The organism is Methylobacterium sp. J-068 (assembly GCF_022829445.1).
Taxonomy (GTDB): Bacteria; Pseudomonadota; Alphaproteobacteria; order Rhizobiales; family Beijerinckiaceae; genus Methylobacterium.
The window spans coordinates 111,868-223,974 of sequence record NZ_JAKSXY010000059.1 but is presented as its reverse complement, the minus strand read 5'-3'; the positions used below and the strand labels follow the sequence as shown (position 1 = coordinate 223,974).

Here is a 112,107-nt window from a genome sequence, read left to right as displayed (position 1 = left end):
GCCGCCGAACGGATCGGTTTCGGCCGGCGCTTCCTCGCCGGCCTGCTCCACGGCCAGGGCCTCGAACGGAAGCCAGCCGCTGAAGGGTTCCAGCGCCTCCGCCCCCGCCGGCCGGTACCAGCGCCAGACCTGACGCGCCGCGCTCGGAGCGTACCAGCGACCGGGCCGGCCTTCCGCCAGGATCGGGCCGAGGGTGAGGTGGTTGAGCCAGACCCGGTCGGCGACCGAAGGGGCCGTGTGCATCGGGCTCCAGGGAAGCGGTGGCATCGGGCACTCCTGCGGGACGATGAGGGATCGTGTCGGTCCTGGAAACGGCGCGGGGGCCTGGACGTGGCGTCCGGCCCCCGCGCTTCGCGATGACGATCGTGGTTCGAGCCGTCAGGCCACCACGACGCGGGGCGCGGGCTTGGCGTCGTCGGAGACCGCGAGCGCCTGGGCCACCACCCGCTTGCGCCAGGGCTTCAGCACCGCGATGGCGAGGAGCGAGGCCAGGACGTTGGCGCCGGCCGCCACCAGGAACACGCCGTCCCAGCTGTTGGTCGCCTGCTGGAGGTAGTTCGCCACCGGCACGAGGAGGGCCGCCGTACCCTTGGCCGTGTAGAGCAGGCCGGCGTTGGTGGCGGCGAACTTGGTGCCGAAGGTGTCCGTGCAGGTCGAGGGGAAGAGGGAGTAGATCTCGCCCCAGGCGAAGAACACGAAGCCCGAGAGCAGCACGAACCACAGCGGGTCATGGCCCCAGAGGTAGAGCATGTAGATGCCGAAGCCTTCCATGGCGAAGGCGATGAACATCGTGTTCTCGCGGCCGATCTTGTCCGAGACCCAGCCGAAGAAGGGGCGGGTCAGGCCGTTGAGCACCCGGTCGATGGTGGCCGCGAAGGTGATCGCCACCATGGTGATGCCCATGATCGTCACCGGCACCTTGTCGACGCCGATGTCGGAGGCGATGGGCTTGAGGTTGGCGGTGATCATCAGGCCGCCGGCGCCCACGATGACGAACATGAAGTACATCAGCCAGAAGATCGGCTGGCGGGCCACTTCACCGGGGGTGTAGTTGCGCCGGGTCTGGATGATGTTGGCGTTGGCGACGACCTCCGGAACCTGGCCCTTCTTCGGCGAGGTGAAGAAGAAGGCGAGCGCGCAGACGACGAGGCCCTGGCCGATGCCGAAGTTGAAGAACGCGGCCTGGAAGCCGTGGTCGGCGATCATCCACTGGATGGGGGCGACGGTCAGCGCCGAGCCGGCGCCGAAGCCGGCGGCGATGATGCCGGCGGCGAGACCTCGCTTGTCCGGGAACCACTTCAGGGCCGAGCCCACGCAGGTGCCGTAGACCGCGCCCGCGCCGATGCCGGCGACGACCTGGCCGAGATAGAACATGTTCAGCGAGGTGGCGTAGGAATTGATCACCCAGCCGATGCCGCAGAGGAGGCCGCCGAACAGCACCACGACGCGCGGGCCGTACTTGTCCACGAACCAGCCCTCGACCGGAACCAGCCAGGTCTCGAAGAGCACGAACAGGGTGAAGGCCCACTGGATCGCGGCGCGATCGAAGCCGAACTTCTTCTGGATGTCGGGGACGAAGAACGTCCAGCCGTATTGCAGGTTGGCGATCATCACCATGCAGATGACGCCGATGACGAGCTGTCCCCATCGATAGCCGTCGGATACGCGCTCGGTCGTGGTTTCCGTCCTGGACATGCTTTCCTCCGATAGTTCCGTTGGAACGAAGGACGCGTGCGGTTCTTCGACCGTCATTCGCGTCAAGGCCGCTGGCGCCGAGCTTGATGCCGGCTTGGTATGTGGAATACCAGCCTCCCTCGCGACGTCGCGGTCGTCAAGAGTTTCATCCCGAAAATTTGATCCCGCAATGCAACAGAAGGGGCCGCGAACCCGCTTTTTCTTGCTGCGTGAAGCTTCCCTGAAGCGTCGGGAAGTAGATCGCGGCTCGGTTTCAGGGGCTGTTTCGCGTCGTGAATCGAGCCGGTCGATGGGTTCGAAGCCCGCCGACCGGATCGATTCCGGTCCCGTCGGCAACGCCGCGCCGCATGCGAGGCCCAGGGGTGGAATGAAAGATCGTGCAAGGTCTTGCGCCCATCGCCCGGGTTCTCGGTGCGGCGCCTCGCGCCCGGGTCCATCACCGGCGATCGGAGCGCTTCAGGTCGGCGCGCAATCGCAAGGACCCGTTTATGCTGCGTCGCAGCGTAAAATTTCCGCTCGAAAGTGGAAAAATCTGTCACCGGACCGCACGGCGGATGAGGAACGTCCCGGGGGACCGCACGACAGAACGAGGTTTCTGTCTCACGTTCGATGCAGGATAGTTCCCCTCGTCCGTTGACAGCTGAAATTCTGTATACCAGCGTGGAGGCAACAAGAATTCGTTGCGTTCGGAGGAGCCGCGCCGTGACGGCAAGCCAGCAGACCGGCAGCAGGACCGACGGCGTGCGCTATCTCCGCATGAACCGCTCGGTGCGGGATGCCGTGCGCGTCCTGTCCGATCCGGAGGTGGATGCCGTGATCGTCGTCGACGGTGACCGCGAGGATTGCGACGGCGCCTTCATCGGCATCCTGACCGAGCGCGAGATCTTCCGCGCGATGGCCGAACAGGGCCTCGATGTTCTCGACCGTCTCGTCTGGATGCTGACGACGAACGACTTCGTCTCTGTCGACGTCCGGACCACGCCGGCCGACCGGCTGCAAGCCTTCTGCGCCCACAAGACCAACCACATCGCGATCATGGACGGGCTGTGCCTGCACTCGGTTCAGAGCATCTGGGATTGTGTCGCCGAGGATCCGGGCCGGACGGGGGCGCCTGAGGACTGGAGATCCCGTGGTCTGCGAGCGTGACGCATGGATCGCGAACTGACGGCCGCTGAAGGGCACGCTCGAAAGATCATGCGCTGCAATAACGTTATTGTGCCACGCAATACTTTTGGCGATGGCACGATCTTGACCCTGTAGACGTTTGAATACAGGTTTTGACGCTTGCCCGTCGGCGCCGCGTGGCCTTCGGGTTGTGAGAGAAGGAAACGGCACTATGCGTTATCTGGCGATCCTCGACTGCCCCGTGATCTTCAGCGGCGAGAACAGCTACGGGATGACCAGCATCGACATGTGCCCCTCCACCGGGATCACCGGCGGCCTCATCAGCCGACACGTCAAGGTGGTCGACGGCCGGCTGATCGCGGTCTGCATCTGGACCAGCGAGTTCTGCTGCCGGGTGTTCTACGATACCGCCTGGTATCAGAAGGCCGGCGAACTCTGGGGCGACCAGTACCAGCTCCGCCTAGAGGTCATCGACGAGACCCAGGCCGCCTGAGCGCCCGATCCGCATCGGAGACCGGTAAGGCCGACCGGTTCGGGCTCATGTTCTAAACGGATGGAGCGGTGAGCGATGGACGCCCGCGCGCTTCCTGCACGGCCCTGTCGGGATTCCGCCTATGGGCCCTGGAATCCCGGCCTCGAATCGAGCCTGCCGCGCGCCATCCTGCCCCTGGCGACGGTGTTCCGGCCCGAGCATGTCGAGACCTCCCTCGGCCAAGCCTTCGAGATGGGCGACGTCAGCGGCCTGTCACCGACGCAGCTCGTCCGCTTCCGGGCCGGGCGTCTCGTCGTCCACGAGGTGCTGATCCGCGTGATGGCGGATTTCTCGGTTCCGGTCGGGCAGACCTACGGCGATCTCGGGGTGAATTTCCGGGCGATCGTCGCGGCGATCCTGCGCGGCGGGATCGCCGCGCATGCCGCGTCGCTCGATGCGCACCTCGCGGCCATTCGCGCGCGGTCCGATGCCTTGCTCGCGGTCGAGATCGCCGCGATGCTGGGCGAGCCGCAATCCTCCGTGGGGACCGCGCCGTCGCGTCCCCGGGGCTGGGCCAGCCTGTTTCGGCGGCGGCGGCCCGATTCGCCACGGCGCCTTCCCGCCGATCCCGAGACCCGCGCCGAGCGGCACCTCGCGGATTGGCAGCAGCGGGCCACGGCATCCGGCGACCCCCTCGACCTCGCGGCCTGCGCGGCGCTGCGAAGCGTGGTCGCGAGCCTGATCGGGCGACGCGGATTCCTCATCCGTGACAAGGACCTGCTGACCGTACTCGCGGGCACCCTGGTCTCGAACGGCTACGGCAGTCAGGCGCTCGGCGAGATGATCGAGCCCTGGGTGCAGGAGGTGGTCGACCGCGAGGGCTTCGTTCGGCTCAACCCGCAGGCTTCCCCCGTCATCATGAACGTGAAGGGCTCGTCGGCCTCGGGCAAGAGCACGATCCGGCCCTATCAACGGGCGCTGACGCAGGCTCTGGGACTCGACTGGTCGGATTTCGCGCTGATCACGCCGGATGTCTGGCGCAAGTTCCTGCTGGATTACGACAGCCTCGGGGAGGCTCGTCGCTATGCCGGGCCGCTGACGGGGCACGAGGTCGAGATCGTCGATCGCAAGCTCGATGGATACATGGCGCGCAAGGCCGATGCCTGCCGCATCTCGCACCTGCTCATCGACCGCTTCCGCTTCGACAGCTTCACGGTCAATCCCGGCACCGAGATGGGCGGCCAGCTCCTCACCCGCTTCGGACACCAGGTCTATATGCAATTCATGATCACGCCGCCGGATGCCACCGTGGAGCGGGCCTGGAAACGCGGCGAGCAGTTCGGCCGCTACAAGGCCGTGGAGGACCTCCTCGCCCACAATGTCGAGGCCTATACGGGCATGCCGCGCCTGTTTTTCACCTGGGTGCTGCGTCCGGACAAGGAGGTCTACTTCGAGTTCCTGGACAACAGCGTGCCGGAGGGCGAGCGGCCACGCACGATCGCCTACGGCGCGAACGGCGTCATGAACATCCTTGATGTCGGGTTCCTGTTCGACATCGACCGCTACCGGGCCATCAACATCCAGGCGCAATGCCCGGACGACGTCTATCTCGGCGTGCCGGCGCGGGATGCCCCCGGCGACATGCGCTTCCTGCGCGACTGCGTTCGGCGAATGACCACGATCCGATTCGCCGACCACGCCACCGGACGCGTCCTCGCCCGGCTGGACCAGGGTCGCCTGACCAGCCTCGCCCTTGAGGGGATCGATGGCGGCGTGATCGGCGGCGTCCTCACGGCCCTGGGACTGCGACCGACGGCGCCGGTCGCCGATGCCGGCGAGGTGTTGCGACGGCGGGACGCCCGCACGCTCGGCGCCTGGGGGCAGGCGGTATCATCGTGACAACGGGCGGCTTTCACGACCCGGCGCGCGACCAGTCATGCTCCCAAGGCAAAGCTGGTGTATGGGATGTGGTATACCTCCTTGCGACGCAGCATGTCACAACGGCGGTGCAATATGCATCGAGGGGGTTCACCGTGCTCGCATCCATCGTCGTCACGACCGTCAGCCTGATCGCGCTTCAGGTCGTTCTCGTCATGAAGGTCGCCGATTGGATGTCGCAGGATTCCGGCACGGCCGAGGGCCGCAACGACGTCGTGGTCGGCAGCGTCAACGGGCGTTTCGCCGGCATCGCCTGAGCCGCCGACGAATCGGTGAAGGGAAGGCTCCTGAAAAAAGACGCGCGATATCGAGGGGATCGATACCGCGCGAGTCAGGAGAGGAGTTCGGAACGAGGCCGAGGGTCTATTCCGCCGCGATCCTCGCGACAGAGCCGATCGCGCCGGATTCGGCGATTCCGAGACAATCGGCGTCCGAGTAACCGAGCACCGTGCGCAGGATCTCGTCGGTGTGCTCGCCGAGAAGGGGCGAGCGCGTGATCTCGGTCTCGCTCGCCGAGAGCCGGATGGGATTGCCCACGGTGAGATACTTGCCCCGCGTCGGATGATCGACCTCGACGACGGTGCCCGACTTTCGCAGGGACTCGTCCTCGGCGATCTCCTTCATCGACAGGATGGGGCCGCAGGGCACGTGGAGAGCGTTGAGGATCTCCATCGCCTCGAACTTGGTCTTCGACATCGTCCAGGATTCGATGCGGGTGAAGATCTCGTTGAGATGGGGCAGGCGGGCCTTCGGCGTGGCGTAGTCCGGATGCGTCGCCCAGGCGGGCTCACCGATGACGTCGCAGATCTGCGGCCACACCGCCCCTTGCGTGATGAAATAGATGTAGGCGTTGGGGTCCGTCTCCCAGCCCTTGCACTTCAGGATGCGGCCGGGCTGACCGCCGCCGGAATCGTTGCCGGCGCGCGGCACCGAATCCCCGAAGGAGATCCCTTCGCCGAACTGGCTGTATTCCGGCAGGGGGCCGCGCTCGAGGCGCTGCTGATCGCGGAGCTTCACCCGACAGAGGTTGAGCACGCCGTCCTGCATGGCGCAGTCGACCCGCTGGCCGAGGCCGCTCTGGGTCCGGTGGTAGAGGGCCGTGACGATCCCGAGCGCGAGGTGGAGCCCCGTGCCGGAATCGCCGATCTGCGCGCCGGTCACCATCGGGATGTCGGTGCGGAAACCGGTGGTCGAGGCGGCGCCCCCGACGCATTGGGCGACGTTCTCGTAGACCTTGCAGTTCTCGTAGGCGCCCGGGCCGAACCCCTTCACCGAGGCCAGGATCATGCGCGGGTTGGCCGCGTGGATCGCCTCCCAGGTCAGACCCATCCGGGCCAGCGCGCCGGGGGCGAAATTCTCCACGAGAACATCGCATTCCCCGATCAAGCGCCAGAGCACCTCGATGCCCTTCGGGTTCTTGGTGTCGAGGGTGATGGAGCGCTTGTTGTGGTTCAGCATCGTGAAATAGAGGCTGTCCACGTCGGGAATGTCTTGCAATTGCTGGCGGGTGGCATCCCCCACGCCGGGCCGCTCGACCTTGATCACGTCGGCTCCGAACCAGGCCAGCAACTGCGTGCAGGTCGGCCCGGACTGGACATGGGTGAAGTCGAGGATCTTGACGCCTTCCAGGGCTTTCATGGGTCCCACCCGATTCCGGGGCCAAAGGGGACGCCTCGCCCGAGTCCGGGCGAGGCGTGCTCCCTCCCCCTTGTGGGGAGGGGTCGGGGGTGTGGGTGGTTCCGCCCAGCGGTCGCACCCGGAAGGGCCGCCCGACCCGCCCCGCCTCAAACTCCTCCCCACGACGGGGAGGAGGGCCGGCGCGTCGCGGGTCGGTGAGCGGAGTCGGGGGCGGAGAGCCGCGTCCGGGTCAGGCCGGCTTCTTGCGCACCGTGCTGGTCGGGTTGAGGCTGCCGATATTGCCGCTCTCGGTGCCGGCGGCCGGGTCGATCACCGCGTTGATGAGCGTCGGCTTGCCCGAATCCATCGCCGCGTTGACGGCCTGGGAGAGTTCGTCCGGCGTCGTCACGTTGACGCCGACGCCGCCGAAGGCCTCCATCATCTTGTCGTAGCGCGAGTCCTTCACGAAGACCGTGGTGCCGGGATCGCGACCGGTCGGGTCGGTGTCGGTGCCGCGATAGATGCCGTTGTTGTTGAAGACGACGATGCAGACCGGCAGGTCGTAGCGGCAGATCGTCTCCACCTCCATGCCGGAGAAGCCGAAGGCGCTGTCGCCCTCGACCGCCAGCACCGGCTTGCCGGTCTCGATGGCGGCCGCGACGGCGAAGCCCATGCCGATGCCCATCACGCCCCAGGTGCCCACGTCGAGGCGCTTGCGCGGCTGGTACATGTCGATGATGCCGCGCGCCAGGTCGAGGGTGTTGGCGCCCTCGTTGACCAGGATCGCGTCGGGCCGCTCCTTGATGATGGTGCGCAGCGCCCCGAGAGCGCCGTGGAAGTCCATCGGAGCCGAGTTCTTCTTCAGCTTCGAGGCCATCTTGGAGAGGTTCTCCTCCTTCTTGGACTGGATCGCATCGGTCCAGGCAGCGGGGGGCGCCTGCCAGTTCTGGCCCATGCCGTCGAGGAGGGCGGACACGCAGGAGCCGATGTCGCCGACCACGGGGGCCACGATCTCGACGTTGGAATCCATCTCCTTGGGCTCGATGTCGATCTGGATGAACTTCTTCGAGCCGGGCGCGCCCCAGGTCTTGCCCTTGCCGTGCGAGAGCAGCCAGTTCAGGCGCGCGCCGACCAGCAGGACGACGTCGGCCTCCTTAAGTACCAGGGAGCGCGCCGCGCCGGCGGACTGGGCGTGGGTGTCGGGCAGGAGGCCCTTGGCCATGCTCATGGGCACGTAGGGAATGCCGCTGCGCTCGACGAGATTGCGGATCTCCTCGTCGGCCTGGGCGTAGGCGGCACCCTTGCCGAGCACGATCAGGGGGCGCTTGGCACCCTTCAGCACGTCGAGGGCGCGTGCGATGGCGCTGGGCGCGGGAAGCTGCGCGGGCGCGGCATCGATCACCTTGACCAGGGACTTCTCGCCGGCCTCGGCGTCCATCACCTGGGAGAACAGCTTGGCGGGCAGGTCGAGATAGACGCCGCCCGGACGACCCGACACGGCGGCCCGGATGGCGCGCGCGACGGCGATGCCGATATCGGCGGCGTGCAGCACGCGGAAGGCGGCCTTGCAGAGGGGCTTGGCGATGGCGAGCTGGTCCATCTCCTCGTAGTCGCCCTGCTGCAGGTCGACGATCTCGCGCTCGGAGGAGCCCGAGATCAGGATCATCGGGAAGCAGTTGGTGGTGGCGTTGGCGAGCGCCGTCAGGCCGTTGAGGAAGCCGGGCGCCGAGACCGTGAGGCAGATGCCGGGCTTCTTCGTCAGGAAGCCCGCGATGGCGGCGGCGTTGCCGGCATGCTGCTCGTGACGGAAGGAGATGACGCGCATGCCGGCGGCCTGCGCGAGGCGGCCGAGATCGGTGATCGGGATGCCGGGCACGCCGTAGATGTTGGTGATGCCGTTGAGCTTCAGGGCGTCGATGACGAGATGGAAGCCATCGGTCTGTTCGCGCTCATGGGTCGATTCGGCGTGCGCGCCGGAATTCGCCCCGGCGACGGCGTGCGACTGCTCGGAGACAGCGGTTCTATCCATGATGATTTCCTCCGGTTGAGGCGCTTGTTATTGATTTGTGCGCCGTTCTTGAAGCGTATCGTCTGCGTTGGAATGTCGTGGCGAGACAAAAGTCTTGCTGTCACGATGAAGTATTCGTCTTGGATGCGACTGCGCGATCCGTTCATCCGCAATCGGAAGGCCGCTCTCGACGGGTGGCCGCACGCCGAAACCTTGGCGGCGTGCCGCGCAGATCGAGGTCGGACGCCTCTGGGATTGAGTTCGGAGTCTCGCTGCCGGTCCTGACTCTTCGATTGCCAGTTCAAGAATGGTGGCATACCAAATACCAAGTGTCAAACCGGATCGCGATCCGACCTGGAGCGAGGCTGGACGTGGCCTCGCGCGCGCAACGGTGCGGAGGCCGATCACGCATTCGCGTGTTCAAACAGCCATGTCTCCGTTGCAGGGGGCCTATTCAAATCTTGTCCCGGATCAAAGGCGTCGGTTTCCTTGTGTTCCGTGATCGGGTTCGGCATCCTCCGACCCAAATGTGCGCGGCGTCAGCGTTCTTGTGATTGTTTCGGGTGTAACGATGGTTGAGTCGACGACCTTTCAGATCAAGCCGCTCGCCGCGACGTCGAGTCTGCGTGCCCTGGCTTACGATGCGCTGAAAGAAGCCATCACGAACATGAACATCTACAGCCAGCGCGAAGAGGTGAGACTCGACGAGCGCAAGCTCTCGCAGGATCTCGGTGTCAGCCGCACGCCGGTGCGCGAAGCCTTGACGGTGCTGGAGCAGGAGGGCTTCGTTCGCTTCGAGGCGCGGCGTGGCGTCTTCGTGATCAAGAAGTCCAAGAAGGAGATCGTCGCCATGATCCAGGCCTGGTCGGCGCTGGAGAGCATGGCGGCGCGTCTCGCCTGCGAATACGCGACCGACGACCAGCTTCGCTGCCTGCGGGAGCACTTTCCGGAATTCTACGAGGGCCGCCCGTCCGATCACATGGACGAGTACTCGGATGCCAACATCCGCTTCCACCAGAAGATCATCTCGCTGGGCGGCTGCGACGTGATCAAGGACATCACCAGCAACCTGCTGATGCATGTCCGCGGCATCCGCAACACCGCCCTACGGCAGGGCGACCGCGCCGCGAACTCGATCAAGGAGCATGTCGAGATCATTCAGGCGCTCGAGGCGCGGGATTCAGAGCGGGCCGAGCGCCTGGTCCGCGATCACGGGCTCGGTCTTGCGCGTCACGTCGAGAAATACGGCGACTATCTCGACTGATCGTGTCTCCGCTCGATCGAAGCGGAGACAGGATCGCTCAGCCCGCGCGGCGCTTGAGCGAGGCCCAAATCCGCCATCCCGCAGGGATCGACCGGATTTGGGATGACGGCGCCGATTCGGCCCGTCAGTAGCTCGGGACCAACCGTTCCTCGGGGAGCGGCGCATCCATGTGGAAGCGCAGGCCCGCCGCCGCGTAGTCGATCGTGACGGTGGCGTTGCATTGCTGCGCCAGCACCCGCTGCAGCAGCGTCGAGCCGAAGCCCTTGCGTTGCGGCGGTTTGACGGACGGGCCTCCCGATTCCGTCCAATCCAGCGTGAGACGTCGGCCGGCCTCTCCCGCCGTCACGCTCCAGGCCACGGTGATGCGCCCCTCCGGCAGGGAGAGGGCCCCGTGCTTGGCGGCATTCGTGGTCAATTCGTGGAAGGCCATCCCGGTGGGCACCGCGAGGTCGGCGGCGAGTTCGATCGGCGGTCCGTCGAGGCGAATGCGCTGGGTCTCCGCGTCGTTGTACGGGCTGAGTTCGTTCTCGAGCAGTTCGTGCAAGGGGGCCGTCTGCCAGTAATCCTCGGTGAGCAGGGTGTGGGTCTTGCCCAGGGAGACGATGCGGTTCGAGAAGGACTGATAGAACGTCTCGACGTCCTTGGTGGAGCGCGCCGTCGCGCCGAGCAGCCCCTGCACCGTCGCGAGCGTGTTCTTCACGCGGTGATGGAGTTCGCGGATCAACAGCGCCTGACGCTCGTGCGTCTTCTGCCGCTCGTCCAGATGGGCCGCGACCTCCCACTGCCGGCGCCGGGCGCGCAGGGCCGAGCGCACCGCGTTGGCGAGCACGGCCGGGTGGAACGGCCGCTCCAGCAAGGTCACGTTTCCGAGCAGCCCGGTCAGGCGCTCGTCCGGTGAGGCGCCGCGATGGTTGAGCAGGATGAAGGGGAAGTCCGACCAGGGCGGCTGACGCTCGGACCATTCGGCGATCGCCCGGCGATCGGAGCGCAGCAGGGCCTCCTCGGTGATCACCGCGCAGGCCGCGGCGTCGAGATCCGCCACGAGGTCCGCCAAGCTTTCCTTGATCCGCGAGGCGATGCCGACCTCCGCCAGGATCGCGGCGGCGATCCCGGCATCCCGGCCGCCGGGCGCGAGGATCAGCGCGATGGGGTCAGGCTGCGCCATGAGGTCCGGCTACGCCATGAGGTCCGGCGGTCGTGTCCGTGATCGGCGTGGCGGGAGACGGCCGGTCGCTGAGGAGAGCCTCGCGATCGCCGTCGTAGGTGGGCACGCCGGTGAGGACGCCGCGGAAATCCTCGAGCACGCGCCCCACCCGCAGGCCCTGTGCGTCGATCCGGAACTCGCGGATGCTGTCCTCGTGCGCGCCCGTGCGCTTCTTGAGCACCGAGAGGGCGCGCCGCACCCGGCCGCCAGCCTCGAAGAAGCGCAGCATCACCACCGTATCGCTGACGTAGGTCAGGTCGACGGGGGCTTCCATGCGCCCGACCATGCCGTGCTGGGCGAGCACCAGGATCGTCGTCACGCCCTGCTGGTTCAGGTAGGTCGTCATCTCGTGCATCTGGAGCACGAGATGCGGTTGATCGCTCATCGCGCTCATGTAGCCGGTGAGGCTGTCGATCACGACGACGCGTGCCCCGTCCGTCTCCACCGCGTCGCGGATGCGCCCGGCGAAGTCGCCCGCCGAGACGTCGGCCGGGTCCATCTGCTCGATCCGCAGCAGGCCCGATTCGAGGTGGCGGCGGATGTCGAGGCCGACTCCGGCGGCGCGGCGCATCAGGATGCCGAGGGTCTCGTCGAAGCTGATGACGAGGCCGTGCTCGCCCCGATCGAGGGCGGCCATGAGGTAGCCGAGCGCCAGGGTGGACTTGCCCACGCCCGAGGGCCCGATGATGAGGCTCGTGGTGCCTCGATCGAGGCCGCCACCCAGGACCGCGTCGAGTTCCGGCACGCCGCAGGCGATCGTGCCGGGCTCGAAGGTGGTGTGGTGGTCCGCCGCCACGAGGCGCGGGAAGACGCGCACGCCGCCGCGCCTGAGCACGAAATCGTGGTAGCCGCTCTCGTAGGGCGTGCCGCGCATCTTGATGACGTGGAGGCGCCGCCGTCCGGCGCCGTAGGCCGGAATCACCTGCTCCAGCCGCAGCACCGCGTGGCTGATCGAGTGCAGGTTCAGGTCGTCATCCTCGGCGCTGAGGTCGTCGAGCATCAGCACGGTGGCGTTGTTCAGGAGGAAATAACTCTTGAGCGCCAGCACCTGACGGCGGTAGCGCAGCGAGCCCTGGGACAGCAGCCGGATCTCCGACAGGCTGTCGAACACCACCCGCACCGGATTCACGCGCTCGATCTCGGCGAGTGCCATCCGCACGGTCTCGCCGAGTTCGAGGTCGGACGCGTGGATGAGGCTCTGCTGCTGCTCGGAATCGAGGCTGAGTTCGGGCGGCACCAGCTCGTAGATCTCGAGGCCTTCCAGCGACCAGCCATGGCGCTCGGCCACCGAGAGGAGTTCGCGCCGGCTCTCGGACAAGGTGATGTAGAGCCCGCGCTCGCCGCGATTCAGGCCCTCGAGCAGGAATTGCAGGCCGAGCGTGGTCTTGCCGCTGCCCGGACGCCCCTCGATGAGATGGGCGCGCTGCGCCGCGTAACCCCCGTGGAGAATCTCATCAAGCCCGGCCACTCCGGTCGGGATTGGCGCGGCATCGCCTGCGACGGGACTCTGCATGAAGGGTTCCGGGTCCTGAACAACGATGTCGACCATAAGCGCGCCACCCCCAGGCGTCCTCGATATTTATGCCACAGGCGGCAGGGGATGAGCCCCCGAGACCGTCTCCGCTCGATCGAATCGGAGCCGGTTTCGCTCAGCCCGCGCGGCGCCTGAGCGAAGCCCGAATCCGCCATCCCGAGGGGATCGACCGGATCTGGTCCGAGGCGTCGGTCTGGCTCGGCCGGCCCGCGCGCCGACGCGCCCCAGGCATGCCTCCATCCGAAGCCGCGAGCCGGGGCGCGGGTTCCCAAATCGCCGCTTGCGCGCGGCCTGCCCTTTGCAGATCGCCGGGGGCACCGTATCAGGGCCGGGCCTCGCCGCGCGGCCTGCATGTCCAGCCCGTTGAGCCCCTGTCCCGTCGAAGTGCCGGAGTGCGGATTACCGATGCGCGAACCGAACGCGGTCGATTTCTGGCGAGGGCTCGCCCTCGTCACGATCTTCGTGAACCACATTCCCGGCAACACGTTCGAGCGTTACACCTACTCCCAGTACGGCATCTCGGATGCCGCCGAACTGTTCGTGTTCCTGGCCGGCTGGTCGATCGGCATCGCCACGCGCAATCGCGACGGCACCCCCGAGCCACGGCTGAAGACGGTGCTGCGACTCCTGTCCCGCACCATTGAGGTCTATCGCGCCCAGATCACCACGATGGCGCTGGCGCTAGCCATGATCGCCGGCACCGCATTGCTGCTCGACAACCCCCTGCTGCTCGAATGGCACAATGCCGGCGGGTTCTTCGCCGATCCGATCCAGACCATGGTCGGGTTCGTGCTGCTCACGCACCAGCTCGGCTTCTTCAACATCCTTCCGCTCTACGTGGTGCTCCTCGGCATCGCGCCGGTCTTCGTGCTGATCGGGCGCCGGAGCCGGCTTGCCGCCCTGGCCCTCTCCTTCGGGCTCTATGCCGCGAGCCTGGTCTTCGAGTGGAACCTGCCCTCCTGGCCGGGGGAGGGCGACTGGTTCTTCGATCCCCTGTGCTGGCAGCTTCTCCTGGTCCTCGGTTTCACCGCGCAGGACTGGAGCCGCACCTCGCCCTGGCTGAAGCGCTGGGCGCACCGCCTCGTGCCCGTCGGCGTGCTGATCGTGCTCACCGGCATCGTCCTGTCGGTGCTCGAATTGCGGCCCGATCCCCTGCTCGTGCCGGATCCGCGCCTCGTCTTCACCTTCGACAAGACCTACCTGTCGCCGGCCCGCCTGATCCACTTCCTCGGCGTGCTCCTCGCCTTTCAGACGCTCTATGCCGTCCTCGCGCCGCGCCTCGGATGGGTGACGACCTTCCTCGCCAGTCTCGGGCGAAACTCCCTGGCGGTCTTCTCCATCGGCTCGCTGCTCAGCCTCGCCGCGCAACTTGTCAGGTTCTGGACGGGTGGCGGTGTCGTCGTCGATGTTTTCGTCGTAGGGTTCGGCCTATTCGCACTGGGTTTCACCGCATGGTTCGTCGAATGGCGCTCCCGCAAGCCGCGTCTGTCCTCGCCCTGAGCCTGACGCTCGCCTGCCTCGGGGGCGGGAGGGTGGCGCTCGGACAGGAACCCTCGGCGCATCAGCAGCCGTCGGTTTCCGGGGAAGGAGAGACGAAGCCGGCCCCGGCCCCGGCTGCGCCGACGGTCGTCTCGCCGCCGAGCGTCTCCCCTCTCGCCGCCGATGCGGAGGCCGTCGACGTCACCCTGTCGCCGGAGTGCCGCGTTCCGGGCTCGAAGCTCTACACCCTGGCCCGTCTCGTGGCGGTGAAGGCCGCCCTCAAGGAGAAGCGCCCGGTCCGGGTCCTCGCCATCGGTTCCTCGACGATGGGGCTCGGGGCTTCCGCCACCTATCCGGTGAAACTGGAAACGGCCCTCGAACGGTCGCTGCCCGATGTCGACGTGGTCGTCGAGAGCCGTGGCTTGCAGGGCGAGATCGCGTCCGGTGCCGGCGAGCGCCTGCGCGGCATGGTGGCCGAGTTGGAACCCGACCTGGTGATCTGGCAGGTCGGCTCGCACGATGCCCTGGCGCGCGTCGACCTCGAGGCGTTCGGGAGCGCCCTCGATGAAACCGTGCAGTGGATCAAGGGGCACGAGATCGACGTGGTGCTGGTCAGCCCGGTCTACACGGCGAGCTTGGCGAAGGACACATATTACACCAACCTCGTGCGCAAGGTGCAGGACGTGGCGTTGCGGGAGGGGGTGCCCCTGGTGCAGCGCTACGAGGCGATGCGCTACCTCGCCCATCGCAACGACAAGGGCGAGGGACACCTGCTCGGCACGCAGTTTCGCCTGAACGATCTTGGCCTGCGCTGCATGGCCGAGCACGTCACCCGCGCCATCACCCTCTCGCTGCTCCAGCCGGACCCGGCCGCCACGGGCAGCGCCGGGCGTCCCGCCCTGACCCTCGCCCCCCCGAAGGACGCGGCCAGCGTCAAGGGACCGCCGGCGCCGACGGGCCCCTAACGGCGAAGCCTTAACCTCATCGCTTAACCGGCCGGCAACACGGGGCTTGCTAGGCTGGAGGCGCGAGTGGGGGCATTGCGTTGAGCATCGCGACGGACAGGATCGGGACATCCGGCCTCCGGGGGGGTGTCGCCCGCTTGGCGCGCCTGCGCACTGGAGCGGCGGGTGCGGCCATCGACGTCTTCGCCATCCGCATCGCGGCCGCCGGTTTCGCCTATGGGGCGCAGGTCCTGATGGCCCGCCTGATGGGGGGCACGGAGTACGGCATCTACGCCGCGATCTGGGTCTGGATCGCAATCCTCGGACATTCCGCGACCCTGGGCCTCTCGCAAGGGGCCTGCCGGTTCCTGCCCGCCGATCAGGCGCGCGGCGATGACGCCGCCATGCGGGCTTATCTCCTCGGCGGCCTGAGCGTGACCCTGGCCTGTGCGACCGCCGTCGCGCTCGGCGGTCTGGGCCTGGTCTGGGTGGAGGGCTCCCTGCTGGCCGGCCTCTACGCCGCCCCGCTCCTCGTCGCGGCGCTCGTCCTGCCGCTCTTCGCCCTGCAGGATTACTGCGAGGGGATCGCCCGCAGCCAGAACTGGCCGGTCCTCGCCATCGCACCGCCCTACCTGCTGCGCCAGGGCCTGATCATGGCGGCCATGCTGATCGCCATCGGTCTGGGCGCACCGGCGGAGGCGCGCATCGCCGTCCTGTGCACGTTGGTCGCCACCGGCCTGGCCGTGGCGGTCCAGGCGGGACTCCTGGTGATGCGCCTGCGGGCGAGCATTGCCGCCGGCCCGCGCCACTATGCGTGGCGGCGCTGGTTTCGGGCCTGCCTGCCGATCGCCGCGAGTGATCTGGCGAGTGCCGGCTTCAATTTCGTGGACGTGGTGGTGCTGAGCCTGCTCGCCTCGCCCGCGACGGTCGGGCTCTACTTCGCCGCGACCCGCATCCAGCAATTCGTGGTCTTCGTCCATTTCGCCGCCACGGCCGCCACGGCCCAGCGCTTCACCGCCGCCCACGCGGCCGGCGACCGGCGCGGGCTCGCAACGCTGGTTCGGATGCAGGCGCGCCTGACGTTGGCGGCCACGATCCTCATCGGTGCGGCGGTGCTCGCGGCCGCGCCGCTCCTGCTGAGGCTGTTCGGCCCGGAGTTTCACGACAGCCTGCCGATCCTCGCGGTCCTGGTGGCGGGCAGCATCGTCGCGAGTGCCTTCGGACCGGGTGAGGACCTTCTCAACATGCTGGGCGGTGAGCGGCTCGCCGCCTTCATCACCGTGGGCATGCTCGTGTTGGCGGCCGGCCTGTGCTTCGCGCTGATCCCGATCCTCGGAGTTCTGGGCGCCGCGCTCGCGATGGCGCTCGCCACCGTGGCCCGGGCCATCGCCATGGCGCTGGCGGCCAAGTCCGTCCACGGGCTGACGACGCCCGTCCAGCTGTCCGATTTCGGCCGGAGCACCCGATGATCGCCGCCCGGAGCGCCAGGGCCACGTCCAGCCCCGGATACGCGATCACGACGCTCTCTGCCCTGGGCGCGGAGGCGCGGGCCTGGGACGCCCTCTCCGCGCGAGCAGGCGACGCGCATCCTTTCTACGGCCGCCACGTGATGCAGGCGCATGCGGAGAGCGGTCTCGCCAGCCCCGATCTTTCGATCCTCGTCGTTCGTGGTCCGGGGCGGATCGAGGCCTTGCTGCCGTTCCGGATCTCCTACGACATCTGCGGCCTCGGCCGGCCGGTCGCACTCCCCTTCGTGTCCCCCTTCATCACCGCGACGGCGCCCCTCGTGGCCGCCGGTCCGGAGCGACCCGCCATCCTCGCCACCCTCGTCGAGGGCCTGCGCGAGGCTTCGGGCGGACGACCCTGGCGCTGGCCGCTGCTCGCGTCGGACGCGCTGGGCCGGGACCTCATGGCCGCTATGGCCGCGGCCGGATGGGCTCAGGGCGAGGTGGCGCGCTTCGCGCGGCCCGTCCTCGACAGGCGCGTCGATCACGAGGCCTTTCTCGAAGGACATCCGCATCGCGCCCGCCTCAAGGACCTGCGTCGCCGCCGGCGGCGCCTCGCGGAGGGCGGCACCGTGACCCATGCGGTGGCCACCGGTGGGCCGGCGCTCGCGGAGGCGCGCGAAGCCTTCCTCGCGCTCGAAGCGGCGGGCTGGAAGGGCGAGGCCGGCAGTGCCATGGCGTGCCGGCCCGCCCACGCGACCTTCGCGCGCGCGCTCTTCGCGGAAACGGCGGGGCCGGTCCGGGTCCGCGCGGATACGTTGCGCCTGGATGGGCGGGTGCTCGCGGTCAGCCTGGCGCTGCTCTCGGGCGGCACCGCCTACCTGCTGAAGACGGCCTACGACGAGGCGGCGCGCGCGCAGGCGCCGGGCCTGATCCTGGAGGCCGAGATCGTGCGGGCCCTGCACGACGACGCCTTCGCGGAGCGCCTCGATTCCGCGACGACGGGCGACTGCGTCCTGGAGAGCCTCTACCGGGAGCGCGAAACCGTCGTCGAGGTCGTGGCCGTCCCGGGCGGGGGGCGCCACGTCGTCAGCCTGGACCAGCGCCTGCGCCTCGCGCGGCTGGAGGGCGAGGCGCGGGGCGAGGTCAAGCGCCTGCTGAGGCGCCGCTGAAGCGCGTCTCGGGCCAAGGCGCTTCTCGGGAAGGCGTGTCTCGTGCGGCGCGTCTCGTGCGGCGCGTCTCGGGCAAAGCCGCTGACGCATCGTCCCGTCCGTGCTACTGCCCGGTCTCGGCACGCCAGACAGGACCTCAGCCCCCATGCGCCGTCCGCTCTACGCCCTCACCGGAGCCTTGATCCTCGCCATGACCGCATCCGCATCCGCCGAGACCATCACCACGCCCTCCGGCCTCCAGTACCGCGACGAGGTCGTGGGCACCGGTCCCGAGCCGAAGGCCGGTCAGAAGGTCAGCGTGCATTACACCGGATGGCTCGACGACGGCGGGAAGCCGGGCAAGAAGTTCGACTCGTCGCGCGATCGCGGCACGCCCTTCACCTTCACCCTCGGCGCCGGCCAGGTCATCGCCGGCTGGGACACGGGCGTCGCCACCATGAAGGTCGGCGGCAAGCGCACGCTGATCATTCCGCCCGATCAGGGATACGGACCGCGCGGTGCCGGCGGCGTGATCCCGCCGAACGCCACCCTGATCTTCGACGTGGAACTGCTGGGCGCCCGTTGAGCGTCGCGCCGTGAACGATCCGGCCGGCGCTCAGGATGTCCGGCCGGACGACAGGAGCCCGTCTCCGGCGGTTCGCGCCCCTGCCGGACCCAATCCGGTCGATCCCTTCGGGATGGCGGATCTGGGCTTGCCTCAGGCGCCGCGCGAGACCGGCTCCGATTCGATCGAGCGGAGACGGGATCAGTCTTGAGCCGACGCCGGTGGGCGCGCCCGGTACCGAAGGCCGACCTCGCCGGGGGACGGGACGGTGAAGCAGATGCCGGCCGCTTCCAGGGCGGAGCGGATCGCGGCCCTGGTTCGTGGCCGCAGGACGTTTCCACTGCTCTCCTCGAACCGCTTGACGCTCGAATCCGAGACCTTGGCCGCCGCGGCGAGTTCCGGGATTGACCAGTTGAGCATCGCGCGTGCGGCGCGCACGAGAGGGCCGGTCAGGTTCTCCAGGCGGGCACAGGATGGCTGCGTGATCGTGTGGGCGGAACTCGTCATGTCGAGGATCAGGCCGATCCACTCGCGGACGGTCTGATCGGCATTGAGCAACGGTACGGCGCGGCTGTTCACCCAGCGATATTGCCCGTCCTTGCAGCGCAGCCGGTAGTTGGCCGCGTAGGGTTCCCGTCTTTCGAGGGCGGTGGCCCAGGCTTGTTTCGCGCGCGCTCGATCCTCCTCATGAATGGCGAGGGCCCAGCCGCCTCGGCGCCACTCCGCTTCGGATTGTCCCGTCAACTCACACCAGCTCGGGCACGGCCAGTAGACCCCGTCGACATTCATGATCCAGACGACGGCGGCGATCGCCTGCACCAGACCCTGATAGCGCGTCTGGCTGCGATCGACCGACTGCGCAGCTTCCCGTCGGCTCGTGATGTCGATGACGATTCCATCCAGCCGCATCGGCTGGCCGTCGGGGCCGAGCACGACATCCGCCTTGATCTCGATCCAGCGGACGGTCCGATCCGGCCGAACGATGCGCAATTCACGATGCGCGCATAGGCCGGACATCAAGGCGGCCCAGATTTCCTCTCGAATTCTCCAATCCGCCGGATGGATGAGGTCGATCAGGGCATCGGTGTTGTTGCTCGGATGGGGCAATCCGGCGATGCGCAGGAGGCCGTCCGACATGATTGTCGTGGAATCATGCAGGTTGACGCACCAGACTCCGATCTGAGCCTGATCCTCGATCAGTCGCAGCATGTGGGTCGCCGAGGCGGCGAACGGCAATTGTAAAATATTGTCCAATAACGAAGTCTCTGAGACGACTGGGTTTGCGGATAAACGCTCTTGCGCGTGCTAGGCAGGATTCAGGAACGGATACGATCCGAGATCTCGACCTAGCTCTCGGCAAGTGTGGTAAGTGAGTTCATATAGCAGAGCAAGGTTTAAAATAAAATTCATCCTGTATGTCAAATTTATTTCTGGGCAGTATAAATCGAATTGAAGCAAACTTTTCCCTTGTATTGAATTCTATATACAAAACGGCATGGGAGATTTTCCATTGTTTTTCGTCCGATGCTGGCATGGGCGGCGAATATTCGATTCTCGAATTATGGTCCTCGAATGGCGCAATTGTTCAGATAAAAAGGACGGCCTGACGTGCCAAATTCAATTTCGCAAGTATTAAAATATAATCTGTAAAAATATTGGCACGAGAATATAAATTGATCCGATCAAATTTTATATCGACGTTGCTGTGAATGTATATATCGATAGAATGCGACAATCTCGTAAATTTCAGGGTCGTTCGTCGGCTTCTATGACCAATTATAACATGCGATAAGGATTTATAAAAGGCACGAAAATTTGAATTTTCAATCTCTGATTGAATTCGTTTTCTGTTCGTTGGTATCGATTCTCAATTCTGCCTTCAACGTAAGCGTTTAAACTCTCAGATTTCCCTGTTGATCATGAAATCGTCGCTGTCAGGCAGTTGTTCGCAAGGTTTGGTGGCGTGCCGCCTCACGGCAACGCAGGCGTCACGGCATTCCCCGGCACCTGCGGTTCATTACCGAGATGCGAGGAGCGATGCCGGCACGTGGCATGGCTCCGCCGTTTGACGCGCGGCGCGGGCGACGTTCGCGGGCTGTCTCGCGATGGATGCGGTGACCGACGCTCCGAAAAGCCTGACACACACGCCCGGTCGTAGCATCCCGCACCCGAATTTCCGCGCGACCGATGGAAACCTTGGAAGGCCGGTGCTCAAGTGCGGCCGAGTTCGGTGGAACGGCGGCCGAGTCGGCTGTCCGTCGCACGGGCAACGGGAGCGGGCTCGTACGCTCGAGATGGTCCGGCGTGCCGGTTCCGGTCGGAGAGGATCGGTCGCGTCGAGGCTGATCGCACAAGGACAGCATCGCATGGCTCTTGAACGAAACGCCGCCCTCTCCACTCCCGAAGCTCGGGGCGCGCGCAGCGACCTCCTGAGCGCCGCCGCCGAACGGGTCGAGGCGGGAGGCGGGCCCGGTGGCTTCGTCACCGACCTATTCGGGCGCGTTCCCCCCGAGGATCTCGCGCCCTACACCGCACCGGCGCTCGCCGAACTCGCCTTGGCCGCGCGCGCGCATCTGGCCGAGCCCCGGGACGTCGGGGCCGCGTCCAGCCTGTCCGTGAGCGACCGCGTCGTCGAGCGCGAAGGCCGCGCCCGTGACCTGACCATCATCGACGTGGTCAACGACAACCGGCCCTTCCTGCTCGATTCCGCCCTGGCCGAGTTGACCGAGCAGGGTCTCACGCCGCACCTCGTCGCCCACCCGATCCTCGGCGTCGAGCGCGACGCCGCGGGCGCGTTGATCCGCGTCGTCGGCGAGACGACGGCCGAAACCAACGCGGTCTTCGCCCGCGAGAGCTTCATTCACATCCACCTCGACCGTCTCGATGCGGGCGCGGCACGCCTGCGCCTCGTCGAGGGATTGAACCGGGTCTTCCAGGACGTGGCGTTGGCCACCGACGATCAGGCCGCGATGATGGCCCGCCTCGCGGGCATCGCGGAGAGCTACGCGAGTGCGCCGCCGCCGCTCCCGCCCAGAGAGGTCGCGGAGGCGCGTGCCTTCCTGAGCTGGCTCCGCGATGGACATTTCACCGTGCTCGGCCTGCGCGAGCACGGCCTAACCGGTGCCGAGCACGCGCTGGTCGAAGGGTCGGGCCTGGGCTTGCTGCGGGATGCCACGGTGGCGGTGCTGCGGCGTGGCGGCGCCCTCGTCGACATGACGCCCGAGATCCGGGCTTTCCTGGACGGGCCGCAGGCGCTCATCGTCACCAAGGCCAGCGTGAAGTCGCGGGTGCATCGCTCGGGCTACCTCGACTACATCGCCTGCAAGCTGTTCTCCGCCGAGGGCGCGCTCACCGGTGAGATCGTCATCGTCGGCCTGTTCACGGCCAGTGCCTACACCCTGCCGACGAAGGAGATCCCCTACCTCCGCGAGAAGGTCGCGCAGGTGGCGGCCCGTGCGGGCCTCGACCCGACGAGCCATGCGGGACGCGGTCTCCTCGACGTTCTCGAGACCTATCCGCGCGACGACCTGTTCCAGATCGACATCGACCGGCTCTACCGCTTCAGCCTCGCCATCGCGCATCTCGCCGACCGCCCGCGCCTGCGCGTGCTCTCGCGCCCCGACCGCTTCGGCCGCTTCGTCTCGCTCCTCGTCTACGTGCCGAAGGAGCGCTACGATTCGAGCGTCCGGGCGCGGATCGGCGCCTATCTCGCCGCCGAATATGGCGGCCGGGTCTCGGCCGCCTACCCGTACTTCCCCGAGGGGCCGCTCGCCCGGACGCACTTCATCATCGGCCTGCCGGAGGCCGGCGCGCCGGAGCGCGATCCGGCCGCCCTCGAGGCGGGCATCGCCGCCCTGGTGCGGACCTGGGGCGACGAACTGCGCGTGGCCCTTGCCGAGACGATGGACGGCGCCCAGGCCCGAGCCCTGGCGGGGCGCTACGGGGAGGCCTTCTCGGCCGCCTATCGCGAGAGCTTCACGCCGCGCGTCGCGATCGCCGACATCGCCACCCTGGAGCGTTTGAACCCGGACCGTCCGCGCGCCGCCGATATCGGCCGGCGCGTCACCGACCCGGATTCGCAGATCCGCCTCAAGGTGTTTTCGCGCGGCGCTTCGCTCTCCCTGTCCGAGCGGGTGCCGGTGCTGGAGAATCTCGGCTTCCGGGTCATCAACGAGCGGACCTACCGGGTCATGCCGGCCGGCTCCGAGGAAGCCGCGCGGGTCTGGCTGCACGACATGCTGCTGGAGCGGGCCACGGGGGCGGCCATCGACCTCGCCCGCCTGGAACTCCCCCTGGAGGACGCGCTCCTCGCGCTCGGCAGGGGCCAGGCGGAATCGGACGGCTACAACCGCCTCGTGCTGGAAGCCGAACTGCCCTGGCGCGACGTGGCCCTGCTGCGCGCCTTCGGCCGCTACCTGCGCCAATTGCGCATCCGCTACGGCCAGGACTACCTCGCCGCCACGCTGGCGGCCCATGCGGGCATCGCCCGGTCGCTCGTCGCCCTGTTCCAGGCCCGCTTCGATCCCGCGCTCGACGGCGACCGCGCCGCGCGTCAGGCCGAGATCCGCGCCGAGATCGAGACCGCGCTCGCTTCCGTCACCAGCCTCGACGAGGACCGGATCCTGCGCCGCTTCGTCAATCTGATCGAGGCGGCCGTGCGCACCAACTTCTTCCAGCGGGCCGAGGGCGGAGGCGCGCGCGAGACCATCGCCTTCAAGTTCGCCTGCGCCCGGGTCAGCGGCATGCCGCTGCCGCGCCCGTTCTTCGAGATCTTCGTCTATTCCCCCCGGGTCGAGGGCGTGCACCTGCGCTTCGGCTACGTGGCGCGCGGCGGCCTGCGCTGGTCCGACCGGCCGGAGGACTTCCGCACCGAGATCCTCGGCCTCGTGAAGGCCCAGCAGGTCAAGAACGCCGTCATCGTGCCGGTGGGCGCCAAGGGCGGCTTCTTCCCCAAGCGCCTGCCGCCGGCCTCGGATCGGCAGGCCTGGATGGAGGAGGGCACCGAGAGCTATCGGATCTTCATCCGCACCCTGCTCGAACTCACCGACAACATCGTGGACGACACGCTCCGGCCGCCGGCCGACACGGTGCGGCACGACCCCGACGACGCCTACCTCGTGGTCGCGGCCGACAAGGGCACCGCCACCTTCTCGGACATCGCCAACGCGCTCTCGGCCGAGCGCGGCCATTGGCTCGGGGACGCCTTCGCCTCGGGTGGCAGCCAGGGCTACGACCACAAGGGCATGGGCATCACCGCGCGCGGCGCCTGGGAGGCGGTCAAGCGCCACTTCCTGGAGATGGACATCGACACGCAGAGCGATCCGATCACGGTGGCGGGCGTCGGCGACATGTCCGGCGACGTCTTCGGCAACGGCATGCTGCTCTCGCGCTCCTTACGCCTCGTGGCCGCCTTCGACCATCGCGACATCTTCCTGGACCCGAACCCGGACGCGGCCGCGAGCTTCGCCGAGCGCCGGCGCCTGTTCGACCTCGGCCGCTCCTCCTGGCGCGACTACGATGCGTCCCTGATCTCGACCGGGGGCGGCGTGTTCGCCCGCGGCCTCAAGACCATCCCGCTCTCGGCCGAAATCCGGGCCGTGCTCGGCGTCGATCTGGCCGAGGCGACGCCGACCGAGGTGATGCAGGCGATCCTCGGGGCGCCGGTGGACCTGCTCTGGTTCGGCGGCATCGGCACCTATATCCGCGCGACCACGGAATCCGACGAGGAGGCCGGTGACCGGGCCAACGACGCGGTGCGCATCACCGGCGCGATGCTGCGCGCCCGGGTCATCGGCGAGGGCGCCAATCTGGGGGCCACCCAGCGCGGGCGCATCGAGGCGGCGCGCGCCGGAATTCGCCTCAACAGCGACGCCATCGACAACTCGGCCGGCGTGAACACCTCGGACGTGGAGGTGAACATCAAGATCGCCCTCATGGGGCCCGAGCGCGACGGCCGCCTCGACGCGCCCGCCCGCAACACGCTCCTCGTGGCGATGACCGACGAGGTCGCCGCCCTGGTCCTGCGCAACAACCAGCTCCAGACCCTCGCCCTGTCCCTGGCCCGGCATCGCGGCCTCACCGAGACGGGCTTTGCCATGCGGACCATGCAGGCGCTGGAAGCCGAGGGCCGCCTCGACCGGGTGGTCGAGCTCCTTCCGGACGACGCGGCCATCACGGAGCGGATGCGCAAGGGCGAGGGGCTGACGCGGCCGGAATACGCGGTGATCCTGGCCTACGCCAAGCTCTCGCTCTACGACGCGCTCCTGGCGAGCACGGCCCCGAACGACCCGTATTTCGACCGCGAACTGCAGCGCTACTTCCCGGAGGCCCTGCGGCAGCAATTCCCGGACGCGGTGAAGGGGCACCGCCTGCGGCGCGAGATCATCAGCACCGCGCTCTCGAACATCATCGTCAATCGCGGCGGCCCCTCCCTCGTCACGCGCCTCATCGACGAGACCGGCGCGGATGCCGCCACGATCGCCAAGGCCTATGCGGCCACCCGCGACGCCTACGGGCTGATGGAACTGAACCAGGCCATCGACGGCCTGGCGGGGGCCATCGGCGGTCAGGCGCAGATCGCCCTCTATGCCGAGGTGCAGGATCTGCTCGTCGGCCGCATCGTCTGGTTCATCCGCAATCTCGACCTGACGGGAAGCGTCGCGCCCATCGTCGCCCGCTACCGCGAGGGCATCGCGGCGCTCCAGGCGGTTCTGCCGGAGGTGATGGGCGAGGCGGTGAGCTGCCAGCAGGCCGCCCGCGAGGCCGAACTCGTCGGCCTCGGCATGGCCGCCGCGCAGGCCGGCCGCCTCGCCGCGCTCAACGCCCTGACCTCGGCCCCCGACATCGTCCGGGTCGCCGAGACGGGGGGCGGTGCGATCCCCGACATCGCCGCGACGCACTTCGCCCTCGACCGCGCGTTCCATCTCTCCGATCTCGCGGCCGCCGCCCGGGAGGTCGCCACCGGCGACACCTTCGACCGGATCGCCCTGGAGCGCGCGGTGTCCAACATCGCCACCGCGCACCGGCAGCTGACCGCGGAGATCGTCGGCACGGTCGGCGCCGGCGCCGAAGCGGTGGCGGCCTGGAGCCGCAGCCGGGGCTCCGCCCTCGACCACACCCGCGCGACCCTGGAGGCCGTCACCGCCTCGGGGCTCACGGTCTCCAAGGCGACGGTGGCGGCGAGCCTGCTGGCCGATCTGGCGCGGCCCCGGGGCTGAGGCCCCGCGCTCAACGGGCGAGGACGCGGGCCGCGTCCTTGGTGGTTTCGACCGCGCGCGACACGCTGCCGATGGAGTGCGAGATCGCCTGGATGTTGTGCGAGATCGCCGCCACCGCGCTCGCCGCGTGCTGCATGTTGCCCGACATGTCCTGGGTGACGACGCTCTGCTCCTCCACGGCCGCGGCCGTGCTGGTCACGTAATCCCGCATCTGCTCGACCGAGCCCTGGATGGTGTGGAGCGCGTCCCCGACCCGCATCGAGACCGCCTGGACGTTGTCGATCTCGCTCGCGATCTGTTCGGTGGCGCGCGCGGCCTGGTTGGCGAGGTTCTTCACCTCCTGCGCCACCACCGCGAAGCCCCGACCCGCCTCGCCGGCCCGCGCCGATTCGATCGTCGCATTGAGCGCCAGCAGGTTGATCTGGCCCGCGATGCTCTGGATCAGGCCGACGATCCCGCTCATGGCGGTCGCCGCCTGGGTCAGCTTCTCCGTCAGTTCGGCGGCCGATGTGACCTGCCCCTGGGCGGCGTCGGTCGCCGCCCGCGAATGCGCCATGCTCTGCGAGATCTCCGCGACGGAGGCCGCCAGTTCCTCGGAGGCGGCCGCCATGGTCTGCACGTTGTCCGCCGTGCTGCCCGCCGCCTCGCTGGCCGCCCGCGTCTGCGTGTTGGAGAGCAGGACGGCCCCGTCGATCTCGCCGAAGTTCTGCGCGATGAGCTGCCGCAATTCGTTCAGGAGCGTCACCTGCGCGGTGATGTCGGTGGCGAACTTGACGACCTTGTACGGGCGTCCGTTGGCATCCAGGATGGGATTGTAGGAGGCCTCGATCCAGATGTTCCGGCCGCCCTTGGCGATGCGCTTGTACTGGGCCGCCTGATACTCGCCCCGGCGCAGACGGGACCAGAAGGCCGCATAGTCCGCGCCGTCGCGCTCATCCGGGTCGACGAACATGCGGTGGTGCTGGCCGACGATCTCGGACAGCGAATAGCCGATCGCCTTCAGGAAGTTCGGGTTGGCGTCGAGCACGACGCCCTCCAGGCTGAAGGAGATCACGGCCTGCGCCTTGTGGAGCGCCGCGATCTGGCCCTGGTCGTCCGCGTTCGCCATCTTCTGCCGCGTGATGTCGGTGGCGAACTTGACGATCTTGTAGGGCTTGCCGGACCGGTCGAGGACTGGATTGTACGAGGCCTCGATCCAGATCTCGCGACCGCCCTTGGCCAGTCGCATGAACTGGGCGGCCTGATGCTCGCCGTGACGCAGCCTCTCCCAGAACGCGGTGTATTCCGAACTGGCCCGATAGGCGGCTTCGACGAAGAGGCCATGATGCCGTCCGCGGATCTCGGCCAGCGGATAGCCGATGACGCCGAGGAAGTTCTCGTTGGCGGTGATCACCGTTCCATCGAGATTGAACTCGATGATGCCCTGGGACTTGTCCAGCGCGGCCAGCTTGGCCCTGGTTTCCGTACCCGCCTTCGTCAGTGCGCCGAACATCAACCACCCCTGGCCGGAGCCCCGGAGGGCTCATGTTGCGAACCTGCGAACCCCTGGTCCCGGAGGCCGTCCGGTTCGCTTGCGGAGGATCGGGCCACACGTGTTAATTTTTCGAAAATTTCATGTTGTTTGAGGCGAACTTTTCAACTCAGCGTAGGGTAATCGAGGTCATCGCTGGAGACCGATCCGAGGGACCGAGATGACGTCCCGAACCTCGGTGTTCGGACGAACGTTCCGGCTCGTATCCGCTGCGGCAGGGTGTGCCTGTCATTGAGCGGGTCGTGCCTTTCATTTGGTATGATCAGGTGTTCGGTCCGAATTTACGTCGGACATGTTTCGCGTGACGCAGTCCAAGATTCGCCGTGACTGGTGCGGGGTTCGGCGGCCCCCCGCCGCCGCGCCGTCGCGCGGGCCGACCTCGCTTGAGGCATGTTCATCGAGGTCCGGTGTGAGATCGTCGGAGATCAGGGGAGGCGCCCGGTCGATCGCTTGCCCGTTGCGTCGTCCCGGAGCGGCGGGGCGGGTTCGGAACACGGGTGGGCGCGTCGATCCGGCGGCCCCGGTCGATCCGTCCGCGCCTCGGCATCCGCGTGACGATGGTGCGGCGCATGTTTCGCGAGGCGTGTTGGAACTCGCGGGCGGTTGGTGTATGAGCCTGCCCCAAGTGCAGTTTCTGCGCCGATTCGAGGCCGTCTGACGGACGTCCCGCCCGGGTGAGATCCCGGGTCCGGGACGTTTTGCAGTTCGCATCGCGGGGCTCCGTGGGGGTCTCAGGGTCGGCGCCACCCAACAAACACCGTTTCAGAGGATTGAAACCGTTGCAGGTACTCGTTCGCGACAACAACGTCGACCAAGCCCTCCGCGTGCTGAAGAAGAAGATGCAGCGCGAAGGCATCTTCCGCGAGATGAAGCAGCGCAAGGCTTACGAGAAGCCCTCCGTCCGCAAGGCGCGTGAGAAGGCCGAGGCCGTGCGCCGCGCGCGCAAGCAGGCCCGCAAGACCGCGATCCGCGAGGGCCTGATCGCCGCTCCGAAGCCGAAGCCCCGTTTCGGCGCCGGCGCCCCGCGTCGTCCGGGCGGTTCGCCCTTCGCGCCGACGGCTCCCTCCGTGCCGCCCGCCGCCAGCGCCTGAAGCGTCCGCTTCGGGGACGCCGTCGGCGTCCTCGGCCGCTGACCACGATTCGCGAAAACAGCCCGGTCGGCATCCGACCGGGCTGTTTCGTCATGTCCGGGCGGCTGCGCCCGGACCGGAGGGATCATGTCGTTTCGGTCGATCCCTTCGGGACGATCAGACGCGACGGTCTCCTTCTCCCGGAAGGAGAGGGGACCCGCGCGAGTCACCACATCACCGACCTGATCGGCCGGCGACCCGTATCAGGCGGCGCGTGCGGCCACCGTCGCGTGCTCCGCCTGGACCAGCACATCGAGGGCCCGCCACGGCTTCTGCATGTAGACGGCCTCGGCCGGGAGACCGCCGACGCCGCGGGCGTCTCCGCCGGAGGTGAGGACCACCCGCACGTCCGGCCAGCGCCGCCCGACGGCGGTGGCGAGCGCGATGCCGTCCATCCCTGCGCCGAGGCGCACATCGGCGAAGAGCAGCGCCACGTTCTCACCCGAGCGCTCCAGAACCGAGATGGCGGCTTCCGCGCTGTCGCAGGCGATCACGTCCAGGTCGGTCTCCTCGAGGACGGCTGTGGCCAGGTTGCGAACCTCGGCATCGTCCTCGACCACGAGGGCGATCGGACAATCGGCGTGTGAGCGATCCATGAAGTCTCCTTTGCGAGCGCGGTTCGTGTGCGGGTCCCGTGCGGGCCCCATCGGTTTGCGAGTGCGGGTCCCGTGCGGGACCCGTGGGTTTGCGTGTGCGAAACCCGAGGCAGGGCGGCTTTCCGCCGTCGATGCTGATTCTCTGGACGTGATGCTGCGCCGCCACGGTGCGGCCGGCAAGAGTCCGAATCGTTGATCCGGCTATGCGGTTCCCGCATCCTCGGGGCCGCGCCGCGCCCCATTCCCGCCGGGGTCGCATGCTCAATGCGCGTTCGGGCATCACGAACCCGGTCGGCGGGCTCCGCGTCGCGGTGCGTCTCTTGCATCGCGCGGCGTGAATCCCGTCCTCGGCGAGGTTCGGCCGGGGCGTCGCGTTAACGATCCGTTCACCGCGATGACCCGAACTTAACCCTCGACGACGTCGAGGACAGCCTATGAGGCGGCCGTCGCGCTTCAGCGGTGAACGCGGATCGAGGCTTCGTTGGGACCAGGGGGTGTTTGCCAGTCATGTGCCGCTTTCTCGCGTATTCCGGTGAGCCGGTCTTCCTGACCGACCTCGTCTGCGCACCGACGCACTCGCTGGTGCATCAGTCGCTCCACGCGGCCGAGGCGAAGACGGAGACCAACGGCGACGGTTTCGGCATCGGCTGGTATGGCGAGCGGGTCGATCCGGGCCTGTACCGCGACGTCTGCCCCGCCTGGTCGGACGAGAATCTCGTCAATCTCTGCCAGCAGGTCCGGGCGCGGATGTTCTTCGCCCACGTGCGGGCCTCCACCGGCACCGCCACCACGCGCGCGAACTGCCACCCCTTCGCCCATGGCCGGCACCTGTTCATGCACAACGGCCAGATCGGCGGCTATCACCGCATCAAGCGCCGGATCGAGGCGCTGATCCCCGATGCGCTCTACGACGACCGGCGCGGCAGCACGGATTCCGAGGCGATCTTCCTCCTGGCCCTGGCCAACGGCCTCGCGGAGGACCCGATCGGCGCCATGACCCGGACCCTGGCCACGGTGCGGGAACTGATGCGCAACGCCGATGCGGTCGAACCCCTGCGCTTCACCGCCGTGGTCACCGATGGCGAGACCCTGACGGCCTTCCGCTGGGCCTGCGACGGCTCGCCGCCGAGCCTCTATTACCGTCAGACCGAGACCGGCGTCGTCGTGGTCTCCGAGCCGATCGACGGCTGCCGCGACGGCTGGAAGGTGGTGCCCAAGGGCGGCACGCTCCAGGCCCGGCGCGGCGGCGACGTGGTCGTCACCGGACCGGACGCGGTCGTCGAGCGAATCGCCGCCTGAGAGGGTTGCGGCACGCGTTCGAAGGGTGGACAACCCGGCTCCACTGCCATGCGGGAGCCGCCGATGACGTATCCGAACGTGACGCTGCACATCGCCGGGGTCTGGACCGATGGGTCCGCCTCCGAGACCCTGCCGGTGCTCAACCCCGCCACCGGGGAGACCCTCGGCACCCTGGCCGTCGCGACGCGCGACGATCTCGACCGGGCGCTCGCCGCCGCCGCGCGCGGCTTTACCGCCTGGCGCGGGGTCTCGGCCTTCGAGCGCTCGAAGGTGCTGCGCCGCGCGGCCGACCTCCTGCGGTCCCGTGTCGAGGACATCGCCCGCATCATGACCCTGGAGCAGGGCAAGCCCCTCGCCGAGGCGCGCGTCGAGATCCTGGCCGGAGCCGACGTCACCGACTGGTTCGCGGAGGAGGGCCGGCGCGCGTACGGGCGGATCGTTCCGGCGCGTGCCGACGGCGTGGTCCAGATGGTCCTGCGCGAGCCCGTCGGGCCCGTCGCCGCCTTCACGCCCTGGAATTTTCCCATCAATCAGGCCGTGCGCAAGGTCGCCGCCGCCCTCTGCGCCGGCTGCTCGGTGATCCTGAAGGGCCCCGAGGACACGCCCGCGAGCTGCGCCGCGATGATCCGGGCCTTCCTCGATGCCGGCGTGCCGGGGGACGTGCTCTCCCTGGTGTTCGGCGACCCGGCGAGCATCTCGGGCTACCTCATCCCGCATCCGGTCATCGCCAAGATGTCGTTCACGGGCTCGACCCCGGTGGGCAAGGAACTCGCGGCCCTGGCTGGGCGCCACATGAAGCGGGCGACGATGGAACTCGGCGGCCACGCCCCCGCGATCGTGTTCGAGGACGCGGATGTCGACGCGGCCGTGGCCGTGCTCGGCGCCAACAAGTTCCGCAATGCCGGGCAGGTCTGCGTCGCGCCGACCCGGATGCTCGTGCACGAGGCCGTCTACGACCGGTTCCGCGATGGCTTCGTGTCGTTCGCGGAAGGGCTGACGGTCGGGGACGGACTCGATCCCGCCACCCGGATGGGACCTCTGATCCATGCCCGCCGGCTGGAGGCGATGGAGACCCTGTGCGCCGACGCGGTGGCGCGGGGCGCGGACCTGCGCACCGGCGGCAAGCGCATCGGCAATCGCGGCAACTTCTTCGAGCCGACCGTCCTCTGCGACGTGCCCCAGAGCGCCCGGATCATGAACGAGGAGCCCTTCGGCCCGGTGGCGCTGATCCAGCGCTTCTCGGACGACGAGGCGGCCTATGCGGAGGCGAACCGGCTGCCCTACGGCCTCGCGGCCTACGCCTATACGCGCTCGGCCACGCGCGCCGCCCGGGTCGCCGCGCGGGTGGAGAGCGGCATGGTCGGCATCAACCATCACGGCCTCGCCTTCCCCGAGACGCCCTTCGGCGGCGTCAAGGAATCCGGTTACGGCAGCGAGGGCGGCTCGGAGGCGATCGAGGCGTATCTCACGACGAAGTTCGTCAGTCAGGCGAGCGCCGGGCCGTAGCGGCCGTCAGTAATGCGGTGGCGGAGGCTCCGGCGCGCCCGTGCCCGGGCGGTTGGCGGCCTCCTCCACCTCCTCGACGAGCTTGGCCACCGTTCGCGACAGGGCGTCGATCTGGCGCCACTGCGCCGTGATCGTGGCGTTGAGGTCGTCGATGGTGACGTCCTGCTCGGTCAGCCGCATCTCCAGGGCGTCGATGCGGGCGGCGAGGTCGTTCGGGTCTGTCATCGCCAAGTCTGTCATCGCAAGGTCTCCGGAGCGTGGTCCGGACGCTCCACGAGGGCGGGTCCGAGGGCGATGCGGCCGTCGAAGACGAAGCAGTCGCCGCGCCAGCGGTTCTCGGCATCCGGCACGGTCTCGAGGTAGCGCAGGATGCCGCCCGCGAGGTGGCGCACGTCGGAAAACCCCTTCGCGCGCATGTAGGCGCCCGCCTTCTCGCAGCGGATGCCGCCGGTGCAGAACATCGCGACCTTCGGGTGCGCGGCCGGATCCAGCGCATCGACGTAGTCGCGAAAGGCGCTGAACCGGGTGATGCCCGGATCGACGGCGCCCGGGAAGCTGCCGAGCGCCACCTCGAAGGCGTTGCGCGTGTCGATGAGGAGGAGGCCGGGCGTGTCGAGGAGGGCGTTCCAGTCCTCCGGCGCGACGGGCGAGCCGGCGCCGGAGGCCGCGTCGGTGGCTCCGTCGTCGAAGGTGACGATCTCGCGCTTCACCCGGATCTTGAGCTGCCGGAACGGCGGCGTCTCGGCCCGCGACAGCTTGCAGTCGATGTCCCGCAGGCGGTCGCCGAAGAGCGTCCCGGTGCGCAGGTCCGCCAGGAGGGCCTCGATCGCGTCGGGCGTGCCCGCCACCGTGCCGTTGATGCCCTCGCGGGCCAGCAGCAGCGTGCCGGTGATGCCGAGCCCTTCGCACAGGGCCCGCAAACCCGATTGCAGCGCCTCGGCGTCCGGCAGGGCGACGAACTTGTACAGGGCGGCGACGGTCAGCGGCATCGGGCAAATTGATCGGGGGGCGGGGGTGCTCAAGGTGTCGCCGCATCCACCTTGCGCAGCACGAAGGTGGTGCCGACTTCCGGGTCGCGGCGCCAGCGGCCATCCCCCGTGGGAACCAGGGTGACCACGTGCCCGCGCCGGGCGGTCAGCGTCATCCGTCCCTTGTCGAAGCGCCATGAGACGGGATCGAAGACCGACAGCCCGCTGTCCCGGCAATTGTCCAGGATGCGCACCGGCGCCGGAGGGGCGGTGTCCGTCAGCTCGATGCGGCAGACGTCCTGCTCGCGGTAGCGGTCGAGGGCGTAGATCCCGGGAGCCGGCGCGTCACGGGCCGGGCCGGGCTCCGTCCGGCCGGTGCCGATCCGCGCGTCCGGAGCGGCGCTGCCCGCGCCGGGACTCGTCGGGACCGCGTCGGTCGGCGGCATCATCGCGACGATCTGGAGCGGCACGAGGCTGAAGGTCTCCCCGGTGGCGCCCGGTGCCAGGAGGCTGCGGGCATCGGCCCGCCGCGTGAATTGCAGCACCGGCCGGACGTCCTTGTCGACGAGCCGGATGTTCCCGTCCGAGAACAGCCAGCCCGCCACGCCGTTGAGGATCGGGAGCGCCCGGCGGCATCCGGCGGGAAAGGACAGGCGCCGGCCCGAAGGCCCGCTCTCGCCCGACAGGGTCATGACGCAGCGGCGGGTGCTGCCATCCCGCGACAGGTCCCAGGTGCCGGGCACGCCGGCAATGTCGCGTGGCAGGCTCTCGATGAATGGCGCCTTGGCCGCGTCCGGCGCGGTGTCCGGGCCGGGATTCTGGCCGGGCTCCTGGCCGAGGGCGGACATCTGGAGCGCCAGGACGGCGCCGCCGGTCAGCAGCCCGAGACGGAGCCGCGTCATGCCCCTGCGGTCCACGGCGTCTCGGGCACCGGGGTGAGGGGGCCACGGCCGTCGAAGAACGCGACGAGGTTGTCGACCACGAGCTGACCCATCGCCGCGCGGGTCTGAACGGAGGCGGAGCCCACGTGGGGCAGCAGCACGACGTGGTCCATCGCGATCAATTCGGGCGGCACGTGCGGCTCGCGCGCGAACACGTCGAGCCCGGCGCCCAGGATGGCGCCGGATCGCAGCGCCTGGATCAGGGCGGCCTCGTCGATGACGCTGCCGCGCGCCACGTTGACCACGATGCCCTCGGGGCCGAGGGCCTCCAGGACCGCCGCATCCACGAGGCCGGTCGTCTCGGGGCCGCCCGGCGCCACCACGAGGAGCACGTCGGCGGCCTCGGCCAGCCCGAGCAGGGTCGGATGATAGGCGTAGGGCACGTCGGTCTGCGGCCGGCGCCCGTGATAGGCGATGGCGACACCGAACCCTTCGAGCCGGCGCGCGATGGCGCGCCCGATCCGGCCGAGGCCGAGGATGCCGACGGTCCGGCCCCGCAGGGTCGGGGTCAGCGGATACGTCTGGCGCGGCCAGTGGCCGCCGCGCAGGTAGCGATCGGCCTGCGGGATCTGCCGCACCGTCGCCAGGAGCAGGCCCAGGGCGAGGTCGGCCACCTCGTCCGTGAGGACGTCCGGCGTATGCGTCACGATGATGCCGCGCTCGGCGGCGGCCGCCGTGTCGATGGTGTCGTAGCCGACGCCGAGGCTCGCGATGACGGCGAGGTTCGGCAGGCGCTGGATCAGCGTCCGGTCGACGGGAGCCTGGGCGCCCGTCGCCAGGCCCCGGATGCGGGGCCCGACCTCGCGGAAGAACGCCTCGGCATCCGGCGCCGTGTCGAGGCGGTGGAGGGTGAAGCGCCGCTCGACCCCCGAAATCACGTCGGGATGCATCGCCTTGAGCATCAGGATGTCGACGGGCTGCATGGGGTCGAGGTCTCGCGAACGGAGCGGAAGCATCGGCACGACGGGGCGCGGACCGACCTCGGCAGCTTTAATCCGCGCACCCGACCCGGTCCAGAGAGGCGTGGCCAGAGAACCTTGGCCAGAAAACCTTGGCCAGAGAGGCGCGGGATAGGAGGGCCGCGCGCATGCGACGGGTTCCGGGCTGCCATCCGCCGCGCGCGACCGCGGCCCCACTTTCGCGAAGCGCCCTGGAACACTACTAAAGGGGGACCCGAACCCGTTTCCCGACTCCCGAAGCCAGAACAGCCACGCCATGACCGCGCCGCGCACCCTCTACGACAAGATCTGGGACGACCACGTCGTCGATGTCGAGCCGGACGGCTCCACCCTGCTCTACATCGACCGTCACCTCGTCCACGAGGTCACCAGCCCCCAGGCCTTCGAGGGCCTGCGCGTGGCCGGACGCCGGGTGCGCCACCCCGAGAAGACCCTCGCGGTGGTCGATCACAACGTCCAGACCTCGGATCGCCGCTTCGGCATCGAGGACCCCGAGAGCCGCATCCAGCTGGAGGCGCTCGCCGAGAACGTGCGCGACTTCGGGATCGAGTTCTACGACGCGCTGGATCGCCGCCAGGGCATCGTCCACGTGATCGGGCCGGAGCAGGGCTTCACCCTGCCGGGCCAGACCATCGTCTGCGGCGACAGCCACACCTCGACCCACGGCGCCTTCGGGGCGCTCGCCCACGGCATCGGCACCTCGGAGGTGGAGCACGTGCTCGCCACCCAGACGCTGCTGCAGAAGAAGGCGAAGAACATGCGCGTCAGCGTCGACGGCACCCTGCCGGCCGGCGTGACCGCCAAGGACATCATCCTGGCGATCATCGGCGAGATCGGCACCGCCGGCGGGACCGGCTACGTCATCGAATATGCCGGCTCGGCGATCCGCGCCCTCTCGATGGAGGGCCGCATGACGATCTGCAACATGTCGATCGAGGGCGGCGCCCGCGCCGGCCTGGTGGCGCCGGACGCCACCACCTACGCCTATGTCGAGGGCCGGCCGAAGGCGCCGGCCGGCGAGGCCTTCGCCCGCGCCAGGGCCTATTGGGAGAGCCTCGTCACCGACGAAGGGGCTTACTTCGATCGCGAGGTGCGCCTCGATGCGGCCAACCTGCCCCCGATCGTCAGCTGGGGCACCAGCCCCGAGGACGTCGTCTCGATCCTGGGGACCGTGCCGGATCCGTCCCGCATCCTCGACGAGAACAAGCGCCAGTCGAAGGAGAAGGCCCTCGACTACATGGGCCTGACCCCCGGCACGAAGATCACCGACATCACCCTCGACCGCGTCTTCATCGGCTCCTGCACCAACGGCCGCATCGAGGATCTGCGCGCCGTGGCCAAGATGGTGGAGGGCCGCAAGGTCCACGCGAACGTCTCCGCCATGGTGGTGCCGGGCTCCGGCCTCGTGAAGAGCCAGGCCGAGGCCGAGGGCATCGACCGGATCCTCAAGGCGGCCGGGTTCGACTGGCGCGAGCCGGGCTGCTCCATGTGCCTCGGCATGAACGCCGACCGCCTGAGCCCGAACGAGCGCTGCGCGTCGACCTCGAACCGCAACTTCGAGGGCCGTCAGGGCCATCGCGGCCGCACCCACCTCGTCTCGCCCGCCATGGCGGCGGCGGCGGCCGTGGCCGGCCGCTTCGTCGACATCCGCGAGTGGCGCAGCGAGGCCTGATCACAGAATCGCCGGGGCCGACCGAAAAATCCCGCACAATCCGGATTGACGGCCGACCCCACCCCGCCTAAACGAAACCCGCGTCGGCGCCGCGAAGCGGCCCCGGCGAGCCCAGGTGGCGGAATTGGTAGACGCGCTGGTTTCAGGTACCAGTCTTGCAAGAGGTGAAGGTTCGAGTCCTTTCCTGGGCACCAATGTTCTGAGAAGCGTCTACGCCTCAGAAACTTAAGCCGGATTAGGTGGTTGAGACAGGCAGACCGTGCCACAACGGTGTGCCACATGCTCATCAGGATCCCTCGTCCGATGAAGCGGTCAGACTCCTCTCTCCCGCAACTTAAGCAACGCATTCCCGCTGACGTTCAGCCCCTCGCGGTAGGCCGTACCCTTCCGGTGCCGCTCGACCCCGAGACCACGCACATCACCATCACCCCCCGTATGGCGATGCTGCGCTTCTCCCTGAAGACGCGCGATCCGAGTGAGGCGAAGGTTCGCCACGGAGTGGCCGCCGCCACCGTCGAGCGCTTCTACGCGACGGCTCCGTAACTCCCGCCCCGCCACAAGCAGGCCACGGCCCTCGCCGGAGACCTCTATCGGGCCTGGGCGGACGGCGACGGGGATCGCACCATCGCCGTCACCCATTGAGCTGGGCTTCGGCCGGTTCGTTGCACGGGCCAAGAGCGGTCACCTGTTCCTGAGGCCTGCGCTTGATGGTGACGTGCTAGGCCCGCTCCAGGGCTTGAAGAACCGGCTGGCGGAGTTCGCGCGGGAGGTGGTGCCTGACCCGAGGGTGGCTCCGAACCACGCTTGGCGCCACCGCTTCAAGACGGAGGGGATTGAGGCCGGCATGGGCGACCGGGTGCTTCATGCGATCCAAGGGCACGCCGCGCGAACAGCCGATGATGTCTACGGCGAGGTGACTGTGAAGGCGATGGCGGAGGCTGTGGATAAATTGCCGCGGATAAACATCGAAGTCTTTGGATCGGAAAAAGGCGTTGCGCAGAGGTAAATTACCACCTCTTTTCCTGAGGGCACGGCAGCCGTGGCCATTCGCCCAGACGGAGATATTGAGTGAAGCGCTTCGATCTCGTGCAGTACTTCGAACTCGCAGAAAGCCTATCTCGGGCGTCTGCGGTTTACAGCGCATCCACCGCAAAAGGATATGATCTGTTCTTCTCAGCATCAGATCTGCCGGAGAAGCTAAATCGTATGATCGCTGAAGACAATGGCTTACAAGCATCGAAGCACATTGCCTCAGAGCTGTCCGCGGCTGTCCGGGCTTTCATCAATACTCACTTGATGACAGACGTAAAATTCGATCCAACCAATTTAGATAGCGAATTCCCGAGCTGGAAATATATCAATGTGAGCAACTCGATTACGGCGCTAAGGACGGTGTATCTCGCCGAGTGTCGAGACATTGAGGTCTACTCGGTCGGACAAATTTCGATCTATAAACTTTCTCACTTGGTATCCTCTGCGTCCACTAGGATTGCTTCAGAGCTTCGGAAAGACGTGCCTCAAGAAGCATTAGATGAGTTCGATGAGGCAGGGCGATGCCTTGCATTCCAGCTCCCAACAGCCTGCGGCTTCCATGCGCTCCGCGGCCTTGAACTTATGATGGGAGCCTACTTGCGGAAGTTTGAGCCCGATGCCTCCCCGAAATCGTGGTTTGACTATATCAAAGCTTTTCAGAAGCTATCTGAGGGGACAAAAGGTGGCTTAAAGCCCTCGCCAAAAGTCGCTGCTATGCTCGATAGAATGCGTGTCTTGGATCGTAACCCTTTGATGCATCCTCAGGATAGGTTGGATACATCAGCGGCCGACATGCTATTTAATCTGGCTGCTATAACGGTTTCAGAGATGGCTCGGGATATCGGCACACGTGATGCACAAGCGGAGTTGCCGCTGGAGCCCGCGGACGAGGTCTTGGCGCTGCCGGTTGCTAAAGCGGCTGAATAAGCTTGGTGAGATAGAGAGCTGCAAGTGAGCCGACAGGCCGCAGCTCCAGGCCTCCATTGAGCGCTGCCGCAGGACAGGCGCCACGCTCCTCATCGCGAAGCTGGACCGATTGGCCCACCGCTTTCGCACAATGGCTCGCTGGATCGAGCCGCGAATCCGTGGTCGACAGCATGTGACACTTGACACGTCGTGTGACGTTACAGGGACGGGCCGCGACGCCCGATCTGCGCCGTTCGAGCGGTGAATCCGAGCCACCGGGTGCCGCGTTTCGTCGGGAATGATTTTTTATCTCTTTGAAAAAATTCAAGAAATCGTCGATGAGGGCTGCTGCCCGCCATCGCGCTGGCTCGACTGGCACACATTCTGCGCTAAGCAACTCCTGTAGATACTTCGCGTGTAATCGCGAAAGACTTTGAGGGGTGGTCGAAGGATAAATTTCAATCTGGCAAGTCGTATGACGGAGTGCTTCCTTGCGGATGTAGGACGTTGTCATGTGATTTGTGTAAAAATGATTTTTGCCAAACAAATATCGAGTTTTTCTACCTTAGGCTGGATCAAGAAATCCAAAGATCTAATCAGTAAAATCACCACCTGACGCCACAGGTGTTGCTTTTTATTCGCGACTACGTCCGGCGCGATAGTTAAAAAACTATGTGTCGGTCGTGGTTTGTCGGTTCGCTGTCGTAGAAGCTCACATGCGGCTTCTGCTTGTCAAAAATCAAAAAAGTACGGAGGGCTCAGTGACAAAGAGAACATTCGCTGTGTGCGGTACGCAGACCGGATTCGACGGTCTCGATCGAGCGCGGTCGAGACGTCGCGACCGGGGCGCTCATGGCCTCGCCGCTTGGGCGAGCATGGCCGTCGCCCTCACGGCCGCGCCGTTCGGCTCCTTCGCGCTGGCGCAGACGGCCCCGTCGCAGATCGGAAAAGCGGTTGCCACCCTCGACGAGAACTTCATTCGTGCCAACGCCAAGACATCGAAGGACTGGCCTGCTGTCGGCCAGGATCTCGGCGAGACGCGCTTCAGCAAGCTCGATCAGATCAATACCACCAGCATCAAGAAGCTCGGCCTCGCCTGGTCCTATGATCTGGAATCCACCAGGGGCGTCGAGGCCACGCCGCTCGTCGTCGATGGCGTCATGTACGTTTCCGCCTCTTGGAGCATCGTCCATGCGATCGACGCCCGTACGGGCAAGCGGCTCTGGACCTTCGATCCCGAGGTTCCTCGCGACATCGGTTACAAGGGCTGCTGCGACGTCGTGAACCGCGGCGTGGCGCTCTACAAGGGCAAGCTCTTCGTCGGCGCCTTCGACGGCCGGCTGATCGCGCTCGATGCCGCGACGGGCAGGAAGCTCTGGGAAACCGATACGATCATCGACCACAGCCATTCCTACACGAGCACGGGCGCGCCGCGCGTGGTCAACGGCAAGGTCGTCATCGGCAACGGCGGCGCCGAATACGGTGTGCGCGGCTACGTGACGGCCTACGACGCCGAGACCGGCAACCAGGCCTGGCGCTGGTTCGTCGTGCCGGGCGATCCGTCGAAGCCTTTCGAAGATGCGTCGATGGAAGCGGCCGCCAAGACCTGGGATCCGGCTGGCAAGTACTGGGTGAATGGCGGCGGCGGTTCCGCGTGGGATACCATCACCTACGATCCGGATCTCAAGACGGTCTATATCGGTACCGGCAACGGCTCGCCGTGGAACCAGAACGTGCGCAGCCCGGCCGGCGGCGACAACCTCTATCTCGGTTCCGTTGTCGCGCTCGATGCCGATACCGGCCAGTACAAATGGCATTACCAAGAGACGCCCGGCGACAACTGGGATTACACGTCGACCCAGCCGATGATCCTCACCGACATCAAAATCGACGGCGCAATGCGCAAGGTGATCCTTCACGCTCCCAAGAACGGATTCTTCTTCGTCATCGATCGGACCAATGGAAAGCTCATCTCGGCGAAGAACTTCGTCGATGTGAACTGGGCGACCGGCTACGACGCCAACGGCAGGCCGATCGAGATCCCCGGAGCGCGCTCGGTGACCAAGCCCGTCGACGCGGTACCGGGGCCTTACGGGGCCCATAGCTGGCATCCGATGTCGTACAATCCGATGACCGGACTGGTCTATCTACCGGCCCAGCACGTTCCGCTGAACCTGATGAACCAGCCGACCTGGTATCAGAACGATCGCAAGCCCGGCGAGTTCGGCACCAATACCGGCTGGAACATCGGCTTCTCGCTCAACGTGGTCCCCCCGAAGAGCCAGCCGTTCGGCCGGCTGATCGCCTGGGATCCCGTGGCCCAGAAGGAGGTCTGGCATCAGGAGCATGTTTCGCCCTGGAACGGCGGGACGCTGACGACGGCGGGAAACCTGGTGTTCCAGGGAACGGCCGATGCGCGTTTCGTCGCCTACAACGCGACGACGGGCGAGAAGCTCTGGGAGTCGCCGACGGGCACCGGCGTCATGGCTGCGGCGTCGACCTACATGCTCGACGGCGTGCAATACGTTTCCGTGGCGGTCGGCTGGGGCGGAGCCTACGGCATCAGCTCGCGGGTCGCCGACCGCAACGCGCAGGGAACCGTCTACACCTTCGCGATCGACGGAAAGGCGAAGCTGCCCGCTTTCGCCGAGTATCGCATGGAGAGTCTGCTCTCCGGCGTGAAGTACGACCCGGCCGAGGTCGAGCCCGGCAGACAGATCTACTTCTCGAGCTGCCTGGCCTGTCATGGCGTTCCAGGACTGGGCAAGGGCGGAAACGTGCCGAACCTCGGCTTCATTGGTTCCCATAACATCGAGAACCTGAAGAGCATCATCTACGACGGTCCGTACAAGCAACTCGGGATGCCGGACTTCACGGGCAAGATCGCCGAATCCGACGTCTCCAAGCTGATCGCGTACATCCAGGGCACGGCCGACAGCGTTCGGCCGAAGAAGTAGCCCCGCGCCGGGGCGGAGCCCGCCGGCTCCGCCCCGATGGCCCAGCGGATCTTCTCGACGCGCACGGAAAGCAGACATCTGCAGCAAAACAAAAATAACAAAACCATCAGGGGTCAACACAATGAGACATCTATACAAGGCCGTCTTTGCGGCAACGCTCTCGGCCTGCGCCGTCTCGGCCCACGCCGCCTCGGTATCGCAACCCGGCGAAACCGTCGGCATCGCCGCCGGCGCGCCGGCTCCGGACGGTGTGTACTTCATCGACACCTTCAATTTCGGCAGACGCAGCGCAACAGGCGGGGCCACCGACGTCGGCGTCAACATTCCGGTCCTGTTCTGGGCGACCCCCGCGCGTCTGTTCGGCGCCCATGTCGGCCTGCTCGTGGCCATACCGGAACTCTGGGTGTCGCCGACGGGCGGTCGGACCCAGAGCGGCTTCACGGATCCCTGGCTCGCCAGCGTGTTCGCCTGGGATATCGGCAACGGTCTTGGCTTCAGCTACATGCCGGCCGTCTATATCCCGTCGGGAACGAACCTCGACCGACAGACGACGACCTTCAATCAGCGTTTCGGCCTCAGCTACACGGCCAACGGCTACAATCTGACCGCCAACCTGCTGCACGGCATCATCGCCGGCCCTCAATTCGCGAACGGAACCCATTATACCGACTATCTGAACCTCGATCTGACGGCGACCAAGAAGTTCGGCAAGTGGGAGTTCGGTCCTGTCGCATACGCGTCGACCGACCTGCCGACGAACTTCGCCGGGTACAAGTCGCAGCGCCAGATCGCCGTGGGCGGCCTGGTCGGATACGCCTTCGACAAGTTCACGCTCCAGGCCTACGTGACGCGGGACGTGGCCCAGCAGAATTACGGCGGCGCCGACACGCGCGGCTGGATGCGCATCATCGCCCCGCTCTACTCGGACGCCCCGGCGGTCGCCCCGGCCCCGTTGCTCACCAAGCGCTGACGACAGAGGCTTTGGCCTCACCCGGGATCGGCGCGGCCCCGCCCACGCCCTCGGAAGGGCCTCGGGCTCCAATCGCATCACGGAAGCCGGTCGCACGATCCGGGGATTCGTTCGCGGGACCCTCGCCGTGGCCGATGGGTCTCGGACAGCGGCGTCGCCATGGCTCCGGGCCGGACGCCGGCCCGATCGACGGCAAACCAGAACCAATCGACAGGGAGAGATCATGACCCAGACGAAGACGCCGGCTGCGCCCGGCGACAGGAAAGACCTGTCCGGCAGGCCGTTCAGGCAGCTGATCGATGGCCAGCTCGTTGCGGGCGCATCGGAAGTCCCGGTCGTGGACCCCGCGACCGAGGAGATCATCGCCAAGGCGCCCGTCGCCGACAGGAACCAACTGGAACAGGCCGTGGCCGCCGCCAAATCCGCCTTCCAGACGTGGCGGAACGTCGGGCACGAGCGGCGTGTCGAAGCGATCCGGAAGATCGCCGACGCGGTCGCGGCAAGACGCGAGGAGATCGCGCGCGCCACGACGCTCGAGGTCGGCAAACCCATCACGGCCGCGCGGATGGACGTCGACCTGGCTCTGCTCTGGGCGCGCCAGGTCGCGGAGGTCTCGCTGGAGCCCGAGATCCTGCAGGATGACGAGCAGGCCTACATCACCATGCACCGGCGGCCGATCGGAGTGGTGGCCGCGATCATTCCCTGGAACTTCCCGTTCTTTCAGACCGTGTACAAGGTCATTCCGGCCATCCTGACCGGCAATACGGTCGTCGTGAAGCCCTCGCCGACGACGCCGCTCAACGCCATGATCCTCGGCGAGATCCTCCAGGATGTCCTGCCCGCCGGCGTGGTGAACATCATCGGCGATAACGGCCATATCGGGCCGCTGCTGGCCGAACATCCGGATATCGGCAAGGTGTCGTTCACCGGCTCCACGGTGGCCGGGCGCAAGGTGATGGCGAGCGCTGCGCCCACGTTGAAGCGCGTCGTGCTGGAACTCGGCGGCAACGATGCGGCCATCGTGCTCGAAGACGCGGACGTCGCGAAGGCGGCGCGCGACATCTTCACCTGGGCTTTCATGAATTCGGGCCAAGTTTGCATCAACATCAAGCGGATCTTCGTTCACGAATCCATCTACGACGCGTTCTGCGATGCGTTCGCCGGGCTTGCCGATGCGGCCGTGGTCGGCCACGGCCTCGACGAGACGACGCAGTACGGGCCGGTCCAGAACCGGCGCCAATACGAAACAGCACTGCGCTGTCTTGAAATCGCCCAGCGCGACGGCAAGGTGATCGCCGGCGGCGCCCGGCAAGATGGCAAGGGCTACTTCGTGCGGCCGACGGTCGTGCGCGATATCCCGGATACGAGCGATCTCGTCCGAGAAGAAACCTTCGGTCCGATCCGCCCGATCATGAAGTATTCCAGCATCGATGACGTAGTGCGACGTGTGAACGACACGGATTATGGTCTGGGCGGCTCCGTCTGGGGCCGCGACATCGATCTGGCTGCCAAGGTCGCCGCGCGGATCGACAGCGGGACGACGTGGGTGAACTCTCACTTCGCGCTCTCACCGGGCGTTCCCTTCGGCGGACGCAAGCAATCCGGCCTCGGCACGGAGTTCGGGCTGGACGGCATTCACGAATACACGGACCGCCACGTCATCAACGTGTCCCGCGCGTAGGACCCTGTCCGACAGGGCGGATGCGAGGCTCTCACGAGGCTCGCTCCGTCCGCGGGCGGCTGGACTGCTCAGGCCGGTCGTTGCCAAGCGGCATCCGCTCGAGACGAAGCGGATCGGCCGAGTAGCGCTGCGCTTGCCGATGCTTTGATGCCACCGCCCGCCGAACGTCTCGGTATGGCGATGGAGGCCGCCGAATAATGCCGATCGCGGGCGGTGCGGCGGCTCGTTTTGAAGCGTGACCGTCGAGGGGTTACATTGGGTCGGGCTGTCCAGTCGGGTCGCGGTTCGTGACAGCGGGAGCGGCGGGTGTTAGCGAATCCAAGGCAGATCGTGCCGTCGCGTCATACGCGAACGATCATGGAGACCGTGACGGGGGGAGGGGGCGCTCTCGCGTCGCCGCTGTCGACCTTCGTCGTCTCGTCGTGGCGGCGTTGCCTCAACGACTACAAGCTCGACCTGTCGAGCAACCGGCGGATGGAGTTCGTCTCGCCGCAAGAGCTCAAATCCGCGGCCGATGGGCTCGACCTGCTGCAGCATGTGGCAAGACCCGAGATCGCGTCGCTGCTGTCCGCCCTGTCCGTCGCGAATTACTCCGTCGTCCTGTCCGACGCCAATGGCGTCCTCCTGGATGTCAGCGCCGCCGATGCGATCGATTCGGGCGTTCGACGCGCGGGCGTGTCGCCGGGAGCCATGTGGCAGGAGGCGATGGCCGGCACCAACGGCGTCGGCACCGCCATCGCGGCGAAGGCGGCCGTCACCATTCACCGCGAGGAGCATTACTTCTCCGGCTATGCTGGTCTGACCTGCACGGCCGCGCCGATCCTCGACTGGAAGGGCGAGACCATGGCGGCGATCGACGCTTCGGCACTCATCGATCTGCCGGAGGATTTCCGGTCTTACGTCTTGGAGGCGGTGAAGCGCGCGGCGCGCCGCATCGAGCAGAAATTCTTCATCGCTTGCCATCGCCAGCGCCCGATCATGCGGATCAAGCGCAGATTGGGGGAAGCGGACGACGACGGCCTTTTGATCGCGCTCGCCGACGACGGCACGGCATTGGAGATCCTTCGCGCCGCGTCGGACGATCTGCACGACTTTGCCAACCGAAAGGCCATCGGCCTGCCGATTGGCGACATCATGGACGTCGTCTGGCAGGATGCGGCGCCGGACAGATCGGATGCGCGCGTCTCTGAACGGATCGGCATCGCGCGGATGAAGGGCGTTGCCGGTCCCTGGTTCGCCAGCCTGCGCGAACCGATGGGGCGACCGGTCCAATCGAGGAGCCCGGATGCTCCCAGGAGTGCGCGGCCCACCGGCCAGGATGCCGGCTCCTTGACGCTCGAAACGCTGGCTGGCGGCGACACCAGCCTCAAATCCCAGCTCAAGAACCTGCATCGACTGGTCGACCGCCGCCTGCCGGTCCTGCTGCATGGCGAAACCGGGACGGGTAAGGAGGAGTTCGCCCGCGCCATTCATGGCGCCTGTGCGCTCGGGGGCGGCCCCTTCGTCGCGATCGACTGTTCCTCGATCCCGGAGAGTCTGATCGAGAGCGAATTGTTTGGATACGAGACCGGGACTTTCACGGGCGGCCGTCGAGAAGGCCGCCGGGGTCGGATCGCGCAGGCCAACGGTGGAACGTTGTTCCTTGACGAGATCGGGGACATGCCGCTTGCCCTGCAGACGCGACTGCTCCGTGTGCTCGCCCAGCGCGAGGTCGTGCCGTTGGGAGGCGGAAAGCCGGTCAAGCTCGATTTCAACTTGGTCTGCGCGAGCCACCAGAATTTCGAGACCCTGATCGCTGCGGGTCGTTTCCGGCAGGATCTCTACTTTCGCATCGCGGGCGTTCGTATCGAGATTCCGGCCCTGCGTCATCGCGACGACAAGGAACGGGTCATCGCCCTCGCGCTGTCGATCGAGGCGGAGGATGCGAAACTGTCGGCGGTTCCGGCGATATCGGGCTCGGCTCTCGATGTGCTTCTCGCCTACCGTTGGACCGGAAACATTCGCGAACTGCGCATGGCGCTGCGGTTCGCACTCGCGCACATGGACGGCGACGAGATCGAACCGGACGACCTGCCGGACTGGCTTCCGCGATCGATCGAAGACCGTTTCGTGGAAGCCAAAGCGGAGGGAGTTCCGCCGTCATCCGTGGAGCTCGAAGCGGTGCTTGCGCAGACCGACTGGTGCGTCAGCGATGCAGCCGCCGCGCTTCGGGTTAGCCGACAGACGCTCTACCGGTGGATGAAGCTGCATGCGCTTCACCGTCCGCCGAAAGTATCCAAAGGCCTGCCCGTCTCGTGACCGCCCGCTATGTGGTCGTGACGGGCGGGGGCGCCGAACTTTCAAGCGGTGGTGAATTTCGAAGTGCCTGCCATAGCCCGCACCGCGTGGCGGAGGACGATGCAGGCCCCAGAGGGGCGGGCGCTCTCGCGCGAAGACGGAATTCCGGGGTCGCCAGGATGATCATCGCCGCACTGGCGCCCGTTCGGATTCGATCACTCTCATCCGTGATGCTGGTGATCGCCCTCGGCTCAGCCTCCGGCGCCGCTCCGGCGGATCGCGGTCGCGCGGCCTTCATCGAGGCTCATCGCTGCGCCGTCGTCGAGCGGCTGCGCAGCATCCACCTGCGCGGCCCGCGCTCGACCTCCAGGGATCGTTTCATCGCCGTGCGCATCACGGCTGCGGAGCAGAGCTACGTGCAGTGCATCTTCTTCGATGAGGACACGAAGATGCACTGCGAAGCCGCCTCCGGCGCTTATGGGCCGAGGACGGAGGCCCTTCGCCTCGAGCGATCGCCGTCCTCGATCCCAGCCCTGCATCGCCTGGGATTCACGCAAGGCGATCCGAACGGCAACTATGCACGCGAGATCGCTCTCGGCACGCCACCCGCCCTCGATGTCGCGGCCGATCTCATGCTCGGCGCGCTCCATGACGCCTACGGCGCACGGCTCGACACGCGTCTCGAATTTACCGCGCCGAGGGCGGCTCTTCCCCGGCATGCCTGCCCCGGGCCGGTCAGCTGAGACCGACCCGGAATGCCCGGCCCGACAGTCTCGTTGACGCCTACTCCGCCGCGTCGACGTAGAGCTTGCCGCCCTCGGCCTGGAACTCGGCGGATTTGGCCGCCATCCCGGCCTCGCGCTCGGCCTGGCTCATGGGGGTGGCCTCGCCCAGTACCTGCCCGGCCGCTTCCATGGCCAGCACCTCGGCGCGCAGATCCTGCGTGATCTTCATCGAGCAGAATTTCGGGCCGCACATCGAGCAGAAATGGGCGACCTTGTGGGCATCCTTCGGCAGGGTCTCGTCGTGGTAGGCGCGGGCCGTGTCGGGATCGAGCGACAGGTTGAACTGGTCCTCCCAGCGGAAATCGAACCGGGCGCGGGAGAGGGCGTCGTCGCGCAGCTGCGCCGCCGGATGGCCCTTGGCGAGGTCGGCGGCGTGGGCCGCGATCTTGTAGGTGATCACGCCCTCCTTCACGTCGTCGCGGTTGGGCAGGCCGAGATGCTCCTTCGGCGTGACGTAGCAGAGCATGGCGCAGCCGAACCAGCCGATCATGGCGGCGCCGATGCCGGAGGTGATGTGGTCGTAGCCCGGTGCGATGTCGGTGGTCAGCGGACCGAGGGTGTAGAACGGCGCCTCGCCGCACTCTTCGAGCTGCTTTTCCATGTTGACCTTGATCTTGTGCATCGGCACGTGGCCGGGGCCCTCGATCATGGTCTGGCAGCCCTTGTCCCAGGCGATCTTGGTGAGTTCGCCGAGCGTCTCGAGTTCGGCGAACTGGGCTGCGTCGTTGGCGTCGGCAATGGAGCCGGGACGCAGGCCGTCGCCGAGCGAGAACGACACGTCGTAGGCCCGCATGATGTCGCAAATCTCGTCGAAGCGCTCGTAGAGGAACGATTCGCGGTGCCCGGCCAGACACCAGCGCGCCATGATCGAGCCGCCGCGCGAGACGATGCCGGTGACGCGCCGGGCAGTGAGCGGCACGTGGGCCAGCCGCACGCCCGCATGGATGGTGAAGTAGTCGATGCCCTGCTCGGCCTGCTCGATGAGGGTGTCCTTGAACACCTCCCAGTCGAGTTTGAGCGGATCGCCGCCGACCTTTTCCAGCGCCTGGTAGATCGGCACCGTGCCGATGGGCACGGGCGAGTTGCGCACGATCCACGAGCGGATGTTGTGGATGTTGCGGCCCGTGGACAGATCCATCACCGTGTCGGCGCCCCAGCGGGTCGCCCAGACCAGCTTCTCGACCTCTTCCGCCGCCGACGAGGTGACGGCCGAGTTGCCGATATTGGCGTTGATCTTGACGAGGAAGTTGCGGCCGATCGCCATCGGCTCCACCTCGGGGTGGTTGATGTTGGCCGGGATGATGGCCCGGCCCCGCGCCACCTCATCGCGCACGAATTCGGGGGTGATGAAGGCCGGCAGCGCCGCGCCGAAGCTGTTGCCGTCAGCCAGCGCCGCCTGGGCGCCCTCCAGCATGGTCTCGCGGGCGAGGTTTTCGCGGTTGGCGACGTAGATCATCTCCTCGGTGATGATGCCCGCGCGGGCGAACTCGTACTGCGTCACCATCTGGCCGGGGCCGGCCTTGCGGATCAGGCGCGTCGCCGGACACGGGGCCACGAGCTTGTCCTCGGGCACGAAGCCGTTGTCCTCGGGCTTGACCGCGCGCGGCGTCACCGTGGCGTAGCCGCGCTTGGCGATCCAGGGATCGCGCACCAGCGGCAGGCCGGCATTGAGGTCGATCCGCGCATCCGTCTCGGTGTAGGGCCCCGACGGGTCGTAGACCCGCACCGGGGCCTCCTTCGGGTCGCTCAACGTGATCTCGCGGAACGGCACACGGATGTCGTCGTGCCCGGGAACGCCCGCATAGACCTTGCGCGATCCCATGATCGGGCCGGTGGTCACCGCCTGCGGCGAGCCCTTCGGCGGCTCGCCCGAGGGAAGGTCTTTCGGAAGGACGGGTGCGTTCATAGGGTTCGCTCCTGGCGTTGGAGGCGATCCGCTTCGCGTGGGACGGTCGTGGATGGGATGACGCTGGGTCTTCGCGTCGTATCTTCGATTCCCGTCCCTCCGCCGGTACGAACCGGATCAGGTTCAAGGGTCAGGGCGACGCGCCCAATCTCAGCTCCCGTGCTCGGAGCCCCCCTCGGAATTGTTCCAGACTCACGGCCCGCGCGCGGTTTGTCAATCGCCGGCCGACAAACCGGTATGGAATTCGGGGTCGGACGAACCGGACGCCCCCTCTCTGCGTTGAGGCAGCAATGGTTCGGCCGTCAGGGCCGGCATTCGAACGACAGGTTCATCCCATGAAGCGCATCCTTATGGCCTCGGCCGCCCTGGTCGGGGCCCTTTCACTGATTCCCGCCACCGCGGACGCGCGTCCGGGCGGTGGCGGCTTCCGGGGCGGCGGCGGCGGGTTCCACGGCGGCCTCGGCGGCGGCTTCCGTGGCGGGGCCGGCGGTTTCCGGGGCGGCTTCGGTGGCGGCGGCTTCAACCGCGGCGGCATCTCCCAGGGCGGCTTCAACGGCGGCGGCGTGGTCTCGGGCGGCTTCAACCGGGGTGGGTTCAACCGGGGCGCCGCCGGCATCGGCGGCGGCGCGTTGGCCGCCAACGGCTTCCGGAACGGCGGCGGCTTCAACCGGGGCGGATTCGATCGCGGCGGCTTCAATCGGGCCGGCTACGGCGGACGGGGTTACGGCTACCGCCGGGGCTATGGCGGCCTGGGCCTTGGTATCGGCCTCGGCCTGGCGGGTGCCGGCATCGGCTACGGCCTCGGCAGTGGCTATTACGGCGACGATTACTACGCGGGCGGCTACGCCCCGGCCTATTACGGCGGGGGCTATGCGCCCTACGGCGACGGTTACGCTCAGGCCGGTTACGCCGAGACCACCGAAGTCGCGCCGGGCGGCAACGACGTCGCGTACTGCGTCCAGCGCTTCCGGTCCTACGACCGTCGCAGCGGCACCTATCTGGGCAATGACGGCCAGCGCCACGCCTGCCCGTAACGGCTGACGCACGGGAGCTCTGAAGGCTCCGTATTCAAGGCCCCGCCTGCCCCGCGCAGGCGGGGCTTTCTTGTAACGGGATCGATCAGCCGCCCTGAAGGCTCTCGGCGAAATCCTCCGGGACCTCGCCGAAATGTGCCAGGATCGTCGCGCTCTCCAATTCCCCCGTCTCGTCGTCGGCCACCACCTTCATGGCCGCCGTTCCGGGAAAGCGGGCGGCCATGGCCTCCGCCTTCTTGAGGGCGCCGCTCTCGGTCACCGCCACCTCGCGGTCGCCGGGCGTCAACCGCTTGCGCTTGAGCACGAAGGTCTGAACCAGGAAGGTCGTCTTGAGGGCCATGGTGGTGTCTCCACCGGCTCGGGCCCATCCTGGCCCATTCCGGATACGGAGCGCACCTAGCATGAAACCGGGGGATGGCGGCGATGGCGCCCCGTTGTCGCGGGGCGCCGCGAGACCCTTACACCATCGACGTGTCGGAGGCCTCGATGCGCACCACCAGGCGGTCGCCCTCCCGGAGTTCCACCGGGCGTCCGTCCATGAAGGCGCGCGCCCGCTCGATGGCCTCGGACTCGTCGCGGGCGGGAATGACCTTGGTGCGCAGTACGCGGCCCACGGCATCCAGCAACAGCGCGCGGTAGGGCCTCTCTGATGATGCGTTGTCCGTCATGACCCACCCTCGCGCGAAAACCACCCCGGCGCTGCCGGCCGCGCGGGTCTCGCGCCCGCCCGATTTCTTAACGTAGAGTCATACAGCCACCAGACACGTTCCCGCGAGATCTCATCACTTTTCCGACCTCACGTTGCGCGAAGCAGGATTGCGGGAGATGCCGCGCGGGGGCGGAGCGTCACCACAGCCGGATGAGCCGGTAACCGGTGATGACGTCGGCGAGGTCGATGCCGAGACCGGCGGTCAGGCGCAGGCTGACGCGGAACACCGGGCGGGTGAAGGCGCCCGAGAGCAGGAACAGCCCGAGCAGCACGAGGGCGGAGTGCCGGGCCACCCGGTCCGTCCAGGACCAGTCGCCGGGAAGCCAGGGCCGCAGGATCGCGTAGCCGTCGAGGCCGGGCACCGGCATCAGGCCGAGGACGAGGGCGGTGCCCTGGAACAGCACCGAGACCGCGAGCACGGCCCGCAGCGTCCCGGATTCGTCGCTCGTCAGGGCGTAGAGGCCGACGAGCAGGATCAGGAACAGCAGGCTCATGGCGGGTCCGGCGGCGGCCACCGCCGATCGACGCCCGCGACTCGGACCCGCGGCCTCCGCCTCGGAAACACCGCCCGGAAAGCCGAGCCCCACCAGGATCGTGAAGACCACCGGCAGAAGCATCGTGGCGACCGGATTGGGCGCGCGCGCGGGATCGATCGCCAGGACCCCGGTCGCCAAGCCCCCGGTCGCCAAGCCCCCGGTGCCGGGCAGGCCCGGGTTCCCTGAGACGAGGAGGGGCCCGAAGGCGTGCAGGCAGAGGCCGAGCACCCAGCCCGCCATCACGAACACGAAGGCCGCGCCCGCCCCGTCGAGCAGGTCGCCGCCGATCGCGAAGCCGAGCCCGTTGAAGATGAGGCCGACGAGCAGGAGATTGGCGCTGAGGGTGATCCGCCCCGCGCCACCCGCCGAACCGGATGTCCGCGTCATGCTGAGTGCGACCGGCCCGCCCCGGTGGGGCGGCCGGGCCACGGCTGGGCGGCCTCGTGGCCGCTCGGCACGAGACGGAGGGCCGAGTCCGGGATCGGGTGTGGGATGCGGGCTTTCACGCGACGCAACATCGCTGGTGACACGGCAAAGTCCAGTCCCTACCTTCGCGGGATCATCCGGCTCGGCATCCGGTCTCCCCGCCCCGATCCCGTCCCTCGCGATCGGACGCATGCGCCTTCTCCTCGCCTTCCTCGTCGCAGGCCCGCTCGCGCTCTACGCGGTCGCGCTCGTCGTCCTGGCCGCGTTCCAGCGCCACCTCATCTATCCGGGCGCCTATCGCGGCCCGCTTCCCTCGGCCGCCCGAGACGCGCCGCCCGGCACCCGCGCGATCAGCCTGGAGACCGACGACGGCGAGCGCCTGTTCGGGTTCTGGCGGCCCCCAACGCCGGGCTGCGCCGTCGTCCTGAGCTTTCACGGCAACGGCTCGCGACCCGAGCCGGCGGCGGCGCGCTTCTCCGCCGACCCCTGGCGCGCCGAGGGCTGGGGCGTCCTGGCCATCGCCTATCGGGGTTATCCGGGCTCGACCGGCAGCCCGAGCGAGGATGGCCTGATCGCCGATGCGGGGGCCGCCTACCGGGAGGTCGCCGCGCGCGCGCCGGGCGCGCCGGTGCTGCTGCACGGCCATTCCCTCGGCGCCGCCGTGGCGGTGGCGGCGACGCGGACGATGCCGCATCTCGGCCTCTACCTGGAGGCGCCCTTCGATTCCCTGACCGCCGTGGCGGCGGAGCGCTTTCCCTACCTGCCCGTCCGCCTGCTCCTGCGCGATAGCTTCCGCTCGGACGCGCGCATCGCCGAGACCGGCGGCCCCGTTCTGATCGTCCATGGCCGCTCGGACCCGGTGGTGCCTCTCCCCCACGCGCAGCGCCTCGCCGAGCGGGCGGGACCGCGCGCCCGCCTGACGATCCTGCCGGGCGACCACGTTTCGATCCTGGGCGAACAGGACCGCGCGGCGGAGGCGCTGTTTCGGCCGTTGACGACGGACCCGGTCTGCCGGAAGCCCCTCGCGACCGAGACGCCTTAGAGCGCCTCACAAAACTCCCGACCACCGTCGGTCCTCACTCCGGGCACGGCAGAGCAGGGGGAACTTTGTGAGAGACACATAAAGCCGGTCCCGATCGAGCCGCACCGCCCGCGAATCCAATCCGGATCCGTCCGCCCGGTGAGATCGAGGGCGCATCGTGCGCGTTAAGCTTGATATCAGGTCGGTGCCTGCACATCCCAGGGACGGGGCCCCTAAGCATTGGCCGCCCTGGACTCTGTTCAGGCCGACCCGTAAATTTCCGATGCTGGGTATTTCAGTCTAAAGTATTGATCTGTTTTGGAACTGCGGAATGCGCATCGCCAACAGTCTTTCTCTGGCCGATCCCGCCGATGACAGATCGATTGTTTCCACAAGGGCAGATCCCGGCTCCCGGATGGAGGCTCTGACAGGCGTTCGATACATCGCCGCCGCCCTGGTCGTGCTGCATCATTTCGTGCCGGTCTCCGAGGCGACCGATCCGATCGTCAGGAATTTCCTGAAAGTCGTGGGCGACGGCTCGGTGTCCGTCTTCTTCGTCCTCTCGGGAATCGTCCTGTTTCACAGCAACGTCACCCTTCAGGGTCGTCTCAAAAAGACGAAGCGGCACTTCTGGATCGCACGCTTCGCGCGAATCTATCCCGTCTATGCGCTCGGCATTCTCCTGATCGCGCCCCTGAGCGTGCATCAGATCCTATCGAGCCACCCCAACGCGACGAACTATCTTCCGAGGCTGATCGTCTATCCCCTCAGCGCGATATCCCTGCTGCAATCCTGGACGCCCTGGACGGCCGTCGCGTGGAACGGCCCGGCCTGGTCGCTCTCCGTCGAGGCCTTCTTCTACGCGTTGTTTCCCCTGCTCATCGGCATCGCATCCCTGAGCCGGAGAACCTGTCTCGCGATCGCCCTCTCCTCGTGGGCCCTGGCCTCGGCCATCGGGATGGCCCCCTTCGTCCTGTGGGGCGACGCGGGCTCGGTCTTCGGCGGGATCTTCTTCCAGGCGTTCCCACCGCTACGGCTGCCGGAATTCATCGTGGGACTCATCCTCGGCATCCTCATCCGCGACACGGCCCTGCCAGACGCCGCCCGATCTGCCCTGTCGCTGGTCGCCGTGGCCTCTTTGACGGCAGCGACCCTGTTCGCTCCGTGGTGGGCCTATCGCTTCTTCAGCCTGCCGTGCATCGGCCTGCTGTTGTTCGGCCTCACGTCCTCGGGCGGAATCCTGACTTGGGTGCTGAAAACGCGCGTGCTCGTGTCCTTGGGGGCCGCGAGCTACAGCCTCTACATCCTTCACGTTCCGGTCTTCGGATATCTCGGCCTGATCCAGGATTCCCTATCGTTCAGACCCCTCGGCCCGGTCGCGAACGTCTTTTTCGGCCTGGCACTCCTGACGGCCCTGTCGGTCGCCTGTCATCGCTATCTCGAAATGCCGATGGCCGGCTGGATCAACGGACGGCTGGCGTCCCGACCCGGTCAGCGCCGGGACGCGCCGGCCGTCGACGGAGCGACGGCCGAGGCGTCGCTCCGGGCGCGTATGTCGTAGCCCTGTGCCGCACCGGATGCGGATCGTGGCCTCTGCTGAGGCTGGACGTCCGGGGCGCGCGGGCGCGTCGACGGGAGACGCCATGCCCCGTGTGGCTCGCAATCGGCCGCACGAGACGTGCCGCGTCGGCACCCCATATCCATCGTCCCGCGAAGAGGAGCCCCAGGAGACCCCGATGGGACGACGAGCCCGGATGTGGCGCGAGGACGATCCGACGACCCATGGACCGGTGAAGGCCCCGGTGATCTGTCCGCTCTGCGAGCGTCCGATCCCGCCGCGCGCCAAGTCGAGCCTGCACCACCTCACCCCGAAGCTGAAGGGCGGCGCGCGGGGCGGCACCGTGCGGCTGCACCAGATCTGCCACTCGGCGATCCATGCCCGCTTCAGCGAGGCCGAGATCGCCCGGCGCCTCGCCGACACCGAGGCCCTGCGCGCCGACCCCGAGATGGCCCGGTTCCTGGCCTGGGTCCGGACGAAGCCCGACGACTTCCACGCCGCGACGCGGATGACCCGCGACCGCAGGGGCGCCAAGCGCGATCCTTCCTGAGACCTTGGTTTCATCGAGGTTCGGCGGACGCCCGCCGGCGCGCGGTCGCGCGAGTTCGCGCGAACTGAGCCCGATGAGGCGACCGCAGCGCGGTCCGGTCCGGGGTGGCTCCCGCCGAAGCCGGGCATTCGCCGGGTCGCCTTTACCCGCTGTTCGGCATGATCCGCACGGAGCGCGCCCGCGTATCGGCCTCCTTAAGGTTCCGCGCGGGAGGATGCCCGCGACGCGAGGGGAGCGGGATCATGGAGAGCAGGATCACGGCGGTCGAGACACGGGCGGGCGGGCAGGATGCGAACCGCCTCGCCTGGGTCGACGTCGCCAAGGGGGTCTGCATCATCCTGGTGGTGATGATGCATTCCACCCTCGGCACCGGCATCGCCATGGAGGGCGAAGGCTTCCTCCACACCCTCGTGGCCTTCGCGCGCCCGTTCCGGATTCCCGACTTCTTCCTCCTGTCCGGCCTGTTCCTCGGCCGGGTGATCGACCGCGACTGGCGCCTCTTCCTCGACCGCCGCCTCGTGCACTTCGCCTATTTCTACGTCCTCTGGGTCCTCATCCAGTCGGCGGCCAAGTACGGCCAGATCGTCGAGGGCGCGGGCCCCGGCGCCTTCCTGGCCCATCTGGCGACGGCCCTGGTCGAACCCTACTCGACCCTGTGGTTCATCTACCTGCTGGCGGTGTTCTCGGTGCTCACCAAGGTTTTGCGCCGAGTGCCCGCACCCGTGATCCTCGGGCTCGCGGCGCTGCTCGAGTTCCTCACGGTCCGGACCGGCATCGAGCTCGTGGACGAATTCTGCGCCCGCTACGTCTGGTTCCTCGTGGGCTACCTCTTCGCCGGGCGCATCTTCGACTTCGCCGACGGGGTCCAGCGCCACGTCCGCGCGGCGCTCCTCGGCCTCGCGCTCTGGGCCGTGACCAACGCCGCCCTGGTGTTCCTTCCCAGCGGCCTCGCCTCGGTGCCGAGCCTCGCCCACCTGCCCGTCCTGGGTTTCCTGCTCAGCGGGGCCGGAGCGCTCGCCATCGTGGCCATCGGTGCCCTGATGAGCCGGGCGGGCGGCCCGGTGACGGAGGCCTTGCGCGCCTGCGGCCAGCGCTCGATCGTGATCTACCTCGCCTTCTTCCTGCCGATGGCCTTCACCCGAACGCTGATCGTCAAGACCGGCGCCATCGCGGATATCGGGCTGGCGAGCCTCGTCGTCACGGTGGTGGCGCTCCTGGTGCCGCTGGCCTTCGAGCGGATGATCCGCCACACCCCGGCCGCCTTCCTGTTCCGGCGCCCGAAGGCCTTCCACATCGTCGGCGAGCGGCCGAGACCGGCCGCCCCCGGCCTGCGGACGGCGTGACGCCTCAGGCCGCGGCCTCGACCCGCGGTCGGACGCAATGCGCGAGGAAATTGGCGATCTCGGTGCGCCGGCGCGCCGGATCGAGCAGATCGGCCCCGAGCCGGTGGCGGGCGATGCGGTCGGCCTGCGCCTCCGGATCCACGTGGATCCGGCACAGGTCCGCCGCGTAGGCCTCCACCGCCGCGTGGTCGGGCCGTGCGCCCGCCTCCACCACGTCGTCGGCGCTCAGGCGCAGCATGGCGGCGAGCGCGTCGAGGTCGAGTTCCGGGTGGTATTGCGTGCCCCAGAACACGCCCGGCCCGTGCACGATCTCGATCGCCTGGACCGAGAGCACCTGGTTGCCCGCCAGCACCGTGGCGTGGGCGGGCGGCACGATGACGGCGTCGAGGTGCATGGCCGGCGCGTCGAAGCGCGCTCCGCGGCCCGCGAGCAGCGGGTGCGTCGCTCCCGCGGCCGTTCGCGTGAGGTCGCGCGAGAACCCGTATTCCGGCCCCTTCGGGTTGCGGGCCGCCTCGCCCCCCGCCACCACGGCCGCGACCTGGACGCCCCAGCACGAGCCGAAGACCGGAAGCCCGTCCCCGAGCGCCTGGCGCATCAGCGCGATCTGGCGCCGCACCGCCGCGCCGCCCTCGCGGATGTGCAGGGCCGAACCGGTGACGAAGAGGGCGTCGAAATCGCCGAGCCGCGTGCCGGCGGGCAGCGCCGCGTCCGCATCGGCCGGATCGATCAGGGTGCAGACCGCGCCGGGCGCGAGTTGGCGCAGGATCGCCGCGTAGGCCTCTGCCGAGGTGACGCCCGCCGCCTCGACATGGGCGGCGCGCCCCGCCCGGTCGTTCCCGTCGGCCACGAGGAGTCGGAGCATGTTGTGGTCCCGTCCGGCCCGATCATCGGGCAAAAGGGACGGGGAACGATCCGCGCTCCCCCTCGTTCCCGCCAGGACGGGCACCGTATCGCCGCACGGCGTCCGCCCCGCGGCCGACAGCCCAGGCACGCGACCGGAGGCGCCGATGGCCACGCGACGTCCTGCTTCACTCGGCCCTGCTTCACTCAGCCCAGCTTCACTCGGCCCGACCGCGCCCCGAGCCCGGCGGTTCTGCTGGCTGTTCCTGGGCCTCGCCCTGGCGCCCGCGCCCGCCTCGGCGCAGTACATGGCGCTGACGGCCCCGCCGAAGCCCTACGCCCCGACGCACGAGGCCTCATCGCCCCCCAAGCCCAAGCCGTCCACGGCGCGCAGCGCCGATCACGCCCTCAACGGCACGCTGCCCAACCAACGCACCGGTCCCTCGCGCCTGCGCGCGGTGCGCGACATCTGCATCGGCTGCGACCGCTGACGCCGCTCATCCCAAATCCGGTCGATCCCTTCGGGATGGCGGATCAGGGCTTCGCTCAGGCGCCGCGCGGGCTGAGCGATCCTGTCTCCGCTTCGATCAAGCGAAGACAGGATCAGACACCACCCTTCACCCCCCGGGTGATGGCCTCGACCATCCCCTGCGACAGGCGCACGAACTGGCCGGTGCCGTGCCCGCGCGCGTCGAGCAGTTCTGCGAAGACGGGCTTGGCCGGCGCGTAGGCGAGCGCCTCGCGGGGCCGGGGCTTGCGGCGCTTCTCGCGCAGGCGGTCGGCGAGGGCGGCGGGAACGAACGGATCGCGCAATGCCCGGCAAGCTCCTGTTGCGGCGCCCCGCAGGCCCGGCCCGCGCGGACGCCGCCGGGCTTACGGCGGGCCGGTTTCCGGGAGCTTAAGACGCTACGCCCGCCAGAGTCCGGGCCATCGTGCGGAACCACCCCGGCGGGCGGGCGGTTTGATCTGCCGAACAGGGAGAAAAAATCAATGTCTGACAGCGTGTTGGCGTCCGTGACCGTCTCGTCTCTCAGCGCCGCGCGCGGCGCGCGCGATCGCCTCTCGCGGGCGGGCTTCGCGCGCAACAGCATCGAGATCGACCGCCTGGACGACGACACCTTCGCGGTCTCGATCGCGACCCGGCCCGAGAACCACGCCCGCGCCGAGCGCATTCTCACCGGATCGCCTCTCCGAGACGACCTGCGCGAGGGCGCCCGGACCGCCGCCAGCCACTTCCACGACAATCGCGGTCTGGCCCTCGGCCTCGCGGCGCTGGCGGGCTTTGCCCTGTTCGGATTGCTGCGCCGGGATTAGACCCACGCTTTCCTGACTGTCGGATCGGAGCACGGTGTGGCGAGCCGTTACGGGCTGGAGATCCGGGCGGCGGGCCCCGCCGATGCCGCTGGCCTCTCCGAACTCCTGGGCGCATCCGGCCATCCCACCCCGCCCGGAGTGCTGGCCGAGCGGCTCGACGCCCTGCGCCAGGGACACGGCGCCGCCCTCATCGCCCTGGAGTGGGGGCCGCCGAGCGGCCTCGTGGTGCTGCACTGGTATCGCACCCTGGAGGCCACCCTGCCGGTCGCGCAGATCAGCACCCTGCTGGTCGGCCCCGACGAGCGCCGGCGCAGCATCGGCCGCCTCCTCCTCAAGGCGGCCTCCCAGGCGGCCCGCTCCGCCGGCTGCGGCGACATCGAATTGCGGACGGATCAGCCCGAACTCCGGGCCTTCGCCGATGCCACGGGGTTTTTGAAACCCGGCACGCTCTCGGTCCGACCCCTGCGCAAGAAGGTCTGAACGGGCCGGGCCCGTCCCGCGACCGGACACGAATGGACCGGGCCGCGACGACGGGCCTCCGCAGTGCCCCTACGCGGCGTGCCGCGCCCACAACGCCACGCCCCCGCCGACCGCTAAGGCGAGGAGCGGAGGGCACCACGAAGGCGACGAACTGGATCTCGGACACGGCTCGAGGCCTTTCAGGACCATACGCGCCAGGGCGTTCAGCGTCAGGGATCAGCCTATCGCGGGCACTGTTCGTGTATCTTACCCCCCTTCACACGACCCAGCGCATCCGGCGAACGCGATCCGACAGCCTCGGAATTTCCTCTGATTTTTCAAGGTGTTGAAAAATCGGCCGGTTAACACCCCTTAAACCCGCCGCAATTACCGTGCGCAAGCAGGGTCGCTCGAATCGCGAACGAACCTTGGGGCAGACGGGACGCATGGCGAAGGGACGCGAAGGCGGAGGCAGGGGTGAGCCGAACTTCGACGTGCCCGAGGGGCGCGCCGTAGACCCGGCCGACCTCGATCTGCGGCTGTCGCGGGCCGATCGCGCGGGGGGCGGCGTGGCACGAGGCGGAACGGGTTCGAAGGGCGGCCGGCAAGGAGCGGGGCAAGGGGCATCCAGGGCGGCGGTGTCGAAGGCTCCGGCCTCTCGGGCGTCGCGCAAGGCGCCGCGCCGCGTGCGCCGCTCCATCCTGGGCCGGCTCGTCTATGCCGGGCTCATCCTCGGCCTCTGGGGCGTCATCGGCGTCGCGGGCCTCGTGGCCTATCACGCCTCGCAATTGCCGCCGATCGACCAGCTCGCGGTGCCGAAGCGCCCGCCCAACATCGCCATCCTGGCGAGCGACGGCTCCCTGCTCGCCAATCGCGGCGAGACCGGCGGCCGGGTGGTCGGCATCAAGGAACTCCCGCCCTACCTGCCGCGCGCCTTCGTGGCGATCGAGGACCGGCGCTTCTACAGCCATCTCGGCGTCGACCCCGTGGGCATCGCCCGCGCCATCGCCCAGAACGTGACGCGCCGGGGCGTGTCCCAGGGTGGCTCGACCCTGACGCAGCAGCTCGCCAAGAACCTGTTCCTCACCCCCGAGCGCTCGGCCTCGCGAAAGATCCAGGAGGCGATCCTGGCCCTGTGGCTGGAGCATAAGTACACCAAGGACGAGATCCTCGAACTCTACCTGAACCGGGTCTATTTCGGCGCCGGCGCCTACGGCGTGGAGGCGGCGGCGCAGCGCTATTTCGGCAAGCCGGCCAAGGCCGTGACCCTGGCGGAGGCGGCGATGCTCGGCGGCCTCGTGCAGGCGCCCTCGCGGCTGGCCCCGAACCGCAACCTGCCGGCCGCGCAGGCCCGCGCCGCCCAGGTGCTCGCCGCGATGCAGGAGCTCGGCTTCGCCAAGCCGGCGGACGTCAAGCTGGCGCTGGCGACCCCGGCCCGGCCCGCCGGGGTGCGCGGCGGCGGCTCGGCCAACTACGTCGCCGACCTCGTGATGGACGTGCTCGACGACTTCCTGCCGAAATTCGAGACCGACATCGTCATCAGCACCACCGTCGACACCGCCCTGCAGGCGGCGGGCGAGAAGGCGCTGGTGGACGAGCTGAACCAGAAGGGGGCCCGCTACAACGTCGCCCAGGGCGCCCTCGTCTCGCTGAAGCCCGATGGCGCCATCCGCGCCCTGGTGGGCGGGCGCGACTACGCCCAGAGCCAGTTCAACCGCGCCACGACGGCCAAGCGCCAGCCCGGCTCGTCCTTCAAGCCCTTCGTCTATCTCGCGGCGGTCGAGCACGGCCTGACCCCCGACACGGTCCGGGACGACGCGCCGATCAGCATCAAGGGCTGGAACCCGGAGAACTACTCGCGCGACTATCGCGGGCCCGTGACCTTGCGCGACGCGCTCGCCCTCTCGCTCAACACCGTGGCGGTGCGTCTCGGTCAGGAGGTCGGGCCGAAGACCGTGGTGCAGACGGCCCAGCGCCTCGGCATCGCCTCACCCCTCCAGGCCAACGGCTCCATCGCGCTCGGCACCTCGGAGGTGACGCCGCTCGAGATGGTGGGCGCCTACGCGGCCTTCGCCAACGGCGGCACCGGCGTGATCCCCTACATCATCGCCAGCGTGAAGGGCGCCGACGGCAGCGTGCTCTACAAGCGCAAGGAGGGCGGCATGGGCCGGGTCATCGACCCCAACGCCGTCTCGATGATGAACGCGATGATGCACGAGACCTTCGTCACCGGCACCGCCAAGAAGGCGGAGGTGCCGGGCTGGGACCTCGCCGGCAAGACCGGCACCAGCCAGGATTTCCGCGATGCCTGGTTCATCGGCTATTCCTCGACCCTGGTGACGGGTGTCTGGCTCGGCAACGACGACGGCGAGCCGACGAAGAAGGTCTCGGGCGGCAACCTGCCGGGCGAGATCTGGAAGGCCTACATGACCGTCGCCCTGAAGGGACAGACCCCGACGATGCTGGCGGGCGCCAAGAGCTGGCGCAACCGCGCCCCCGCCGAGCCGGCCGTCACCAACAGCACGCCCGGCGGACTGATCGGCGCGCTGCTCGGCGAGCCGCAGGCCGCCGCGCCCGCGCCCCGCGCGGCGAGCCCCGCCACGCGCCACGCCGAGGCCGGCGCCGGCCCGAGCCGGGACGACCGCAACTTCCTGGAGAAGCTGTTCGGCGTCGGCGAGTAGGCCCCCGCGAACCACCCGCGAGGACTTGTCACCTGCGGGGCACACCGCGTCGAAAATCCCGCATCGGGCGATTGACGATGGGCGTCCCGATCGGGCCTCCTGTCCCGGACGGTTCCTCTCCGGAGGATCAAAAGGGAACGCGGTGCGGGGCTCTGGCCCCAATGCCGCGGCTGCCCCCGCAACTGTGAGCGGCGAGCCCTTCACCACCGACGTCACTGGGCTCCTCGGCTCGGGAAGACGGTGAAGGGCGGCGACCCGCGAGCCAGGAGACCTGCCGTCAGTCGTGGTCACACGCGAAACGCGCTGGGCGGGGTGCCCCGGCGGGTGTCGGGGCGTTCGCGTGTCGCGAACGGGTCGGCCTCGTTCGCGGTGACGTGCCACCGCCGTCGCCCGAGGTTTCTCGTCCGTGTCCCGATCCCGCTTCAAGACGCGCCGCATCGCCCTCCTGACCTGTGCCGGCTCCCTCTGGGGGGCGCCCGCCCTCGCGCAATCCGCGAGCCGCGCGGAGGCCTCGCTCGCGGAATTGTCGGTGACGGCCGAGGCGCCGGCCGCCCGCGGCACGGAGCCCGCGGCGAGCGCCGCTTACGTCGGCGGCGTCACGGGCATCGGCGGCGGGCTTCGTCCCGTGGACGCGGCGAGCGCCGGCGTGATCTCGGGCGCGGCCCTCAACAGCCGCCCCATCACCCGGCCCGGCGAGGTGCTGGAGAGCGTGCCGGGCCTCATCGTGACCCAGCATTCCGGCGAGGGCAAAGCCAACCAGTTCTTCCTGCGCGGCTTCAACCTCGACCACGGCACCGACATCGCCATTTCGGTGGACGGCATGCCGGTGAACATGCGCACCCATGCCCACGGCCAGGGCTATGCCGACCTCAACTTCCTCATCCCCGAGCTTGTCGGCGCGGTGGAATTCCACAAGGGTCCGTACTTCGTGCGCGACGGCGACTTCGCCTCGGCCGGCTCGGTGCGGATCGACTACCTCGACCGGGTCGAGCGCAACCTCGCGCTGACCGCCTTCGGCAGCTTCGGCTACAAGCGCGCGCTCGCCATCGCCTCGGCGCCGCTGGCCCAAGGCCACCTGCTCGTGGCCGGCGAGGCGCAGACCTATGACGGCCCCTGGGACGTGCCGGACCGTCTGCGCAAACTCAACGGCGTCCTGCGCTACAGCCAGGGCACCGCCCTCGACGGCTTCGCCGTGACGGGCATGGCCTACTGGGCCAAGTGGAACGCCACCAACCAGATTCCGGAGCGCGCGGTCGCGGACGGGATCATCGGCCGCTTCGGCACCCTGAACCCCACCGATGGCGGCGACACCAGCCGCTTCTCGCTCTCCGGCCGCTGGAGCCAGACGAGCGAGGCCGGGATCACGCGGGCCAACGCCTACGTGATCCGCTACGGCATGAACCTGTTCAACGATTTCACCTACTTCCTCAACGACCCCGTCAACGGCGACCAGTTCCGCCAGCGCGACAGTCGCGTGCTCGGCGGCGGGGAGGCCTCCCACACCTTCCAGGGCAGCCTGTTCGGCCTGCCGATGGAGAACGAGGTCGGCGTCCAGACCCGCACGGATTCGATCCGGGTCGGGCTCGCCAACACGACCAACCGGCAGGTCCGCTCGACGGTGCTCGACGACCGCGTGCTGGAGGCGAGCGCGGCGTTCTATTACGAGAACCGGGTGCGCTGGACCGACTGGCTGCGCACCAGCGTGGGTTTTCGCGCCGACGGCTATTACGCCGACGTCCGCTCGGACACGGCGGCCAATTCCGGCACGGCGCGGGACGGCATCGTCAACCCGAAGCTCGGCCTCGTGCTCGGCCCCTGGTTCGACACCGAACTCTTCGTGAATTACGGCGGCGGTTTCCACTCGAACGACGTGCGCGGCGTCACCGCCACGGTCGATCCGACGAGCTCGCTGTTCACCATCTCCCGCTCGCCCTTCCTCGTGCCCTCGACGGGCTCGGAGATCGGCATCCGCAACCGCAGCATCGCGGGGTTGGAGACGGCCGTGACGCTGTTCCAGCTCGATTTCGCCTCCGAGAACCTGTTCCAGGGCGACACCGGCACCACCGAGCCGAGCCGGCCCACCCGCCGCTTCGGCGTGGAATGGACCAACCGCTACGCGGTGACGCCTTGGCTCTCGCTGGAGGGCGACCTCACCATCACCAACGCGCGCTTTTCCGACCGCGACCCCGTCGGCAACCGGGTGCCCGAGGCGCCCACCACCATCGCCTCGGCGGGCTTCACCTTCGGCGAGGGCCCGGGCTGGTTCGGCGCGATGCGCCTGCGCTATTTCGGCCCGCGTCCCCTGATCGAGGACAATTCCGTGCGCTCGAAGCAGACCGCGCTGCTCAACGGCCGCGTCGGCTACAACTTCGACAACGGGATCAGCCTCTCCCTCGACGTTCTGAACCTCACCAACGCCAAGGCCGACCAGATCACCTACTTCTACATCTCCCGCCTGCCCGGCGAGGCGGCGGACGGGGTGGCCGACCGGCACTTCCACCCGGTCGAGCCCACCGCCGTGCGGCTCACCCTGGCGGGGCGGTTCTGAGCGGCTGCGCTCGGGTCACCGCGACACCTCCATCACGAGGCGGGTCGCGAGGTAGAGCCGCGGCGTGATGCTGGCGAGCACCGCGAACTCGTCGGCGCTGTGATAGTGGCCGCCGACGATGCCGAGGGATTCGAGGATGGCGGGTTTGGCCGGACTGTCGGGCTGGAAGGCGTAGCCCGCATCGGTGCCGCCGCCGATCTCGGCGAGCGCGAGGGGGGTGCCCAACTCGGCGTAGATCGCCCGCGCGCGTTCGCCGAGCGCCTTCGTGGCGGGATTGCGCGGCAGCGGCGGACGGCCCTTGGCGAGATCGAAGGTCACCTGCGTGTCGGGAACGCGGTGCGCGCCGATGATCCGGCGCGCCTGCGTCAGCACCCGGTCGTACTCGTCCGGCACGAAGTAGCGCATGTCGCCCTCCGCCCTGGCGTCCTCCGGGATGATGTTCGGCTTGGTGCCGCCGTGGATCACGGTCCAGTGCAGGCTGGTCCCCTTGGCGGAATCACCGAGGTCCTGAAGCTGGAGGATCTGGTGGGCGAGTTCGACCACCGCGTTGCGGCCGGCCTCCGGCGCGCCGCCGGCATGGGAGGCGCGGCCCTTCACCGTCAGGCTCGCGTAGTTGATGCCCTTGGTCGCCACCGTGACGGCGTCGATGCCGGCCTCGGCGAAGGACGGCTCGAAGGACAGGACCACGTCCTGGTCGCGGGCGATCTCCGCGATCGCGTCGCGGGAACCGCGCGAGCCGCGCTCCTCGTCCGGGTTGAACATCACCGTGAGGGCGCCGTAACCGTCGAACCGCAGCGCCTCCAGGGCGGCGAGAACGTGCAGGATCATCGCGACGCCGCCCTTCGCGTCGGCGACTCCCGGCCCGTAGGCCCGGCCGTCGCGCTCGGTATAGGGGCGCTTGGCCGCGTCGCCCGTGCCGAAGACGGTGTCGTAATGCACCAGCAGCATGATCTTGCGCGTGCCCGTGCCGGATCGCGTGCCGACCAGGGTGTTGCCGCCGAAGGCGGGCGCGGCCCGGGTGCTCACCGCGAGCCCCGCCGCCTCGAGGCGCGCCTTCAGGACCGCCTCGACCTTGGAGAGGCCCGCCACGTCGCCGGTGCCGGTATCGACGTCGACCAACCCCTTCAGGGTCTCGCGATACGGGCCATCCTGAGCCTTGGCCGCCGCGAGCACGGCCTCGTCCGGCGCGGCCAGGGCGGGACGGGGCGCCAGGGCCACGAACAAGGCCAGAGCGAGGGAGGCGAGCGAGCGCATGGCGATCCTGATCATCGGTGGCCGACGCGGCGAGGCGGGTCGCGCCGGGTCCGCATGGCCGGACATCGTGCCGAAAGGGGCATCGTGCATCAATGCTCCGAAGGACGCGACGTCTCATTTCGGCGCCGATGCGCAGCGTGGCGACGTCCTCCGGGACGGTCGGGGGGATGCCCTCGTCGTCGATCGTCAGGGGCTCGCCGACGGGCTGGCCGGCGCCTGGGCCACCACGCACCCAAACAGGCCTGCCGGCCCCACCCGTCGTCCCATTGCCCGCACGCCTCCGGCGCTCGACGCGCCGCGCCCCGGCCTCGCGGGACCTCGGGGCCGGGGTTCCCGAGGGCCGCGCTACAACATGGGCAGCGTGCGCGGCTTCGGGCCACGCGGAAAGGCCGCGTCGAGCGCGTCGATCGCCTCCGCCGCGAGGGTGATCGCGCCCGCCGCCGCATTCGCCCGCGCCCGCTCCGGACGCGCCGTCTTCGGGATCGTGAAGGTCCCCTCCGCCCGTGTCAGGAACGCGAGGGCGATGGCGCGCGGGGTCGTGCCCTGCGCCTCGGCGAGGCGGGCGAGCACCCGGCCGCCCGCGCTCCCGGCGTTCGGGAAATCGCCGCTGCCGAAGGGCGAGTAGCCGACGAGCGCCACGCCGTTGGCCCGGCACCAGGGGAGCACCGCGTGCTCGATGGCGCGCTCTCCCAGGTGGTAGAGCACCTGGTTGCAGGCGATCTGCCCCGGCCCCGCGATGGCCAGCGCCCGGTCGAGGTCGGCGACGTCGAAATTGCTGACGCCCCAGGACCGGATCTTGCCGGAGGCCTTGAGCGCGCCGAACCCCGCGATGGTCTCCTCCAGCCGATGGTGGCCGGGCCAGTGCAGCAGGTAGGCATCGAGATGATCGGTGCCGAGGCGCTTCAGGGAGCGCTTGCAGGCCGCGATCACGCCCGCCCGGCTGGCATTGCCCGGCACCACCTTCGAGACGAGGAACACCGCCTCCCGCCGCCCGGCGATCGCCTCGCCCACCAGGGGCTCGGCCTCGCCGTACATCTCGGCCGTGTCGACATGCATCATCCCGGCATCCAGTCCGGCCCGCAGGGTCGCCAGCGCCGCGGCGTGGTCCGCCCGGTCGAGGTGCCACGTTCCCTGCCCGACCACCGGGACCTCGCGCGCCGCCGCGCCGAACATTCCGCTCCGCCTTCATCCGCCCTCTCGCGACGCCTCCCCTCGACAACGCGTGACGGCCACACCGGTCCCCGATCGCGCGGCGTGCGTCACCTTGGCCATACTCGCGCCATCATGCGACGGTGTTCAGGGCGGGGTTCGAAGCGTGACGCGTCGGATGTCGCGTGACGTGGCGGCACGACGCGCAGCGGATCGCATCACGCCGAGGACCATCCGGTCAGGGGAATCGTCCGTTGCGCAGCGCTGGTCCCATGCCCCGCCTTGCCGGATCGCCGAGCCCGTCGCGCAACCGTTCGCGCCGCCGGGGGCCACGCTGATGCTGCCGCAGCACCGCTGGTTCTGGCTCCTCATCCTCGTCGCCTGCGGCGGCGCGGGCCTCCTCTACAACGTGCTGTTCGCCGGCGGCGCGACGCCGCTCGCGGGCTTCACCTACGGGATCGCGGCGGGCGCGACGACGCTGGCCTTCGATCGGGGCACGATCCTCGGCGGCCTCCAGGCCCGGATGCGGCGGATGCCGGCCAAGCTCTACGTCCCGGCGGCCGAGTTCGCCTACGTGCTGATGATCACGGCCGGGATCGCGCTCGGCGGGTTTCTGGTCTGGCTGTTCGGCTTCACGGACGACGACTTGAGCCACGCGGTTCGGATCACGCCGCGGGTCCTCGCCTATTCTCTGGCCGTGTCGGCGATGCTGGTCTTCGTCATCCGCATGCGCGATCTCATCGGTGGCGAGGTGTTCATCAACTTCCTCGTCGGTCGCTACCACCAGCCCGTGCGCGAGGAGCGGATCTTCCTGTTCCTCGACGTCGTCGGCTCGACGGCCTTCGCCGAGACCCATGGCGACCTCAAGGCCCAGGCCTATCTCGGCGCGGTCTTCGCCGCGCTGGCCGAGCCGGTCCGGCGCAACGCCGGCTCCATCGACGACTATATCGGCGACATGGCGATGATCACCTGGCCCATGGCGCGCGGCCTCAAGGATGCGCGCTGCGTCACCTGCGTCTTCGAGGTCATGGAGCGCCTGGAAGCGGAGTCCGAGGCCTGGATCGCCCGGTTCGGCACGGTCCCGCGCCTGCGCGCCGCCCTGCATGGCGGCTCGATCGTCACGGCCGAAGTCGGCGTCGACCGGCACAAGATCGCGTATTTCGGGGATGCCGTGAACGTCACGGCCCGCATCGAATCCCTGTGCCGTCCGCTCGCCGCCGAGATCCTGGTCTCCGACGATCTCCTCGCGCGCCTGGACGGCCTGCCCGCAGGCATCCGCGCCCGCTCCCTCGGGGCGCACGCCCTGCGCGGACGCGGCCAGCCGCTCAGCGTCTCGACCCTGGAGCGGGGGGCCGCGCTCACGCACGATGCGGCCGGGCTCTCCGGCGCATCCGCGATCGCCGCGCAATGAGCGCAGCCGGCGCCTCGACCGCCATCGTCGTCTACATCGACGCCGATGCCTGTCCGGTCAAGGACGAGACCTACCGCGTGGCCGCCCGCTACGGGCTGCACGTCTACGTCGTCGCCAACAGCGTCATGGCGCTGCACCGCGAACCGTGGATCGAACGCGTGGTGGTGAGCGACGGCTTCGATGCCGCCGACGACTGGATCGCCGAGCGCGCCCGCCCCGGCGCCATCGTCGTCACGGCGGACGTGCCCCTCGCCAGCCGTTGCGTGAAGGCGGGCGCGGAGGTGCTCGGTCCCAACGGCAAGCCGTTCAGCGAGAGCGGGATCGGCCTGGCGCTGGCCACCCGCAACCTGATGCAGGACCTGCGCGAGGCCGGCGCCATCACGGGAGGCCCGAAGCCCTTCTCGGCCCGCGACCGCTCGGCGTATCTCGGCGCCCTCGACCGGATCGTGGTCCGCCTGAAGCGGGCCGGATTCGGCTAGAGGCCGGCGGCCGCCTTGAGCGCGGCGTTGACGCGGTCCTGCCAGCCGGGACCGTCCTTCTGAAAATGCTCCAGCACGGCGCGGTCGATGCGCAGGGTCACCATCTCGCGCGCGCCCGGAACGGCCGAAGGCGCGGCGGCCGGCGAGGCGGCCTTCGCCACCTCGGCCGGTTTCGTGGTCGCGGCCTTGAAGGCGGCTTCGGCCGCCTGTCGCGGATCGCTGGGACGACGGGAGCGATCAAATGCCATGGCTGTCTCCTCCGCGCCGTGGTGTCAGGAGCGCTTGCGCTTGGGAGCCGGCGGTGCGGCGGCCTTCGCCTCGGCATCGGCCGCTTCCTTGGCGAGGCGCAGGGCGCGCAGCTTCACCGTCCGTTCGTCCACCGCCTTCACCGAGGCGAGGTGCTCGGCCATGGCCTGGGCGCCTTCCTTGGCCATCCGCTCGGCCCGCTCGGCACGCTCCTCGGATCGGGTCCGGGCGTCGGTCTCGTCGCTCATTGCATTCCTATCCTTGAACCCTCCCGTGCGCACGGGGCGCGGCGTCCTGGATGGCCGAAGGCGCGGCCGCGCGGACGGCCGGGCACCCAAGGGCCCGATGACCGATGAGGTCGTGACGCGCACCGGATCCTGCCGCGTGACGGCGATCGAGCGACGCGAGAGGCAGTCCACACACCCTTGACGTGGATCGGCTCCGGGCGGGATCGGTCAAGCCTTAGCACGCCGGGCGCCGAAAAGGCGAACGTTTCCCGGCGGCTGCAACCGCTTGTCCTCAAGCTTCCCGCCCTGGAGTACGCAGGCGCGGCTCAGAACACCGAGATCAGCACGATGCCGGCGGCCATCAGGGCCGCGCCGCCCAGGCGCTGCGGTCCCGCCTTGACCTGGCGCATTCCGAGCCAGCCGAAATGGTCGAGGGCGATGGAGGTCAGGAGGTTCGCGGTGATGAGCAGGCCGTTGAAGGCCCCCGCGCCCACCGTGTCGACGAAGAGCAGCCCTCCGAACACCGCCACGGCGCCGGTGATGCCGGCCAGCGGCATCCACCAGCGGACGCCGGAGACGTCCTGGCGCGTCGGCAGCGGGGTGGGACGGACGATGAAGACGAGGGCGAACACGAAGACGACCGGAATGAACGAGACGGTCGCGGCGAGCCACGGATTGACGAGGGCGCCGCGCAGCTGCGCGTTCCAGACCACGCCGATGGCCTGCAGCGCACCGGCCCCGAGGATGAACGGGTAGAGCAGCTTCCCGCTCATCCCGTGGCTCTCCTCCTCGCCACCCTCCGCCTTGCCGCTGGCACGGGCGATCAGCACGATGCCTCCGACCATGAGGAGACCGCCGAGCCAGGGCAGGGGCTTGAAGCCGCTTCCCTGCAGGCCGAACAATCCGAACGCATCGAGCGCCAGGGAGGTCAGGATGTTGCCGGTGATGGTGAGGCCGTTGAAGGGGCCTGCGCCGACCTTGTCCACGAAGGCGAGGCCGCCGAACACCGCGACCGCGCCGGCCACGCCGCCGAGCGGCGCGTACCAGGGCATCTTGCCGACGGTCTCCAGCGAGGGAAGCGGCGTCGGCATGAGGAGGAACAGCGTCGTGAACACGAACACGATGGGCAGGAACGAGACCGTGGCGGCCAGCCACGGATTGACCAGCCGCCCACGCAGCTGAGCGTTCATGGAGTTGCCGAGCGCCTGAAGCGCGCCGGCGACGAGGATGAACGGGTAGAGGAGCGCTGGATTCACGAGGGTTCGCCTCTCACGGCACGAGGAGGAGGCCGGCAAGGGCCAGCAGGAGGGCGGGCGGCATGACCAGCAGCCCGAGCTTGAGAAAGCGCCAGAAGCCGACATCCTGGCCTTCCCGGCGGATGGCCGTGAGCCACAGGATGGTCGCGAGCGAGCCCGTCACGGACAGGTTCGGGCCGATATCGATGCCGATCAGCACGGCTCCGGCGACCTTGTCGGGGACGTGCGCCGTCTGCACCGCGGCCCCCGCGATGAGACCGGCGGGCAGGTTGTTGACGAGGTTGCAGAGCACCGCCACCAACGCGCCGGCACCCCAGGCCGTCTCGGTCGGCGACGTCGCCGCCGCCTGCTTGAGGGTGTCGGCGATCATCGCGAGGACGCCGGTCTTCTCCAGCGCCTCCACCAGGACGAACAGGCCGGCCACCAGGGGCAGCACGCTCCAGGACACGTCCTTGGCGACCTCCACGAGGCCACCGCGCTTCATCAGGAGGACGGCCACCGTGGTGAGGCCGCCCGCCACGAAGGTCGGCAGGCCGAGATCGAGACCGAGCGCGGAGGCGCCGATGAGGATTCCGCCCGTCGCGACGATCCCGAGGCCGGCGACGAGGCCGGTCCGGGACAGGCGAACCGGCTCGACATCCGTGGCGACCGTCTGGGTCCGAAGGACCGACCCCTGCGACAGGCGAAGGGTGGCGTAGGTCGCCACGATCGCGAGCGCCGAAGGCAGCGCGAACATCGCCAGCCATCGCGTCAAGGGAGGCATGTGCTCGGCGAACACGACGAGATTGGCCGGGTTCGAGATCGGCAGCACGAAGCTGGCCGCGTTCGCGATGAAGGCGCAGATGAGGAGATAAGGCAGCGGGTTCTCGACTTTCGCGGCCTTGGTGGCGGCATACACGGCCGGCGTCAGCACCACCGCGCAGGCATCGTTCGACAGGAAGACCGTGACGACCGTGCCGACGACGTAGATCAGGGTGAACAGGCGGGTGGCCGACCCCCTGGCCGCCCGCACCGCGATGCCGGCGAGCCAATCGAACAGTCCCTCCTTCCGGGCGACCTCGGACATCAGCATCATGCCGACGAGGAACAGGTAGACGTCCGTCCCTTTGAGGACGCCGTCCCAAGCGGTCCCGGCGGGCAGCAGGCCGAACACCACCAGGGCCGCCGCGCCGAGCACGGCCCAGATCGCCTCCGGCCACGAGAAGGGCCGGGTGATCACGCCGAGGGTCGCCAGCGCGGCGATGCCCCAGGTCGCGAGGTTCGGTGTCAGTCCCAGTCCAGCGATCACGTCTCGGTCTCCCCCGGCGCCCGTCGAGCGCGCGTCGTCTCATCCCAAATCCGGTCGATCCCTTCGGGATGGCGGCTTTGGCCTTCGCCCAGGCGCCGCGCGGGCTGAGCGATCTTGTGCCCGGCCCGGTCGGGTCGGATCACGCCTGCGATGCCCTGCTGTCTCGTGCGCTCTCGCGCCGATTCCGCAGCCCCACCATCGGATGACAGGTCGAGGGTGGATCGGCCGCTCACCACTTGCGGCCGTGGCGGTTGGGCCCGAGCTGGTCGCCGCGCACGCCCTTCTGGATCCATGCGCCGATATTCGGCACGTCGCTGCCGGGCTTTTCCGGGATCGGGGGGCCGCTCTCGGGGTCGTCGAAGACGATCACCGGCTCGATCACGTCGGTATCGACGAGGTCCGGACCGTGCCCGCGCCAATCCGGATGAACGGCTTCGACCTGGATGCGGCGGGCCTCCTTCGGCCAGGGAAGCCACGCCTCGTAGACCCGCCCGGTCACGCGCTCCATCGGGTGCCACGCGCCCGTCCCGGCGCGGCAATGGACGTATTGCGGCGGCACGTCCGAGAGCACCACGGCGCGGACCCTGATCCGGCCGCGTCCGTCTCCGACCATGCCGGCATTCTCCGTGGTGGCGGGACGCGTCGCCACGCGCCGATCGGCCGGGCTGGTGATCAGCACGAACGGCCAGGCCCGGTCGAGGGCCTTGAAGCGCCAGCTCGTCACAGGCCCGTCGATGGCCGAGACCGCGTAGCCGACCGAGCCGTCCTCGTTCTGGCCCACCGAGCGCGCGGCGGCATAGAGGGTGTGCCCGTCATGGGCGAGTTCGTTGTAATGGGTGTGCCCCATCTCCACGAGGCGTATGCCCGCTTCCCAGAACAGGCCGCCGATGTCGAGCCGGTCGTCCGGCTCGCGCAGGTCGTCGGGATAGGCGTGCATGAAGACCGCGACGGGGATGTTCTTGTCCGCCGCCGTCCGGATCTGGTCGTTCAGCCAGAGGGTCTGCTCGCGGCCGAGCCGGAAATCGAGGCCGATGCCCTTCTGACCGTAGCCGGGGCTGACGATGTCGAGGAACAGGCAACGAATGCCCCGGATATCCTCGGACGCACAATAATGGAGGATCGTCCGGGGCGGCCAGATCTCCGGGGCCGGCGGGAGGGGGCAGACGAGCGGCGGCTGATCCAGCACCCATTCCATCGGGGGCGTCAGCTTTCGGGACGCCACGAGATGATCGTAAAACGCCTGAAAGTCGTCCATCCGCCCGAGCTGGCGGTCGTGGTCGCCGGGTATCAGGCGGATCGGAAGATCGCGATGCGCGTCGAGGGCGGCGGCCAGCTCGGTGTATTCCGAGGCGCAGCCGTTCTCCGCGAGGTCGCCGGGCAGGTAGACGAAGTCGAACAGGCTCTTCGACCCGATCCCGTCGATCTGCGCGAGGATCGCGCGGAAGTCCCGGGCGTTCTGCGCGGTCGGCGTCGTCAGGTGCAGATCGCCGACATGCAGGAACACCAGGGGCTCGACGAGCGCCTCGGCGCGTTCGACGGTTGGGGCGCGTTCGACGTCGGACATGCGGGGGATTCCGTCGCGATTCGGCTCAGACCGCCGGGACCGGCACCGAGGGGAGACCGCCGCCATCGGCGTCGGACCGGCCCGGCTCGAAGCCCCGCGTCTCCGGCATCGCGAAGAGGTAGATGGCGAAGCCCGCCGCCGCGATGGCGGCCAGCGCCAGGAAGGCGGTGGAATAGCCGGCCGAGACGATGATCACGCCGGCGAGCGTCGCGCTGAGCGCCGCGCCCAGGCTCTGGGCCGTGGCGACGGCGCCTTGCGAGACGTTGAAGCGTCCTGTTCCCCGCGTCAGGTCAGCCACGATCACGGGAAACAGGGCGCCGTAGATGCCGGCGCCGATGCCGTCGAGGAGCTGCACGCCGACGAGGTAGAACGGATTGTCCGACAGGGTGTAGAGCACGCCACGGATCGCCAGGACACCGAAGGCCGCGAGGAAGATCGGCTTGCGCCCGATCGCATCGGCCCTCGCCCCGACGAACACCGCGACCGGCACCATCACGCACTGCGCCGCCACGATGCAGATCGCGATGAGGGAGGTCGCGTTGTCCTTCCCCGCCAGCTTCGTCAGCAGCTGGCCGACGGAGGTCAGCATCGCGGCGTTCGAGAGGTGGAACAGGGCCGCCAGCACCGCGAACAGCATCAGATACTTGTTCTTGAGCAGCGTCGTGAAGCCCGACGGCTCCTCCTGCCCATCGGTCCTGGCCTCGGTTTCGGTCTGGTCGAGGCCGCGCGCGAGATCGTCGTCGATGGCGTTCGCCGGCACCATCAGCATGGCGCCGATGCTGCAGAACGCCAGCAGGCCCATCAGCCAGAACACCACGATCGGCCCGAAGAAATAGGCCGTTCCGCCCGCGATCGCCGCCGAGACGGCGTTGCCGGCGTGGTTGAAGCCCTCGTTCCGGCCGATGCGCTTGGCGAACATCTTCGGCCCCACCACACCGAGCGTGATGGCCGCGAGCGCGGGCGGGAAGATCGCCCCGGCGATGCCGGCCACCGACTGCGTGGCGGCCACCAGGTAGAAGTTCGCGATGAAGGGCAGCACGAGGCAGCTCAGCGTCACCGCGACCGCCGCCGTGATCACGACGGCACGCTTGGCGTTGGTCCGGTCGATGAGCGCGCCGGCGGGAGTCTGCGCGATTAGACCCGCGAGGCCCGCGATGGTCATGATCAGGCCGGTCGTAGCCTCGTTCCAGCCCTGGTCGGGCCCCCGAACCGCGATGAGATAGATGGCGAGGTAGGGCCCGAGCCCGTCACGGACATCCGCGAGGAAGAAATTGAGGGCATCCAGACCGCGCAGAACCTGCGTGGAGGGCGTGCGCATCACCGCGGCGCCACTGGAGATCGGCTCGGCCATGGGACCTTCCGGATATGCTTGCATGACAAGGGACGAGCCGGAGAAGGACAGCGTGGCGCCTCCTTCCCGTCGAGCGCTGGCTTAAGCGAAGGCGCGACATTTTGTTCCGCGAACGGGATGAAATACGGCGCGATCACGTAGTGTTGTAGATTCGCTCGGCCGCGATCGCTCAGGTCCAGGTTTCGAAGCGCCGACGCACCCGGCCCGCCCCGTCGATGAATTCGAGGTCCCGCGCGCGGTTGAGGGTGTGGAGGCCATGGCCCGGAAACCGGGGTCCGGGCCGCAGGACGGTCTCCACCCGCTGCACGTAGCCGGCCTCGTCCAGGCGCTCGATCCGCGCGAGCCCGAGCGCCCCGCCATAACGGGTGCGGCAATCCTGAACCGGTCGGATGAGGGCTCCCGCGCGCGCGATGATCCGGCCGCCCGAGCGCGCGGACGCGATATCGATCAGGACCGGGTTCCTCGCGTGCGCCGTCCAGGGTCCGCGAAAATCCGGGGCGGACCAGAGATGCAGGCTGTCCGAGTAGGACCCCCAGGCCTCGAAGGGTCCGTCCCGCTCGCCATCATCCCGCACCGAGGCGAACAGCCACCAGCGCTCGCCCTGCTTGAGCAGAGTCGGATCACTGGCGTTCAGCCCCGCGATCAGGGTCGAGTCCTTGATCCATCCTCCGGGAAACGCCGTGGAGCGGTAGAGGTCGAGGGTTCCGGTGGTGCCGCTCTCGGGAACCATCCAATACGCACCGTCCTGCGCGAAGACGAAGGGGTAGGACAGGTGATGCGCGGCTTCGAGAACCGGGACCGGCGTGCCGACCGGTCCATCGGGACCGAAGCGGACGGCCGAGATCAGGCCCTTTTCCTGGCCGTAGACATAGTCCTCCACGAACAGCACCGTGCCATCGGCATCCGCGATGGGGAACGGGTCGGCGTAGAAGCGCAAGCCATCGTCCCGCAGGGCGTGCCAGCCGGATTCCGGATGCGCGCGCAGATCGACGAGATCGGGTCCGGAGAGCCTGCGCCAGCCGACGCGCCAATGCTGATCCCGGATGCAGAGAGCCCGAAGCCGGCGCGCCACCATCCGGGAGCCCAGGCGCGCCGCACGGGCGCCGAGGTCCCATGCCGAGAAGCCCTCCGCCTGCCCGGCCCTCGCCCGCATCCCGCCCACGAGGATCGTGTCCTGCGCGAGGCGCGGCCCCGGACCGGCGAGAGCGGCCAGGATCAGGCTCATGGTGCGAACGAGGGAATCCTCGAAGGCCGTGAGCATGATGCCGCGCGCCTCCGTCCCGATGCGGCCCGACGCCAGGCTCCGGCCGTTCTCGGTGAGCGTGACGATCGGCATCCGCCCGGCGAGCAGGGCGGCGAGCAGGGCCGCCTCTCCGGGAACGCCGTCATAGGCCACGCGCCAGACGCGCGCGTTCGGCCCGCCCTCGACGTCACCGCAGAGGTCGAGGATGAGATCGGGCAGCGCGCCGTCCCGGACCGTCACGGCATCGAGTTCCGTGCGGGCGATCGGCGCGGAGGGGCCGTTCGCGGGGAGGCGACGCAGCATCGCCTCGAGCCGGAACAGCAACGCCGCATTGCTCGGCAGGGCGCCGGGTCCCGGCGTCGCCTCGACGGACACCGGCATGCCGGACTGGCGCACGATGCGTTCGATCAGCCGGAGGTGCCAGCGGCGGGGCACGCGCCCGTCGAGGCGAACGCTCAGGCGCATGGTGTGCTGTGTCCTCGCGCGACGGGATCGGAAAGGCGTCCGGCCCACGAGGCCGATGATCCCCGCATGGGGTCTCGCGCAGGGGCCGTCAATCCGCCTCGCACGCCGATCTGTGGGCGGCGACGGGCGCCGTCATCCGACCCGCTGGACGGGGGGCGCCGCCCGCGCCCGCCGCAGCCGCGTGACCGGCCGATGCTCCAGCCAGACCGCAACGATGCGTGGCCTGATCCCACTCCAGACCGCGTCGGGGAGGTCTATGTCGGGGAGGTTTTCGGGACTTGGGTTCGGCGGCTCCGCTCGAGTCCCGCCAGGACGGGAACGAAGCGTGAGCGCGCGCGATCGATTTCGAAGGACCATCGGAATTTCACGCGGCCTCAGGGGGTTGGCCTGTGGAGGGATGTGGACGCGTGTGGATGGCATCGCCGGACAAGGGCTTTCCCCTCTCCGGAGCGACCGGGTCCAGCGCGCTTGACCCTGTGCCATGGGCAGGGCAGCACTTCTCACCTGCCGCGCGCCAGACGCGGATCAGCCGGGAGAACTCCATGCGTCTCGCTCGTGCCCTCGCGGTCCTGTCGGGCCTGATCACCGTCGCGGGCGCGCTCCCCGCCACCGCCCAGACGAATCAGGGCCAGCCCAGGAGCGAGGCCGCCAAGGCCCGCAAGCCCCAGGCCGTGTCGCAGCCGATTCAGGTCTACGATGCCCGCTTCGAGAACGGCGACCTGCGCATCTCCGGCAGCGTGCGCAAGGGCGGCACCGTCGTGGTGCTCGACGAGGACATCTCGATCATCGCCGACAGCCGGGGCCGCTTCGTGTTCCGCCTGCCCTACGTGCCCACCAACTGCATCGCGACCCTGAAGGCGGGCGAGGACGAGCGCGAGGCGGTGATCGCCAATTGCGGTCCCGCCGGCCAGCCCGGTCCGAAGGGTGAGACGGGCGGGAAAGGCGAGACGGGGCCCGCCGGTCCGCAGGGCGTCGCCGGTCCGCCCGGCCCCCAGGGGCCGAAAGGCGAGCCCGGTGCCAAGGGAGAGCCTGGTGACAAGGGAGAGCCTGGTGCCAAGGGCGAGACGGGTCCGAAGGGGGAGGCCGGGCCCAAGGGCGAGGTGGGTGCCAAGGGTGATTCGGGCGCGAAGGGAGCGGCCGGCGAGCGCGGCCCGGCGGGCGCCCCGGGTCCGAAGGGCGAGGCCGGCCTCGCGGTCGCCGCATCCGCATCTCCGTTCCGGGTGGTGCGCCAGGAGACCTGCCCGGCCGCGGGCTGCAGCCTGAGCTGCGAGGGCACCGAGATCCTGGCTTCGGCGCTCTGCCTCAAGGGCGGCAGCGCCGTGGTCACGGCCGGCGCCGACGGCAGCCTGAGTGCCGCCTGCCCGCCCGAGAGCCAGGGCCTCGTGGGGCTCTGCGCCAAGCGCTGATCCCCACCGCTGATCCCGATCCTCGAAACGGCGTTGGCCGAAACGGAGCCGTCCGGTGTAAGGACGCGCTTCGTTTCGCCCCGACACCGAATCGCTCCAGAATCCCCCATGCACCGCCACGTTCTCACGACCGATCCCAGTGCCCGCGGGGCGTCCCGATGAGCGTGGGGATCTGGGGCAAGCTCGGGGGCGCCGGCCTCGGGCTGGCGATCGGCGGCCCCCTGGGCGGCCTCGTCGGCGGGGTCGCGGGCCACTTCCTGGTGGACCGCGAGGGGGCGCTGTTCGGCGCCACCCCGCGCGATGTGGTCTTCACCACCGGCCTCGTGGCGCTGGCGGCCAAGATGGCGAAGTCCGACGGCGTGGTGACGCCGGCCGAGGTCGAGGCCTTCGCCAAGGTGGTGCAGGTGGACGAGCGCGCCCGGCCCGGCGTTCAGCGCCTGTTCGACCTCGCCAAGGGCACCGCGAGCGGCTTCGAGGCCTATGCCCGGCAATTGGCCCACACCTTCCACGACGAGCCGGCCCTCCTGGAGGACGTGCTCGACGGCCTGTTCCACATCGCCAAGGCGGACGGGGCCATCCACGAGGCGGAGGAGCGCTACCTGCGCGCCGTCGCCGAGACCTTCGGCTACGACGAGGCCGCCTTCCGGCGCATCGCCGCCCGCCACGTCCGGCTCTCCGACGACCCCTACCTCGTGCTCGGCCTCGACCACGATGTCGACGACGCCGCCCTCAAGGCGGCCCACCGCGCCTTGGTGATGGAGAACCATCCGGACCGGGCCATCGCCCGGGGCCTGCCGCCGGAAGCGGTCGCCATCGCCACGCGCCGGCTCGCCGCCATCAACGCCGCCTATGACCGGATCGGCGCCGAGCGGAGCATCCGATGAAGCCCGACGCCGAGAGCCCCGTCGCCACCAGCGTCCACCCCTCGCCGAACCACGGCGAGCGCCGCGCCGGCCCGGTCGACCTGCTGATCCTGCACTACACGGGCATGGAGAGCGCGGCCGCCGCGCTCCAGCGCCTCGCCAACCCGGTGGCGGAGGTCTCGGCCCATTACGTGGTGCTGGAGGACGGGCGCGTGGTGCAGATGGTGCCCGAGGGGCGCCGGGCCTGGCATGCGGGCCAAGCCTCCTGGGCCGGGATCACGGACGTGAATTCGCGCTCGCTCGGGGTCGAGATCGTCAATGGGGGCCACGTGGGCGGGCTGCCCCCTTACCCGCAGGCCCAGGTCGAGGCCGTGATCGCCCTCTGCGCCGATCTCGCGCAGCGCTGGCGCATCGCCCCGCACCGGGTGCTGGCTCATTCCGACATCGCGCCCGAGCGCAAGGAGGACCCCGGTGAGCATTTCCCCTGGGACAGGCTCGCGCGCGCGGGGCTCGGCCACTGGGTGCCCCCCGCCCCGATCCGGGACGGGCGGTTCTTCGCGCGCGGGGATGCCGGGCCGCCGATCGAGGCACTCCAGGCGATGTTCGCGCTGTATGGCTACGATGTTCCGGTGACGGGCCGCTTCGACGACCGCACGGGCGCGGTGGTGACGGCGTTCCAGCGCCACTTCCGCCCCGCCCGCGTCGACGGCGTCGCCGATGCCTCGACGATCACCACCCTGCGGGACCTGATCGCGGCCCTGCCGAGGCCGTGACGACGCGGGAGGTCCGCCCCCGATCAGGCCCGGTGCTGGACCGCCTCGTGCCCTCGCGTGTGCGTGTGTCCTTGCGCGGGCGCCTCCTCCGCCACCGCGCCCCGCGTGCGCCACAGGCTGTAGCTGACACCGGCGACCAGGAAGATCACGGTGACGGCGAGCGAGACCCACGGCGGCACGTGGACGAGGCCGAAGGTGTCGGCCACCACGATCTTGCCGCCGATGAAGATCAGGATGAGGGCGAGCGCCGTCTTGAGGTAGGCGAACCGGTCCACCATCGCGGCCAGCGCGAAGTAGAGCGCGCGCAGGCCCAGGATCGCGAAGATGTTCGAGGTGTAGACCACGAAGGTGTCGGTGGTGATGGCGAAGATCGCCGGCACGCTGTCGACGGCGAAGATCACGTCGGCGCCGTTGACGAGGATCAGGGCCAGGGCGAGCGGGGTCAGCCAGATCGCGGACTTGCCCGTCTTGGGGTCGGGCTTGCGCACGACGAAGCGCTGCCCGTGCAGGGTGGGCGTGATGCGCAGGGCCCGCTGCAGGAAGCGCACGGCCCGGTTCTCGCGGATGTCGCCCGGCTCCTCCTCCTTCGAGACCAGCATCTTCAGGCCGGCGAAGATGAGGAAGGCGGCGAAGATCGAGAGCACCCAGGCGGCCTGATGCACCAGGGCCGCGCCGAGGCCGATCATCAGCCCGCGCAGCAGCACGGCGGCGAGGATGCCCCAGACCAGCACCCGGTGCTGCGCGGCGCGCGGGATGTTGAGCGCGGTGAGGATGACCGCGATGACGAAGACGTTGTCCATCGACAGCGACTTCTCGACCACGAGGCCGGCCACGTATTCCTGGCCCGCCTGGGGCCCGAGCACCCACCAGACCCAGCCGCCGAAAATCATGCCGAGGGTGAAGTAGAAGGCGGTGAGGAGAAGGCTCTCCTTCACCCCGATCTCGTGCTCCTTGTCCCGGTGCAGCAGCCCGAGATCGAAGGCCAGCAGCCCCGCGACCAGGGCGTGGAACCCGAGCCACATCCAGACCGGCTTGCCGAGCCACTCGTAATACAAAAGATCAACCATGACGCAGGACCGTCGATGCTTCTTGAGGAGAGAAAGCATCGGCTCCGACATCACGGAATGCATCACGCAGCATCCCGCCAGAGGGGCCCGCAGCCGATGAGCGGCACTTGGCACCGACACTCCGGCGAATCAAGGGCAGGGGCCGGACGCGCTTGACAGGGATGCCGCGCGGCGGCTTCCCAGGACGCATGACTCACAACGAACGGAACGGCCCGGCCGTGATCGGGGGCGGCCCCGCCGGCCTCGCGGCGGCGGAGGTGCTGGCCCGGGCGGGCCACGCCGTGACGCTCTACGAGCGCATGCCGAGCGTGGGGCGCAAGTTCCTCATCGCCGGGCGCGGCGGCCTCAACCTGACCCATTCCGAGCCCCTGCCCGCCTTCCTGGCCCGCTATCACCCGCGGGGCGGCGTGCTCGCGGACGCCATCGGGGCCTTCCCGCCGGACGCCCTGCGAGGCTGGTGCGACGAGCTCGGCGAGCCGACCTTCGTCGGGTCGAGCGGCCGGGTCTTCCCCGAGAGTTTCAAGGCCTCGCCGCTCCTGCGCGCCTGGCTCCGGCGCCTCGACGGCCTCGGCGTCCGCATCCGCACCCGGCATCGCTTCACCGGATGGTCGGCGCGAGGGGGGGCGATGTTCGAGGCGCCGGAGGGCCGGATCGAGACCGCGCACGGCCCGGTGCTGCTGGCGCTCGGCGGCGCGAGCTGGCCCCGGCTCGGCTCGGACGGGGCCTGGGTGCCGCTTCTCGCGCGCGAGGGCGTCGCGGTGGCGCCGCTCGAAGCCGCCAATGTGGGCTTCACGCTGGCGTGGTCACCGGTCTTCGCGGAGCGGTTCGCCGGCACGCCCCTCAAGCGCATCGCGCTCGCGATCGACGGCACGGCCGTGCGCGGCGAGGCGGTGATCAGCGCCGACGGGATCGAGGGGGGCGCCGTCTACGCCCTCTCGCGCCACATCCGCGCGGCGACGGAGCGGGGCGGTGCGGTGCTGCACCTCGACCTGCGGCCGGACCTGAGCGAGGCCGCGCTCGCGCGGGCCCTGAGCCGTCCGAAGCCGGGCCTGTCCCTGGCCAATCGCCTGCGCAAGGACGCGGCCCTGCCGCCCGTGGGGATCGGCCTGCTGCGCGAGGCCGCCCATCCGCTTCCCGTCGCGGCGGAGGCGCTGGCCGCGCTGATCAAGGCCGTGCCGCTCCGCCCCGAGGCGCCGCGTTCCATCGAGCGGGCGATCTCCACGGCGGGGGGCGTGGCGTTCGCGGAACTCGACGGGCGCTTCATGCTGCGGCGGCGGCCCGGCACCTTCGTGGCCGGCGAGATGCTGGACTGGGAAGCGCCGACCGGCGGCTACCTGCTGCAGGGCGCCTTCGCCTCCGGCCGCGCGGCGGCGGCGGGCATGCTGGACTGGATGGCCTCGAGCGCGCCCGCCTCATGAAAAAGGCTCCCTCTCGGGGGAGAGGAAGCCTCGCGTTCCGGCGCGCCCCGAGGGCGCGCGCGGAGGGTCGGTCTCAGCGGCAGTACACGTCGCCGTAGGCGTCGCGGTAGGTGCCGTAGGGGCAGCGCGGGGCGGTGGAGGCGCCCACGATGGCGCCGCTGGCGCCACCGATGGCGGCACCCGCGAGCGCGCCGCCGGCGCGGCCGGTGGCGGCACCGCCGATGGCGGCACCCGCGAGCGCGCCGAGGCCGGCGCCGCCGAGGGCGCGGTCCTGCGGCGTGTTGCAGGCGCCGAGCGAGAGGGCGAGGGCACCCGCGAGGGTGGCGGCAATGAGCTTCTTCATGGTTCCGAGACTCCCTTGTGCGTCGTGACCCGGCCTTCGGCCGTTGTCGTTCTACCGCCCCAGCTTAAGCATTCCCCTCGGAAATGCACAGCATATGGCTAAGGTTCCGCCGCGCCTTTCCGTTCGGGCGAAAAAAGCTCTAGGGATGCGCCCACCACGGCTCTTTCGGCGGAGGCTCGACCCCGCCCGCTCCGACGCGAGGAATTCATGCTGCGCGCCACCACCATCGTCCGCAAGGTCGCCGTCCGCGCCGACGCGGTCGTCGACACCGTCGTGCTCGACCACGCCGCCCGCCAGACCCCACCGGAGCGCCTGACGGCGGAGGGGGGGCTGGGCCTCGTCCTGGCGCTCGCCAAGGCCGCGACCCTCGAGGACGGCGACGCCCTGCGGCTGGAGGACGGCCGCCTCGTCGCCATCCGCGCCGCCGGGGAGCCGCTCCTCGAAGTCCGCGCCGAGAACCCGGCCCGGCTCCTGCGGCTCGCCTGGCAGCTCGGCGGCAGCCACGTGCCCGCCGAGATCGCCGCCGACGTGCTCTACGTGCCCCGCGCCGCCGCCGAACTCGTGCGCGGCCAGGGCTGCGCCGCCACCCCGGTGACCCGCGCCTTCAAGCCCGAGCGCGCCGCCCACGACCACAGCCAGTGCGGCCACGACCATCACGCGCATGACCATCACACCCATGATCATCACGACCACGCGCATGATCACGGGAGCCACGATCACAAGGGGCATCACCACGCGGAGCATGATCACGGCCACAGTCATGATCACGGCCACGACCATGGTCATTCCCATGCGCACCAGCACGATGACGGGCATGTCCACGGTCCGGATTGCAAGCACGACCACTGAAGGCCAGCTGCCGACAGACCAAGTGTCGACAGGCCAGGTCTCGACGCGTCCGATCCATGGGCCGGGCTCGTCGAAGTCCGTATGAGCCGTCCCGCCCCGCGTTGAAGCCCGCCCGCCGTACCGCTATGTCCGTCCGATGATCGCCCGCGACCTCCGCTTCTCCATCGCCCCCATGATGGATTGGACCGACCGCCACTGCCGGGCCTTCCACAGGACCCTGTCGCGGCGGGCCCGGCTCTATACCGAGATGGTCACCACCGGCGCCGTCATCCACGGCCCGCGCGAGCGGCTGCTCGGCTTCGACGCGGCGGAGCATCCGGTGGCGGTGCAACTCGGGGGCTCGAACCCGGCGGACCTCGCCGAGGCCGCGCGCATCGCGGAAGACTTCGGTTACGACGAGGTCAACCTCAATGTCGGCTGCCCCTCCGACCGGGTGCAGGACGGGCGCTTCGGCGCCTGCCTGATGCGCGAGCCGGCCGTGGTCGCCGAATGCGTGGCCGCTCTGAAGGCGGCGGTGTCGGTGCCCGTCACGGTGAAGTGCCGCATCGGCGTCGACGACCAGGACACCGAGCAGGCCCTCGACGCCCTCACCGGGGCGGTGGTCGCGGCGGGCGTCGACGGCCTCGTGGTGCATGCCCGCAAGGCCTGGCTCCAAGGCCTGTCGCCCAAGGAGAACCGCGACGTGCCGCCCCTCGATTACGGGCGCGTGGCCCGGTTGAAGCGGGCGAATCCGACCCTGCCCATCGCCATCAACGGCGGCATCGCCACGATCGCGGACGCGCGGGCGCATCTCGCCGCGGTGGACGGGGTGATGATCGGCCGGGCGGCCTACAGCGACCCGGCGATCCTCCTCGACGTCGACCCGATGCTGTTCGGGGAGGCCGCGCCCGTGGCCGACCCGTTCGCGGCGGTGGCGGCCTTCGAGCCCGTGCTCGCCCGCATCCTGGAGGAGGGCACGCGCCTGCACGCGGTCACCCGCCACATGCTCGGGCTCTTCAACGGCCGCCCGGGTGCCCGCGCCTATCGCCGCCACCTCTCCACCTTCGGGACCCAGGCCGAGGCCGACCTCGCCACCCTGCGGGCCGCCGTCGCGCAGGTGTCCCGTCTCGAGCAGGTTTCCGATGCGGAGGTCGCGGCCTAGCGCGCGTCACCCGACGAGGCGTTGCTTCGGTGGCAAAGTAAAGGTCCGATCTACCGCCTGTTGTTGCCAAGAAAACACGAATCGAAATCTCGTAAAATGTGACGAGATTATGAACGGGCGCAAATCGTGCGCGTCGCTATTCCTGCCGCCAGCCCCGGGGACGAGGGCAGGGGGGCGGATCATGCGGTTACGATACGGCGTTTCGACAGTAGCGATCATCGTCGCGGCGAGCGGTCTGGCCTCGGCGCAGGCGCAGACGGCGAACATCACGCCGGCCAATGCCAACGTGCTGAACCTGCTCGGCCCGTTCCTCGGCCTGAACGCCAGTGCGGTCGGCCAGTCGACGCTGCAGCTCAACCTCTCGCAGGCCATCGCCACCAACAACCAGTCGACGGCCCAGCAGCGGGCCATGGCCATCAGCGACAAGGCGCTGCCCGGCAGCACGCCGTTCCTCGGCTCGATCACCCTGATCAACGGGTCTGTGGTCAATCTCGGGCCGGGCGACAACCTCGCGGGCGGCTTGCCTCTCCAGGCCATCCAGAGCAATCCCGGCACGCCGGGCACCATCAACCCGGTCCAGCCCGTGGGCGGCTACGGCAGCGTGCTCGGCCCCGTCTACCAGACCGGCATCCGCGCCAGCACGGCGACGAGCGGGCCGCTCGCCAGAACCTTCGACCTGCTCAACCGGGCCTATACCTTCACGAGTTCCGACCTCGGCGTGGCCAAGAACTACTTCGCCAACGGCGCGGCCACGAACCCGAGCGTGACCCCGGCCGGCTACGTCCCGGTCCCGGCCGTGGCGCCGGCCGGCTTCACGCTGCCGCGCTTCGGCAACCTGCCCAACACCACCACCAGCGTCCTCGACATCGCCGCCGGGGTGACGAACACGCAAGCCGGCCAGGACGTCTACGGCAGTTCGCGCCCGGTCCAGGCCCGGCCCAACGAGATCAACTCGTTCGATCCGACCTCGATCAACGGCCTGACCACGAACCCCTCGTTCCCGAGCGGGCACACCAACTACGCGATCACCGATTCGATCCTGCTCGCCATGCTGACGCCGTCTCTCTACCAGAGCATGGTCCTGCGCGGCTCGGAATATGCCGACAGCCGCATCGTGCTCGGCGTCCACTACCCGCTCGACATCATCGCGAGCCGCGCCTTCGCGGCCTACGACCTGGCGCAAGCCTTCACCAACCCGGCCTACATCAACAACGCGACGACCACCGGCACGGCGATCAACCTGCCCGCCCTCTACACCCAGGCGCAGGGTGAATTGCAGGGCTACCTCTCGGCCGGCTGCGGCGCGGCCGTCGCCACCTGCGCCACGAGCGCGGCCAACACCGCCAACGATCCCTACGTCCCCTCGGCCGCCAACCAGGCGCTCTACCAGTATCGCCTGACCTACGGCCTGCCGACCCTGACCTTCGCCCAAGCGCCCCGCGAGGCCGCGCCCGCCGGAGGCCCCGACGCGTCGATCCTGCTCGCCTCCCTCTACGGCGGAAGCAGCGACGCGGCCGCGCAGATCGCGCCGAGGGGCGGCCTCTACGGCTCGCTCCAGACCAGCACGATCAACCAGATCCTCGTCAACACCGAGACCAACGCGCTGAGCGCCTTCTACGGCACGCCGCTGAGCTACTGGTCGCGCATCGACCTCTACAGCGCCGCCGGCTACTTCCAGAACGTCATCGGCACGCTGTCGATGGCGGCGAGCGACCGGGTTAACACCGATGTCACCATCGGCCAGACCGGCGCCCTCTACGCCAACGGCACCATCGCGGGCACCGTCACGGTGGGCGCGGGCGGCCTTCTCGGCGGCACCGGCACGGTGGGCGGCATCATTGCGCAGTCCGGCGGCACCGTCGCGCCGGGCAATTCCATCGGCACCCTGAACGTGGCCGGCAATGCCGCCTTCGCGGCCGGCTCCACCTTCCAGGTCGAGGCCAACGCCGCCGGCCAGTCCGACCGCCTCGCGGCCACCGGCACCGCCACCCTGTCGGGCGGCACCGTGCAGGTGCTGGCGTCGGCCGGCGCTTACGATCCGCGCACCCAGTACGTCATCCTCAGCGCGGCCGGCGGCGTCACGGGGCAGTTCGCCGGCGTCACCTCGAACCTCGCCTTCCTCACCCCGACCCTGCGCTACGGCACGGGCGAGGTCGACCTGACGCTGACCCGCAACGACATCGCCTTCTCCACCATCGCCCAGACCCGCAACCAGGGCAGCGTCGCCGACGCCATCCAGGGCGCGGGCCAGAGTTCGGGGGCTGGCAGCGCCCTCTACGGCCGCACCGTCGGGCTGACCACGCCCGAGGCGCGCGCCGCCTTCGGGGCGTTGACCGGGGACATCCACGCGAGCGCCGCCGGCGCCCAGTTCGAGACCGCGTTCTTCGTGCGCGAGGCCATCCTCGACCGTCTGCGCTGGGGCGCCACCCCCGGCGCGGCCGAGGTCACGGATTACGGCACCCTGCCGGCGACCTACACCGCCGACCTGCCGGGCCGGGCCGCCCCCGTGCCGGTGCGGGTGCTCGATCCGCGCGTGTTCGGGCTCTGGGGCCAGGGCTTCGGCAGCTTCGGGCAGGCGCGCAGCGACGGCAACGCCGCCGGCCTGTCGCGCCAGACCTCCGGCTTCGTGCTCGGCGCGGATGTCCGCCTGGAGACGGGCTTCCGCCTCGGCGTCGCGGGCGGCTACACCGCCACGGCCCTCGACAGCGCGGGGCGCCTGTCCTCCGGCACCATCGAGAGCGGCTTCGGCGGCGTCTATGGCGGCTACGAGCGCGGGCCCTTCGCCCTGCGCCTCGGCGCGGTCTATGCCGACCAGTCGAGCCGCCTGCGGCGCGCGGTGAGCTTCGCCGGATTCTCCGACAGCGACACGGCCCGCACCGGCGGCTCCACCGTGCAGGGCTTCGGCGAGGTCGGCTACCGCTTCTTCCTCGCCGCGCCCCAGGCGAGCCCGACCACCCGGGGCGAGGGGCCGGCCCTCTCGATCCAGCCGACCTATCTCGAGCCCTTCGTGGGCGGCGCCTACGTGTCGATCGGGCGGGACCGCTTCAGCGAGACCGGGGGCCTCGCCGCGCTGACGGGCGCGGCGCAGACCACCGAGGTCGCGACCTCGACGGTCGGCGTGCGCGGCCAGACCAGCCTCGATCTCGGCCTCGGCGCGCCGGTCTCGCTGCACGGGCTGGCGGGCTATCGCCGGGCCTACGGCGACGTTGTGCCGAAGGCCCTCCTGAGCTTCGGAACGGGTCCGAGCTTCCTCACCGCCGGCACGCCGATCAGCCGCGACGCCCTGGTGGCGGAGGCCGGGCTCGACGTGCGGGTGGGGCGCGACGCCACCCTCGGCGTGGCCTATACCGGACAGGTCGGCGAGCGCGCCCAGGACCATGCGGTCAAGGGCAACTTCACCTACCGGTTCTGACGCGAACTCCGGATCGCGCCTTGCCGGACGCCGCCCTCCGGGGCGGCGTCTCGCGGTTAGCGGTCGCGCAGGATCAGGCGGTCGCCGCGGACCTCGAAGGAGGCCAGCCGGTCGAGGAAGCTCATGCCGAGGAGGTTTTCGCGCAACGCGCCCGGGCGGCTCACCAGGGCGGGCACGCGCCGCTCGACGATGCTGCCGACCCGCAGGGTGTCGAGAAAGGCGGGGGCCGCCAGGGTGGTGCCGTTGGCGGTCGAGACACGGATGCTGAACTCGGATTCGGCCGGGCGGATGCCGAGGCCGGCCGCGTTCTCGGCCGTGAGGACGACGGAACTCGCACCGGTGTCGAACTGGAAGCCCTGCGATTGCCCGTTCACCTCCGCGCGCACGTGGAAGTCACCGTCCGAGCGCCGGGTGATCGTCACGCTGCCGTCCGAGCCCATGACGGCGCTGCCCGGCCGCACCGCCCCGAGCATTCTGTCGCCGAGGCTCCGGGCCTCGTCGCGGTAGGCGTAGCCCGCCACCAGCGCGGCCGCGAGGACGCCCCAGATCAGCAGCGCGGTGAGGTTCGCGCCCATCCGGTCCCGGAACTGGTGCCAGAATCCCGCCGCCAGGAGGGTGAGCAGCCCGGTGGTCATGGCGAGTTGCGCGAACTGGTCAGGCTCCATCCCGACGATGCGCTGCTCGCCGCCCGAGAGCAGCAGGACGAGGAGCGCGCCGCCCAGGATCAGGATCCCGGCGAGCCTCATGATTCGGCCGGCGCAGGCGCGCGCCTCGGGTAGGCGGCGCGCAGCCGGCCCTCCAGACCCCCCATCACCGCCCGGCGCTGGGCCTCCGACATCGAGCCCCACAGGGCGATCTCGTCGCGCGTGCGACCGCAGCCCTCGCACAGGCTCGTGACGGCGTCGAGGATGCAGAGCTTGGTGCAAGGGCTCGAGGGACTTGGGCTCGAGGGACTTGGGCTGGAGGGTTTGGGGCGAAGCTGGCTCATCGCCCCGATCCATGCCAGGGCGGCGGCGTCGGGATCAAGCCCGGCCGGCGTCGCGGAGTCGGATCAGGCCGGGATCGCCGCCACCAGGGCGAGCAGGGCGGCGATCTCCGCGCATTGCTGGGCGGCCCCCACCACGTCCCCGGTCTGGCCCCCGATGGCGCGGCGCGCCAGCGCGGTGACGCCCCAGGCGGCCAGCACGCTCATGGCGAGCATCAGCGCACCGCCGAGTGGCGCAAGCCCGAAGGCGAGGCCGAGCAGCGTCAGCATCAGCGCCAGCGCCCCGGCCGTGACCAGGGTCCGCCGGCCCGGTCGGCCGACGGCGGCGCCGGCCCCGTCGGCGCGGGCGGGCGCCAGCAGGGCCAACGGGGCCAGGGCGGCGCTGCGCGAGAGGGTGGCGGCGAGCACCAGCGCGATGGCGGCCAGGCCCCCGACGCGATCGAGGAGAGTCGCCAGGGCGCCGATCCGCAGGGCGAGCGACAGCACGAGCGCGACCCCGCCATAGGCGCCGATGCGGCTGTCGCGCATGATCTCCAGGCGCCGGGCCGGCGTCGCGCCGCCGCCGAACCCGTCCGCCACGTCGGCGAGCCCGTCCTCGTGCAGGGCGCCGGTGATCAGGATTCCGGCGGTCAGCGCCAGGGTCGCGGCGAGGAAGGGTCCGAGGCCGAGGCCCCAGGCGCCGAGCAGCGTGACCGCGCCCGGCAAGCCGAGGATCAGGCCGGCCAGCGGCAGCATCCGGGGCAGGGTGCGAAAGTCCGGCACGGCGTGCGGGTCGCCCTCGCCGGGCAGTCGCGGCACCGGCAGCCGCGAGTAGAAGCGCAGGCACCCGGCGAGATCGTAGGCGAGGGCCGCGCCCGGAAAGGCCGGATCGGCCTCCTCGTGCTCGGGGGTCTCCTGTTGCTTAGGGGTCTCCCGCATCGCGAACCCGCCCGCCTTCACCACCCGTGCCCGGCCCGTTATAGCTCCGGCGACGGGCGGCCCGCCATCCTGGCGACGGGGCCGGCCACCGGAATGACCGCATGACCGACTCGATCCAGCCCGACGCGGCCTCGCCCTTCGACGACATCCGCCGCCTGATCGCCTCCCTGCCGGGTCCGGACCGGGACGCGGTGGCGATGGTGGCCGAGCGCGACGCCACCCTGACCAAGCCCGCCGGTTCGCTGGGGCGCCTGGAGCACCTCGTCTCCTGGCTCGCCGCCTGGCAGGGCAAGGGCCAACCCTCCCTCGACCGCCCGCTGGTCTGCGTCTTCGCCGGCAGCCACGGCGTCACCGCGCGCGGCGTCTCGGCCTTTCCGGCGGCGGTGAACCGCCAGATGCTCGACAATTTCGCGGCCGGCGGCGGGGCGATCAACCAGATCTGCGCCGCCTACGGCCTCGGCTTCAAGGTGTTCGACCTCGCCATCGACATGCCCACCGGCGACATCACGGTCGGGCCCGCCTTCGACGAGAAGGCCTGCGTCGCCACCATGGCGTTCGGCATGGAGGCGGTGGCCGCCGGCACCGATTGCCTCGCGCTCGGCGAGATGGGCATCGGCAACACCACCGTGGCGGCGGCGATCTACGCCGCGCTCTATGGGGGCGAGGCCGCGCACTGGGTCGGGCGCGGCACGGGCGTCGACGAGGCCGGGCTCGCCCGCAAGGTCGCGGCGGTGGAGGCGGCCCTGTCCCGCCATGCCGGGCACCTCGATGATCCCCTGGAGGTGCTGGCCCGCCTCGGCGGCCGCGAGATCGCCGCCATCGCGGGCGCGATCCTGGCCGCCCGGCTGCAGCGGGTGCCGGTGGTGCTCGACGGCTACGTCGCCACCGCCGCCGCCGCGATCCTGCACGCCCTCGACCCTTCGCTGCTGGATCATTGCCTCGCCGGCCACGTCTCTGCGGAGGGGGCCCACGCGGACGTGCTGGAGCGCCTCGGCCTCGTGCCGCTACTGGCGCTCGGCATGCGCCTCGGCGAGGCCTCGGGCGCCGCGCTGGCGCTGGGCCTCCTCAAGGGCGCCCTGGCCTGCCACCGCGACATGGCGACCTTCGCGCAGGCGGGAGTTTCGGGGAAAAGCTCGGAGTAGGCCGCCTCAGGCCAAATCCGGTTGCTCCCTTCGGGATGGCGGATCTGGGCTTCGCTCAGGCCGCGCGGGCGCGACGCTCCTGGACCGGGGCGGCGCCCTCGCCCGGCACCTCGATGGCCGGCAGGGTCTCCATCACCCGGCTCGCGGGGAAGATCACCACGACCTCGGTGCCCTCGCGCGGCTTCGACTTGAGCTGGAAGTTGCCGCCGTGCAGGTCCACGAGGCCCTTCACGATGGGCAGGCCGAGCCCCGAGCCCTGCTCGGCCGTCTTGATCGCCAGGGAGCCGCGCCCGAAGGACGACATCACCGTGCCGATCTCGTCCTCGGGAATGCCGGGGCCGCTGTCCTTGACGCTGACATATTGCCCGCCCGACGAGGTCCAGCCGACCTTGATGGTGATCTCGCCGCCCGGCGGCGTGAACTTCACGGCGTTCGACAGGAGGTTCAGCACGATCTGGCGCAAGGCCCGCTCGTCGGCCCAGAGCCGGGGCAGGGTCGCGTCCACGAATTCGTGGATCGTCTGGTTCTTGCCCCGCGCCCGAAGGCCCATCATGTGGCGGCACTCCTCCACGGCGTGGCCGAGCTGGACCGCCTCCTCGTTGAGTTCGTAGCGCCCGGCCTCGATCCGCGAGAGGTCGAGGATCTCGTTGATGAGGTTGAGGAGGTGCAGGCCGCTGTCGTGGATGTCGGCCGCGTATTCCTTGTACGAGGCCGCCACGTGGGCGCCGAACACCTCGTTCTTCATCACCTCGGAGAAGCCCAGGATCGCGTTGAGCGGCGTGCGCAGCTCGTGGCTCATGGTGGCGAGGAAGCGGGACTTGGCGAGGTTCGCCTCCTCGGCCCGGCGCCGGGCCTCGTCGGAATTGGCCTTGGCCTGCTCCAGTTCGCCGAAGATCGCGTCCTTCTCCGCCTGCGATTGCAGCGCCTCGACGGTGGCGGCGTAGACGCGGCGCGCCAGCCCCATGAAGAACACCTGCGCGCCGACCACCATGATCACCAGCATCATGGTGTGCATGTCCTGCGACACGGCGAGCAGCGACAGGGCGGCGATGCAGAGGGGCACCAGGGCCGCCACGGCGGCGGCAGGCAGGGTGGCGGCGAGCATGGTTGCCACGGCCGCCACGATGACGAGGCCGAACAGCACGAAGGTGCGCGCGCTCGAAGCGCCGACGAGCACCATCATGGCCCAGGCGGTGCTTTGGAGGAATTCGGCGGCCATGAAGGTGCGGCGCCAGCTCCGCACCGAGACCGCGGCCGGGTCCTGGGCCAGGAAGCGCCGCGTCAGCAGCTTGGCCAGCGTCACCGTGGACAGCAGGCAGAGGCCCCAGATCATCGCGATGACGGGCGGGACCCAGAGGGCGGCGATGCCCGCGATCGCGAGGCCGAGCAGGCCAAGCGGGATCACCGCGCCGGCGCGATACTGCGCGTAGGCCCGGATCAGCTCGTAGTCGAAGGCGCGTTCGAGCCCGCTGGTCGAGGTGAGCTTCTCGCGGGCCGAGCGCATGTCGCGCGCGACTTCGCGACGGCGCACCGACTCCTGCGCGGAGGGGCCACGGCCACGTTGGATCATCTCCGCAGTCAGGTCGGTCATCACCGTCTTGAGGATTCGGGGAGGCGTCGCGATCCTGAACGAACGGACCGCCGAGAGGCCGGGATACGACCCGCCCGAGAGTGATGCGGATATGTTAAGAACCGCCTGCCGAGATCCCGCGCATTGTCGGGGTTTCCGCAAGATTCGGGGGCCGTGAGCCTCCCCGGCGGACGTCGAATCCCGCGCGGGGATCGAAGACGTCCCGCATCGGTGTGCTGGCGCACATGGTTACGGATCGGCAACGATTAGCTTCGTTCCAAACTGCGCGTCTGGAGGCCGGGATGCTGAAACTCACCGTCAACGGAGTCGCCCACACGGTCGACGCCGATCCGGAGATGCCGCTGCTCTGGGCCCTGCGCGACCATCTCAACCAGACCGGCACGAAGTATGGCTGCGGCATCGCCCAGTGCGGCGCCTGCACCGTGCATCTCGACGGGCAGCCGGTGCGCGCTTGCCAGACCCGCATCGGCGATATCGGCGCGGCCAAGATCACCACGATCGAGGGGGTCTCCGGCAAGGTCGCGGACGCGGTGCGGAGCGCCTGGCGCGGTCTCGACGTGGTCCAGTGCGGCTATTGCCAGTCCGGTCAGATCATGTCGGCGATCGGTCTCCTGTCCGAGAACGCGAAGCCGACGGATGCCGACATCGACGGCGCCATGGACGGCAATGTCTGCCGGTGCGGCACCTATCAGCGCATCCGCGCCGCGATCCACGAGGCGGCGCGCAGCCTCGCTTGAGCGTTCGCCGCGTCCCTCGATCCTCCCCCGATTTCGCGTCTGAACTGGAGCCCCCCATGCTGAAGGTCCGTCAGGCCACGCCGCCCGTGCCCTCCCGCCGCGCTTTCCTCGGCGGCGCCACCGTGGCCGCCGGAGCCCTCGTGGTCGGCTTCACCCTCGATCCGGCGAAGTTCGCCCGCGCCGCCGCCGGGCCCGACCTGTCCGCCCTGCCGGCCGCGCCCAACGCCTTCGTGCGCATCGCCGCCGACGACACCGTGACGGTGGTGATCAAGCATCTGGACATGGGCCAGGGCAACACGACGGGCCTCGCCACCATCCTGGCCGACGAGCTCGACGCGGACTGGGCCACGGTGCGCACCACCTTCGCGCCGGCCGACGCCACCCTCTACAACAACTTCGCCTTCGGCCCCGTGCAGGGCACCGGCGGCTCCACGGCCATCGCCAATTCCTGGGTCCAGCTGCGCAAGGCGGGGGCCGCCGCCCGTGCCATGCTGGTCGCGGCGGCCGCCGAAAGCTGGGCGGTGCCGGCCTCCGAGATCACGGTCGAATCCGGCACCGTGCGGCACGCCGCCTCGAACCGGCAGGCCCGGTTCGGCGAACTCGCCGAGGCCGCCGCCGCGCAGCCCGTCCCGCAGGAGCCGCGCCTCAAGGACCCGAGCCAGTTCAAGCTGATCGGCGGCAAGGTCCCGCGCGTGGATTCGGTGGCCAAGACCGACGGCACGGCGATCTATTCCCTCGATATCCGCCGTCCCGGCCAGGTGACGGCGGTGGTCGCCCATTCGCCGCGCTTCGGCGGCACCGTGAAGAGCGTGGACGACAAGGCGGCCCGCGCGGTCGCGGGCGTCGTCGACGTGGTGACGATCCCGACCGGCGTCGCCGTGCTCGCCCGGGACACCTGGTCGGCGATGAAGGGCCGCGAGGCCCTGCGCGTGACCTGGGACGACAGCGCGGCCGAGACCCGCTCGTCCGACGCGATCCTGGCCGATCATCGCAAGCGCCTCGACACGCCCGGCCTCGTTGCCGCGAAGAAGGGTGACGCCGCCGGCGCCATCGCGGGGTCGGCCAAGGTGCTGGAGGCCGAGTTCACCTTCCCCTACCTCGCCCACGCGGCGATGGAGCCCCTGAACGCCACCATCGAGCGGGCGGCGGACGGGAGCTACGACGTCTTCGCCGGGTGCCAGCTGCACACCATCGAGCAGGCGGTCGTGGCCGCCAATCTCGGCGTCACCACGGACAAGGTCCGCCTGCACACCCAATGGGCCGGCGGCTCCTTCGGCCGGCGCGCGACGCCCGGCGCCGACTACTTCGCCGAGACCGCCTCGATCGTGCGCGCCACGGGCGGCAAGGCGCCGGTCCACCTCGTCTGGACCCGCGAGGACGACATGGCCGGCGGCTTCTACCGGCCGATGGTGGTGCATCGTCTCCGCGCCGGCCTCGACGCCAAGGGCGCGATCACGGGCTGGGAGCACCGGACCATCGGCAAGTCGATCATGATCGGCACCGCCTTCGAGACCATGATCGTGAAGGACGGCGTCGACGCGACCACCGTCGAGGGCGCCTCGGACACGCCCTACGCGCTGCCGGCCTACCGCTTCGAGGTCCACAATGCCCGCGAGGGCGTGCCGGTCCTGTGGTGGCGCTCGGTCGGCCACACCCACACCGCCCAGGCGATGGAGGTGTTCGTCGACGAACTCGCCCACGCGGCCGGCGCCGATCCGGTGGCCTACCGCCTCGGCCTGCTCGGGGGCGCGCCGCGCCTCTCCGCCACCCTGAGGCTCGCCGCCGAGAAGGCGGGCTGGGACCCGAAGAAGGCCGCCGAGAAGGGGCGCGGCCTCGGCGTCGCGGCCCACGAATCCTTCGGCTCCTACGTCGCCATGGTGGCCGACGTGACGGCCGAGGACGGCAAGGTGAAGGTCAACCGCGTCGTGGCGGCGGTGGATGTGGGCGTCGCCGTCAACCCGGACGTGATCCGCGCCCAGGTCGAGGGCGCGGTCGGCTTCGCCCTGTCCTCGGTCCTGCGCAACCGGATCACGCTGAGGGACGGCGTGGTGCAGGAGCGCAACTTCGATGCCTACGAGCCTACCCGCATGAGCGAGATGCCGGTGGTCGAGGTCCACATCGTCCCCTCCACCGCCGCCCCCACCGGCATCGGCGAGCCCGGTGTCCCGGTGCTGGCGCCGTCGATCTCCAACGCGATCTTCGCCGCAACGGGACAGCGCCTGCGCTCGCTGCCCCTCGATCTCGCCGGTCTCAAGGGGGCCTGAGCCGGAGCGACGACGCGGCCTCTCGTCGTCGCACGCGGGGGCGCCTAGATCGGAGGGCATCATGCTCTTCGAGACAGACCCCGCCGAGGCGCCTTCCGCCCAAACCCCCTTCGACGCCACCGTGGCGCGCCTGCGCGCCTGTCGGATCTGCCGTGACGCGCCCCTCTACGGCGCGCCGCTGCCGCAGGAGCCGCGCCCCATCGTCCAGGGGCTCGCCTCCGCCCGGCTCTGCGTGGCGAGCCAGGCCCCCGGCAACCGGGCCGACAAGAGCGGCATCCCGTTCATGGACCCCTCCGGCACCCGCCTGCGGGACTGGCTCGGCCTCGACGAGGCCGCGTTCTATGATGCGAGCCGGCTCGCCATTGTGCCCATGGGGGCGTGCTTTCCCGGCTACGACGCCAAGGGCGGCGACAAGCCTCCGCGGCGCGAATGCGCCGAACGCTGGCGGGTGGAGCTGTTCGCCGGATTGCCGAACCTCGACCTCATCCTGGTGATCGGCCAGTACGCGCAAGCCTGGCATCTCGGCCGCTCGAAGGCCGGGCTCACCGACACCGTCCGGCGCTGGCGCGAGGTCCTCGGGGCTCCGGGGCGCCCGCGCGTGTTGCCGCTGCCCCATCCCTCCTGGCGCAACAGCGGCTGGCTCAAGGCCAATCCCTGGTTCGAGGCCGAACTCCTGCCCGTGCTGAGGGCGGAGGTCGCGCGCGCGATGGCACCCCGTTGACAGGTCGCTCCTCACGCGTGATCGCTCGCGGCCGAACACGGAGAGTCCCATGACCGAGATGTCCGACCCGCGCGACCGCCTGATCGTCGCCCTCGACGTGGCGAGCGTGGACGAGGCGGAACGCCTCGTCGACCGGATCGGAGACGCGGCGACCTTCTACAAGATCGGCTACCGGCTCGCCTATGCGGGCGGACTGGCGCTGGTGCCGCGTCTGGCCGCCACCGGCCGCAAGGTGTTCCTCGACCTCAAGCTGCACGACATCGGCAACACCGTGGAGGAGGGCGTGCGCGCGCTGACCGACCTCGGCGCCACCTTCCTCACCGTCCACGCCTATCCGCAGACCATGCGGGCGGCGGTTCGGGGCCGTGGCGCGGACGGACCGAGGATCCTCGCCGTGACGGTGCTGACCTCCTACGACGATTCCGACGCGGCGGAGGCCGGCTACGCCCTGCCGGTGGCGGAGCTCGTGGCGCGCCGCGCCGCCCAGGCGGCGGAGATCGGCATCGACGGAATCGTCTGCAGCGCCGCCGAGGCGCAGAGCGTGCGGGGCCGGATCGGCCCGGACCGCGCCATCGTCACACCGGGCATCCGGCCCTCCGGCGCGGCGGCCGGCGACCAGAAGCGCGTGATGACGCCGGGCGAGGCGCGCCGGATCGGCATCGACCACGTGGTGGTCGGACGCCCGATCACGCAGGCGGCGGACCCGCGCGCGGTGGCGGCTGAGATCGTGCGGGAGATGGAAAACGTGGCGGAGGGGCGCTGAGCGCGGGCCGGATCAGGCCCGGCGGCGCAGGCTCCCGAGGAGGAACGCGATCATCGCCTCCAGGGGCGGCGCGGCGGCATCGGGGTAGTGACTCACCAGCCCGGGGTGGCAGTAGCGGATCACCGCCGTGTGGATGCAGGACGCCGCGAGGGGCGGGTCGGGGGCATCGAAATCGCCCGCCTCGACACCCTCGCGCACCAGGCGCTCGAACACCGAGCCGATCTGGTCGACATGGGCGCGGCAGACATCCCAGCTCTCCGTGATCGCCGCTTCCACCATCTCGTGCAGGCGGGGATTGGCGTTGCACCGCTCGACGCAGGCGTGATGCATCACCGTGATCACGTTGGCGATGCGCTCGGAGACGCCGAGGCCCGGCGCCCGCGCGGCCAGGGCCACGCGCCGCTCGGTATCGTCCATCAGCCGCTGGATCACCGCCTCGTGGATCGCCTTCTTCGACTCGAAGAAGCGGTACACGTTGGCGGGGCTCATCCGCAGGATCCTGGCGATGTCGGCGACGGTGGTCTTCTGGTAGCCGACGCTCCGGAACGCCTCCTCGGCCGTGGCGAGGATGCGGCAGCGGGTCGTCGGGGCCGCCTCGTCGGGGATGTCGCGGACAATGGCCGCCATATGGGTCATGGGCGCAAACTAGGCTGTCGCCCCGCCGAGGTCAAAAGCACGTCCGGGTCGGGGTGGGCGGACGGGCCTCAGGAGCCGAACTGCGATCCGAGTTGTTCCAGGTACTCGGCGAGATCGACGCCGCCGATGCGCTTGCCGTAATCGAAGCGCATGCCCTGCCGGATGTCGACGCTGCTGCTCTTCGTCGTCAGCGTGAACGGCTTGACGCAGATCCAGGCGCCGTCCCGGCGATGTTCGAAGAAGTTCAGGATCTCGTGCTTGGCCATGGTCGCCTCCCCGCTGTCTCGCTAGACAACGAGGCAAGGGCTCAACGGTTCACGAACAGTCGCGCTTTCGTTGCGGCAAGTGCAAGCGTGGCCGTAAGCCTTCGCCAATAGTGCGACGCGGCGATCCTATGTTGCGCCGCATTTGAGGTCCCGGTGTCGAGGCCGAGACGCCGAAGGGCCGTGGCCCTCCGGCGGGCCGCGCCCGGTCAGGCCGCGCTCTTCAGCGCGCCCGTGTTGTCGTGGAAGTCCGGGCCGTTGATCGTCCGGGTCACGTAGCCGTCACGGATCAGGTAGTCGCCGAAGCGCTCGCCGGGCTGCTTGTTCCGGGCATAGGCGGCGAAGAGCGGGTCGAGGATCGTCTTGATCTCGGTAGCGGTCACGTCCTCGGCGTAGAGCTTGCCGAGGCGCGAGCCGTCGAAGGCCGCGCCGAGATAGAGGTGGTAGCGCTCGGGCCCGCGCCCGACGAAGCCGATCTCGGCGATGAAGGGCCGGGCGCATCCGTTGGGGCAGCCGGTCATCCGGATGGTGATCTCGTCGTCCTGGAGCCCGTGGGACGCGAGGCTCGCCTCCAGCTCGTCCATCAGGCTCGGCAGGTAGCGCTCGCTCTCGGCGAGCGCCAGACCGCAGGTCGGCAGGGCGACGCAGGCCATGGAGTTGCGGCGCAGCGCACTGGCGCCCTTCGTCAGACCGTACTGGTCGACCAGCGCCTCGATCTCGGCCCGCTTCCCGGACGGCACGTTGGCGATGATGACGTTCTGGTTGCCGGTCAGGCGGAAGTCGCCCTCGTGGATCTCGGCGATCCGGCGCAGCCCGGTGAGCAGCTGCGCGCCGTTCTCGTAATCCTTGATCCGGCCGGAGGCCACGTAGAGGGTCAGGTGGTGGCGCCCGTCATCCCCCTCGGTCCAGCCGTAGCGGTCGCCGTTGCCCGTGAAAGCGAAGGGCTTCGGGTCGGCCAGCGGCTTGCCGACGCGCTTCTCGACCTCGGCCCGGAAGGCGGCCAAGCCGTAGCGCTCGATGGTATATTTCAGGCGCGCGTTCTTGCGGACCTTGCGGTTGCCCCAGTCGCGCTGGACCGTCATCACGGCCTCGGCCGCCTTCAGGGCGTCCTCGGGCTTGACGAAGCACATCACGTCGGCGGTGCGCGGGAAGGTGTCGGTCTCGCCGTGGGTCATGCCCATGCCGCCGCCGACCGTGACGTTCCAGCCCGTGACCTTCCCCTTCTTGTCGAGGATGGCGATGAAGCCGAGGTCGTGGGCGAAGATGTCGACCTCGTTCGAGGGGGGCACCGCCACCACGGTCTTGAATTTCCGCGGCAGGTAGGTTTTGCCGTAGACGGGCTCGACCTCGGCCGCGTCCTCGCCGCCGACCACGCGCTCGCCGTCGAGCCAGATCTCGCGCCAGGCGCTGGTCTTGGGCAGGAGCGAATCCGAGATGTCCTTGGCGAGCTGGTAGGCGGCCTTGTGCGCGCCGGTCTGGGCCGGGTTCGTCGCCGCCATCACGTTGCGGTTCACGTCGCCGCAGGCCGCGATGGTGTCGAGCAGCGTCGCGTCGATGGCCGCCATCGTGCGCTTGAGGTTCGACTTGATCACGCCGTGATACTGGAAGGTCTGGCGCGTGGTCGCGCGCAGCGCCCCTCCCGCATAGGTGGTGGCGATCTCGTCCAGCGCCAGCCACTGCTTCGGCGTGACGACGCCGCCGGCGATGCGCAGGCGGATCATGAAGCTGAAGGCCTTCTCGAGCTTCTTCTTGGTGCGCTCGGCCCGGATGTCGCGGTCGTCCTGCAGGTACATCCCGTGGAACTTCACCAATTGCCCGTCATCCTCCGAGATCGCGCCGGTGGCGTGCTTCAGGAGGCCGTCGGCCAGCGTGCCGCGCAGGTAGCCGCTGGCGATCTTGATGTGCTCGTTGGCGGCGAGCCCGGCCGCGCGCGCGGCTTCCGCCTCGGAGATCGGGCGGTCGGTGGGTGGGGTCTCGTAGGTGCGGGGCGGGGTCTGCTCGGCCATGGCGGGATTCCGGTCTTCTCGAGTTTGTCTGGTGCCTTGGGTGCGCGTCCCTCTCCCCTCTGCGGGAGAGGGTGGCCCGCGTAGCGGGTCGGGTGAGGGGAGCGCCGGGTCCGGAGAGGTCGTCCCCTCTCCCGCCTGCTCCGCAGGCACCCTCCCCCGCATAGGGGGGAGGGTTCAGTTCGCCCCTAATACACGTCCTGCTGATAGCGATGGGCGCGCTCCAGTGCCGCGACCGCCGCCTCGGCGTCGGAATCGCTCAAGGATTTCACGGTGGCGTAGGCGCGCACGACGGCGTTGCGCACGTCCTTGGCCATCCGGGTGGCGTCGCCGCAGACGTAGAAGCTGGCGCCGCCGTCGAGCCAGGCCACCACTTCCTTGGCGTGATGCGCGATCCGGTCCTGGACGTAGATCTTCTCGGGCTGGTCGCGCGAGAAGGCGACGTCGATCTGCGTCAGCGAGCCGTCCTCCAGGGCCTCCTGCCATTCGAGCTGGTAGAGGAAGTCGTGGGTGAAGTGGCGGTCGCCGAAGAACAGCCAGGAGCGGCCGGGGGCCTCGAGCGCGCGGCGCTCCTGCACGAAGGCGCGGAACGGGGCAACGCCGGTGCCGGGGCCGACCATGATGATATCGGTGGCCGCATCCTGCGGCAGGCGGAAGTGGCGGTTCGGCTTCAGCTTCACCCGCAGCTTGGCGCCGTTCCGGATCCGGTCGGCGACATGCGTGGAGGCGACGCCGGTGCGGGCCCGGCCGTGGGTCTCGTAGCGCACCGCCGCGATCACGAGGTGGACCTCGTCGCCGACCTCTTTTCGCGATGAGGCGATCGAGTAGGCCCTGGGGGGAAGGGGCCGGGTGATGGTGTTGAGGTGCTCGGCCGTGACCGTGGCCGGGAAGCTCTGGATGAGGTCGATGAGGTGTCGGCCCTCGATCCAGGCCTTGGCCTCGCCGCTGTCGATGAGTTTCTGTGCGTCCGTGTGGCCCGTCGCCTTGGCGAAGCGCTCCACGGTGGTGGCCGACAGGGTCGTGATGTCGCGCTCGGAGAGCAGGGCTCGGCGCAGGGCCGCGTCGCCGGCGAGGCCGGTGGCGGCCAGGATCTCGTCGACCAGGGACGGGTCGTTCTCCGGGTAGATCTCCAGCGAATCGCCGGGCTCGTAGGCGGGCGCCCCGTCCTCGAATTCCAGCGCGAGGTGAATGGTCTCCTTGTCGGAGCGTGAGGAGTTCAGGTTCACGTGATCGATGACCTCGACCACCCGGGGCTCGCGGCTCGGCTCGGCCTCGTCGTCCTCGTCGCCGGCGGCGCGGGCGGCGAAATCCACCGCCACCACGTTGTCGGCGCTCGGCGGGGGGCTGAGGGCCTTCAGGGTGTCCTTGATCCAGGCGGCGGCCGGCGTCTCGAAGTCGAGGTCGAGGTCGGCGCGCGCGTGGGCGCGGGTGCCGCCCAATGCCTCGAGGCGCGCATCGATCGCCTTACCGATGGCGCAGAACTCGGCGTAGGAGGTGTCGCCGAGGGACAGGACGCCGAACGTCACGCCGTCGAGGCGCGGGGCGGCCTCGCTCATCAACTCGTTGTAGGCGCGCACCGCGCGGGCCGGCGGTTCGCCCTCGCCCCAGGTCGCCGCGATGACGACGACGCGCTTCTCTTTGGCGAGGCTGGCGATCTCCAGTTCGGCGAAATCCACCACCTTCGGCTTGAAGCCGTTCTTGCGGGCGAGCTTGGCCATGTTGCCGGCCAGCGTCTCGCAGTTTCCGGATTCGCTGGCGAACAGGATGGTCAGCGGCTCGGCGGCCTTCGGGGGAGCTGCCGGAACGGCGGCCGCCTGGGGGGCGCCGCCGGCGTCAAGGCCCGCGAGGAAGCCCGCGAGCCAGGCGCGCTGGATCGGGGTCGCGGCGCCGAGGACGGCGTCGAGGCTCGCGCGTTCGGTGTCGCCGAAGGGAGCCGTGCGGGGGAGAATCGCGTGTCGTGCCATGTGGGAAGCCATGTCGTCCTGAGAGGTCGGCTGTCAACGGGGTTGTCCGTTTTACAGAACGACGTCACGGTAGAAGGAGGTGACTGCGTGTGCAGTGCAAAAGAGAATTCTATTCTCCGGCGACCACCGACAGCGTCGGCGTGAAGCGTCCGTTGGCGGGCGGGGCCGGAAGGGGCAGGGCAGTGGTGGACTTGACCTTTTCCATCGCGAAACGGGAGGTCACGTTCTTGAGCGGCAGGGTCGCGATGAGGTGCTTATAGAACGTATCGTAGGCGCGCATATCGGCGACGACGACGCGGAGCATGTAATCCACGTCTCCGGCCATGCGGTAGAATTCCAGCACCTCCGGCATCGCCGAGACGGTCTCGGCGAAGCGTTCCAGCCATTCGCGGGAGTGATCGGCCGTCTCGATGGAGACGAACACCGTGAGGCCGAGGCCGAGCTTCACCGGATCGAGGACGGCCACGCGCCGGTCGATGACGCCGTCGGCCTCGAGCCGCTGGATGCGCTTCCAGCACGGTGTCTGCGACAGGCCGACCTTCTCGCCGATCGTGGCGATGGACAGGGTGGCGTCGTGCTGCAGCAGCGCCAGGATCTTCAGGTCGATCGAATCCAAAGCGGGCCTCGCGTCGTTCGTGAGCCGTTGCGGCCGTGCGGAGCGGCACGGGGCGTTGGCCCGATGGAAAAGGAATTTTCTTCGCTCGGCAACGGATTCGCGGCCGAGGCCGTTGCCGGGACGTCGTGCCTGTGGCTGGGGGTTGCCCCTCGGGGATGACCGCCATGCCTTGACAGCGTTCGTTATAGCGAACATTTCAGGTTTCAGACAAGCCACATCGGCCAGCCTCCTTCGCAAAGTCCCCATCGCAAAGCTTCTCATGACCTCTCACCTGGAAAACGCGGCGCTGGAGAACGCGGCGCATGCCCTGGCGTCGGCGATGGCCGGCCTGGACCTCAAGGGCCGGATCGGGCTCATCGAGGCCACGGTCCCGGGTCGCCTCGTCTTCACCACGAGCCTCGGCATCGAGGATCAGGCGCTCACCCACGCGCTGGCCATGCACAAGGGCCGGACCGAGATCGTCACCCTCGACACGGGCCGTCTCTACCCCGAGACCTACGACACCTGGACCGAGACCGAATCCGCCTACGGCATCCGCATCCGCGCCTACGCCCCGGAGCGCGAGGCCGAGGAGCGATTCGTCGCCGAGGAGGGCATCAACGGCTTTCGCCACTCGGTCGCCGCGCGGCAGGCCTGCTGCGGCTTCCGCAAGGTCGAGCCCCTCGGCCGCGCGCTCGCTGGCGCCGCCGGCTGGCTCACGGGCCTGCGGGCCGGGCAATCGGCCAACCGGGCCGACACGCCGCTGGCGGAGGCCGACGAGGCGCGCGGACTGATCAAGATCAACCCGCTGGCGGACTGGACCCGCGCCGACGTCGACCGCTTCGTCGCCGAGAACTACGTCCCCTACAACGTGCTGCACGATCGCGGCTTTCCCTCGATCGGCTGCGCCCCCTGCACCCGCGCGGTCCGGGTCGGCGAGGACGAGCGCGCCGGCCGCTGGTGGTGGGAGCAGGCCTCCAAGAAGGAGTGCGGCCTGCACGTCCATGCGCCCGAGGAGACCGTCGCGCCCGGACAGGAAGCGGCCGCCTTCGAGACCACGAAACACGCGAAATCCCTGGAGATGGCCCGATGAGCGCCGCACCCCTCACCACCCACGCGGCGAGCCGGTCCGAACGGCTCACCCACCTGCAACGCCTGGAGGCCGAGAGCATCCACATCATGCGGGAGACGGTCGCCGAGACCGAGAACCCGGTGATGCTCTACTCGATCGGCAAGGATTCCTCCGTGCTGCTGCACCTGGCGCTCAAGGCGTTCGCGCCGGGCCGCCTGCCGTTCCCCCTGATGCACATCGACACGACCTGGAAGTTCCGGGAGATGATCGCCTTCCGCGATCAGCGGGCGAAGGAACTCGGGCTCGACCTCATCGTCCACACCAACCAGGAAGGGCTGGCGCGCGGCATCGGTCCGATCAGCCACGGCTCGGAAGTCCACACCGACGTGATGAAGACGCAGGCGCTGCGTCAGGCGCTGGACAAGCACAAGTTCGACGCGGCCTTCGGCGGCGCCCGCCGCGACGAGGAGGCGTCCCGCGCCAAGGAGCGCATCGTCTCCCTGCGCACGGCCCAGCACCGCTGGGACCCCAAGCGCCAGCGGGCCGAGCCCTGGCACGTCTACAACATGCGCAAGAAGCGCGGCGAGTCGCTGCGGGTGTTCCCGCTCTCGAACTGGACCGAACTCGACGTCTGGCTCTACATCGAGCAGGAGCGGATTCCGATCGTGCCGCTCTACTTCGCCAAGCCCCGCCCGGTGGTCGAGCGCGAGGGCCAGCTCATCATGGTCGACGACGAGCGCCTGCCGCTCGAGCCCGGCGAGGCGCCGAAGGAGCTGTCGGTCCGCTTCCGCACGCTCGGCGACTACCCCCTCACCGGAGCCGTCGAGAGCGGCGCCGCCACCCTGCCGGAGATCATCGGCGAGACCCTGGCCGCCCGGACCTCGGAGCGCCAGGGCCGCGTGATCGACAAGGACGGGGCCGGCGCCATGGAGCGCAAGAAGCAGGAGGGCTATTTCTAAGATGACGATCCATCAGGCACCCCAGTCCTTCGGCTACGACGACTTCCTGACCGCGCACCAGAACAAGGAAGTCCTGCGCTTCATCACCTGCGGCTCCGTCGACGACGGCAAGTCGACGCTGATCGGCCGTCTCCTGCACGACACCAAGCAGATCTTCGACGATCAGGTGACGGCGCTCCAGCGCGATTCGCGCAAGCACGGCACGCAAGGGGCCGAGATCGACCTCGCCCTCCTCGTGGACGGCCTCCAGGCCGAGCGCGAGCAGGGCATCACCATCGACGTCGCCTACCGCTTCTTCTCCACGGACAAGCGCTCCTTCATCGTGGCCGACACCCCCGGCCACGAGCAGTACACCCGCAACATGGCCACCGGCGCCTCCACGGCCGACGTGGCGGTGATCCTGGTCGATGCGCGCCAGGGCCTGACCCGCCAGACCCGGCGCCACGCCTTGCTGGTCTCGCTGCTGGGCATCCGGCGCATCGCCCTCGCGGTGAATAAGATGGACCTCGTCGGCTGGTCCGAGACCCGCTTCGAGGAGTTGCTCGCCGCCTTCGACGCCTTCGCGGCGCCGCTCGGCTTCACCGAGGTGCGGGCGATCCCGCTCTCGGCCAAGAACGGCGACAACGTCGTGCTGCCGGGCGCCGCCGCGCCCTGGTACACGGGCACGCCCCTGCTGCAGTACCTCGAAGAGGTGCCGGTGCGCGTCGAGGAGCAGGCCGCGCCGTTCCGCATGGCGGTGCAGTGGGTCAACCGCCCGAATTCCGAGTTCCGGGGTTTCGCCGGCCTCATCGCCAGCGGCCGCGTGGCGCCGGGCGACGCCGTGATCGTCGAGCCCTCGGGCCGCACCTCGAAGATCGCCCGCATCTTCACCGCGGATGGCGACCTGCCCCACGCGGTCGAGGGCCAGTCGGTCACGCTGGTCCTCGCCGACGAGATCGACGCCTCGCGCGGTTCGGTGATCGTCACGGCGGAGGCGCCGATGCGCGTCACCGACAGCATCGACGCCCGCCTGTTCTGGGCCGCCGAGACCGATCTGATGCCCGGCGCCACGCTGCTGGCCAAGATCGGCACCGTCACGGTCAACGCCGTGGTGTCGTCGATCCGCACCCGCATCGATCCCGAGACGGGCAAGGCCGAACCGGCCGCCCGCCTCACCGCCAACGACATCGCCGACGTCACCCTGACCCTCGACCGCGCCGTGGCGGTGGACGCCTACACCGCCAACCGCGACACGGGCGGCTTCATCCTGATCGACCGCGAGACCACCGACACGGCGGCCCTCGGCCTGATCCATGCCGACGCTTCGGCGACCCCGGCCAGGGACGAGCCGGCGGAGGTGCGCGAGAAGCGCTCGGGCGGCGGCTTCCTGTCGAAGCTGCGCTGGGTCTTCGGCGGCATCTGACGAGCCGGCCCGGTCTCGCCCCGAACCGGGGCGGGCCGGATCGGGGATCGAAGCGAGAACGCCGGCCCGATTTCCTTCGGGCCGGCGTTCTTCGCGTTCCTCACGGGGCCGGCATCGGCGCTCGGCCCTACGCCTCGACCCCGAGTTCGGCGCCGAAGCGCTCGGCCACGTAGGCGGCGAGGTCGAAGGTGTCGTCCGGCACCTGGAACATGAAGCGCTCGGCGATCTGCGTGACCAGGATGTCCGGCATGGTGCGCTCGACGTAGCGCCAGTCGATCGAGGTCGACCAGATGAAATGCACCTCGCGGAACGTCTCCGCGAGCATGATCGTCCACATCGACGGCGCGAAGTGCGAGTAGGAATCGCCGAACAGGACGAGGCGGCGCGGGTCGGCCTCCGGTGAGGCGTTCCGGTAGATCACGTGCGCGCCGACATGCAGGGTCTCGATCGCATGCATCGCCTCCCGCTTCTCGACGATGGGGCTCGCGTAGTGCCGCACCGCGTCGCGCCGAAGATCGTAGAAGCGCGCGGATTCCGATTGCGGCGGCACCATCTGGCCGCCGAGGTCGCCCTGGAACGCCTGCTCCACGAAGGGGCGCTCGGGCATGTCCTCCCGCGCCACGGCGCCGAGGGACTGGCACAGGGTCCGGTAGGCCAGCATGCGCCCCGCGAAGGACCAGTGGCTGTCGGTGCGGAAGTAAAGATCCTCGCTCCGGCTCCTGCGGCGGAAGGCGTCCACCAGATCGACGCAGGCGCGGCGGACGAGCGGATGCCAGATCAGGCTCTGGCGCAGGCGGAGCGCGGGCGACAGGCGCTGGTCGATCTCCAGTCCCTTCAGCCGATGGTCGTAGACCGTCAGCTTCTCGGGCACGATCACGTGCTGGTAGGTGGTGCCGAGGCTGTCGCAGCGCCGGGCGCGGGCGATGAGCAGGGCTTTCCAGTCCAGGAGCCGCTGCTTCATGGCCGGGCTGTCACTGAACTGTCCGATAACGTTGTTGCTGCCCGCCGTCAGAAACAGCCAGCCGTCGCGCCCCTCGTGAATGAAGGCCGCCAACTCATCGGGCATCCATGATCCTCTCCCAACCTGAAATCGTGCGCGGCAGCGCTTAACGCGACGTCGGTCCACCAGCAACCGAGCGCAAGCCCCCCGTGCGAATCGGGGCGCGCCGCCCACGGAGCCTGTATCTTGCCCCGAGACACGCGCATCACTAGGGTCCGCGCGCCTCGCGGGCAGAATGATCGCCAAGAATGATCACTCCGTTTCCGCCCGTGCCCTCGTTTCCCGTTCGTGCCTACGTTTCCGTCCGTGCCGTCGCGGACCGATCATCAGGAGCATCCCACCATGGGCTTTCTGGCCGACGCCTTGTCCCGCGTGAAGCCGTCCGCGACCATCGCGATGACGCAGAAGGCGCGCGAGCTGAAAGCGCAGGGCATGGACGTGATCAGCCTCTCGGTCGGGGAGCCTGATTTCGACACGCCCCAGCACATCAAGGATGCCGCCATCGAGGCCATCCGCCGGGGCGAGACCAAGTACCCGCCGGTCTCCGGCATCGTGCCCCTGCGCGAGGCGATCGCAAGGAAGTTCAAGCGCGAGAACGGGCTCGACTACAAGCCCTCGCAGACCATCGTCGGCACCGGCGGCAAGCACGTCATCTACAATGCCCTGCTCGCCACCCTGAACCCCGGCGACGAGGTGGTGATCCCGCGTCCCTACTGGGTCTCCTACCCCGAGATGGTGGTGCTGTGCGGCGGCACCCCGGTCTTCGCCGAGACCGACATGGCGCACGACTTCAAGCTCCAGCCGGAGGAGCTGGAGCGGGTGATCACGCCCAAGACCAAGTGGATCATCCTCAACTCGCCCTCGAACCCCTCGGGCGCGGCCTACGCGCATGCCGAATTGAAGAAGATCACCGACGTGCTGATGCGCCACCCCCACGTCTGGGTGCTCACCGACGACATGTACGAGCACCTGACCTACGGCGACTTCGCCTTCGTGACGCCGGCCCAGATCGAGCCCGGCCTCTACGAGCGCACGCTGACGATGAACGGCGTCTCCAAGGCCTACGCGATGACGGGCTGGCGCATCGGCTACGCGGCCGGTCCGGAGCACCTGATCAAGGCCATGGACTTCGTCCAGGGCCAGCAGACCTCGGGCGCCTCGACGATCTCGCAATGGGCGGCGGTGGCCGCCCTCGAGGGGACGCAGGCGCATCTGGCCGAGTTCCGCGCGGCCTTCCAGACCCGGCGCGACCTCGTGGTCTCGATGCTGAACCAGACCAACGGCCTGAAGTGCCCGACGCCGGAGGGGGCCTTCTACGTCTACCCGTCCTGCGCCGAGACCATCGGGCGCAAGGCGCCCAGCGGCAAGGTCATCCAGACCGACGAGGATTTCGTGGTCGAGCTGCTCCAGGCCGAAGGGGTCGCTGCCGTCCATGGCTCGGCCTTCGGTCTGGGCCCGAACCTGCGCATCTCCTACGCGACCTCGAACGCCGCGCTGGAGGAAGCCTGCACCCGCATCCAGCGCTTCTGCGGCTCGCTGAGCTGAGGCGCCGGCCGGAACCGAAGACGCCCGGCCCGCTTCACAACGACCGCCCCCGAGTCTCGGGCGCGGTCGTTTCCCGTTTGGGAGGGACATGCGCCATGACGACGATCGCCATCCTGGCCGCCGGTGCCATGGGCAGCGCCATCGCGGCCCGCCTCACGCAGAACGGTGCCGAGGTCCTCACCGTCCTCGAGGGGCGCAGCCCCGCCACCCGCGCGCGGGCGGCGGCCGCCGGCATGGTCGAGACCGACCTCGCGGGCCTGATGCGGGCCGATCTCCTTCTCTCCATCGTGCCGCCGGCGGACGCGGCATCCCTCGCGGAGCGTCTGGCGCCGGCGCTCGCGGCGGCGGAGCGCAAGCCCGCCTATGCCGATTGCAACGCGGTCGACGTCGAGACCGTGCGGGCAATCGCGGACCGCATCGCGCCGACCGGCGCGGTCTTCCTCGATGCCGCGATCATCGGCCTGCCGCCGCAGCCCGGTACGAAGGGACCCCGTCTCCACGTCGCCGGCGCGGAGGCGGAGGCGATGCTGGACCTCACCCGGTACGGCCTCGACATCCGCCCGATGGCGGCCGGCATCGGCGCCGCCTCCGCGCTGAAGATGTCCTATTCGGGCATCAACAAGGGCCTCACGGCGCTGGCGGCCCTGATGGTGCTCGCCGCCGAACGGGCGGGGGCCGGCGAGGCCCTGCGGGCGGAACTGGCCGAGAACGAGCCCCACCTGTTCGCCCGCTTCGGCTCCCGGCTGCCCGACATGCTCCCGAAGGCCCGGCGCTGGGTCGCCGAGATGGGCGAGATCGGCGCCTTCCTGGGGGACGACGCGGCGGGACGGCAGGTCTTTTCCGGAATCGCGGACCTCTATGCGCGCCTCTCGGCCGAGGAGGGAGCGGACGAGGCCGCGATCCTGCGGGCCTTCGCCGAGGCGTGCGGATCGTCGCAGCCGGGGTGAGGCGGCCGATGTCGGTTGCCGGCGAGAGGCCCGCCGCCTACATCGAGCGTCCCTGACGCCGAGGCGTCCGATGGTTTCGCGAACCCTCTCGGACTTGGCATGGCGGCGGGGCTTGTCGTGACGGGGCGGTGCGGACCAGTTCTCTGCGCGGTTTCCTGTGAGGCCTAGTGGGCCGGGTCGCGGCAGGTGCGTCACGGGCGCGGGGAACAGGAACCGCCGCCGTGGCGCATGGCCCACCTCGAAAGTGTCCCGGCCAATCGTCGCCGCCGATCACGTTCCCGTGTCGAACCGGGACGAAGCGCGGCCGTGGCGCTGGGCCGATCATTAACGCTCGTGGGCAAGTGTAGGCGGTGACCGGGGAACCGGTCGCGTGCCACCGCGTAGTTTCGGGCCTGAATACGATGAGACGCCTCCTCACCGGTGGCATCAAGGCGATCCTCGCGGTCGCCGCGCTTTCCACCGCCGCCCATTGGGTCATGCGCGTCCAGCGCGAGCCCACCGCCTCGTCCCGCGTCCTGGCGGACCTCGCCGACCCCGTGACCACGGGATCGATCACCCCGCGAAAGCTGGACGCGATCCCGGCCGTCCTGACCGAGCCCGACGTCACGAAGGGCCTCGATCAGCGCCGCCTCTCGGAACTCTTCGCCGGTACCGCGTCCGACAAGGCGAAGGTGCAGAAGGCGGTCGCCAGGCGCTGAGTTCGGCCCGTTTTCGGCGGCGGGCGCATGCGGCGGAGCGGCCCCCGCGCCAGGGTGCGTTCTCGCCCGGCCCCGGAACCGCTCCGGCTCCGGGGGGTTGGTGGGCATACCCCGCAACGCGACAGGAGGCGCCGCATGGCCGCTCTCGATATGGCCAATCCAGGTCTGCCGATCCCCGAGCCGCTTCCGGGTGGCATTCCGGGCGATCTTCCGACCCCGCCCACACCCGACGAGCAACCGGATATCGGCCCCACAGGGCCGCGCACGCCCTACCCGGTCAACGATCCGGGCATCGACGAGCCGACCGGTCCCGGTTCGGAACCCGATTATCTGCCCGGGGGCCCAACCGATCCGGGCGTCCGCATGTAGGGGATCAATGGTCGCCGTGCGACGCGCGCACGTCGCGCGGCGCGCTGAGGATCTCGGAGAGGCTCGTCACCACGTGGCGGGCCTCTTCGTCCGTCAAGCGCAGCTGGAACGGCGGCAGCGCGCCCGCCTGCAGCGCCACCACGGGTTGGCCCTGCTCGTCGGTCCCGACCTCGATCGCCGAGGAGGTCACGTCCAGCATCGCGATCTCCTCGTCGCTCAGGTCGTCCGGCAGGTCCCCGTCGTCCGGCTCGTCGATGGCGGTGAGGAGCTGACCGACGGCGCGCACGAGGGCGCGCGCCGCGCGCGCGTCCATCACCACCGCCGTCGCCTGATCGTCCTTCTGGAACGACAGCTGAATGTTCGCGCCTTCGAGGGAAACCGAGATGCCCGCCATGGATCGCCTAAATGCCTGCTCAGGAACCCTTATATGCGGTCGGGGCGTTAAAGAACACAGGGGCGGGCGGCCTCGGCGCGCCGCCTCGCGCCCGTTCGATCGGATCGGACGCCTTGTTGCGGCCGCATGATCGGACTACATGTCTTATCAGCGGGCATCGGTGAACGGAGCGCTTGTATCGTCAAGCTTCTCACGTCCTGCTGATTCCGTCAGGCCAACCGAAGAGGATCCGCAGCTGTTCGCGAGTCATCGCTGGCTGTTGGTCGACGAACGATACGAGGATCTATTTCGTGAATACCGGCACTGTTAAGTGGTTCAACGAGACCAAGGGCTACGGCTTCATTCAGCCTGACGACGGCGGCAAGGATGTGTTCGTTCACATCTCCGCTGTCGAGCGCGCTGGCATGCGCAACCTCATCGAAGGTCAGAAGGTCTCCTACGAGATCCAGACCGACAAGCGCAGCGGCAAGGACTCGGCTGGTAACCTCCAGGCGGCCTGACGCTTCCGGCGCCAGCCTTCGGGCTGGCGTCCCCCGACAGGCCTTTCGCGAGGCCGATCCGCCGCTGGCGACCGATACCCGTTCGGGGAGAACGGGCCGACGAAACCGGCAATCCTTTCACACCAACGATTCGAGCCCGCAGGGGCCTGCACATCCAAGTCTTTGAAAGTACATAAGAAAAATATGTTGTTTGAATATACCCGGCGCCGCGGCGCCCGCTCGCCCATCACGGATGCGGCGACATTCAAGGTCGGCCGTCTGAAGCGCACGATGTCTCAAGAGGCCAAATCTCACGAGGCCATGGGCCGTGAGATCGATACCATCGACCTCAGCCACCTGATCGACACCTCCTACAACTATCACTCACCGCGCGAACTGCGCTGGCATCTGGCCGAGCGTTTCGGCATGGCCCCCGAGGCCGTCGCCCTGCGCGAGCACGCGTGAGCCCCTGGTGCCGGAGTGCCTGAGCGCGACGGCACCGCATCCCCCGTAAATTTCGCTGGACCCGGCACGCAGGTGCCGGGTTTTCGCATGTCTGCGACGCCGGCGGAGACACGCCCCGCGACGGGTCAGCGAGGCGCGATGGCGTCCACCACGGCGTCACGCAGCCCGTGCGACATGGCGACGAGTTCGCCGTGCACGGGGTCCGGGCGGTTATACGTGGTCGGCCGTCCCTGGAGATCGCTGACCGAGCCGCCGGCCTCCCGCAGGATCAGGTCGGCGCCGGCCAGATCCCAATCGCGCGCGTTCGGCGAGACCAAGCCCACATCGATGGAGCCCTCGGCCACGCGCACCACCCGAAGGGCCAGGGAGGGCACGCGCTCGACCGTAACGAGTTCGGGCGGCACGCCGTCGCGGGCGGCTCCGCGCGCGAGGCGGTCCATCATCGGCTTTGGCCCGGTCACGCGGGCACCCTCGATGGCCACCTGATCCGAGACCGCGATGGGCTCTCCGTTGCGGGTGGCGCCGGCGCCCGCCACGGCCTCGTAGAACGTGTCCGTCACCGGGGCGTGGACGAAGCCGAGCACGGGCTGGCCCGCCGAGAGCAGCGCCACCGCGATCGACCAGTCGGGATGCCCCGACATGAACGCGCGGGTCCCGTCGATGGGATCGACGATCCAGACGAGGTCCGCCCTCAGGCGCACCGCGTCGTCGCTGGTTTCCTCGGAGAGCCAGGCCGCGCGCGGAAGCAGGGCGCTGAGCCGCACCTTCAGGAACGTGTCCACCGCCACGTCGGCTTCCGTCACCGGCGAGCCCCCGGCCTTGGACCAGACCCGCGCGCCGGTCTGCCGGCCGGCCTTGTAGAAGGGCAGGGCGAGGGCGGCCGCTTCGCGGATCGTTTCGCGGAGCGCCGGAACGAGGGCGTGCGTGGCCTCCGGTGACATCGGGTCGGACATGCGTCTCCGTCGGGTTCTGGCGGGCGATCGCTGCGCTCGAGGTGCCGTCCGTCCCGCAGGCATCGGCGGGGAGGCGTCAGCGGGAAGAGATCGGCGTGGAGCGCGGCGGCCCACCCGTTGTAGGGTGCCCTTGGACTTGTCACAAGCTGAGCCGCGCAGATGTCGATACGGGCCAATGTCTACGATCGCGGCAAGGAAACGTTGAGCATTCCGAGTGCTTCAGCCTCGTCCACACTCGCTTAAC

General features: G+C 69.2%; 98 protein-coding genes, 1 tRNA gene and 2 riboswitches (1 of these 101 only partly in view). Of the genes, 57 read left to right on the top strand and 42 right to left on the bottom strand.

The genetic code is table 11. From position 1 onward, the window contains the following. Both MKK54_RS07220 and oxlT read right to left on the bottom strand, forming a co-directional pair. A protein-coding gene (locus MKK54_RS07220; RefSeq protein WP_244010103.1) for a hypothetical protein crosses the window boundary here: on the bottom strand, positions 1-267 show its 5' portion. The gene continues 60 nt to the left of window position 1, outside the view; 267 of the gene's 327 nt are visible here — the first part of the coding sequence; the start codon lies at positions 265-267; its stop codon lies off the left edge, out of view. A gap of 111 nt (positions 268-378) precedes the next feature. Beyond that, entirely contained in the window at positions 379-1,695 is a 1,317-nt protein-coding gene (gene oxlT, locus MKK54_RS07215) for an oxalate/formate MFS antiporter (protein WP_244010102.1), read from the bottom strand. Between the two features lie 702 nt (positions 1,696-2,397). On the opposite strand from oxlT, the gene MKK54_RS07210 reads away from it, so the two are divergent. The 4 genes from MKK54_RS07210 to MKK54_RS07195 all read left to right on the top strand — a co-directional run bounded on the left by MKK54_RS07210 (position 2,398) and on the right by MKK54_RS07195 (position 5,487). Next, a complete protein-coding gene (locus MKK54_RS07210) occupies positions 2,398-2,841 on the top strand; it encodes a CBS domain-containing protein (RefSeq protein WP_244010101.1) in 444 nt (147 codons plus the stop codon). 190 nt (positions 2,842-3,031) lie between these two features. Then, positions 3,032-3,313, top strand: a complete 282-nt coding sequence (locus MKK54_RS07205) for a hypothetical protein (RefSeq protein ID WP_244010100.1) — start codon at positions 3,032-3,034, stop codon at positions 3,311-3,313. A gap of 75 nt (positions 3,314-3,388) precedes the next feature. Then, positions 3,389-5,191: a zeta toxin family protein gene (locus tag MKK54_RS07200; protein WP_244010099.1), complete on the top strand. Its 1,803-nt coding sequence runs from the start codon at positions 3,389-3,391 to the stop codon at positions 5,189-5,191. A gap of 134 nt (positions 5,192-5,325) precedes the next feature. Beyond that, positions 5,326-5,487, top strand: coding sequence for a hypothetical protein (locus tag MKK54_RS07195; RefSeq protein ID WP_244010098.1), 162 nt, complete (start codon positions 5,326-5,328; stop codon positions 5,485-5,487). Positions 5,488-5,593: 106 nt separating this feature from the next. On the opposite strand, the gene frc is transcribed toward MKK54_RS07195, so the two are convergent. Next, positions 5,594-6,868, bottom strand: coding sequence for a formyl-CoA transferase (gene frc, locus MKK54_RS07190; protein WP_244010097.1), 1,275 nt, complete (start codon positions 6,866-6,868; stop codon positions 5,594-5,596). A 229-nt stretch (positions 6,869-7,097) separates the two neighbouring features. Then, a complete protein-coding gene (gene oxc, locus MKK54_RS07185; RefSeq protein WP_244010096.1) occupies positions 7,098-8,876 on the bottom strand; it encodes an oxalyl-CoA decarboxylase in 1,779 nt (592 codons plus the stop codon). Positions 8,877-9,426: 550 nt separating this feature from the next. On the opposite strand from oxc, the gene MKK54_RS07180 reads away from it, so the two are divergent. Continuing rightward, entirely contained in the window at positions 9,427-10,119 is a 693-nt protein-coding gene (locus tag MKK54_RS07180) for a GntR family transcriptional regulator (RefSeq protein ID WP_244010149.1), read from the top strand. A gap of 124 nt (positions 10,120-10,243) precedes the next feature. Here MKK54_RS07180 and MKK54_RS07175 read toward each other — a convergent pair whose 3' ends face one another. After that, complete coding sequence (locus MKK54_RS07175) at positions 10,244-11,284, bottom strand: sensor histidine kinase (protein ID WP_244010095.1); 1,041 nt, start codon at positions 11,282-11,284, stop codon at positions 10,244-10,246. Beyond that, the gene (locus MKK54_RS07170) at positions 11,271-12,836 is read right to left on the bottom strand and encodes an ATPase domain-containing protein (RefSeq protein WP_244010094.1); all 1,566 of its coding nucleotides are present in this window, start codon (positions 12,834-12,836) and stop codon (positions 11,271-11,273) included. Before MKK54_RS07170 ends, MKK54_RS07175 begins: the two co-directional genes overlap by 14 nt. Before the next feature lie 426 nt (positions 12,837-13,262). Between MKK54_RS07170 and MKK54_RS07165 the strand changes: the two genes are divergently transcribed. From MKK54_RS07165 to MKK54_RS07145, 5 genes are all read left to right on the top strand, one after another. After that, on the top strand, positions 13,263-14,357 hold the full coding sequence (locus tag MKK54_RS07165; RefSeq protein WP_244010093.1) for an OpgC family protein: 1,095 nt from the start codon (positions 13,263-13,265) through the stop codon (positions 14,355-14,357). Next, the gene (locus tag MKK54_RS07160) at positions 14,321-15,301 is read left to right on the top strand and encodes an SGNH/GDSL hydrolase family protein (RefSeq protein WP_244010092.1); all 981 of its coding nucleotides are present in this window, start codon (positions 14,321-14,323) and stop codon (positions 15,299-15,301) included. The genes MKK54_RS07165 and MKK54_RS07160 overlap by 37 nt, the downstream gene beginning before the upstream one ends. Before the next feature lie 86 nt (positions 15,302-15,387). Beyond that, entirely contained in the window at positions 15,388-16,749 is a 1,362-nt protein-coding gene (locus MKK54_RS07155) for a lipopolysaccharide biosynthesis protein (protein ID WP_409564141.1), read from the top strand. After that, positions 16,746-17,897 carry a GNAT family N-acetyltransferase gene (locus MKK54_RS07150; RefSeq protein WP_244010090.1) on the top strand — a complete coding sequence of 384 codons (1,152 nt, stop codon included), beginning with the start codon at positions 16,746-16,748 and terminating at the stop codon, positions 17,895-17,897. The genes MKK54_RS07155 and MKK54_RS07150 overlap by 4 nt, the downstream gene beginning before the upstream one ends. 145 nt (positions 17,898-18,042) lie before the next feature. Continuing rightward, positions 18,043-18,462 (top strand): FKBP-type peptidyl-prolyl cis-trans isomerase, encoded by a 420-nt coding sequence (locus tag MKK54_RS07145; RefSeq protein WP_055957076.1) that lies wholly within the window; start codon positions 18,043-18,045, stop codon positions 18,460-18,462. A gap of 180 nt (positions 18,463-18,642) precedes the next feature. On the opposite strand, the gene MKK54_RS07140 is transcribed toward MKK54_RS07145, so the two are convergent. After that, positions 18,643-19,650, bottom strand: a complete 1,008-nt coding sequence (locus MKK54_RS07140; protein WP_244010089.1) for a PAS domain-containing protein — start codon at positions 19,648-19,650, stop codon at positions 18,643-18,645. Between the two features lie 1,157 nt (positions 19,651-20,807). On the opposite strand from MKK54_RS07140, the gene MKK54_RS07135 reads away from it, so the two are divergent. Beyond that, positions 20,808-25,658 carry an NAD-glutamate dehydrogenase gene (locus tag MKK54_RS07135; protein ID WP_244010088.1) on the top strand — a complete coding sequence of 1,617 codons (4,851 nt, stop codon included), beginning with the start codon at positions 20,808-20,810 and terminating at the stop codon, positions 25,656-25,658. Positions 25,659-25,668: 10 nt separating this feature from the next. Here MKK54_RS07135 and MKK54_RS07130 read toward each other — a convergent pair whose 3' ends face one another. Then, the gene (locus tag MKK54_RS07130; RefSeq protein WP_244010087.1) at positions 25,669-27,150 is read right to left on the bottom strand and encodes a PAS domain-containing methyl-accepting chemotaxis protein; all 1,482 of its coding nucleotides are present in this window, start codon (positions 27,148-27,150) and stop codon (positions 25,669-25,671) included. 818 nt (positions 27,151-27,968) lie between these two features. On the opposite strand from MKK54_RS07130, the gene rpsU reads away from it, so the two are divergent. Further along, entirely contained in the window at positions 27,969-28,280 is a 312-nt protein-coding gene (gene rpsU, locus MKK54_RS07125) for a 30S ribosomal protein S21 (RefSeq protein WP_244010086.1), read from the top strand. 242 nt (positions 28,281-28,522) lie between these two features. Here rpsU and MKK54_RS07120 read toward each other — a convergent pair whose 3' ends face one another. Further along, the gene (locus MKK54_RS07120; protein WP_244010085.1) at positions 28,523-28,915 is read right to left on the bottom strand and encodes a response regulator; all 393 of its coding nucleotides are present in this window, start codon (positions 28,913-28,915) and stop codon (positions 28,523-28,525) included. Between the two features lie 507 nt (positions 28,916-29,422). Here MKK54_RS07120 and MKK54_RS07115 point away from each other — a divergent pair. Together MKK54_RS07115 and MKK54_RS07110 are read left to right on the top strand one after the other, a co-directional pair. Beyond that, entirely contained in the window at positions 29,423-30,214 is a 792-nt protein-coding gene (locus tag MKK54_RS07115) for a class II glutamine amidotransferase (RefSeq protein ID WP_244010084.1), read from the top strand. 63 nt (positions 30,215-30,277) lie between these two features. Next, the gene (locus tag MKK54_RS07110; protein WP_244010083.1) at positions 30,278-31,720 is read left to right on the top strand and encodes an NAD-dependent succinate-semialdehyde dehydrogenase; all 1,443 of its coding nucleotides are present in this window, start codon (positions 30,278-30,280) and stop codon (positions 31,718-31,720) included. A 6-nt stretch (positions 31,721-31,726) separates the two neighbouring features. Here the strand turns inward: MKK54_RS07110 and MKK54_RS07105 are convergent, their stop codons facing one another. The 4 genes from MKK54_RS07105 to MKK54_RS07090 are packed head-to-tail and all read right to left on the bottom strand — an operon-like array spanning position 31,727 to position 34,552. Beyond that, positions 31,727-31,960: a SlyX family protein gene (locus tag MKK54_RS07105; protein ID WP_244010082.1), complete on the bottom strand. Its 234-nt coding sequence runs from the start codon at positions 31,958-31,960 to the stop codon at positions 31,727-31,729. Continuing rightward, positions 31,957-32,709 carry a rhodanese-related sulfurtransferase gene (locus MKK54_RS07100; RefSeq protein WP_244010081.1) on the bottom strand — a complete coding sequence of 251 codons (753 nt, stop codon included), beginning with the start codon at positions 32,707-32,709 and terminating at the stop codon, positions 31,957-31,959. The genes MKK54_RS07105 and MKK54_RS07100 overlap by 4 nt, the downstream gene beginning before the upstream one ends. Before the next feature lie 29 nt (positions 32,710-32,738). After that, positions 32,739-33,590, bottom strand: coding sequence for an AprI/Inh family metalloprotease inhibitor (locus tag MKK54_RS07095; protein ID WP_244010080.1), 852 nt, complete (start codon positions 33,588-33,590; stop codon positions 32,739-32,741). Then, positions 33,587-34,552 carry a 2-hydroxyacid dehydrogenase gene (locus tag MKK54_RS07090; protein ID WP_244010079.1) on the bottom strand — a complete coding sequence of 322 codons (966 nt, stop codon included), beginning with the start codon at positions 34,550-34,552 and terminating at the stop codon, positions 33,587-33,589. The genes MKK54_RS07095 and MKK54_RS07090 overlap by 4 nt, the downstream gene beginning before the upstream one ends. A 292-nt stretch (positions 34,553-34,844) precedes the next feature. Between MKK54_RS07090 and leuC the strand changes: the two genes are divergently transcribed. The 10 genes from leuC to MKK54_RS07040 all read left to right on the top strand — a co-directional run bounded on the left by leuC (position 34,845) and on the right by MKK54_RS07040 (position 46,826). Continuing rightward, a complete protein-coding gene (gene leuC, locus MKK54_RS07085; protein WP_244010078.1) occupies positions 34,845-36,260 on the top strand; it encodes a 3-isopropylmalate dehydratase large subunit in 1,416 nt (471 codons plus the stop codon). A gap of 109 nt (positions 36,261-36,369) precedes the next feature. After that, a tRNA-Leu gene (locus tag MKK54_RS07080) sits at positions 36,370-36,454 on the top strand. Between the two features lie 109 nt (positions 36,455-36,563). Then, on the top strand, positions 36,564-36,803 hold the full coding sequence (locus MKK54_RS07075) for a DUF6538 domain-containing protein (RefSeq protein WP_244010077.1): 240 nt from the start codon (positions 36,564-36,566) through the stop codon (positions 36,801-36,803). A 193-nt stretch (positions 36,804-36,996) separates the two neighbouring features. Next, complete coding sequence (locus MKK54_RS07070) at positions 36,997-37,266, top strand: hypothetical protein (RefSeq protein ID WP_244010076.1); 270 nt, start codon at positions 36,997-36,999, stop codon at positions 37,264-37,266. Positions 37,267-37,328: 62 nt separating this feature from the next. After that, positions 37,329-38,219, top strand: coding sequence for a hypothetical protein (locus MKK54_RS07065; RefSeq protein WP_244010075.1), 891 nt, complete (start codon positions 37,329-37,331; stop codon positions 38,217-38,219). Between the two features lie 854 nt (positions 38,220-39,073). After that, a complete protein-coding gene (locus tag MKK54_RS07060; RefSeq protein WP_244010074.1) occupies positions 39,074-41,155 on the top strand; it encodes a PQQ-dependent dehydrogenase, methanol/ethanol family in 2,082 nt (693 codons plus the stop codon). A gap of 121 nt (positions 41,156-41,276) precedes the next feature. Continuing rightward, complete coding sequence (locus MKK54_RS07055) at positions 41,277-42,125, top strand: transporter (RefSeq protein ID WP_244010073.1); 849 nt, start codon at positions 41,277-41,279, stop codon at positions 42,123-42,125. A gap of 223 nt (positions 42,126-42,348) precedes the next feature. Beyond that, on the top strand, positions 42,349-43,806 hold the full coding sequence (locus MKK54_RS07050; RefSeq protein ID WP_244010072.1) for an aldehyde dehydrogenase family protein: 1,458 nt from the start codon (positions 42,349-42,351) through the stop codon (positions 43,804-43,806). Positions 43,807-44,163: 357 nt separating this feature from the next. After that, positions 44,164-46,104, top strand: a complete 1,941-nt coding sequence (locus MKK54_RS07045) for a sigma-54-dependent Fis family transcriptional regulator (protein ID WP_244010071.1) — start codon at positions 44,164-44,166, stop codon at positions 46,102-46,104. Further along, on the top strand, positions 46,101-46,826 hold the full coding sequence (locus MKK54_RS07040) for a TY-Chap domain-containing protein (RefSeq protein WP_244010070.1): 726 nt from the start codon (positions 46,101-46,103) through the stop codon (positions 46,824-46,826). The genes MKK54_RS07045 and MKK54_RS07040 overlap by 4 nt, the downstream gene beginning before the upstream one ends. A 40-nt stretch (positions 46,827-46,866) precedes the next feature. On the opposite strand, the gene thiC is transcribed toward MKK54_RS07040, so the two are convergent. Beyond that, a complete protein-coding gene (gene thiC, locus MKK54_RS07035) occupies positions 46,867-48,774 on the bottom strand; it encodes a phosphomethylpyrimidine synthase ThiC (protein ID WP_279597212.1) in 1,908 nt (635 codons plus the stop codon). Between the two features lie 77 nt (positions 48,775-48,851). Beyond that, positions 48,852-48,960: riboswitch (TPP riboswitch) on the bottom strand. A 149-nt stretch (positions 48,961-49,109) separates the two neighbouring features. On the opposite strand from thiC, the gene MKK54_RS07030 reads away from it, so the two are divergent. After that, positions 49,110-49,808: a BA14K family protein gene (locus MKK54_RS07030; RefSeq protein WP_244010069.1), complete on the top strand. Its 699-nt coding sequence runs from the start codon at positions 49,110-49,112 to the stop codon at positions 49,806-49,808. An 85-nt stretch (positions 49,809-49,893) separates the two neighbouring features. On the opposite strand, the gene MKK54_RS07025 is transcribed toward MKK54_RS07030, so the two are convergent. The 3 genes from MKK54_RS07025 to MKK54_RS07015 form a co-directional block, all read right to left on the bottom strand. After that, the gene (locus tag MKK54_RS07025) at positions 49,894-50,148 is read right to left on the bottom strand and encodes a hypothetical protein (protein WP_244010068.1); all 255 of its coding nucleotides are present in this window, start codon (positions 50,146-50,148) and stop codon (positions 49,894-49,896) included. Positions 50,149-50,266: 118 nt separating this feature from the next. Next, a complete protein-coding gene (locus MKK54_RS07020; protein WP_244010067.1) occupies positions 50,267-50,476 on the bottom strand; it encodes a hypothetical protein in 210 nt (69 codons plus the stop codon). Between the two features lie 178 nt (positions 50,477-50,654). Then, positions 50,655-51,440, bottom strand: coding sequence for a site-2 protease family protein (locus MKK54_RS07015; RefSeq protein ID WP_244010066.1), 786 nt, complete (start codon positions 51,438-51,440; stop codon positions 50,655-50,657). A gap of 229 nt (positions 51,441-51,669) precedes the next feature. Between MKK54_RS07015 and MKK54_RS07010 the strand changes: the two genes are divergently transcribed. The 4 genes from MKK54_RS07010 to MKK54_RS06995 all read left to right on the top strand — a co-directional run bounded on the left by MKK54_RS07010 (position 51,670) and on the right by MKK54_RS06995 (position 55,951). Continuing rightward, positions 51,670-52,521 (top strand): alpha/beta hydrolase, encoded by an 852-nt coding sequence (locus MKK54_RS07010; RefSeq protein ID WP_244010065.1) that lies wholly within the window; start codon positions 51,670-51,672, stop codon positions 52,519-52,521. A 394-nt stretch (positions 52,522-52,915) separates the two neighbouring features. Then, a complete protein-coding gene (locus MKK54_RS07005) occupies positions 52,916-54,061 on the top strand; it encodes an acyltransferase family protein (RefSeq protein WP_244010064.1) in 1,146 nt (381 codons plus the stop codon). Between the two features lie 175 nt (positions 54,062-54,236). After that, complete coding sequence (locus MKK54_RS07000; RefSeq protein ID WP_244010063.1) at positions 54,237-54,608, top strand: restriction endonuclease; 372 nt, start codon at positions 54,237-54,239, stop codon at positions 54,606-54,608. Positions 54,609-54,850: 242 nt separating this feature from the next. Further along, positions 54,851-55,951 carry an acyltransferase family protein gene (locus tag MKK54_RS06995; protein WP_244010062.1) on the top strand — a complete coding sequence of 367 codons (1,101 nt, stop codon included), beginning with the start codon at positions 54,851-54,853 and terminating at the stop codon, positions 55,949-55,951. A gap of 4 nt (positions 55,952-55,955) precedes the next feature. On the opposite strand, the gene MKK54_RS06990 is transcribed toward MKK54_RS06995, so the two are convergent. After that, complete coding sequence (locus MKK54_RS06990; RefSeq protein ID WP_244010061.1) at positions 55,956-56,813, bottom strand: glutamine amidotransferase-related protein; 858 nt, start codon at positions 56,811-56,813, stop codon at positions 55,956-55,958. A 145-nt stretch (positions 56,814-56,958) separates the two neighbouring features. On the opposite strand from MKK54_RS06990, the gene MKK54_RS06985 reads away from it, so the two are divergent. Continuing rightward, entirely contained in the window at positions 56,959-57,282 is a 324-nt protein-coding gene (locus MKK54_RS06985) for a hypothetical protein (protein WP_244010060.1), read from the top strand. A gap of 112 nt (positions 57,283-57,394) precedes the next feature. On the opposite strand, the gene MKK54_RS06980 is transcribed toward MKK54_RS06985, so the two are convergent. Next, complete coding sequence (locus tag MKK54_RS06980) at positions 57,395-57,604, bottom strand: hypothetical protein (protein ID WP_244010059.1); 210 nt, start codon at positions 57,602-57,604, stop codon at positions 57,395-57,397. Positions 57,605-57,781: 177 nt separating this feature from the next. On the opposite strand from MKK54_RS06980, the gene MKK54_RS06975 reads away from it, so the two are divergent. The 4 genes from MKK54_RS06975 (at position 57,782) to MKK54_RS06960 (ending at position 63,793) form a co-directional block, all read left to right on the top strand. Beyond that, complete coding sequence (locus MKK54_RS06975) at positions 57,782-58,105, top strand: hypothetical protein (protein ID WP_244010058.1); 324 nt, start codon at positions 57,782-57,784, stop codon at positions 58,103-58,105. A 36-nt stretch (positions 58,106-58,141) separates the two neighbouring features. Next, the gene (locus tag MKK54_RS06970; RefSeq protein WP_244010057.1) at positions 58,142-58,585 is read left to right on the top strand and encodes a GNAT family N-acetyltransferase; all 444 of its coding nucleotides are present in this window, start codon (positions 58,142-58,144) and stop codon (positions 58,583-58,585) included. A gap of 425 nt (positions 58,586-59,010) precedes the next feature. Then, a complete protein-coding gene (locus MKK54_RS06965; RefSeq protein WP_244010056.1) occupies positions 59,011-61,245 on the top strand; it encodes a transglycosylase domain-containing protein in 2,235 nt (744 codons plus the stop codon). Between the two features lie 92 nt (positions 61,246-61,337). Then, positions 61,338-61,539: riboswitch (cobalamin riboswitch) on the top strand. A 235-nt stretch (positions 61,540-61,774) separates the two neighbouring features. Continuing rightward, positions 61,775-63,793, top strand: a complete 2,019-nt coding sequence (locus MKK54_RS06960) for a TonB-dependent receptor (protein ID WP_244010147.1) — start codon at positions 61,775-61,777, stop codon at positions 63,791-63,793. Between the two features lie 15 nt (positions 63,794-63,808). Here the strand turns inward: MKK54_RS06960 and MKK54_RS06955 are convergent, their stop codons facing one another. After that, positions 63,809-65,137: a glutamate carboxypeptidase gene (locus tag MKK54_RS06955; RefSeq protein ID WP_244010055.1), complete on the bottom strand. Its 1,329-nt coding sequence runs from the start codon at positions 65,135-65,137 to the stop codon at positions 63,809-63,811. Between the two features lie 255 nt (positions 65,138-65,392). Beyond that, complete coding sequence (locus tag MKK54_RS06950; RefSeq protein WP_244010054.1) at positions 65,393-66,220, bottom strand: aldo/keto reductase; 828 nt, start codon at positions 66,218-66,220, stop codon at positions 65,393-65,395. A 313-nt stretch (positions 66,221-66,533) separates the two neighbouring features. Between MKK54_RS06950 and MKK54_RS06945 the strand changes: the two genes are divergently transcribed. Beyond that, positions 66,534-67,607: an adenylate/guanylate cyclase domain-containing protein gene (locus MKK54_RS06945; RefSeq protein ID WP_244010053.1), complete on the top strand. Its 1,074-nt coding sequence runs from the start codon at positions 66,534-66,536 to the stop codon at positions 67,605-67,607. Next, a complete protein-coding gene (locus MKK54_RS06940; RefSeq protein ID WP_244010052.1) occupies positions 67,604-68,086 on the top strand; it encodes a YaiI/YqxD family protein in 483 nt (160 codons plus the stop codon). The genes MKK54_RS06945 and MKK54_RS06940 overlap by 4 nt, the downstream gene beginning before the upstream one ends. Here MKK54_RS06940 and MKK54_RS06935 read toward each other — a convergent pair. The 7 genes from MKK54_RS06935 to MKK54_RS06905 all read right to left on the bottom strand — a co-directional run bounded on the left by MKK54_RS06935 (position 68,083) and on the right by MKK54_RS06905 (position 75,726). Next, positions 68,083-68,334 (bottom strand): BrnA antitoxin family protein, encoded by a 252-nt coding sequence (locus tag MKK54_RS06935; protein ID WP_244010051.1) that lies wholly within the window; start codon positions 68,332-68,334, stop codon positions 68,083-68,085. The genes MKK54_RS06940 and MKK54_RS06935 overlap by 4 nt on opposite strands. 24 nt (positions 68,335-68,358) lie before the next feature. After that, a complete protein-coding gene (locus tag MKK54_RS06930; RefSeq protein ID WP_244010050.1) occupies positions 68,359-68,580 on the bottom strand; it encodes a hypothetical protein in 222 nt (73 codons plus the stop codon). 305 nt (positions 68,581-68,885) lie between these two features. After that, entirely contained in the window at positions 68,886-69,815 is a 930-nt protein-coding gene (locus MKK54_RS06925; RefSeq protein WP_244010049.1) for a DMT family transporter, read from the bottom strand. 13 nt (positions 69,816-69,828) lie between these two features. Next, the gene (locus MKK54_RS06920) at positions 69,829-71,100 is read right to left on the bottom strand and encodes an arsenic transporter (protein ID WP_244010146.1); all 1,272 of its coding nucleotides are present in this window, start codon (positions 71,098-71,100) and stop codon (positions 69,829-69,831) included. 232 nt (positions 71,101-71,332) lie between these two features. Then, a complete protein-coding gene (locus MKK54_RS06915) occupies positions 71,333-72,667 on the bottom strand; it encodes a metallophosphoesterase family protein (protein ID WP_244010048.1) in 1,335 nt (444 codons plus the stop codon). Positions 72,668-72,692: 25 nt separating this feature from the next. Continuing rightward, positions 72,693-74,018, bottom strand: a complete 1,326-nt coding sequence (locus MKK54_RS06910; protein ID WP_244010047.1) for an MFS transporter — start codon at positions 74,016-74,018, stop codon at positions 72,693-72,695. Positions 74,019-74,187: 169 nt separating this feature from the next. Next, the gene (locus tag MKK54_RS06905; protein ID WP_244010046.1) at positions 74,188-75,726 is read right to left on the bottom strand and encodes a formyl transferase; all 1,539 of its coding nucleotides are present in this window, start codon (positions 75,724-75,726) and stop codon (positions 74,188-74,190) included. A gap of 542 nt (positions 75,727-76,268) precedes the next feature. On the opposite strand from MKK54_RS06905, the gene MKK54_RS06900 reads away from it, so the two are divergent. The 3 genes from MKK54_RS06900 to MKK54_RS06890 all read left to right on the top strand — a co-directional run bounded on the left by MKK54_RS06900 (position 76,269) and on the right by MKK54_RS06890 (position 78,768). Further along, entirely contained in the window at positions 76,269-77,132 is an 864-nt protein-coding gene (locus MKK54_RS06900; protein WP_244010045.1) for a collagen-like protein, read from the top strand. Between the two features lie 158 nt (positions 77,133-77,290). Continuing rightward, complete coding sequence (locus MKK54_RS06895; RefSeq protein ID WP_244010044.1) at positions 77,291-78,016, top strand: molecular chaperone DjiA; 726 nt, start codon at positions 77,291-77,293, stop codon at positions 78,014-78,016. Beyond that, positions 78,013-78,768: an N-acetylmuramoyl-L-alanine amidase gene (locus MKK54_RS06890; RefSeq protein WP_244010043.1), complete on the top strand. Its 756-nt coding sequence runs from the start codon at positions 78,013-78,015 to the stop codon at positions 78,766-78,768. Before MKK54_RS06895 ends, MKK54_RS06890 begins: the two co-directional genes overlap by 4 nt. A gap of 23 nt (positions 78,769-78,791) precedes the next feature. Here MKK54_RS06890 and MKK54_RS06885 read toward each other — a convergent pair whose 3' ends face one another. After that, a complete protein-coding gene (locus MKK54_RS06885; RefSeq protein WP_244010042.1) occupies positions 78,792-79,835 on the bottom strand; it encodes a TerC family protein in 1,044 nt (347 codons plus the stop codon). Positions 79,836-80,023: 188 nt separating this feature from the next. Between MKK54_RS06885 and MKK54_RS06880 the strand changes: the two genes are divergently transcribed. Beyond that, positions 80,024-81,253 (top strand): NAD(P)/FAD-dependent oxidoreductase, encoded by a 1,230-nt coding sequence (locus MKK54_RS06880; protein ID WP_244010041.1) that lies wholly within the window; start codon positions 80,024-80,026, stop codon positions 81,251-81,253. 73 nt (positions 81,254-81,326) lie between these two features. On the opposite strand, the gene MKK54_RS06875 is transcribed toward MKK54_RS06880, so the two are convergent. After that, positions 81,327-81,596: a hypothetical protein gene (locus MKK54_RS06875; protein ID WP_244010040.1), complete on the bottom strand. Its 270-nt coding sequence runs from the start codon at positions 81,594-81,596 to the stop codon at positions 81,327-81,329. Positions 81,597-81,803: 207 nt separating this feature from the next. Between MKK54_RS06875 and MKK54_RS06870 the strand changes: the two genes are divergently transcribed. The 3 genes from MKK54_RS06870 to MKK54_RS06860 all read left to right on the top strand — a co-directional run bounded on the left by MKK54_RS06870 (position 81,804) and on the right by MKK54_RS06860 (position 86,998). Further along, positions 81,804-82,445, top strand: coding sequence for an urease accessory protein UreE (locus tag MKK54_RS06870; protein ID WP_244010039.1), 642 nt, complete (start codon positions 81,804-81,806; stop codon positions 82,443-82,445). 136 nt (positions 82,446-82,581) lie between these two features. After that, positions 82,582-83,586, top strand: a complete 1,005-nt coding sequence (gene dusA / locus MKK54_RS06865; RefSeq protein WP_279597210.1) for a tRNA dihydrouridine(20/20a) synthase DusA — start codon at positions 82,582-82,584, stop codon at positions 83,584-83,586. A 181-nt stretch (positions 83,587-83,767) separates the two neighbouring features. After that, positions 83,768-86,998, top strand: coding sequence for an autotransporter domain-containing protein (locus MKK54_RS06860; protein WP_244010038.1), 3,231 nt, complete (start codon positions 83,768-83,770; stop codon positions 86,996-86,998). Between the two features lie 56 nt (positions 86,999-87,054). Here MKK54_RS06860 and MKK54_RS06855 read toward each other — a convergent pair whose 3' ends face one another. From MKK54_RS06855 to cobS, 3 genes are all read right to left on the bottom strand, one after another. After that, the gene (locus tag MKK54_RS06855) at positions 87,055-87,744 is read right to left on the bottom strand and encodes a TIGR02281 family clan AA aspartic protease (RefSeq protein WP_244010037.1); all 690 of its coding nucleotides are present in this window, start codon (positions 87,742-87,744) and stop codon (positions 87,055-87,057) included. Further along, positions 87,741-87,986, bottom strand: coding sequence for a DUF1289 domain-containing protein (locus tag MKK54_RS06850; RefSeq protein ID WP_244010036.1), 246 nt, complete (start codon positions 87,984-87,986; stop codon positions 87,741-87,743). Before MKK54_RS06850 ends, MKK54_RS06855 begins: the two co-directional genes overlap by 4 nt. 63 nt (positions 87,987-88,049) lie before the next feature. Next, complete coding sequence (gene cobS / locus MKK54_RS06845; RefSeq protein WP_244010035.1) at positions 88,050-88,901, bottom strand: adenosylcobinamide-GDP ribazoletransferase; 852 nt, start codon at positions 88,899-88,901, stop codon at positions 88,050-88,052. A gap of 101 nt (positions 88,902-89,002) precedes the next feature. On the opposite strand from cobS, the gene cobT reads away from it, so the two are divergent. Further along, a complete protein-coding gene (cobT, locus tag MKK54_RS06840; protein ID WP_244010034.1) occupies positions 89,003-90,043 on the top strand; it encodes a nicotinate-nucleotide--dimethylbenzimidazole phosphoribosyltransferase in 1,041 nt (346 codons plus the stop codon). A 55-nt stretch (positions 90,044-90,098) separates the two neighbouring features. Here cobT and MKK54_RS06835 read toward each other — a convergent pair whose 3' ends face one another. Continuing rightward, entirely contained in the window at positions 90,099-91,634 is a 1,536-nt protein-coding gene (locus tag MKK54_RS06835; protein ID WP_244010033.1) for a sensor histidine kinase, read from the bottom strand. 281 nt (positions 91,635-91,915) lie between these two features. Here MKK54_RS06835 and MKK54_RS06830 point away from each other — a divergent pair, with 281 nt between their 5' ends. From MKK54_RS06830 to pyrF, 4 genes are all read left to right on the top strand, one after another. Beyond that, on the top strand, positions 91,916-92,371 hold the full coding sequence (locus MKK54_RS06830) for a (2Fe-2S)-binding protein (RefSeq protein WP_244010032.1): 456 nt from the start codon (positions 91,916-91,918) through the stop codon (positions 92,369-92,371). Positions 92,372-92,427: 56 nt separating this feature from the next. Further along, the gene (locus tag MKK54_RS06825) at positions 92,428-94,635 is read left to right on the top strand and encodes a xanthine dehydrogenase family protein molybdopterin-binding subunit (RefSeq protein WP_244010031.1); all 2,208 of its coding nucleotides are present in this window, start codon (positions 92,428-92,430) and stop codon (positions 94,633-94,635) included. A 61-nt stretch (positions 94,636-94,696) separates the two neighbouring features. Beyond that, on the top strand, positions 94,697-95,356 hold the full coding sequence (locus tag MKK54_RS06820; protein ID WP_244010030.1) for a uracil-DNA glycosylase family protein: 660 nt from the start codon (positions 94,697-94,699) through the stop codon (positions 95,354-95,356). 49 nt (positions 95,357-95,405) lie between these two features. Continuing rightward, positions 95,406-96,119: an orotidine-5'-phosphate decarboxylase gene (gene pyrF, locus MKK54_RS06815; RefSeq protein WP_244010029.1), complete on the top strand. Its 714-nt coding sequence runs from the start codon at positions 95,406-95,408 to the stop codon at positions 96,117-96,119. A gap of 12 nt (positions 96,120-96,131) precedes the next feature. Here the strand turns inward: pyrF and MKK54_RS06810 are convergent, their stop codons facing one another. The 5 genes from MKK54_RS06810 to MKK54_RS06790 form a co-directional block, all read right to left on the bottom strand. Beyond that, the gene (locus tag MKK54_RS06810; RefSeq protein ID WP_244010028.1) at positions 96,132-96,746 is read right to left on the bottom strand and encodes a TetR/AcrR family transcriptional regulator; all 615 of its coding nucleotides are present in this window, start codon (positions 96,744-96,746) and stop codon (positions 96,132-96,134) included. Between the two features lie 77 nt (positions 96,747-96,823). Beyond that, positions 96,824-97,021: a hypothetical protein gene (locus MKK54_RS06805; protein ID WP_056477244.1), complete on the bottom strand. Its 198-nt coding sequence runs from the start codon at positions 97,019-97,021 to the stop codon at positions 96,824-96,826. A 206-nt stretch (positions 97,022-97,227) separates the two neighbouring features. Further along, positions 97,228-99,024: an NADPH-dependent assimilatory sulfite reductase hemoprotein subunit gene (locus MKK54_RS06800; protein ID WP_244010027.1), complete on the bottom strand. Its 1,797-nt coding sequence runs from the start codon at positions 99,022-99,024 to the stop codon at positions 97,228-97,230. 185 nt (positions 99,025-99,209) lie between these two features. After that, on the bottom strand, positions 99,210-100,985 hold the full coding sequence (locus tag MKK54_RS06795; RefSeq protein WP_244010026.1) for a sulfite reductase flavoprotein subunit alpha: 1,776 nt from the start codon (positions 100,983-100,985) through the stop codon (positions 99,210-99,212). A gap of 109 nt (positions 100,986-101,094) precedes the next feature. Beyond that, a complete protein-coding gene (locus MKK54_RS06790; protein ID WP_056185002.1) occupies positions 101,095-101,601 on the bottom strand; it encodes an Lrp/AsnC family transcriptional regulator in 507 nt (168 codons plus the stop codon). A 259-nt stretch (positions 101,602-101,860) separates the two neighbouring features. On the opposite strand from MKK54_RS06790, the gene MKK54_RS06785 reads away from it, so the two are divergent. From MKK54_RS06785 to cysN, 3 genes are read left to right on the top strand one after another with little or no spacing between them, the layout of a single operon-like run. After that, positions 101,861-102,673, top strand: a complete 813-nt coding sequence (locus MKK54_RS06785; protein WP_244010025.1) for a phosphoadenylyl-sulfate reductase — start codon at positions 101,861-101,863, stop codon at positions 102,671-102,673. After that, positions 102,670-103,611 (top strand): sulfate adenylyltransferase subunit CysD, encoded by a 942-nt coding sequence (gene cysD / locus MKK54_RS06780; protein WP_244010024.1) that lies wholly within the window; start codon positions 102,670-102,672, stop codon positions 103,609-103,611. Before MKK54_RS06785 ends, cysD begins: the two co-directional genes overlap by 4 nt. A 1-nt stretch (position 103,612) precedes the next feature. Next, positions 103,613-105,013, top strand: coding sequence for a sulfate adenylyltransferase subunit CysN (cysN, locus tag MKK54_RS06775; RefSeq protein ID WP_244010023.1), 1,401 nt, complete (start codon positions 103,613-103,615; stop codon positions 105,011-105,013). A 127-nt stretch (positions 105,014-105,140) separates the two neighbouring features. Here the strand turns inward: cysN and MKK54_RS06770 are convergent, their stop codons facing one another. Continuing rightward, positions 105,141-106,079, bottom strand: coding sequence for an alginate O-acetyltransferase AlgX-related protein (locus tag MKK54_RS06770; RefSeq protein WP_244010022.1), 939 nt, complete (start codon positions 106,077-106,079; stop codon positions 105,141-105,143). Between the two features lie 276 nt (positions 106,080-106,355). Between MKK54_RS06770 and MKK54_RS06765 the strand changes: the two genes are divergently transcribed. The 4 genes from MKK54_RS06765 to MKK54_RS06750 all read left to right on the top strand — a co-directional run bounded on the left by MKK54_RS06765 (position 106,356) and on the right by MKK54_RS06750 (position 109,572). Then, positions 106,356-107,558 (top strand): pyridoxal phosphate-dependent aminotransferase, encoded by a 1,203-nt coding sequence (locus MKK54_RS06765; RefSeq protein WP_244010021.1) that lies wholly within the window; start codon positions 106,356-106,358, stop codon positions 107,556-107,558. A 95-nt stretch (positions 107,559-107,653) separates the two neighbouring features. Then, on the top strand, positions 107,654-108,505 hold the full coding sequence (locus tag MKK54_RS06760; RefSeq protein WP_244010020.1) for an NAD(P)-dependent oxidoreductase: 852 nt from the start codon (positions 107,654-107,656) through the stop codon (positions 108,503-108,505). Positions 108,506-108,906: 401 nt separating this feature from the next. After that, the gene (locus MKK54_RS06755) at positions 108,907-109,203 is read left to right on the top strand and encodes a hypothetical protein (protein WP_244010019.1); all 297 of its coding nucleotides are present in this window, start codon (positions 108,907-108,909) and stop codon (positions 109,201-109,203) included. A 150-nt stretch (positions 109,204-109,353) separates the two neighbouring features. Then, positions 109,354-109,572, top strand: coding sequence for a hypothetical protein (locus MKK54_RS06750; RefSeq protein ID WP_244010144.1), 219 nt, complete (start codon positions 109,354-109,356; stop codon positions 109,570-109,572). A gap of 4 nt (positions 109,573-109,576) precedes the next feature. Here MKK54_RS06750 and MKK54_RS06745 read toward each other — a convergent pair whose 3' ends face one another. Next, on the bottom strand, positions 109,577-109,966 hold the full coding sequence (locus MKK54_RS06745) for a hypothetical protein (RefSeq protein ID WP_244010018.1): 390 nt from the start codon (positions 109,964-109,966) through the stop codon (positions 109,577-109,579). Positions 109,967-110,256: 290 nt separating this feature from the next. Between MKK54_RS06745 and MKK54_RS06740 the strand changes: the two genes are divergently transcribed. Both MKK54_RS06740 and MKK54_RS06735 read left to right on the top strand, forming a co-directional pair. Further along, entirely contained in the window at positions 110,257-110,466 is a 210-nt protein-coding gene (locus MKK54_RS06740; protein ID WP_026175704.1) for a cold-shock protein, read from the top strand. A 183-nt stretch (positions 110,467-110,649) separates the two neighbouring features. After that, the gene (locus MKK54_RS06735) at positions 110,650-110,910 is read left to right on the top strand and encodes an AsnC family transcriptional regulator (RefSeq protein ID WP_244010017.1); all 261 of its coding nucleotides are present in this window, start codon (positions 110,650-110,652) and stop codon (positions 110,908-110,910) included. Positions 110,911-111,035: 125 nt separating this feature from the next. Here MKK54_RS06735 and MKK54_RS06730 read toward each other — a convergent pair whose 3' ends face one another. Further along, positions 111,036-111,863 (bottom strand): 3'(2'),5'-bisphosphate nucleotidase CysQ, encoded by an 828-nt coding sequence (locus MKK54_RS06730; protein WP_244010016.1) that lies wholly within the window; start codon positions 111,861-111,863, stop codon positions 111,036-111,038. Positions 111,864-112,107: the final 244 nt, after the last annotated feature.

What these genes read in the sequence shown, in the direction of transcription:
- MKK54_RS06885 (WP_244010042.1), bottom strand. Translation starts at nt 79,835, where the DNA reads ATGGTTGATCTTTTGTATTACGAGTGGCTCGGCAAGCCGGTCTGGATG.
- MKK54_RS07055 (WP_244010073.1), top strand. Translation starts at nt 41,277, where the DNA reads ATGAGACATCTATACAAGGCCGTCTTTGCGGCAACGCTCTCGGCCTGC.
- MKK54_RS06985 (WP_244010060.1), top strand. Translation starts at nt 56,959, where the DNA reads ATGGCCACGCGACGTCCTGCTTCACTCGGCCCTGCTTCACTCAGCCCA.
- MKK54_RS06860 (WP_244010038.1), top strand. Translation starts at nt 83,768, where the DNA reads ATGCGGTTACGATACGGCGTTTCGACAGTAGCGATCATCGTCGCGGCG.
- MKK54_RS07015 (WP_244010066.1), bottom strand. Translation starts at nt 51,440, where the DNA reads ATGACGCGGACATCCGGTTCGGCGGGTGGCGCGGGGCGGATCACCCTC.
- MKK54_RS06855 (WP_244010037.1), bottom strand. Translation starts at nt 87,744, where the DNA reads ATGAGGCTCGCCGGGATCCTGATCCTGGGCGGCGCGCTCCTCGTCCTG.
- dusA (WP_279597210.1), top strand. Translation starts at nt 82,582, where the DNA reads ATGATCGCCCGCGACCTCCGCTTCTCCATCGCCCCCATGATGGATTGG.
- thiC (WP_279597212.1), bottom strand. Translation starts at nt 48,774, where the DNA reads ATGAACGCACCCGTCCTTCCGAAAGACCTTCCCTCGGGCGAGCCGCCG.
- MKK54_RS06930 (WP_244010050.1), bottom strand. Translation starts at nt 68,580, where the DNA reads ATGAGCGACGAGACCGACGCCCGGACCCGATCCGAGGAGCGTGCCGAG.
- MKK54_RS07120 (WP_244010085.1), bottom strand. Translation starts at nt 28,915, where the DNA reads ATGGATCGCTCACACGCCGATTGTCCGATCGCCCTCGTGGTCGAGGAC.
- oxc (WP_244010096.1), bottom strand. Translation starts at nt 8,876, where the DNA reads ATGGATAGAACCGCTGTCTCCGAGCAGTCGCACGCCGTCGCCGGGGCG.
- MKK54_RS07110 (WP_244010083.1), top strand. Translation starts at nt 30,278, where the DNA reads ATGACGTATCCGAACGTGACGCTGCACATCGCCGGGGTCTGGACCGAT.
- MKK54_RS06935 (WP_244010051.1), bottom strand. Translation starts at nt 68,334, where the DNA reads ATGGCATTTGATCGCTCCCGTCGTCCCAGCGATCCGCGACAGGCGGCC.
- MKK54_RS06730 (WP_244010016.1), bottom strand. Translation starts at nt 111,863, where the DNA reads ATGTCCGACCCGATGTCACCGGAGGCCACGCACGCCCTCGTTCCGGCG.
- MKK54_RS06820 (WP_244010030.1), top strand. Translation starts at nt 94,697, where the DNA reads ATGCTCTTCGAGACAGACCCCGCCGAGGCGCCTTCCGCCCAAACCCCC.
- pyrF (WP_244010029.1), top strand. Translation starts at nt 95,406, where the DNA reads ATGACCGAGATGTCCGACCCGCGCGACCGCCTGATCGTCGCCCTCGAC.
- MKK54_RS06830 (WP_244010032.1), top strand. Translation starts at nt 91,916, where the DNA reads ATGCTGAAACTCACCGTCAACGGAGTCGCCCACACGGTCGACGCCGAT.
- MKK54_RS06890 (WP_244010043.1), top strand. Translation starts at nt 78,013, where the DNA reads ATGAAGCCCGACGCCGAGAGCCCCGTCGCCACCAGCGTCCACCCCTCG.
- MKK54_RS07020 (WP_244010067.1), bottom strand. Translation starts at nt 50,476, where the DNA reads ATGACGGACAACGCATCATCAGAGAGGCCCTACCGCGCGCTGTTGCTG.
- frc (WP_244010097.1), bottom strand. Translation starts at nt 6,868, where the DNA reads ATGAAAGCCCTGGAAGGCGTCAAGATCCTCGACTTCACCCATGTCCAG.
- MKK54_RS06850 (WP_244010036.1), bottom strand. Translation starts at nt 87,986, where the DNA reads ATGAGCCAGCTTCGCCCCAAACCCTCCAGCCCAAGTCCCTCGAGCCCA.
- MKK54_RS06975 (WP_244010058.1), top strand. Translation starts at nt 57,782, where the DNA reads ATGTCTGACAGCGTGTTGGCGTCCGTGACCGTCTCGTCTCTCAGCGCC.
- MKK54_RS07100 (WP_244010081.1), bottom strand. Translation starts at nt 32,709, where the DNA reads ATGCCGCTGACCGTCGCCGCCCTGTACAAGTTCGTCGCCCTGCCGGAC.
- MKK54_RS06800 (WP_244010027.1), bottom strand. Translation starts at nt 99,024, where the DNA reads ATGGCCGAGCAGACCCCGCCCCGCACCTACGAGACCCCACCCACCGAC.
- MKK54_RS07145 (WP_055957076.1), top strand. Translation starts at nt 18,043, where the DNA reads ATGCGCCGTCCGCTCTACGCCCTCACCGGAGCCTTGATCCTCGCCATG.
- MKK54_RS07000 (WP_244010063.1), top strand. Translation starts at nt 54,237, where the DNA reads ATGGGACGACGAGCCCGGATGTGGCGCGAGGACGATCCGACGACCCAT.
- MKK54_RS06750 (WP_244010144.1), top strand. Translation starts at nt 109,354, where the DNA reads ATGGCCAATCCAGGTCTGCCGATCCCCGAGCCGCTTCCGGGTGGCATT.
- MKK54_RS06735 (WP_244010017.1), top strand. Translation starts at nt 110,650, where the DNA reads ATGTTGTTTGAATATACCCGGCGCCGCGGCGCCCGCTCGCCCATCACG.
- MKK54_RS06870 (WP_244010039.1), top strand. Translation starts at nt 81,804, where the DNA reads ATGCTGCGCGCCACCACCATCGTCCGCAAGGTCGCCGTCCGCGCCGAC.
- cysD (WP_244010024.1), top strand. Translation starts at nt 102,670, where the DNA reads ATGAGCGCCGCACCCCTCACCACCCACGCGGCGAGCCGGTCCGAACGG.
- MKK54_RS06990 (WP_244010061.1), bottom strand. Translation starts at nt 56,813, where the DNA reads ATGCTCCGACTCCTCGTGGCCGACGGGAACGACCGGGCGGGGCGCGCC.
- MKK54_RS06940 (WP_244010052.1), top strand. Translation starts at nt 67,604, where the DNA reads ATGAGCGCAGCCGGCGCCTCGACCGCCATCGTCGTCTACATCGACGCC.
- MKK54_RS07030 (WP_244010069.1), top strand. Translation starts at nt 49,110, where the DNA reads ATGAAGCGCATCCTTATGGCCTCGGCCGCCCTGGTCGGGGCCCTTTCA.
- MKK54_RS07150 (WP_244010090.1), top strand. Translation starts at nt 16,746, where the DNA reads ATGATCGCCGCCCGGAGCGCCAGGGCCACGTCCAGCCCCGGATACGCG.
- MKK54_RS07115 (WP_244010084.1), top strand. Translation starts at nt 29,423, where the DNA reads ATGTGCCGCTTTCTCGCGTATTCCGGTGAGCCGGTCTTCCTGACCGAC.
- MKK54_RS07010 (WP_244010065.1), top strand. Translation starts at nt 51,670, where the DNA reads ATGCGCCTTCTCCTCGCCTTCCTCGTCGCAGGCCCGCTCGCGCTCTAC.
- MKK54_RS06995 (WP_244010062.1), top strand. Translation starts at nt 54,851, where the DNA reads ATGGAGAGCAGGATCACGGCGGTCGAGACACGGGCGGGCGGGCAGGAT.
- MKK54_RS07025 (WP_244010068.1), bottom strand. Translation starts at nt 50,148, where the DNA reads ATGGCCCTCAAGACGACCTTCCTGGTTCAGACCTTCGTGCTCAAGCGC.
- MKK54_RS06900 (WP_244010045.1), top strand. Translation starts at nt 76,269, where the DNA reads ATGCGTCTCGCTCGTGCCCTCGCGGTCCTGTCGGGCCTGATCACCGTC.
- MKK54_RS06810 (WP_244010028.1), bottom strand. Translation starts at nt 96,746, where the DNA reads ATGGCGGCCATTGTCCGCGACATCCCCGACGAGGCGGCCCCGACGACC.
- MKK54_RS06835 (WP_244010033.1), bottom strand. Translation starts at nt 91,634, where the DNA reads ATGACCGACCTGACTGCGGAGATGATCCAACGTGGCCGTGGCCCCTCC.
- MKK54_RS06950 (WP_244010054.1), bottom strand. Translation starts at nt 66,220, where the DNA reads ATGTTCGGCGCGGCGGCGCGCGAGGTCCCGGTGGTCGGGCAGGGAACG.
- MKK54_RS06825 (WP_244010031.1), top strand. Translation starts at nt 92,428, where the DNA reads ATGCTGAAGGTCCGTCAGGCCACGCCGCCCGTGCCCTCCCGCCGCGCT.
- MKK54_RS06880 (WP_244010041.1), top strand. Translation starts at nt 80,024, where the DNA reads ATGACTCACAACGAACGGAACGGCCCGGCCGTGATCGGGGGCGGCCCC.
- MKK54_RS07170 (WP_244010094.1), bottom strand. Translation starts at nt 12,836, where the DNA reads ATGCAGAGTCCCGTCGCAGGCGATGCCGCGCCAATCCCGACCGGAGTG.
- MKK54_RS07200 (WP_244010099.1), top strand. Translation starts at nt 3,389, where the DNA reads ATGGACGCCCGCGCGCTTCCTGCACGGCCCTGTCGGGATTCCGCCTAT.
- MKK54_RS06795 (WP_244010026.1), bottom strand. Translation starts at nt 100,985, where the DNA reads ATGGCACGACACGCGATTCTCCCCCGCACGGCTCCCTTCGGCGACACC.
- MKK54_RS07060 (WP_244010074.1), top strand. Translation starts at nt 39,074, where the DNA reads ATGGCCGTCGCCCTCACGGCCGCGCCGTTCGGCTCCTTCGCGCTGGCG.
- MKK54_RS07160 (WP_244010092.1), top strand. Translation starts at nt 14,321, where the DNA reads ATGGCGCTCCCGCAAGCCGCGTCTGTCCTCGCCCTGAGCCTGACGCTC.
- MKK54_RS06910 (WP_244010047.1), bottom strand. Translation starts at nt 74,018, where the DNA reads ATGGCCGAGCCGATCTCCAGTGGCGCCGCGGTGATGCGCACGCCCTCC.
- MKK54_RS07205 (WP_244010100.1), top strand. Translation starts at nt 3,032, where the DNA reads ATGCGTTATCTGGCGATCCTCGACTGCCCCGTGATCTTCAGCGGCGAG.
- MKK54_RS07005 (WP_244010064.1), top strand. Translation starts at nt 52,916, where the DNA reads ATGGAGGCTCTGACAGGCGTTCGATACATCGCCGCCGCCCTGGTCGTG.
- MKK54_RS07180 (WP_244010149.1), top strand. Translation starts at nt 9,427, where the DNA reads ATGGTTGAGTCGACGACCTTTCAGATCAAGCCGCTCGCCGCGACGTCG.
- MKK54_RS06915 (WP_244010048.1), bottom strand. Translation starts at nt 72,667, where the DNA reads ATGTCCGACGTCGAACGCGCCCCAACCGTCGAACGCGCCGAGGCGCTC.
- MKK54_RS07045 (WP_244010071.1), top strand. Translation starts at nt 44,164, where the DNA reads ATGGAGACCGTGACGGGGGGAGGGGGCGCTCTCGCGTCGCCGCTGTCG.
- MKK54_RS07050 (WP_244010072.1), top strand. Translation starts at nt 42,349, where the DNA reads ATGACCCAGACGAAGACGCCGGCTGCGCCCGGCGACAGGAAAGACCTG.
- MKK54_RS06955 (WP_244010055.1), bottom strand. Translation starts at nt 65,137, where the DNA reads ATGCACGATGCCCCTTTCGGCACGATGTCCGGCCATGCGGACCCGGCG.
- MKK54_RS07135 (WP_244010088.1), top strand. Translation starts at nt 20,808, where the DNA reads ATGGCTCTTGAACGAAACGCCGCCCTCTCCACTCCCGAAGCTCGGGGC.
- MKK54_RS06785 (WP_244010025.1), top strand. Translation starts at nt 101,861, where the DNA reads ATGACCTCTCACCTGGAAAACGCGGCGCTGGAGAACGCGGCGCATGCC.
- MKK54_RS06945 (WP_244010053.1), top strand. Translation starts at nt 66,534, where the DNA reads ATGCTGCCGCAGCACCGCTGGTTCTGGCTCCTCATCCTCGTCGCCTGC.
- MKK54_RS06745 (WP_244010018.1), bottom strand. Translation starts at nt 109,966, where the DNA reads ATGGCGGGCATCTCGGTTTCCCTCGAAGGCGCGAACATTCAGCTGTCG.
- cobT (WP_244010034.1), top strand. Translation starts at nt 89,003, where the DNA reads ATGACCGACTCGATCCAGCCCGACGCGGCCTCGCCCTTCGACGACATC.
- MKK54_RS06965 (WP_244010056.1), top strand. Translation starts at nt 59,011, where the DNA reads ATGGCGAAGGGACGCGAAGGCGGAGGCAGGGGTGAGCCGAACTTCGAC.
- MKK54_RS06765 (WP_244010021.1), top strand. Translation starts at nt 106,356, where the DNA reads ATGGGCTTTCTGGCCGACGCCTTGTCCCGCGTGAAGCCGTCCGCGACC.
- MKK54_RS07165 (WP_244010093.1), top strand. Translation starts at nt 13,263, where the DNA reads ATGCGCGAACCGAACGCGGTCGATTTCTGGCGAGGGCTCGCCCTCGTC.
- MKK54_RS07130 (WP_244010087.1), bottom strand. Translation starts at nt 27,150, where the DNA reads ATGTTCGGCGCACTGACGAAGGCGGGTACGGAAACCAGGGCCAAGCTG.
- MKK54_RS07095 (WP_244010080.1), bottom strand. Translation starts at nt 33,590, where the DNA reads ATGACGCGGCTCCGTCTCGGGCTGCTGACCGGCGGCGCCGTCCTGGCG.
- cobS (WP_244010035.1), bottom strand. Translation starts at nt 88,901, where the DNA reads ATGCGGGAGACCCCTAAGCAACAGGAGACCCCCGAGCACGAGGAGGCC.
- MKK54_RS07105 (WP_244010082.1), bottom strand. Translation starts at nt 31,960, where the DNA reads ATGACAGACTTGGCGATGACAGACCCGAACGACCTCGCCGCCCGCATC.
- MKK54_RS06905 (WP_244010046.1), bottom strand. Translation starts at nt 75,726, where the DNA reads ATGCGCCTGAGCGTTCGCCTCGACGGGCGCGTGCCCCGCCGCTGGCAC.
- MKK54_RS07140 (WP_244010089.1), bottom strand. Translation starts at nt 19,650, where the DNA reads ATGCTGCGACTGATCGAGGATCAGGCTCAGATCGGAGTCTGGTGCGTC.
- MKK54_RS06895 (WP_244010044.1), top strand. Translation starts at nt 77,291, where the DNA reads ATGAGCGTGGGGATCTGGGGCAAGCTCGGGGGCGCCGGCCTCGGGCTG.
- cysN (WP_244010023.1), top strand. Translation starts at nt 103,613, where the DNA reads ATGACGATCCATCAGGCACCCCAGTCCTTCGGCTACGACGACTTCCTG.
- leuC (WP_244010078.1), top strand. Translation starts at nt 34,845, where the DNA reads ATGACCGCGCCGCGCACCCTCTACGACAAGATCTGGGACGACCACGTC.
- MKK54_RS06805 (WP_056477244.1), bottom strand. Translation starts at nt 97,021, where the DNA reads ATGGCCAAGCACGAGATCCTGAACTTCTTCGAACATCGCCGGGACGGC.
- MKK54_RS06875 (WP_244010040.1), bottom strand. Translation starts at nt 81,596, where the DNA reads ATGAAGAAGCTCATTGCCGCCACCCTCGCGGGTGCCCTCGCCCTCTCG.
- MKK54_RS07175 (WP_244010095.1), bottom strand. Translation starts at nt 11,284, where the DNA reads ATGGCGCAGCCTGACCCCATCGCGCTGATCCTCGCGCCCGGCGGCCGG.
- MKK54_RS06755 (WP_244010019.1), top strand. Translation starts at nt 108,907, where the DNA reads ATGAGACGCCTCCTCACCGGTGGCATCAAGGCGATCCTCGCGGTCGCC.
- MKK54_RS07090 (WP_244010079.1), bottom strand. Translation starts at nt 34,552, where the DNA reads ATGCAGCCCGTCGACATCCTGATGCTCAAGGCGATGCATCCCGACGTG.
- oxlT (WP_244010102.1), bottom strand. Translation starts at nt 1,695, where the DNA reads ATGTCCAGGACGGAAACCACGACCGAGCGCGTATCCGACGGCTATCGA.
- MKK54_RS06760 (WP_244010020.1), top strand. Translation starts at nt 107,654, where the DNA reads ATGACGACGATCGCCATCCTGGCCGCCGGTGCCATGGGCAGCGCCATC.
- MKK54_RS06770 (WP_244010022.1), bottom strand. Translation starts at nt 106,079, where the DNA reads ATGCCCGATGAGTTGGCGGCCTTCATTCACGAGGGGCGCGACGGCTGG.
- MKK54_RS07075 (WP_244010077.1), top strand. Translation starts at nt 36,564, where the DNA reads ATGAAGCGGTCAGACTCCTCTCTCCCGCAACTTAAGCAACGCATTCCC.